Source organism: Undibacterium sp. Ji50W, from assembly GCF_049340445.1.
In the GTDB taxonomy this organism is placed as follows: Bacteria; Pseudomonadota; Gammaproteobacteria; order Burkholderiales; family Burkholderiaceae_D; genus Undibacterium.
Genome location: NZ_JBMPOX010000004.1, coordinates 173,015 through 288,357, shown reverse-complemented (window position 1 = coordinate 288,357; position 115,343 = coordinate 173,015). Strand labels below are relative to the sequence as shown.

General features: G+C 52.3%; 78 protein-coding genes (2 of these 78 running past the window's edge). 39 read left to right on the top strand and 39 right to left on the bottom strand.

All coding sequences use genetic code 11. The features are described 5' to 3' along the window. From ACO0K9_RS09780 to ACO0K9_RS09740, 9 genes are all read left to right on the top strand, one after another. On the top strand, window positions 1-2,229 hold the 3' portion of the coding sequence (locus ACO0K9_RS09780) for a TonB-dependent receptor (RefSeq protein ID WP_422984277.1). The gene continues 309 nt to the left of window position 1, outside the view; only the last 2,229 of its 2,538 coding nucleotides appear in the window; its start codon lies off the left edge, out of view; its stop codon occupies window positions 2,227-2,229. A gap of 5 nt (window positions 2,230-2,234) precedes the next feature. Then, window positions 2,235-3,026 (top strand): DUF1868 domain-containing protein, encoded by a 792-nt coding sequence (locus ACO0K9_RS09775; protein WP_422984275.1) that lies wholly within the window; start codon window positions 2,235-2,237, stop codon window positions 3,024-3,026. A gap of 529 nt (window positions 3,027-3,555) precedes the next feature. Further along, window positions 3,556-4,989 carry an ammonium transporter gene (locus ACO0K9_RS09770; RefSeq protein WP_422984273.1) on the top strand — a complete coding sequence of 478 codons (1,434 nt, stop codon included), beginning with the start codon at window positions 3,556-3,558 and terminating at the stop codon, window positions 4,987-4,989. Then, window positions 4,986-5,390 (top strand): hypothetical protein, encoded by a 405-nt coding sequence (locus ACO0K9_RS09765; RefSeq protein ID WP_422984271.1) that lies wholly within the window; start codon window positions 4,986-4,988, stop codon window positions 5,388-5,390. Before ACO0K9_RS09770 ends, ACO0K9_RS09765 begins: the two co-directional genes overlap by 4 nt. A 408-nt stretch (window positions 5,391-5,798) precedes the next feature. Further along, window positions 5,799-6,578, top strand: a complete 780-nt coding sequence (locus tag ACO0K9_RS09760; RefSeq protein ID WP_422984269.1) for a FadR/GntR family transcriptional regulator — start codon at window positions 5,799-5,801, stop codon at window positions 6,576-6,578. 412 nt (window positions 6,579-6,990) lie between these two features. Continuing rightward, window positions 6,991-7,902: a 5-dehydro-4-deoxyglucarate dehydratase gene (gene kdgD / locus ACO0K9_RS09755; RefSeq protein WP_422984267.1), complete on the top strand. Its 912-nt coding sequence runs from the start codon at window positions 6,991-6,993 to the stop codon at window positions 7,900-7,902. 121 nt (window positions 7,903-8,023) lie between these two features. Beyond that, window positions 8,024-9,601: an aldehyde dehydrogenase (NADP(+)) gene (locus tag ACO0K9_RS09750; protein ID WP_422984265.1), complete on the top strand. Its 1,578-nt coding sequence runs from the start codon at window positions 8,024-8,026 to the stop codon at window positions 9,599-9,601. Window positions 9,602-9,737: 136 nt separating this feature from the next. Beyond that, window positions 9,738-11,111: an MFS transporter gene (locus tag ACO0K9_RS09745; protein ID WP_422984263.1), complete on the top strand. Its 1,374-nt coding sequence runs from the start codon at window positions 9,738-9,740 to the stop codon at window positions 11,109-11,111. Between the two features lie 11 nt (window positions 11,112-11,122). After that, window positions 11,123-12,049 (top strand): SMP-30/gluconolactonase/LRE family protein, encoded by a 927-nt coding sequence (locus ACO0K9_RS09740; protein WP_422984261.1) that lies wholly within the window; start codon window positions 11,123-11,125, stop codon window positions 12,047-12,049. Window positions 12,050-12,156: 107 nt separating this feature from the next. Here the strand turns inward: ACO0K9_RS09740 and ACO0K9_RS09735 are convergent, their stop codons facing one another. The 5 genes from ACO0K9_RS09735 to ACO0K9_RS09715 all read right to left on the bottom strand — a co-directional run bounded on the left by ACO0K9_RS09735 (window position 12,157) and on the right by ACO0K9_RS09715 (window position 21,698). Beyond that, window positions 12,157-14,043 carry a glycoside hydrolase family 28 protein gene (locus tag ACO0K9_RS09735; RefSeq protein ID WP_422984259.1) on the bottom strand — a complete coding sequence of 629 codons (1,887 nt, stop codon included), beginning with the start codon at window positions 14,041-14,043 and terminating at the stop codon, window positions 12,157-12,159. Between the two features lie 100 nt (window positions 14,044-14,143). Next, entirely contained in the window at window positions 14,144-16,864 is a 2,721-nt protein-coding gene (locus ACO0K9_RS09730; RefSeq protein ID WP_422984257.1) for a pectinesterase family protein, read from the bottom strand. Further along, window positions 16,861-17,763: a GDSL-type esterase/lipase family protein gene (locus ACO0K9_RS09725; RefSeq protein WP_422984255.1), complete on the bottom strand. Its 903-nt coding sequence runs from the start codon at window positions 17,761-17,763 to the stop codon at window positions 16,861-16,863. Before ACO0K9_RS09725 ends, ACO0K9_RS09730 begins: the two co-directional genes overlap by 4 nt. A gap of 353 nt (window positions 17,764-18,116) precedes the next feature. After that, window positions 18,117-20,810: a TonB-dependent receptor plug domain-containing protein gene (locus tag ACO0K9_RS09720; protein ID WP_422984253.1), complete on the bottom strand. Its 2,694-nt coding sequence runs from the start codon at window positions 20,808-20,810 to the stop codon at window positions 18,117-18,119. A 189-nt stretch (window positions 20,811-20,999) separates the two neighbouring features. After that, complete coding sequence (locus ACO0K9_RS09715) at window positions 21,000-21,698, bottom strand: FadR/GntR family transcriptional regulator (protein ID WP_422984251.1); 699 nt, start codon at window positions 21,696-21,698, stop codon at window positions 21,000-21,002. A gap of 471 nt (window positions 21,699-22,169) precedes the next feature. Here ACO0K9_RS09715 and garD point away from each other — a divergent pair, with 471 nt between their 5' ends. Continuing rightward, a complete protein-coding gene (gene garD / locus ACO0K9_RS09710) occupies window positions 22,170-23,732 on the top strand; it encodes a galactarate dehydratase (RefSeq protein ID WP_422984249.1) in 1,563 nt (520 codons plus the stop codon). 121 nt (window positions 23,733-23,853) lie between these two features. Beyond that, on the top strand, window positions 23,854-24,675 hold the full coding sequence (locus ACO0K9_RS09705) for an NAD-dependent epimerase/dehydratase family protein (protein WP_422984247.1): 822 nt from the start codon (window positions 23,854-23,856) through the stop codon (window positions 24,673-24,675). Between the two features lie 55 nt (window positions 24,676-24,730). Here ACO0K9_RS09705 and ACO0K9_RS09700 read toward each other — a convergent pair whose 3' ends face one another. From ACO0K9_RS09700 to ACO0K9_RS09680, 5 genes are all read right to left on the bottom strand, one after another. After that, window positions 24,731-25,762, bottom strand: a complete 1,032-nt coding sequence (locus ACO0K9_RS09700; RefSeq protein ID WP_422984245.1) for a bifunctional nicotinamide-nucleotide adenylyltransferase/Nudix hydroxylase — start codon at window positions 25,760-25,762, stop codon at window positions 24,731-24,733. Between the two features lie 33 nt (window positions 25,763-25,795). Then, window positions 25,796-27,499 carry an NAD+ synthase gene (locus ACO0K9_RS09695; RefSeq protein WP_422984243.1) on the bottom strand — a complete coding sequence of 568 codons (1,704 nt, stop codon included), beginning with the start codon at window positions 27,497-27,499 and terminating at the stop codon, window positions 25,796-25,798. Window positions 27,500-27,525: 26 nt separating this feature from the next. Beyond that, window positions 27,526-28,716 (bottom strand): nicotinate phosphoribosyltransferase, encoded by a 1,191-nt coding sequence (gene pncB / locus ACO0K9_RS09690; RefSeq protein ID WP_422984241.1) that lies wholly within the window; start codon window positions 28,714-28,716, stop codon window positions 27,526-27,528. A 69-nt stretch (window positions 28,717-28,785) separates the two neighbouring features. Continuing rightward, complete coding sequence (locus tag ACO0K9_RS09685; RefSeq protein WP_422984239.1) at window positions 28,786-29,655, bottom strand: cysteine hydrolase; 870 nt, start codon at window positions 29,653-29,655, stop codon at window positions 28,786-28,788. Between the two features lie 159 nt (window positions 29,656-29,814). Continuing rightward, window positions 29,815-30,558, bottom strand: a complete 744-nt coding sequence (locus tag ACO0K9_RS09680; protein ID WP_422984237.1) for an NUDIX hydrolase — start codon at window positions 30,556-30,558, stop codon at window positions 29,815-29,817. Window positions 30,559-30,714: 156 nt separating this feature from the next. Between ACO0K9_RS09680 and ACO0K9_RS09675 the strand changes: the two genes are divergently transcribed. From ACO0K9_RS09675 to ACO0K9_RS09650, 6 genes are all read left to right on the top strand, one after another. After that, entirely contained in the window at window positions 30,715-31,569 is an 855-nt protein-coding gene (locus tag ACO0K9_RS09675) for a TIGR02452 family protein (protein WP_422984235.1), read from the top strand. A 14-nt stretch (window positions 31,570-31,583) separates the two neighbouring features. Further along, complete coding sequence (locus ACO0K9_RS09670) at window positions 31,584-32,138, top strand: RNA 2'-phosphotransferase (protein WP_422984233.1); 555 nt, start codon at window positions 31,584-31,586, stop codon at window positions 32,136-32,138. Further along, window positions 32,131-32,667: a protein-tyrosine phosphatase family protein gene (locus ACO0K9_RS09665; RefSeq protein ID WP_422984231.1), complete on the top strand. Its 537-nt coding sequence runs from the start codon at window positions 32,131-32,133 to the stop codon at window positions 32,665-32,667. Before ACO0K9_RS09670 ends, ACO0K9_RS09665 begins: the two co-directional genes overlap by 8 nt. 19 nt (window positions 32,668-32,686) lie before the next feature. After that, complete coding sequence (locus tag ACO0K9_RS09660) at window positions 32,687-33,277, top strand: DUF4291 domain-containing protein (RefSeq protein ID WP_422984229.1); 591 nt, start codon at window positions 32,687-32,689, stop codon at window positions 33,275-33,277. 154 nt (window positions 33,278-33,431) lie between these two features. Further along, a complete protein-coding gene (locus ACO0K9_RS09655; protein WP_422984227.1) occupies window positions 33,432-34,313 on the top strand; it encodes a CmcJ/NvfI family oxidoreductase in 882 nt (293 codons plus the stop codon). A gap of 10 nt (window positions 34,314-34,323) precedes the next feature. Further along, window positions 34,324-34,953, top strand: coding sequence for a 2-hydroxychromene-2-carboxylate isomerase (locus tag ACO0K9_RS09650; RefSeq protein ID WP_422984225.1), 630 nt, complete (start codon window positions 34,324-34,326; stop codon window positions 34,951-34,953). Here the strand turns inward: ACO0K9_RS09650 and ACO0K9_RS09645 are convergent. Beyond that, entirely contained in the window at window positions 34,946-35,875 is a 930-nt protein-coding gene (locus ACO0K9_RS09645; RefSeq protein ID WP_422984223.1) for a LysR substrate-binding domain-containing protein, read from the bottom strand. The two genes, ACO0K9_RS09650 and ACO0K9_RS09645, sit on opposite strands and share 8 nt — an antisense overlap. A gap of 62 nt (window positions 35,876-35,937) precedes the next feature. After that, on the bottom strand, window positions 35,938-36,828 hold the full coding sequence (locus tag ACO0K9_RS09640) for an alpha/beta hydrolase (RefSeq protein WP_422984221.1): 891 nt from the start codon (window positions 36,826-36,828) through the stop codon (window positions 35,938-35,940). Between the two features lie 167 nt (window positions 36,829-36,995). Between ACO0K9_RS09640 and ACO0K9_RS09635 the strand changes: the two genes are divergently transcribed. Both ACO0K9_RS09635 and ACO0K9_RS09630 read left to right on the top strand, forming a co-directional pair. After that, window positions 36,996-37,571 (top strand): TetR/AcrR family transcriptional regulator, encoded by a 576-nt coding sequence (locus tag ACO0K9_RS09635; RefSeq protein WP_422984219.1) that lies wholly within the window; start codon window positions 36,996-36,998, stop codon window positions 37,569-37,571. Window positions 37,572-37,622: 51 nt separating this feature from the next. After that, window positions 37,623-37,928 (top strand): hypothetical protein, encoded by a 306-nt coding sequence (locus tag ACO0K9_RS09630; protein ID WP_422984217.1) that lies wholly within the window; start codon window positions 37,623-37,625, stop codon window positions 37,926-37,928. Here the strand turns inward: ACO0K9_RS09630 and ACO0K9_RS09625 are convergent. From ACO0K9_RS09625 to ACO0K9_RS09610, 4 genes are all read right to left on the bottom strand, one after another. Beyond that, window positions 37,912-40,800: a TIM-barrel domain-containing protein gene (locus tag ACO0K9_RS09625; protein ID WP_422984215.1), complete on the bottom strand. Its 2,889-nt coding sequence runs from the start codon at window positions 40,798-40,800 to the stop codon at window positions 37,912-37,914. The two genes, ACO0K9_RS09630 and ACO0K9_RS09625, sit on opposite strands and share 17 nt — an antisense overlap. 95 nt (window positions 40,801-40,895) lie before the next feature. Continuing rightward, window positions 40,896-42,584: a DUF5597 domain-containing protein gene (locus ACO0K9_RS09620; RefSeq protein WP_422984213.1), complete on the bottom strand. Its 1,689-nt coding sequence runs from the start codon at window positions 42,582-42,584 to the stop codon at window positions 40,896-40,898. A gap of 124 nt (window positions 42,585-42,708) precedes the next feature. Next, complete coding sequence (locus tag ACO0K9_RS09615) at window positions 42,709-44,844, bottom strand: TonB-dependent receptor (protein ID WP_422984211.1); 2,136 nt, start codon at window positions 44,842-44,844, stop codon at window positions 42,709-42,711. A gap of 23 nt (window positions 44,845-44,867) precedes the next feature. Beyond that, the gene (locus tag ACO0K9_RS09610; protein ID WP_422984209.1) at window positions 44,868-45,749 is read right to left on the bottom strand and encodes a TonB-dependent receptor plug domain-containing protein; all 882 of its coding nucleotides are present in this window, start codon (window positions 45,747-45,749) and stop codon (window positions 44,868-44,870) included. Window positions 45,750-46,948: 1,199 nt separating this feature from the next. On the opposite strand from ACO0K9_RS09610, the gene ACO0K9_RS09605 reads away from it, so the two are divergent. From ACO0K9_RS09605 to ACO0K9_RS09590, 4 genes are all read left to right on the top strand, one after another. Next, the gene (locus ACO0K9_RS09605; protein ID WP_422984207.1) at window positions 46,949-47,077 is read left to right on the top strand and encodes a hypothetical protein; all 129 of its coding nucleotides are present in this window, start codon (window positions 46,949-46,951) and stop codon (window positions 47,075-47,077) included. Further along, window positions 47,074-49,227: an exo-alpha-sialidase gene (locus ACO0K9_RS09600; protein ID WP_422984205.1), complete on the top strand. Its 2,154-nt coding sequence runs from the start codon at window positions 47,074-47,076 to the stop codon at window positions 49,225-49,227. The genes ACO0K9_RS09605 and ACO0K9_RS09600 overlap by 4 nt, the downstream gene beginning before the upstream one ends. Window positions 49,228-49,480: 253 nt before the next feature. Beyond that, window positions 49,481-51,871 (top strand): glycoside hydrolase family 95 protein, encoded by a 2,391-nt coding sequence (locus ACO0K9_RS09595; RefSeq protein WP_422984203.1) that lies wholly within the window; start codon window positions 49,481-49,483, stop codon window positions 51,869-51,871. Between the two features lie 440 nt (window positions 51,872-52,311). Beyond that, on the top strand, window positions 52,312-54,453 hold the full coding sequence (locus ACO0K9_RS09590; protein ID WP_422984201.1) for a beta-glucosidase family protein: 2,142 nt from the start codon (window positions 52,312-52,314) through the stop codon (window positions 54,451-54,453). Between the two features lie 191 nt (window positions 54,454-54,644). On the opposite strand, the gene ACO0K9_RS09585 is transcribed toward ACO0K9_RS09590, so the two are convergent. The 9 genes from ACO0K9_RS09585 to ACO0K9_RS09545 form a co-directional block, all read right to left on the bottom strand. Then, window positions 54,645-55,535, bottom strand: a complete 891-nt coding sequence (locus ACO0K9_RS09585; protein ID WP_422984199.1) for a dienelactone hydrolase family protein — start codon at window positions 55,533-55,535, stop codon at window positions 54,645-54,647. A 542-nt stretch (window positions 55,536-56,077) separates the two neighbouring features. Beyond that, window positions 56,078-56,278 (bottom strand): hypothetical protein, encoded by a 201-nt coding sequence (locus ACO0K9_RS09580; RefSeq protein WP_422984197.1) that lies wholly within the window; start codon window positions 56,276-56,278, stop codon window positions 56,078-56,080. Between the two features lie 23 nt (window positions 56,279-56,301). Further along, window positions 56,302-58,173, bottom strand: a complete 1,872-nt coding sequence (locus tag ACO0K9_RS09575; protein WP_422984195.1) for a family 2A encapsulin nanocompartment cargo protein cysteine desulfurase — start codon at window positions 58,171-58,173, stop codon at window positions 56,302-56,304. After that, a complete protein-coding gene (locus ACO0K9_RS09570) occupies window positions 58,148-59,077 on the bottom strand; it encodes a family 2A encapsulin nanocompartment shell protein (RefSeq protein ID WP_422984193.1) in 930 nt (309 codons plus the stop codon). The genes ACO0K9_RS09575 and ACO0K9_RS09570 overlap by 26 nt, the downstream gene beginning before the upstream one ends. 131 nt (window positions 59,078-59,208) lie before the next feature. Next, window positions 59,209-60,192, bottom strand: coding sequence for a serine O-acetyltransferase EpsC (gene epsC / locus ACO0K9_RS09565; protein ID WP_422984191.1), 984 nt, complete (start codon window positions 60,190-60,192; stop codon window positions 59,209-59,211). A 48-nt stretch (window positions 60,193-60,240) separates the two neighbouring features. Beyond that, window positions 60,241-60,759 (bottom strand): rhodanese-like domain-containing protein, encoded by a 519-nt coding sequence (locus ACO0K9_RS09560; protein WP_422984189.1) that lies wholly within the window; start codon window positions 60,757-60,759, stop codon window positions 60,241-60,243. A 489-nt stretch (window positions 60,760-61,248) separates the two neighbouring features. Further along, on the bottom strand, window positions 61,249-62,532 hold the full coding sequence (locus ACO0K9_RS09555) for an O-acetylhomoserine aminocarboxypropyltransferase/cysteine synthase family protein (protein WP_422984187.1): 1,284 nt from the start codon (window positions 62,530-62,532) through the stop codon (window positions 61,249-61,251). Between the two features lie 333 nt (window positions 62,533-62,865). Beyond that, window positions 62,866-64,362, bottom strand: a complete 1,497-nt coding sequence (locus tag ACO0K9_RS09550; RefSeq protein ID WP_422984185.1) for a tetratricopeptide repeat protein — start codon at window positions 64,360-64,362, stop codon at window positions 62,866-62,868. A 116-nt stretch (window positions 64,363-64,478) separates the two neighbouring features. Further along, window positions 64,479-68,321: a TonB-dependent receptor gene (locus ACO0K9_RS09545; protein WP_422984183.1), complete on the bottom strand. Its 3,843-nt coding sequence runs from the start codon at window positions 68,319-68,321 to the stop codon at window positions 64,479-64,481. An 884-nt stretch (window positions 68,322-69,205) separates the two neighbouring features. Between ACO0K9_RS09545 and ACO0K9_RS09540 the strand changes: the two genes are divergently transcribed. Together ACO0K9_RS09540 and galA are read left to right on the top strand one after the other, a co-directional pair. Then, on the top strand, window positions 69,206-70,873 hold the full coding sequence (locus tag ACO0K9_RS09540; RefSeq protein WP_422984182.1) for a rhamnogalacturonan lyase B N-terminal domain-containing protein: 1,668 nt from the start codon (window positions 69,206-69,208) through the stop codon (window positions 70,871-70,873). Between the two features lie 207 nt (window positions 70,874-71,080). Continuing rightward, window positions 71,081-73,954, top strand: coding sequence for a beta-galactosidase GalA (gene galA, locus ACO0K9_RS09535; protein WP_422984180.1), 2,874 nt, complete (start codon window positions 71,081-71,083; stop codon window positions 73,952-73,954). A gap of 123 nt (window positions 73,955-74,077) precedes the next feature. On the opposite strand, the gene ACO0K9_RS09530 is transcribed toward galA, so the two are convergent. The 4 genes from ACO0K9_RS09530 to ACO0K9_RS09515 form a co-directional block, all read right to left on the bottom strand. Continuing rightward, window positions 74,078-75,451, bottom strand: coding sequence for a BNR-4 repeat-containing protein (locus ACO0K9_RS09530; RefSeq protein WP_422984178.1), 1,374 nt, complete (start codon window positions 75,449-75,451; stop codon window positions 74,078-74,080). Window positions 75,452-75,695: 244 nt separating this feature from the next. After that, a complete protein-coding gene (locus tag ACO0K9_RS09525) occupies window positions 75,696-77,027 on the bottom strand; it encodes an alpha/beta hydrolase family protein (protein WP_422984176.1) in 1,332 nt (443 codons plus the stop codon). 83 nt (window positions 77,028-77,110) lie between these two features. Further along, entirely contained in the window at window positions 77,111-78,397 is a 1,287-nt protein-coding gene (locus tag ACO0K9_RS09520; protein WP_422984174.1) for an LLM class flavin-dependent oxidoreductase, read from the bottom strand. A gap of 4 nt (window positions 78,398-78,401) precedes the next feature. After that, on the bottom strand, window positions 78,402-80,681 hold the full coding sequence (locus ACO0K9_RS09515; protein ID WP_422984172.1) for a TonB-dependent receptor: 2,280 nt from the start codon (window positions 80,679-80,681) through the stop codon (window positions 78,402-78,404). A gap of 200 nt (window positions 80,682-80,881) precedes the next feature. Between ACO0K9_RS09515 and ACO0K9_RS09510 the strand changes: the two genes are divergently transcribed. The 4 genes from ACO0K9_RS09510 (at window position 80,882) to ACO0K9_RS09495 (ending at window position 84,458) form a co-directional block, all read left to right on the top strand. After that, complete coding sequence (locus ACO0K9_RS09510; protein ID WP_422984170.1) at window positions 80,882-81,925, top strand: LacI family DNA-binding transcriptional regulator; 1,044 nt, start codon at window positions 80,882-80,884, stop codon at window positions 81,923-81,925. 46 nt (window positions 81,926-81,971) lie between these two features. Next, entirely contained in the window at window positions 81,972-82,925 is a 954-nt protein-coding gene (locus ACO0K9_RS09505) for a sulfonate ABC transporter substrate-binding protein (RefSeq protein ID WP_422984168.1), read from the top strand. Between the two features lie 80 nt (window positions 82,926-83,005). After that, window positions 83,006-83,494, top strand: a complete 489-nt coding sequence (locus ACO0K9_RS09500; RefSeq protein ID WP_422984166.1) for a MerR family transcriptional regulator — start codon at window positions 83,006-83,008, stop codon at window positions 83,492-83,494. Continuing rightward, the gene (locus ACO0K9_RS09495) at window positions 83,427-84,458 is read left to right on the top strand and encodes an aldo/keto reductase (RefSeq protein WP_422984164.1); all 1,032 of its coding nucleotides are present in this window, start codon (window positions 83,427-83,429) and stop codon (window positions 84,456-84,458) included. Before ACO0K9_RS09500 ends, ACO0K9_RS09495 begins: the two co-directional genes overlap by 68 nt. Before the next feature lie 108 nt (window positions 84,459-84,566). On the opposite strand, the gene ACO0K9_RS09490 is transcribed toward ACO0K9_RS09495, so the two are convergent. Continuing rightward, window positions 84,567-85,748, bottom strand: coding sequence for a hypothetical protein (locus ACO0K9_RS09490; RefSeq protein WP_422984162.1), 1,182 nt, complete (start codon window positions 85,746-85,748; stop codon window positions 84,567-84,569). A 41-nt stretch (window positions 85,749-85,789) separates the two neighbouring features. Then, window positions 85,790-88,291 (bottom strand): TonB-dependent receptor, encoded by a 2,502-nt coding sequence (locus tag ACO0K9_RS09485; RefSeq protein ID WP_422984160.1) that lies wholly within the window; start codon window positions 88,289-88,291, stop codon window positions 85,790-85,792. A 169-nt stretch (window positions 88,292-88,460) separates the two neighbouring features. On the opposite strand from ACO0K9_RS09485, the gene ACO0K9_RS09480 reads away from it, so the two are divergent. Genes ACO0K9_RS09480 through ACO0K9_RS09470 form a run of 3 tightly spaced genes read left to right on the top strand, consistent with a single transcriptional unit; the run spans window position 88,461 to window position 92,193 of the window. After that, the gene (locus tag ACO0K9_RS09480) at window positions 88,461-89,615 is read left to right on the top strand and encodes an FIST signal transduction protein (RefSeq protein ID WP_422984158.1); all 1,155 of its coding nucleotides are present in this window, start codon (window positions 88,461-88,463) and stop codon (window positions 89,613-89,615) included. 3 nt (window positions 89,616-89,618) lie between these two features. Beyond that, on the top strand, window positions 89,619-91,706 hold the full coding sequence (locus ACO0K9_RS09475; protein WP_422984156.1) for an EAL domain-containing protein: 2,088 nt from the start codon (window positions 89,619-89,621) through the stop codon (window positions 91,704-91,706). Between the two features lie 52 nt (window positions 91,707-91,758). Beyond that, window positions 91,759-92,193, top strand: a complete 435-nt coding sequence (locus ACO0K9_RS09470) for a cupin domain-containing protein (RefSeq protein WP_422984154.1) — start codon at window positions 91,759-91,761, stop codon at window positions 92,191-92,193. A gap of 263 nt (window positions 92,194-92,456) precedes the next feature. On the opposite strand, the gene ACO0K9_RS09465 is transcribed toward ACO0K9_RS09470, so the two are convergent. Next, the gene (locus ACO0K9_RS09465; protein ID WP_422984152.1) at window positions 92,457-93,056 is read right to left on the bottom strand and encodes an NADPH-dependent F420 reductase; all 600 of its coding nucleotides are present in this window, start codon (window positions 93,054-93,056) and stop codon (window positions 92,457-92,459) included. Window positions 93,057-93,211: 155 nt separating this feature from the next. Between ACO0K9_RS09465 and ACO0K9_RS09460 the strand changes: the two genes are divergently transcribed. Next, complete coding sequence (locus tag ACO0K9_RS09460; protein ID WP_422984150.1) at window positions 93,212-94,159, top strand: LysR substrate-binding domain-containing protein; 948 nt, start codon at window positions 93,212-93,214, stop codon at window positions 94,157-94,159. Between the two features lie 111 nt (window positions 94,160-94,270). On the opposite strand, the gene ACO0K9_RS09455 is transcribed toward ACO0K9_RS09460, so the two are convergent. From ACO0K9_RS09455 to ACO0K9_RS09445, 3 genes are all read right to left on the bottom strand, one after another. Next, complete coding sequence (locus ACO0K9_RS09455) at window positions 94,271-94,900, bottom strand: ABC transporter ATP-binding protein (RefSeq protein ID WP_422984148.1); 630 nt, start codon at window positions 94,898-94,900, stop codon at window positions 94,271-94,273. 114 nt (window positions 94,901-95,014) lie between these two features. Then, window positions 95,015-96,382: an MFS transporter gene (locus tag ACO0K9_RS09450; RefSeq protein WP_422984146.1), complete on the bottom strand. Its 1,368-nt coding sequence runs from the start codon at window positions 96,380-96,382 to the stop codon at window positions 95,015-95,017. A gap of 28 nt (window positions 96,383-96,410) precedes the next feature. Beyond that, window positions 96,411-97,442: a LacI family DNA-binding transcriptional regulator gene (locus ACO0K9_RS09445; RefSeq protein WP_422984144.1), complete on the bottom strand. Its 1,032-nt coding sequence runs from the start codon at window positions 97,440-97,442 to the stop codon at window positions 96,411-96,413. Between the two features lie 502 nt (window positions 97,443-97,944). On the opposite strand from ACO0K9_RS09445, the gene ACO0K9_RS09440 reads away from it, so the two are divergent. The 4 genes from ACO0K9_RS09440 to ACO0K9_RS09425 all read left to right on the top strand — a co-directional run bounded on the left by ACO0K9_RS09440 (window position 97,945) and on the right by ACO0K9_RS09425 (window position 105,993). Continuing rightward, window positions 97,945-100,815: a TonB-dependent receptor gene (locus tag ACO0K9_RS09440; protein ID WP_422984142.1), complete on the top strand. Its 2,871-nt coding sequence runs from the start codon at window positions 97,945-97,947 to the stop codon at window positions 100,813-100,815. 139 nt (window positions 100,816-100,954) lie between these two features. Continuing rightward, complete coding sequence (locus ACO0K9_RS09435) at window positions 100,955-102,127, top strand: glycoside hydrolase family 88 protein (RefSeq protein ID WP_422984140.1); 1,173 nt, start codon at window positions 100,955-100,957, stop codon at window positions 102,125-102,127. Between the two features lie 179 nt (window positions 102,128-102,306). After that, the gene (locus tag ACO0K9_RS09430; protein ID WP_422984138.1) at window positions 102,307-104,682 is read left to right on the top strand and encodes a beta-galactosidase; all 2,376 of its coding nucleotides are present in this window, start codon (window positions 102,307-102,309) and stop codon (window positions 104,680-104,682) included. Window positions 104,683-104,724: 42 nt separating this feature from the next. After that, entirely contained in the window at window positions 104,725-105,993 is a 1,269-nt protein-coding gene (locus tag ACO0K9_RS09425) for a DUF2264 domain-containing protein (RefSeq protein ID WP_422984136.1), read from the top strand. Window positions 105,994-106,099: 106 nt separating this feature from the next. Here the strand turns inward: ACO0K9_RS09425 and ACO0K9_RS09420 are convergent, their stop codons facing one another. The 4 genes from ACO0K9_RS09420 to ACO0K9_RS09405 are packed head-to-tail and all read right to left on the bottom strand — an operon-like array spanning window position 106,100 to window position 113,069. Next, window positions 106,100-107,578 (bottom strand): efflux transporter outer membrane subunit, encoded by a 1,479-nt coding sequence (locus tag ACO0K9_RS09420; protein ID WP_422984134.1) that lies wholly within the window; start codon window positions 107,576-107,578, stop codon window positions 106,100-106,102. A gap of 12 nt (window positions 107,579-107,590) precedes the next feature. Next, the gene (locus ACO0K9_RS09415) at window positions 107,591-110,800 is read right to left on the bottom strand and encodes an efflux RND transporter permease subunit (protein WP_422984132.1); all 3,210 of its coding nucleotides are present in this window, start codon (window positions 110,798-110,800) and stop codon (window positions 107,591-107,593) included. 36 nt (window positions 110,801-110,836) lie between these two features. Continuing rightward, window positions 110,837-112,120, bottom strand: coding sequence for an efflux RND transporter periplasmic adaptor subunit (locus ACO0K9_RS09410; protein WP_422984130.1), 1,284 nt, complete (start codon window positions 112,118-112,120; stop codon window positions 110,837-110,839). Between the two features lie 58 nt (window positions 112,121-112,178). Beyond that, window positions 112,179-113,069, bottom strand: coding sequence for an alpha/beta hydrolase (locus ACO0K9_RS09405; protein WP_422984128.1), 891 nt, complete (start codon window positions 113,067-113,069; stop codon window positions 112,179-112,181). Between the two features lie 211 nt (window positions 113,070-113,280). On the opposite strand from ACO0K9_RS09405, the gene ACO0K9_RS09400 reads away from it, so the two are divergent. Together ACO0K9_RS09400 and ACO0K9_RS09395 are read left to right on the top strand one after the other, a co-directional pair. Then, on the top strand, window positions 113,281-114,312 hold the full coding sequence (locus tag ACO0K9_RS09400; RefSeq protein ID WP_422984126.1) for a LysR family transcriptional regulator: 1,032 nt from the start codon (window positions 113,281-113,283) through the stop codon (window positions 114,310-114,312). A 445-nt stretch (window positions 114,313-114,757) separates the two neighbouring features. Next, window positions 114,758-115,343, top strand: the start of a protein-coding gene (locus ACO0K9_RS09395; protein WP_422984124.1) for a glycosyl hydrolase family 28 protein. Its footprint extends 668 nt past the window's final position; 586 of the gene's 1,254 nt are visible here — the first part of the coding sequence; the start codon lies at window positions 114,758-114,760; its stop codon lies off the right edge, out of view.

The window sequence follows — 115,343 nt, the reverse complement described above, 5'->3', positions numbered from 1 at the left end:
AACGTGGTAATCCGCGGCCTACCGTTTTCCGGCTTCCGCCTGATGGACATGCTGGAAGACGGACTACCCCTTTTCGAATCGAACTTCGAGCGCCAGTTACAGATCGACGAACTGTACCGGGTCGACCTGGGTACCGTCGGGGCCGAGATCGTGCGGGGTGGCACGGCACCGGTGTATAGCAATAACGCGTCCGGGGGCGTGGTCAACTTCCTGTCCAACTTCGGCACGACCGAGCCGGATCATGCCGCTAAGCTGACGGTGGGCCAACACCATCAGGTACGCGCTGACCTGGCAATGTCCGGCCCAGTCAACGACCGCCTGCTGTATAGCTTCAGCGGCTTCCTCCGCCAGGGCGATGGCTTGCGCGACCCGGGTTTCAGCAACGCCGACCGCGGCGGCCAGATCAAACTTGGCGCGACCTATCTGCTGGGTGGCGGCGATAAACTGTTTGTCAGCCTGAAGCACCTGGACGATCGTGCTATTTTCTACACCAGCATCCCGCTGACGGATACCCGCAACGGCAATTCGCTGGCCAACCTGATCGACCCGCACACCGGCACCCTGGATTCGGCCAGCTTCCGCCAGGTGCGCTATCGCGTGCTTGATGGGCAGGGCGGCAGTGGCTACGCGAACCGCGACCTTGCCGACGGCATCCATCCCAAAGTCACCACGCTGACGGCTGGCGGCGACTTCACGCTGCCAGGCGGCTGGAAACTGAGCGACAAGGCCCGCTATACCAGCGGCGAGGCGGGCTTCAACGCGCTCTTGAATGGTGCGCCATCAGACGCGGGGGCGCTGCTTCAAGCCAACCTGAGCACGGCCCAGAAGGCGTTTGCCGGCACCACGTCACTGCGCTATCTGTATGCGGGCAGCGGCCAGGTGTTCGACCCGGCGGCCACCGCCGGACTGACCATGACCAACACCTGGTCCAGTACCATCTCAACGATCCGCAACGCGGTCAACGACCTGCGCGCCAGCAAGTCCTTCGCTCTTGCCGATCTGGGTACGCACGACGTGGCGTTTGGCCTAAGCCTGAGCCGCTACAGTCTGGAGCAGCAGCAGATCGGTAACACCATCCTCACCAACGTCAAGAACAATGCCGACCTGTTGGACATCCAGGCACTGAACGCCGCTGGCCAGCCGACCGGCATGGTCACAGAAAACGGCTTCACCACCTATGGCAGCGGCGACCTGATCGGCCGCGTACACGGCCTGGCCTCAGCCGTCTACGCGGCGGAAAACTGGCACATCTCCAAGGATTGGCAGGTCGACATCGGCGCTCGCCACGAGGTGCGCCAGGAACGCGGCGAGCGCGGCGTCATCGGCAAGCAGGCCCTGTCCAGCACCAGCCCGTTGGCCGCACAAAGTGTGACTGGCCTGACTGGCTACGTGCCCTACAGCGTGACCCAGCATGGCACGGCTTGGACCGCCGGCTCTCTGCTTCAGATCAGCGAGCCACTCAACGCCTTTGTGCGTTACTCCAGCGCCTACAGCTTGCCGCGTTTGAGCGATTACTGGGCCAACATCAACAACAGCGTGGCTGGCACCTTGCCCAACGGCCAGCCGGTGCCGGTGACACCAGTGCGCCAGGCCGAAGTGGGTTTGAAGCTGTCACAGCCGCAACTGCAACTGGTGCTGATCGGTTTCTACAGCAATTTCAAGAACCTGAATTCGTCGACCTACTTCGCCGACGCGACTGGCGTGCTCACTAATCAGCCACTGCTGATCAATACCACCACCAAGGGCCTGGAGCTGGAAGGGACATGGCGTCCCTCCAGCGCGTTCGAACTAAACGGTTCAGTCACCTTGCAACAACCAGATGTGGATGGCGGTGTGACCTTCACCACTCTGTCCGCCAACAGCCTGGCCGGCAAGCAGATCCCGCGCGTGCCGCGCACCATGGCCACGCTCAGTCCAGCCTGGCTGTTCAAGTTTGACGACCGGAGCGGACGCCTGTACGCCACCTTCAGCGCGGTGGGCAAGAGCTACCAGGACTTTGTGAATACCAGTATTTTGCCTGCCTATCGGACGGTGGACCTGGGATTCCAATACCGCCTGACGCCGGGAGTCAGCCTGCAATTAACGGTTTCTAACCTGACCAATTCCGCTGGTCTAACGGAAGGCAACGCCCGTGCGCCATCCGGCAATGCCTTCAGCGTGGCGGAGGCGAGCACAGGCCGCCCGATCTTCGGCCGCAGTGTCGCCGCATCGATCATGGCCCAGTGGTGAATGAGATGAACGCTCAAGCAAACTGCCAGCTAAGCTGGTCCCGGCGGCGCGCCCTGGCGCTGTTGCTGCAGGGTGGGATGGCGCTCGGTGCCGGCGCGGTGAACGCCGCGCCCCGTGCGGCCACAGTGGCAGCGAAATTCAACCCTGATGGCAGCGAGGCGCACTGGCCCGGTAACTCCATCATCTGTCATGTGGACAAGCGCAGCGAAACCTTCATGGCCTTGCTGGACATCCATCAAAACCTGATGCGCAGCGGCATGCTGCACCGGATTGCCGTACTGCCACCAGCCAGCTACCACATGACGGTCTTCAACGGTATCTCGTATCCGGCGCGGCATCTGGACTTTCCCACGGATATCCCGCCCGATGCCGATGAAGCCTTCTGCAACGCCTGGTGGCTGGCCAAGCTGAAGGTCTTCGATCTCGGGTGCGAGCTGCCGTTCCGCCTGCGTGCGTTGCCAGTGGAACAGCAGACCAACTTGTACAACATCCAGTTCGAGCCGGTGGACGCGGCGGAAAATCGCAAAATCCGCAAGTTGCGCGACCGGCTGGCGCAGGCGCTGAACTACCGTCTGGCCGACCACGACAGCTTCCGTTTCCACATCACGCTGAACTACTTCTATTCGACGATGACCAGCGAGGAGGAGCGCCGCTTCTTCAAGCTGCACCAAGCGTTGGCCGGGGAGTTGATCCGGCGCGCGCCGGTGGTCGAGCTGCAGAATCCAGAGTACGTGTATTTCGACGGGATGTACGAGTTCCGGCCACAGTTGCTGTTACAGAATCAGCGTCCGGCATAGCAGCAAAATAGCAAAGTGTACACGGTCGAATTCATGGCCAAGCTTGGGCTGGTGGCAGTACGTGGGGTGAAGACCAGGGCGATGCAGCACAGGATGGCGAAGTTCTGCGCTGCCTCACCCACACGGATGCGGTGATCTCACTACTCTTGTCAGCGACGCTGACTTGGCCCAACGTCAAACTGCTGATTTGAATACAAAACGCCGCTTTGCCCTGTCAGCAAAACGGCGTTTTTCATAGAGTCACGCGCAATACACGACCTGCGTGCCGGCCATCCCTTGAGAAAACGGCTTAGCACCTTGGCCGTGCAAAGTCATGCCTCACGGTAATATTTGCTTACATTTTGGTGCGTGCATGCGCCATCCCCACCTTCACTGGTGGCACAACTCCCTCAAATAGCCAGCAACGACATCAAATCCACTGGTATCAGCCTTGGCATGAAAAATGCTGCGTCGCACACGATAATCGCAAACACTATTTGCAAACAATCTTGTGTGTCATTGACGATGTTTTTTGAAAAGGCCAGCTTTGATGAAAATACGCGTACTTTCCAACTTATTGCTTCCTCTTTCTTTCAGCCTGTGCCTGTTCAGTGGCACCTGCAACGCACAGGCTGAGCCGCCTGCCGCAGCTTCAGTCACGGCAGCGACCACAGCGGCCCCTGCTTCTTTGCCCGCTACAACCCTTGCTACACCCCTTACTCCTGCAGAAGCCCCGCCTGCAATGACCAAGCCTGGCATGATCGCTGCTGACAAGATCAGTGCTGGCGACACGGCCTGGATGCTGACCTCGACTGCACTGGTATTGCTGATGACCATCCCTGGCCTGGCCTTGTTTTATACCGGCATGGTGCGCAAGAAAAATGCCCTGGGCACGATGGCGCACAGTCTGGCGACCACCTGCATCGTCACGATCTTGTGGGTGGTGCTGGGTTATAGCCTGGTGTTCACTGCAGGTTCGCCTTATCTGGGCAGCATGGACAGGTTCATGCTGCATGGCGTGAGCTTTTTGAAAGAAGCCGGTCAACTTAGTGTGCATCAACTGGCACCGACGATACCGGAAAGCGTGTTCCTGATGTTCCAGATGACGTTTGCGATTATCACCCCGGCCCTGATCACCGGTGCCTTTGCCGAACGCATGAAATTTTCTGCCTTGCTGCTGTTCATCACACTGTGGTCATTACTGGTGTATGTGCCGGTTGCCCACTGGGTATGGGAACCGGCGGGCTGGCTGGCGGCACGTGGCGTGCTGGACTTTGCGGGCGGCACGGTAGTGCATATCAATGCCGGCGTGTCTGGTCTGGTGGCGGCACTGATCGTCGGACCACGCCTGGGGTTCGGCAAGGAACCGATGCCACCCCATAATCTGTTACTGACAGGCATTGGCGCATCCCTGTTGTGGGTGGGCTGGTTCGGCTTCAATGCCGGGTCTGCTGGTGCAGCAGACGGCAGGGCCGGTCTGGCGATGCTGGTCACACAGGTGGCAACGGCAACATCGGCACTGGCCTGGATGTTCGTGGAATGGCTGCGCCGTGGCAAACCCTCGGTACTGGGCATCGTTTCTGGTGCCGTCGCCGGCCTGGTGGCGATTACCCCTGCTTCCGGCTTTGTGGATCTGACCGGCGCGCTGGTCATTGGTGCCGTTGCCGGCGTGGCCTGCTACTGGGGCGCGACTTCACTCAAATCCATGGGGGCTTACGATGATTCACTGGATGTATTTGGTGTGCACGCCATCGGCGGCATCGTCGGCGCCCTGCTGACTGGCGTGTTTGCGCTGAAGAGCATAGGCGGGGCCGATGGCAGCCTGGCGACGCAGGCATTTGGTGTCATCGTCACCGTCATTTATTCGGGTGCTGTGACTGCCATCATTTTATGGCTGGTCAAAGTTACCGTTGGCTTGCGCGTCACTAAAGAGCAGGAAAGAGAAGGGCTTGATCTTGAACTTCACGGGGAGCATATCTTATGAGCACCAGCACCATAGTCCAGAACGCCATGTCAGACAATCTTGCGTTTTCCCTCATGGCACGTCTGCATGTTATTTTGCGGCGGCAAATTGGCCGTGTCACTGATATTGAATACATGCGTATCAACCCGGCATATTGTCGTGCGATTCTGGATCTGTCGATGGGCTTGCCCAATGCCGATCTGCAGGAAATTTGCCAGAAGCTGGAAGACATCTATTTTGGTGAAGACGGCCTGTTTGTTGCACCACCGCCCGCTAGTCCTTTGCTGGCAAGACTGTCCGCCACGCAAAAATTGCGCCCCAAAATCGCCAGCCTGGATGAGGACAGTATCATGCCAGTACCCATGCCTTTGCCTGACCACAATGCCATGGTCGATCAAACCTACATAGGTAGGCTGCGCTAAACTGCTCAGGCGATACAGAACCGAGAGGCTTGCATACCAGCCTTGGCCAGGCTAATGTCAGAGCACCTTGTGACCCTGCATCATAGGGGTTCTGCATCATATGGGCCACGCCATTCTTATTCGGACTTATGCCATCAAACCTGGCTAGCGCGCCACACTACCTACATGGACGCCCCCAGTTTGCAGTGTGATCTGCACGCATGACTAGCAGTATGCTCAATCGCGCTGCTTGATATCAGAGCAAACTGTCAGCAATTGCAGGTGACAAATGTCACCTCTTGCCTGCCCGGAAAATAGGCGAATAAACCACAAACAATGTAATTATCATAAGTGATACGTCATCATACAACATACGAATGGCGAGTTGATGTAAAATCAGTGCATCTTCGTAAGGTCAAACTTGACACAATGGAAACTCAACATATAGCCAATACCCCCCCCAGCGTAAGGCGTCACAAGAGTCTGTCTCAAGGGCTGGTTGAGAACATTACGAACAATATCAAAAATGCCGTGTTCAAACCCGGCGAAAAGCTTCCTACCGAATCCGCCATCATGCAACTGTACGGCGTCAGCCGTACAGTGGTGCGCGAGGCGATTTCGCATTTACAGGCAGCCGGGCTGGTACAGACGCGGCATGGTATAGGCACTTTTATACTTGAACCAGCCAGCAGCACCCTGGGTATTTCGCGTGAAGCCATTATTACCGTCAGGGACGTGCTCGACATACTGGAATTGAGGATCAGCCTGGAAACCGAAGCCGCCTGGCTAGCCGCATCGCGCCGCACAGAAGAACAACTGACTGAACTGGCGGCAGCCCTGAATGATATCCTGACCAAGAAAACCCGGGATACCGAATCGGTGAATGCCGATGTCCGCTTTCACCTGCTGATTGCACAGGCCACAGGCAATCGTTATTTTGTCGATATCCTCAGTGATCTGGGCACCACCATCATTCCACGCGCCAGGTTAAATTCTACGGCGCTGAATCTGGGTACCACCAGCAGCTATATAGATAAGGTCAATCACGAACACGAAGATATCTATAGTGCCATCCTGCGCAAGGACCCGGAAGCGGCCCGCGCCGCCATGCGCACCCACTTGAGCAATAGCAGGGAAAGACTGCGCCAGGCACAACTGCGCATGGAAGAAGAAGCCTCTTCCGGCAAGACAGAAAATCAAGCAACTTGATACCAGCAGCATATAAGTATGGGCAAGACACCAAATAAGTACTACTCCGCCCCCAAAGCATGGCCATAACTACTGTAGATACAAGGTAGTTATGGCAAGTATGACAAGAATTCCCCTGTACGCCCCTGTTGACTGAAAAGACCACCAGGACGGCACATAAAATAAATCACCATAAATAAAAACATGCTTGCAGTCTTTGATTTTAAGTTGTACGATGACGTACATCTTGACAAATATCTTCAGCATCAGGGCAGGAAGCAAGCATCTGCGCTGGGCAAACCAATGAATAGGTGTCAAATCTGCTTCACTAACAGGCATCACCCAAAGATTACGCAAGACGAATACCTTACCAACCGAATTCATTCTTATTTCACACTTATCGCTATTTAGCTACTTACTTTCAGGAGACATCATGAACCCACAAGATCTGAAACAGATACTTTCCGCTGGCCTGCTTTCTTTCCCATTGACCGACTTTGATGCGGCTGGTGATTTCAATGCAAAAACTTATGCAGAGCGCCTGGAATGGTTGTCTCCATACGGTGCCAGCGCCCTGTTTGCTGCTGGTGGCACAGGTGAATTCTTTTCTCTGACAGCCAACGAGTACTCGGACGTGATCCGTGTCGCGGTCGATACCTGCCGCGGCAAGGTGCCTATCCTGGCCGGTACTGGTGGCCCTACACGTCAAGCCATCGCTTATGCGCAAGAAGCACAACGCCTGGGTGCCCACGGTATCCTGCTGTTGCCACATTACCTGACTGAAGCCAGCCAGGACGGCCTGATCCGTCACGTGGAAGAAGTCTGCGCGTCCGTGAATTTTGGTGTAGTTGTCTATAACCGTGGTATCTGCCGCCTGACTGCCGATTCCCTGGAAATACTGGCAGCACGTTGCCCTAACCTGATTGGTTTCAAAGACGGTATCGGTGATATCGAACTGATGGTTTCCATCTGGCGTCGTATGGGCGACCGTTTCAGCTACCTGGGTGGTTTGCCTACAGCTGAAGTGTATGCGGCCGCTTACAAGGCACTCGGCGTTCCTGTCTATTCATCCGCCGTATTCAACTTCATGCCAAAACTGGCAATGGACTTCTACCACGCCGTTGCAGCGGACGACAGCACGACGGTCAACCGCCTGATCGACGATTTCTTCCTGCCTTACCTGGAAATCCGCAATCGCAAAGCCGGTTATGCTGTCAGTATCGTCAAGGCCGGTGCACGCCTGGTTGGTCATAGCGCCGGACCAGTCCGTGCGCCATTAACAGACCTGACAGCAGCAGAAGATGAAATGCTGCATAAACTGATTCTGAAACAAGGTCCACAATAAGCTGTATAAAGACGAAGCTGCGCAGCGTGTGCTGTCGCAGTTTCGTTTTTGCGTTTGCAAAACCCATCATTACCACCATGCTGTCATCCCTGCATCTGATGCAGGAAAGAAGGAGAACATAATGCAAATTACCGGCAAAATGCTTATCGGTAAAAATTCCGTGTTTGGCCTGGCTGGCAACATCAATGCCATCGATCCATCCACCAACCAGCAAATCGAACCCGTATTTGGCTTCGCCACTGCTGAAGATGTGCAGCAAGCTTGCGCCCTGGCAGAACAGGCATTTGATACCTATCGCGAAACCAGTCTGGAGCAACGCGCCAAGTTCCTGGAAACCATCGCCACCGGCATCATGGATCTGGGCCCTGTCCTGATCGAACGCGCAGCACAAGAGACCGGCCTGCCAGTAGCACGCCTGGAAGGCGAACGCGGCCGTACAGTCAATCAGTTGCGCCTGTTTGCCAAAGTCGTACGCGATGGTTACTTCCTGGATGCGACCATTGATTCTGCCCTGCCAGAACGTGCACCGCCACGGCCAGATCTGCGCCTGCGCAAAATTGCGCTGGGTCCGGTCGCGGTGTTTGGTGCCAGTAATTTCCCGCTGGCTTTCTCCGTGGCAGGCGGCGACACCGCCTCTGCACTGGCTGCCGGTTGCCCGGTCGTCGTCAAAGCCCACAATGCCCATCTGGGTACAGCCGAACTGGTTGGTCGCGTCATTCAAAAAGCCGTCGCTGACTGCGGTCTGCCTGAAGGCGTGTTTTCCATGCTGGTCGGTGCTGGTAGCCAAGTTGGTCAACAACTGGTCGGCCATCCTGCCATCAAGGCAGTCGGCTTCACCGGTTCACGTTCAGGTGGCCTGGCGCTGGTACGCACAGCCAATCAAAGGAAAGAACCCATCCCTGTGTATGCAGAGATGAGCAGTATCAATCCGGTTTTCCTGCTGGATGATGCACTGAAAACACAGACTGCCCAGTTGGCACAAAACTTTGTTGATTCACTGACACTCGGTGCCGGTCAGTTCTGTACCAATCCTGGTCTGGTTATCGCTATTGATAGCAACGCTGCCCGCAGCTTCCTGGAACTGGCAGGTCTGGCACTGGAGAAAAAACAGGCGTCCACCATGCTGACGCCAGGCATACACCAGGCTTACGTCAAGGGCAGCAGCCACCTGGCAGAAATCGCCGAGCTGACTGTAGTCGGCAAGGGTCAGCCAGCAGAATCTCCATGTGCGGCACAAGCCTTGTTATCGGTGTGCAGCGGCAGTACTTTCCTGACGACAGCAGCATTGCAGGAAGAAGTCTTTGGCCCATCATCGATCGCCATCCTGTGCAAAGACTTCAATGAAGTCCTGCAGGTGTCGGAATCGCTGGAAGGCCAATTGACCGCTACCGTGCATGCCACTGCAGCAGACCATGACCAGGCGAAGAAGCTGTTGCCAGGTCTGGAAAGAAAAGCAGGACGCATTTTGTTCAACGGTTTCCCTACCGGTGTCGAAGTGGCGCATGCCATGGTACACGGCGGACCTTTCCCTGCCACATCCGATAGCCGCAGTACGTCGGTTGGTGCAACGGCCATAGACCGCTTCTTGCGCCCTGTGTGTTATCAAGCGATCCCTGCCGACTTGTTGCCGGCAGCATTGCAGGATAACAATCCGCTGCAACTGACTCGTATGATAGATGGAAAACTGACTTTGGCATGATGCCGGGCCGGGCTGGCCCTGGTGCACAGGCATCACTGGTCAGCCCGGTCAGTCGGTCGCAAGCAAGTACAAAAATGAACACGCGAGCACACGAACAAGATGTGCCCATCATGAACAACTACAAGGAGACGCTCAGATGAGCCAGCAATCCGTAGGCAAATACCGGTGGACCATATGTGCCCTGCTATTTTTCGCCACCACTGTAAATTATCTTGATCGTCAGGTACTCAGCCTGCTGGCACCTGATCTGTCCAAAGAATTTGGCTGGACGAATACTGACTATGCCAACATCACTGCTGCATTCCAGTTCGTGTATGCGATTTCCATGTTGTTTGCGGGTCGCCTGATCGACAAAATAGGTACCAAGAAAGCGTATCTGCTGGCGATTGCCGTGTGGTCGCTGGGTGCGATCATGCATGCCTACTCCATCGCTGTGGGTCAAAGTGTGGCCAATGCCTTTGCCGCATTGGGTCTGGCTGCTGTCCCGGTATCGGTAACCGGTTTCATGCTTTCACGCGCAGTACTGGCCTTTGGTGAAGCGGGTAACTTCCCGGCAGCCATCAAGGCGACGGCAGAATATTTCCCTAAACAGGAGCGTTCATTCGCGACCGGCATTTTCAATTCCGGCGCGAATATCGGTGCCATCCTGGCACCATTGACCGTACCTTGGATCGCAGCAACCTGGGGCTGGGAAACCGCCTTCATCGTCATCGGTGCCATCGGTTTTATCTGGATGATTTTCTGGAACATGTTTTATGAAAAACCAGAAAAACAGAAATACCTGTCCGCTGCCGAGTTGGCGTATATCAATAGCGGCGAAACACAGAATCCTGAACCAGTCGCGACTGAAGAAACACCTGGCAAGAAAATCTCATGGATGAAGCTGTTGTCGTATAAACAGACCTGGGCATTTGTCATCGGCAAGTTCATGACGGACGGTATCTGGTGGTTCTTCCTGTTCTGGCTGCCGAAATATCTGGAAGCGCAGTACCAGATGCATAAAACCGATATCGTCATACCGTTGGCTGTGTTGTACAGTATGACGATGATAGGCAGTATTGGTGGCGGCTGGTTCCCCAGCTATTTCATGAAGCGCGGTTATAGCGCCTATGATGGCCGCATGCGTGCGATGCTGGTGATTGCCTTGTTCCCGCTGGTGGTATTGCTGGCACAGCCGCTGGGCTATCTGGGACCATGGATACCTGTACTGTTAATCGGCGTGGGTACTTCTGCGCATCAGGCCTGGTCGGCGAATATATTCACTACCGTGTCTGACATGTTCCCGAAAAAATCGGTTGCGTCCATCGTCGGTATTGGTGGTATGGCCGGTGGTATCGGTGGCGTGCTGGTTTCAAAAATCGGCGGCTGGCTGTTCGATTACTACGGTAGTCTTGGCCATATCCAAACCGGTTACACCATCATGTTTACATTCTGCGCAGTGGCTTATCTGCTGGCGTGGAGCATGATGAAGTTCTTGGTGCCTACCTACAAAGAAATCACTGACTTATAACATCACGCGTCATGACTCAGCATTCAGCTCAACTCACCTCTCCGTTTCCAGATCTGGAAGCCATACCGGCGATCAGTTGTGCCGTCGGCGAAAGCCCCATGTGGCATGCACAGCAGGCTGCCTGGTACTGGGTGGATATCCCGGCGAAAACCATCTGGAAACTGGATGCGGGTTCTGGTGTACTGCGCTCATGGCAGACCACTGAAATGGTTGCCTGCATTGCGTTGAAAGATGATGGCGATTTTATCGCCGGTATGGAAAGCGGTATCTTCAATCTGCATCTGGGTGCAGGGCCACGTGCACTGCAAACCCGGCTGGCAGCACCAGATACACTCGGTGCCGGCATGCGCTTCAATGATGGCCGTTGTGACCGCCAGGGCCGGTTCTGGAGCGGCACCATGTTCATGGACATGGCTGCCGCCAAAGCGGTCGGCCAACTGTATCGTTATTCACAGCAACAAGGCTTGTCCGCAGCTTTCGTCAGCAATCTGTTGACACAAAATGGCCTGGCCTGGTCACCGGATGGAAAGACCATGTATCTGTCGGATTCACATCCGGCCAGCCAGACCATCTGGGCATTTGATTACGATGTGGATGAAGGCGTGCCACATGGGCAGCGTGTGTTCATGGATATGAAACCGCTGGCCGGGCGCCCGGATGGCGCCGCCATGGATATCGATGGTTGTTACTGGATATGCGGCAATGATGGCGGTTGTCTGTTGCGTTTTACGCCCGCAGGCAGGCTGGACAGAACCATTCCTTTGCCTATGGCAAAACCATCGATGTGCACGTTTGGTGGCACGAATATGGATACCCTGCTGGTGACATCCATCGGAGTCGGCAAGGCTGAACATGATCATTGGGCCGGCAGCCTGATACTGGTCCACCCCGGAGTATGTGGTGTACCTGAAACCGCTTTTAGCAGTTCAATAAATTGAAATTCATTGCCAGTCAGGACTAATCGCAACGATACGCCTGATATAGCAATCACCCCTTAGCCTTTGAATGCCGCCGTGCAGATAGTCGCCCGGCGGCATTTTTTTATCTAGACAGACAGGATGCTGTTATGCAGCTTGTCGCCTATCTTCACATTCTTCAATTCCAGACCCTTGACGTTGTACAGATACAGCGGGCTGTCGGCATTCACCGGCGTACCAAACTGGCAATCACTGATGGTGACATTGGTCACCGGGAATACCAGAGGGTTCTTGTCGTCACCGTTATAATCCGAGGCAACCGGGCCAAGGATGACAATGGCCTGATAGCAGGAAAACTGGCCTTTCTTGGTCGCCGCATTACCTACCGTGACATTCGAGATATGCACATTATCAACCACGGGGGCACGGGTTCTGACATTGTCGCTTACCGGCGCATAGTCACAGTCAAAGGTAATGACCGCACCAGCTGCCGTTGCCACGGTTTTTGAATGGATAGGTGAGTTCGGCAGCGATGTGTAGAAGGATGGGCTGGTCTGCACGCCGTTCGGGATCGAGATATTGCGGACAAAGAAATTCTTCAGGTAACCGCCACGGTTCATATTGGTCTTCAGGCGAATCGCGGTATTCAGTGGATCTGTGTCCCAATGCAGGTTTTCAAACAACAGGTTTTGCGCATAGACATTCTGTATGCCACCCGCCATTTCGCTGCCCAGCGTGACTGCGCCATGACCGCTTTGCATGATGCAATTCTGAATCACGATATTTTGTGAAGGTCCATACTGGGTATCCAGGTTTTTACCGGCCTTGATGGCGATGCAATCATCACCTGAATCAAAGGTACAGGATTCGACCAGTACATGATCGCAAGCTTCAGGATCAAAACCGTCGCTGTTGGGGCCATGGCTTTTTGCCTTGACATTGCGGATGACCACGTTGCGGCAATGCACAGGGTGATGTTGCCAGAATGGCGTATTGTTGACCTGGTAACCCTGCATCAGCACATTGGTACAGCCGATGAACTGTATCATAGGCGGGCGCAGGTTATGGCCCCGGCCAAAAATACGCTTGCCGATGGGCACCCCGGCTTCGGACAATGCCGGCAAATAACTGCCGTCAGCGCGCCATTTATCGCCTTCACCCTGGATACGCAATCTCTGTTTTTCATCCAGTTGCGGTGCGAGTTTTTCCAGGGAAGCTGCATTCAGTTCATTCGGTGTATTTTCCGAACGCTTGCCGCTCTTGTAATTCGGTGTGGAACCTTGTCCCACTGAATTGATGGTCTTTTGCTTGCCTTTCCAGGTCCACCAGCAATCACCGCTGTCGTCAAAGGGAACGCCACCCTGGCCATCAAGTATGCTGGTCCAGTCATCACCTGTCAGCGCAATATGATCTTGCGCATAGGCATACACCATGGGCGAAAAGTTCAGGCAATCATTACTTTGCCAGCGTGAAATCGTCAGTTTGCCATTCAGGCCGCAATCAAAATTGCCATACTTGGCATAGTCTTCCGGATTATTGCTGAAGTAGATATGCGCGCCAGACTGCAAATGTACATTCACATTCGACAGCAAAACGATGGGACCAGCGCAAAACCAGTTACCGGACGGCACAATGACACGGCCCCCACCAGCCTTATGGCAAGTGGCAATCGCTTCGGTGATGGCAGGGTAAATATCTTTGGAATTTGCAACCGGCGTCGACAGATTGTCTTGCGCTTCAAATGAAATCCAGGCTTTGACGGTTTTCAATTCACAGGGAGCGGCACCGAAATCGGTAATCCTGTAGTCTGCCTGGCGAAATTTGAGGGGCACTGACAGGCGGTCAACTATCGCCTGGGCTTTCAGCCATGGGTCTTCTATCAATGTTGCGGCCAGCACCTGTCCAACCGGCAAGGCTGTGCCAGCACCAAGCGATAATCCTGTCAATGACATTTTCTTCATGAAATCCCGGCGTTGCGACTGTGAGCCCTGGACTTGTGTTACGTGTTTTTTCATTATAGTGTCTCTGTTGTTATCTCTGTTGTTATCTCTGTTCTTGTCTTTGTTTATTAAGCTGTCCTGTGTCCCGTATTGTGGCCTGCTTCACTCGCCAGGCTCATTCATCGGTGTTATTCAATTCTGCGAGAAACACGCGGCTCGGCGTCATCGGCCCGGCATAGCCCAGTTGCTTGACTGGATCAATCTTGCTGACCTTCAGATTCGCCCAATAGTCATCAGAAGAATACTGGGCGGGACGATATGGTAAGGTGCCATATTTGTTCCAGTCAGACCAGGGTTGCAGTGGATGGATGTGGGCACCAATGACAGAATTCATGACCACCATTTTGCCAACCGATTCCAGGGTTTTTTTGGTAATGGTGCCGTTTGGTGCCGTATACACGTCGACCTGCCCGAGCTGGCAGTCGTAACCAGCAACCGGCACTACACCATACGGTGTGCAACGTTCGTTATGGAACCACTGACGCGCCAAGTGGAATTTACCTGCCAGGGAATTGGCGCTGCCATCATGGGTAAAGCGGCAGTGATCAAAGACAAAGCCATATCTGGAATTGATATTGGTGCTGGGTGCGGCCATATAGGCATTCCCACGATCCCCCAGCGCCTTGATTTCAGACTGGTAGAAATACGCCGTCGCATCACCGAAAATGAAATCGACATCGCCTTCCACATACGCATGATTAAAGAAATACCTGGCAGTCTCACCGCCGGCACCTGATTTCATGTACAGGGTATCCTGGAAGCCCAGCATGCGCACGCCATCAAAATGTGTTTTATCTGCACCGTCGAGCATGACTGCCAGCGCCTGGTGATGCACCATCTGCGTCTGCGCATAGACACCAGCATCAGGGCAGGCACCAGCCGGACAATCCGCCCGTGCATTGCCTACGTCTTTGTTGTAGGCATTTTCTACAGTCAGATTCTTTGCTTCGAAACCTCGACTCTTGACCCACAATACACCAGTACCAAACGTACCCAGCGCCGGCCGGTCTTTCAGGCTTTCATACATGGCGGTAATGCTGGTATGGGTCTTATTGAACTGGCTGGCAAAGCGTGACTGATAGACGGCACCGGTCAGCGCCGCATCTAGATTGGCGCTGATTTTGGTCTTTGCCGCATCAGTACCATAAAGGGTAATGGGGCTATCTGTGGCTGGAACATAGACCAGCTCACGATACGTGCCCGGTTTGACCAGGATATAAATGCGCTTGCCTTTATCGGTTTTTTTATCGATATCAGCCATCGCACGGCTGACGGCATCCTGTACGCGATTGAATATATGCACGTCATCGGCCTTGGCACTGGCATCAACCACATATTCAGGAAGCAGGTCAGGGTTGGCAGCAATCGGTGATGACAAGGGGTCCCAGGGGGCGACCTGTTCATTGCCAGGCGTACCGGCATATTTTAATACTTCGGCATAAGAAAATTCCCGGGCTGCGGTTGCATCCAGTTGAGGTCGTTTGACTGCGACGACATGGTCAGGAAAAGCAGCAAATGCCTGTTCGCATTGTTTGGGATTGGCCGATTCTGCATTGAAGCCAGGTTGCCCCGCATCTGCGGTCTTGCCCGACGCGTCGTTCAACAACTGTACATGTTCACGCTGTATGGTACTGCTGGCATCAATCACCACGTCCTGCAAACGCACTACCATGGGGTGACCCGCGTCATAGCCTTGCAGGATAATACGGCCAGCGGTCAATACCTGCACATGTTCCAGCTTGATGTCCTTGTACTGGGGTATCTGCGATCCTTTGGCGTCTTTGCCGTAGTGAGTATCAAAGTCTATCGGCGCCTTGACATTGCGGATGCAGACATTGCGGTAACTGATATTCTGCACCAGTCCGCCGCGCGATATATCACTCTTGATACGCAAGCCGGAAGTCGTTCCATCCATACTCAGGTTATCCACCAGCACGTTACTGACGCCGCCATTGGTTTCGCTGCCTATGGACATGCCGTGGCCAGAATAGAAATGATTATTGCGTATGGTGATGTTTTCCGTCGGGCCATTATTACCCGCCTTGATGGCAACATTGTCGTCACCGGTACGAATATAACTGTTGGCAATGGTAATGTTGCGCGAAGAAATCGGGTCTATGCCATCTGTATTCCTGGCAGTGGCGGGTGTATCAATACGCATGCCCCATGCAGTAAAGCCATTGACCTGATTCAGCGTCACATGAAAATTAGGCGAGTTCCTGAGCGTGATGCGATGCAGGGTGAAATTGTCTGATTGATTCACTTCCAGCAGCCTGGGTACATTCTGACGGTTGTTTTCTTTTTGTGCACGACGCGCAATCTGCCACCACGATTCTTCCTTGCCCAGAATGCGCTCACCGCCCTGCCCATCAATCACGCCATCACCATAAATGCCGCTCCCCTGGGTGCGCTCAGCGGTGATAAATGGCTTGCATCCCCTGCCCTTGTCATCATTCGTGCCGCAAGTACCGTTACCCCGGTCAAAATCTTTAGGATTGGTCGACGTATAGAGAGTGACATCGGCATCCAGCAAAATGGAAACACCACTGCGCAATTGCAAGGCACCAGACAGGAAAGCAGCTTTGCCATTGCGACTGATCAGCCTGACAGCCTGGCCAGATTGACAGGCATCGATGGCGGCTTGCAGGCGACCGGTATCCGGTGCGCGGGCTTCGGTTGATTCTGCTTTGCCGGATTCAAGCTGGGCTGGCACGACGCTGCAAATAGCCGGGGCTTGTGGTTCTTTTACCTGACGACTGTCCTGGGCACTGGCAGGCGCGACATGCAGCGCCATCAGGGCGCCAGATATAACTGGCAAGGTTTTCAAGAGATTCATGGACGTGCTTCCTTGGCGACTTTGGTTTCCAGAGCCGGTACGGCTTGCAACAGCTCAGTCAGGACGATGGCAGAAAATTGCGCTGCGCCTTTGCTACCCAGATGCGTGCGATCAAACAAGGGACGGGCCGCACCGGCACGTTCAGTTTTGACGATGTCTGCACCAGGCGCGCCTGCTGAGGCTGAGGCTGGTGCTGGTGCTGATGCTGATGCAGGAGTTTGGGCTGCTGCAGGCGACGAAGCAGCCGCTGCAGGGTCAGCGGCAGGCGGTGGTGGCGGTGCCATTGCCAGGGTGTCGGCCTCGGCTTGCCCCATGGCTTGTACCGAACGGTAGCTGTCTGCATTCAAGTCCAGCACCGGCACATGCTTGTTGGCGGCAACAGTCATGCTGGCTTCTGCCCATGGCCTGAGGTCATTTTGTAACTGGGTGCCTTTGAAACTGCGGCGTGTCAACGGCGTCACCAGGATGGCTTGTGCACCAGCGGCCTGCAAGTCATCCACATAACGTGCGATATTTACCGGGAATTCTGTCGCCAGATCGGTAGAGCGACCAGGTTTGCCCGGTTGGTCGTTATGACCAAACTGTATCAACACGAAAGTCTGGCCAAACTGTTCGCGGTTTTTCAACAAATTCTGTACTACATCCCATGATCCTTCTGCCCGGTAACTGCTGGAACTGCGCCCACCCTTGGCAAGATTGAGGCAAGTGACTTCGGGTTTGAAGCGTTTGCAAAACGCATCGCCGTAGCCGCTATTCGGTGCCATGGTGGAATCGCCGACCAGGATGATACGCACCGGTTTGTCTGTGCTGGTGCTATCCGCGGTTGCGGCAGTACTGTACACCCCCAATACTAGGGCACTGATCGCGGTCAATATGAGGGAACGGGGAAACAGTTTCATATCATTCTCTATGTCGGTAAAATAAAAAAAGGGGACTGCGGGCATGCCCCTGTCATCAGTATCGGATCAGTTAAGGAGGTCGTGCTTGGCTATGGCGGATGCAGAGCTGCACAGCGCTTTTTCAATCATTGGCGTATTCGGGGATTCTTGTTTGCGGTATCGCAAAGACTGGACAAACTGTTGGATGAGGTAAGTGTCAGGCTTGCTGCTCACTGCCAGGACGGCGGTCGCAGGTACTGCTGGTAAAAACTGCCTGCGCTGGCTCTGCTTCAGATATAGCGCATTGTTCAAACGGGTGTTTCGCATTGTCGCTCCACACCCCCCACGCGCTAACGTGGGGGGGAACTCTTTTTTTAGAAGTTATAAGTCATGCGTGCATTGAACGCGCGACCTATTGGGCTAGCAGCACTGCTCAGGTAACCATAGGTGTAACCGCTATGGTTAGTGATAGGTGGTCTTGCATTGGCCAGATTGGTGATACCGGCTGACAATGTCAGGTTTTTGAAACCACGGTAGCTTGCTGTCCAGTTCCATACCTGGTACGGGTCGATATCACGGAAATATTCAGCTGCAACCAGGTTTTGATCATGATAACCAGTGTTGTAGTTCTGCGTCAGTTGTGAAGTCCAGTTACCTTGGCTCCAGGACATGGTCAGTGTGTGCTTCCAGCGGAAAGTAATGATAGGCAAGCTGCTGGTTGTACCATTGCTGGCCACACCGAAACGGCCCACATTGGAAGTATAGACACCGTCTTTTTCCAGTTGGTTATCAAACTGTGTCAGGTAAGTACCGTTCAGTTCAAACTTGAAATTGCCGACTGCTGTTTTAGGAATCGAATACGCCAGGCCAAGATCAATACCGGACGCTTTTTGGCCACCCAGATTCATGGTGATGTTTTTGATGTAAGCCAGGGAACCATCTGGATTACGTACAAACAGATCAGCATATTTGGTTGGGTTCAGGAAGTACACTTGTTCTGGCAAGTTAGCCAGCATGTCCTTCATTTCGATATGCCAGTAATCGGCAGATACGGTCAGGTTTTGTACTGGTTCTGTGACGACACCCAGAGTGAAACCACGGGATTTTTCCGGGATCAGATCAGGGTTGCTACCAGTCTGACGTGGCAAGGCAACATTACAGACCGTGGCCGCTACCAGGCCAGGCAGCGCCTTACCTGTACCAGCTACACCAGGTGTGCCGCCTGGGCATTGTACCGGGTCATCCCATTTTGCAGCGGTAGTGGCATTCGCACCTGCTACGCGATAGCCATAACGGTCAAACAGTGTCGGTGCGCGGAAACCGGTGTTGGCAGAACCACGGAACATCAAGGATTTCATAGGCTGATAGCGGAAGCTGGCCTTAGGATTGATGGTGTTGCCGAAATCACTGAAATGATCGTCACGTACCGCCACGTTGAAGTTCAATTCCTTGGTGACAGGGATTTCCATCTCGGCATACGCCGCTGCTACATTACGTGCACCCTGGCCATGGGAAGGACCAGAAGCAGCATACGTGACGATAGAGGTGATGTCAGTCTTGGTATCTTCTGTGGTATCACGATGGAAGTCAGTACCCAACGCCAATGTCAAAGGACCACCGCCAAGTGTCATCAATTCCGTCGTAGCAGTCAGATCCACACCAGTGTAGGTACTGATGGAGTGACGATTCAAGGCGCCGTCAACCGAGATACTCTTCAGATAAGCTTTACCAGCAGCATCTTGCAGGCCGAAAGGATTCAGTGAGCCATTCGCCAGACCAGTCAGCAAGCCTGGGCCATTTACATAACCGGAATCATAGTAACCGTCACGCTGGCTGTTACCATAGACAAAACCGAGTTTGTAATCCCAGTTGCCAATGCGGCCTTCGTCGTTAACACTGACGCGCTGATTGACTTGTATATCCTTGGTAATAGCTTCTGCCAGATCGGCGACACTCCAGGTGACTGTCAGTGGCTCACCTTTCAAACCGGTTACTGCAGGTACACCACCGCTGCCACCTGGATACCATTTACTGGTGGATGGCAACAATGCAGTTACGCCGTTGGCTGCCAAACTGGTAGTTGGGTTTTTTGTACCGAGGATGTATTCCTGACCGCGCATGTAATCCACTGTCAGGAAATGGTCATCAGTGAATTTCTTGGTGCCTTTGGCATAGAACGTGACCTGTTCATTACCGTACAACGCGGTACCATACGCCGCAGCATTCAAAATACAAGTATTTTTTGCACCTTGAATACTGTAAGGCCCCTGGCAACCCGTTGCATAGTAAGGATTGGCAGCAGTCTTGTTGGTCGCTGTCGTGAAGTTGGCTGGCATGGCAAAGCCACCGCTACCCAGGGTAGGGGCACGACCTATGCTGGTCAGGATGTCTGTCGTGCTGAGGTCGGCACGGTCAGAAGCCAACAAGCGGGCGCGGCGGTGTGCATCAACAGTTGCATACAAATTCCAGCCATCTTTTTGCAGATCACCGACACCCACAGTGGCGCTCAGGCGTTGCTCATCACCACCGCCGCTTTGTTGCGGTTTGACATATTGTGCCGAAATACTATTACCGACTACGGTACGCTTGGTGATGAAGTTGACCACGCCACCGATCGCATCGGAACCATATATGGAGGATGCACCGTCACGCAGGATTTCCACCCTGGCGATCGCACTCATAGGGATCACGTCCAGATTGGCGTAACCGTCAGCAATCGCTTCATTCGCCAGGCGACGGCCATTCAACAGTACCAGTGTACGATTGACACCCAAACCGCGCAGGTTGATATTGGTACCGGAACCGGCGTTGGACGGTGCCAGCGAACTGGATTCTGGCAGGGACATCATCAAATCTGCCAAGGTGGTCATGCCACGTTTTTCCAGTTCTTCACCCGTCACCATAGTGACAGGCAAGGATGCTTCTGATGCCAGGCGCTTGATGGATGAACCTGTTACTTCCACCCTTTGTACATCTTCTGCATGTGCCTGGCTGACCACCGTCAACACCGCCATGGCGATGGACGACAAAACAAATACTGGCCTGTGATTTTTCTTTACGTCTTTCATTTTCTAGTCTCCTCCGGATTTTACATAAAATTCTTGCCCCCACGTCATGCGTGGGACAATACATGGAGCACCTCGCGTGCCCTGTGCCACTGCGACGAAGATGAGTGCGAAACACTATCGAGGTCACAGCCGGTCAAAAATTTTTCTTACTTCGGCAACAGTCACAAATGTAGGTCTTTGCTTTAGCTGTTATCCGCGCGAGAAAGTTCTTGTCACTCTCTCTAAATGTGCCCGCATCGCCTTTCTGGCCGCTGCAGGATCATGCGAAGCAATCGCTTCCAGAATATTTCTGTGATCTGTCAGCGTTTGCTGGCGTAATTCTTCTGTTTGAAAGTGCTCCTTTAATTTGTGCCACAGCCGGCCCCGTTGACTCCACAGGTATTCAATCGTACCAACCAGCGCACTATTGCCGGTCGCCCTGGCTATGGACAGGTGAAAGTTCCTGTCCGCGTTTTCATTACTTGAGTAATTGGCGTGGTGCTTTTCCATTTCCAGCACCGCCTTCAAAATATCGTCTATTGCTGCATCTGTTGCGACCCGTGCTGCGATGGCTGCTATCTCCGCCTCGATCAACCTGCGCGCCGACAGCACTTCAAACGGACCCGGACCCACTTCAGACAAATCCGGCTGCTCCTCTGGCAACTCACTGACATACACACCAGAGCCGCCACGTACTTCGATAACTCCGCCCAACTCAAGTGCGATCAATGCTTCCCGCAAAGAGGCACGGCTGACACTTAATTTTGTTGCCAGATCACGCTCAGACGGCAGGCGCTCTCCAGGCAAAATATTTTCCTCTGCAATCAACGCCTGAATCCGGTCTGCCACCACGCGGTAAAGACGCGGTTCGTGGCCTACAGATTCGCCGTGCGAATAATTTTTTTTCATCTTGTCTACATCAGGAAAATATGAACAGCCTATGAAAAAGCAATTCGGTCAGGCCATTCTAATGTGGTCAGACCAAATATGCAATGTGGACTAGCCAAAATTTTTATTTGGTGGCATACTCGCCACAGTTGCCCGGGTAAGTACCGAGCGCATACCGACTTCTCTCGACATGAAAACCAGTACTTCTTCTCTATGTCTCATAGGTAAAGTGTGGTTTTAAAGAGAAGCGAAAGGCGCTACGAGGCGGTAGTAAGCCGGGTAAAAAAAAGATCAGGATTGTCGTATTTTGGTTAGACCAAATGTTGCAAAAATGATTTTCAGCTAAAGAAGATATGTAAAACAAGACGGGACTGACACAACATTGTCCCTGCAAGGCGCAGTAATGAAGACAGCACGACCAGGAGTTGCAAGGCAACTGGGACGGTTTTACGTAACACCTATAAGACTAAAAGCAAGTAAGAAGGGAAAAAAATGAGTACATCCACCCCCAAGCCCCCACTCTATATACGCATGCATGACAACGACAACGTTGCGATTGTTGCCAATGACGGCGGATTACTTGCCAATACGGTTTTTCCCAGCGGTCTGCGACTTCTCGAAAATGTACCGCAGGGCCATAAAGTAGCATTGACGGATATCGCAGAAGGTCAATCCATCCTGCGCTACAACGTAACGATAGGTTTTGCGGTAAAGGCAATACCAAAAGGCAGCTGGGTCGAAGAATCACTGATACGCATGCCGGACGCCAGGCAACTGGTGGATTTGCCCATCGCCAACCGTCCTGCCCCCAAAACCGAACCGCTGGAAGGCTATACCTTCCTGGGTTATAAAAATGCCGATGGCAGTGTAGGCACCCGCAATATCCTGGCCATTACCACCACCGTACAATGCGTGGCCGGTGTGGTTGAGCATGCAGTGAAACGCATCAAGGATGAATTGCTGCCAAAGTTTCCGAATGTCGATGACGTCGTCGGCCTTGAACATACCTATGGTTGTGGCGTGGCGATTGATGCGCCGAATGCCGCCATCCCTATCCGCACCGTGCGCAATATCAGCCTGAACCCGAATTTTGGTGGTCAGGCCATGGTCGTCAGCCTGGGTTGCGAAAAACTACAACCTACCAGACTTTTCCCCAAGGGCAGCATCCCCATACAAAGCAACAATAATGGTGGTGAACCAGCGCTGGTCTGCCTGCAAGATCAGGTGCATGTCGGCTTCCAGAGCATGATCGCATCGATCATGACGACGGCGGAAACGCAACTGACAGAACTGAATAAACGTCGCCGCGAACCCTGCCCTGCTGCCGATCTGGTGGTGGGTGTGCAGTGCGGTGGCAGCGATGCATTTTCTGGCGTGACGGCCAATCCGGCAGTAGGTTTTGCGACCGATTTGCTGGTCAGAGCGGGTGCCAGTGTGATGTTTTCTGAAGTCACCGAAGTGCGTGATGGCATTGATCAACTGACCTCCCGCGCCGCCAATGCGGATGTGGCAGCCGCCATGATCAAGGAAATGGAATGGTATGACGAATACCTGAAGCGTGGCGGTGTTGATCGTAGCGCCAACACCACACCCGGCAATAAAAAAGGTGGCTTGTCGAATATCGTTGAAAAAGCCATGGGTTCCATCGTCAAATCGGGTACGGCCCCGATATCCGGCGTCTTGTCTCCAGGCGAAAAGCTCAAGCAAAAGGGCCTGATTTACGCCGCCACACCAGCCAGCGATTTTATCTGCGGCACTTTGCAACTGGCTGCCGGCATGAACCTGCATGTCTTCACCACCGGCCGTGGCACACCGTATGGCCTGGCAGAAGTGCCGGTCATCAAGGTCGCTACCCGTGATGACCTGGCACGACGCTGGCATGACCTGATGGACATCAACGCCGGCAAGATTGCCAGCGGCGAAGCCACCATAGAACAGGTAGGCTGGGAATTATTTCAAATGATGCTTGACGTTGCCAGTGGTAAAAAAACCTGGGCAGAACACTGGAAACTGCATAATGCGCTAGTGCTGTTCAACCCGGCACCAATTACCTGATCGCCCATGCATCTCTTGTATACTTAATGTTAATGAAGTCTCGCATTACCGCTTCGCACTACAGCTTCGCACTACAGCTTCGCACTACAGCTTATCTATTTGAAAATTTGAAGGAAGTTTCATGAATTCTACATCCTCGGAAAAACCATTTAACCGCATCTTGCTGACAGGTGCAGCAGGTGGACTGGGTCAGGTATTGCGAGACAGGATCAAGGCCTGGGCCAATGTGGTACGTCTTAGCGATATCAGCGACATGGGTGAAGCCAGGGAAGGTGAAGAGATTGTTCGTTGTGACCTGGCAGACAAAGCTGCCGTGCTGGCACTGATGCAGGACGTGGATGTGGTCTTGCATTTCGGCGGTATTTCTACCGAAGCCGATTTTGAATCCATCATGCATGCCAATATCCAGGGCACCTACAATATTTACGAAGCCGTGCACAAGTGCAAGGTCAAGCGCGTGATTTTCGCCAGTTCCAATCATGCCGTCGGTTTTTACCGCACCACCGATCATATTGACGCCGACATGCCCACCCGGCCAGATGGCATGTATGGCATCAGCAAATGCTTTGGCGAATCCCTGTCACGTTATTACTACGACCGCTTTGGCATAGAAACTGTCTGCATACGCATAGGTTCATCCTTCCCGGTCCCGACCACACGCCGCATGCTGGTGACGTACTTCAGCTACGATGATTTGTTTGAAATGTTGCGCTGCTCGGTATTCGCACAACGGGTAGGCCATACTATCAGCTTTGGTGTATCCGATAATCCTGGCAAATGGTGGGACAACAGAAAAGCCGCCCATCTTGGTTATAAAGCCAAAGACAATTCTACCCAGTTCAATCACCTTTTCCCTGAAACTGGCGAATATCCGCCAGCAGACGACATCACCACCATTTATCAGGGTGGTGGATTTTTGCTGACTGGCCCACAATACAAATAAGCCAGACACTCAGCACATCAGTTAAACAGTTCAGGCAGGTTTATCCTGCCTTTTTTTATTTGGCCGTCAACTGTAGAAATTGATCGAGGATGTGGAAGTGGTCGTCGAAGAACAATTCTTCCATGCCTTCCAGTTTATCGATGGCGACCCAGGCGGCTTGGGCGGCATCATCTGCCGCGTGAATGTCGGGCAGGTGTTCGGTCTGCAAATCAAAGAAATGCGCATGGGTGATGGTGCGGCCACGCAGGCTGCGGCCCGGATGATCAAAGACTTTGACATCCATTAAAGAATGTTCCAGCGTGGATGCCAGTACCGCCAGATTGGTTTCTTCAAACAATTCGCGTATCGCGCCCTGGAATAGACGTTCGTTCTGATCAAGAAAGCCGCCCGGCAATGCCCATAAACCTTTGCCAGGAAAACCGCCACGCTGCACCAGCAAGATATGGCCAGCAGCCTTGACTACCGCATCCACGGTCACAAACATGGGCGCATAGGGTGCGGTCTTCCACGCAGCCTGATAGGCAAGTAGCTGAGCATGCTCTTTCACCAGCGCCGCATAATGTGGCAAGATGCTCCAGGCTTTCAGATACTGACGTATGCTCAAAGGCAGGTAGTGGGCAATCACATCAAGAGAGACACGCATGTCTTCTGCCTCAAACAGAACACGCCGGATGACGGTGGCATCAATCGCCAGCAATTGTTCCGCCGCAACCAGTTGCCATTGCGGGAAGCGATTCAGATAATAGCTGGATGCATCCTTGAAATGCCCTATCAACGCCACCCGCTTCGCATGGGGATAGTGCTGTGCCACTTTGCCTCTGACTGCAGCGGCCCAGCGCATATCGTCATAGTAATCACGCACTGCAATATACGACACCCTGTCGCGTTCGGACTGGGACAGAGTAGCATTGATCATATCTGCCCTTTCTTGCCAGGTGAACGGGTTCTTGGTACTGCGTGCATGGAAGGAAGAACCGAGTACGATCACCACTTCTTCCGCGGTTTCCAGTGCCAGCTGCAAGAGCGTGGCATGGCCATTATGGAAAGGCTGGAAGCGTCCTATCAATACCGCAACATCGATTTGCATGGTTAACTTCTTAAAATACGGTTCAGGTTAATCTTAATTGCTGTACTTGGCCGCGATCGGCATTTGACGGCCACTGCCAAATGCCCTGGCACGCACACGTATGATAGGCGGAGCCTGACGGCGCTTGTATTCATTGCGTGCGACCATGCCCAGTATGCGGCTCAGGCTCTTCACGCCGGCTTCTGTCTGCTGTAATTGCTCTACAAAGCGCTGGGCCTTGGCAAATTCATGCGCTGGCAAGCGTTTACCTTCTATATGCCATTTCAACATTTCATCCAGCTCTTCATAAGGCGGCAAGCTGTCCGTATCAAGCTGATCCGGTGCCAGCTCGGCTGACGGCGGCTTGCTCAATACATCCTGCGGAATGATTTCACGCCCGGCCACCTGATTGATATGCTGCGACAAGGCGTACACTTCCGTCTTGTACAGATCACCAATCAAACCCAGGCCGCCATTGGTATCGCCATACAGGGTACAGTAACCGACCGATATTTCGCTCTTGTTGCCGGTGGTCAGCAAGAGTGCGCCAAAGGCATTGGAATATTCCATCAAGATGGTACCGCGTATGCGTGCCTGCAGATTTTCTTGCGTCAGCCCTTTTAAAGGCGCAGCAAATGCCTGCTGAAAACCCTGGGCATATTGTTCGACCAGACTCAATATTGGATGCGTCAATAATTTGACTTGCAGGTTGTCACACAGCTTGACAGAATCAGAGACCGAACCCGTGCTTGAATAGGCAGAAGGCATGGTGATGGCAATCACGTTTTCTGCGCCCAATGCCTGTACAGCCAACGCAATGGTAAGTGCAGAATCAATACCACCGGATGAACCCACCACGACTTGTTTGAAACCACAACGACGCGCATAGTCTTGCAAACCCAGGACGATCTGGCGGCGTGTGAATTCCGGCACGGACAAACCTGACCTGTCGGGTTTATCCAGGGCCTGGCCATCGATACCGGTGAACTGATCAGCATCAAATCCCAGCAATTGAAAATCTTCTTCAAAACGGGCCGCTTCAAAAACCAGGCCTGGTCCCGGGGTAACGGCAAATGAAGCGCCATCAAACACCAGTTGATCCTGGCCGCCAACCTGATTCACATACAACAACGCTAATGCATGATGTGCCGCTGCCTTGGCAAACATCGCATGCCTTTGCTGGCGCTTGCCTATGTCAGACGGGCTGGCATTGATGCTGATCACCAGATCGACCTTGGCTGCTGTCAGGGCATTGAAAGGGTTGACCTGATAATCCTGTTCGTCATCGTTCCAGCCATCTTCACAGACCATGAAGCCCAGCTTGTGCCCTGCGATATCCAGCGTGCAGGCAACTTCCTGGCCGGGTTCAAAATGACGGCGCTCATCAAAAATACCGTAGGTGGGCAACAACTGCTTATAGTACTCGGCAAGGATTTCGCCATTGCGTATCGCCAGCAAGGCATTGTGCAAGGCTTTGCCCTGGCCCTTGTTTTTGCGTACCGTTCCTATCACGCTGACCAGGGCGGGATAATCCCTGGAAGCTTGCATGATCTTGCTCAATGCCTGTTCAGCCTTGAGCAAAAAGGCACTGTCTTCCAGCAAGTCGCCCGGGTAGTAACCACAAACACAGAGTTCGCTAAATACAGCAAGGTCAGCATTCGCTGCCGCCGCTTGTTGCATGTGGCTGATGATGGCAGTGGTATTGCCGGCGAAATCACCCACCGTATAATTCAATTGTGCAATTGCCAGTTTCAACATGTTGATCGTCCTGAATTCAACCTGGTTCAAATAAGGGGATGGTGAAAAACCTGACGCAAATAAGCGAGAAAGGTTTCATCTGTACACAATGTCTTGCCAGCCGAATCGGACAGCTTGGCAACCGGCTGACCATTGCAGGACTTGAGCTTCATGACGATATTCAGCGCCTTGATGCCAGTGTCATTCGTCAGATTGGTGCCTATGCCAAAGCCTGTCATGGTGCGGTCCGCAAAGTGCCTGTACAACTTGAATGCGGTTGCCAGATCCAGTCCGTCGGAAAACACCAGGCGCTTGGTATGGGTGTCGATACGCAGTTTCGCATAATGCGCCAGGGCCTTCTCACCCCAAACGACCGGATCACCAGAGTCGTGGCGCAAGCCATCAAACAATTTGGCAAAGTACAAATCGAAATCAGCCAGGAAGGCATCCATGCCGACCACGTCGGTCAGGGCGGTACCGAGATCACCACGGTATTCCTGCACCCAGTCTTCCAGCGCGGCTTTCTGGAAGTCACGCAGACGTACGCCAAAGGATTGATAAGATTGCAGGTATTCATGTGCCATCGTCCCTATCGGTACCAGCTTGTATTTCTTGGCCAGATACACATTCGATGTACCTTTAAAGAATTCTGGCACTTCACGCGCCAGCGTGGCCACTACCTCTTCATGCCAGGTACCAGAAAAACGTCTACGCAAACCAAAATCAAAAAATTCAAAAGCATGGGTCCTGGCGGCTTCTTTACCAAAAGAGCGCAATTGTTCTATCTTGGCGGCGAGCCTGCTTCTGGCTTCCGTCAGGGTTTGTTCAGTCTGCAAACGACGGAAATATAATTCATTGACAATATGCAGCACATAAATTTCAAAGCCCATGACATGCACTTGCGGGCCGGTGGCCACAATTTCCAGCGTATCGCCCTGGGTGCTGACACGAATGAATTTGCGCTGAAAATGGAATACCGTCAGGAAGTCAGTGAAGTCGCTTTTGATGAAGCGCAGTGAACGCAGGTAATCAAGTTCATCTTCATTAAAATTCAGAGCACACAAGTGATCCAGCTCGCGCTCTACATCGGCCTTTAAATCGGCCAGCGGATAAGCGGGAGTGTTACGACAGACGAAAGCATATTCTGTCTGCGCATTGGGATGGCTATGCAATAAAGCCTGCCACATGGTGAATTTATATAAGTCCGTTTCTAGCAAGCTTTGTACTACGGGTTTCATATTCTTCTCTATCTCAATATCGTCTTTGGCGATGCTGTTGTTTACCGCATTGAAAGCAGTTAACTGCATTCAAGCCTTGGCATTCGCCAACAACTCGGGTAGCACATCGGCGATAGTGGCGATCTGTACACCTTTGGCAGCCATGTCGCGGACAAAGCCTTCAAACTGGGCATCAAAGCCACTGACAGCGCTCATGCAGTCTGTCAGCAAGACCAGTTTATGCAAGTCGGCGACTGCAAAATTTTCTACCAGATGTTCTGTGGTTGCCTTCACACAATGACTACCGGCCTCGCCACAGATATACACGCGGTCAGCCTTGCTCAGATCACGGATCAGCGTCTGATTCAATTGCGTATCCGGATCGCTGGCATCCGGCACTTCCGCCCTGACTGCCGAGTAATGCTCAGTCCAGGGGTTCGAGCCCTTGCTGATCTTGGTCACTACCGACAAGGTCTTTTCTTCCCAGGTATTATAGGCTGCACGCACATCAGCATGCACATTTTGGCCCCATGACCCAATTTCACAGTGCACTGGCCAGATCATCAACTGATAACGTCCTTCTGCTTCCAGTGCGTCCAGATAAGCAAGTGCACGTGGCAATGCCTGAGGTTGGCGTGGTTGAAATTCACCGGCGCGGACTGCTGCCGCAGAGATGCCAGTAAAGGGAGCCACATCCCCAGCCTGCGCCGTCATCCAGAACGTAGGGTGAGCAATGTCGTAGCGATGATGCGCATCCAGGGTAATGCTGATACCCGTCAAGCCATCCGCGCCTGCACGTATCAATCCAGCGACACGCACCATGTCGGCATGGGCGCCTGGTACCGGCAAGGCAGGTACCAGGCTAGCGCCACTTTGCGCATCGACCGGCAGACAGGCAGGCGGCAAATCACAGAAATCGTTTTGTGGATCAATGACCAGGAGTTGCAAATTACGTTTCATGATAGATTCCTTTCTTCTGAAATTGAGTTCATTGTAGGATACTTAGTTTTATTTTGCAACTAAGTAAAACTACTATGGCAGAATCGCCGCTGATGAAGCACGACTACAGGTAATACCTCGCGCATTTCTATGGGAAGTATAAGAAGATGAATTGCCAGCTCAGGCTCTACTCAAGGGATTAAAGCTGGCAGATGCCAGCCCTGCACGTACGGCAAACAATTGTGCAGGCCGGTTGCTGCCCAGCCTTTGCCGACCAGGCAATTCATCCAGGAAATCACCTTCCTTGATGCGTTTTCTGAAGGAGCTTTTATCCAGCGGGCGGCCGAGAATGATTTCGTACACTTGCTGCAATTCAGAAAGCGTAAATTCAGCCGGTAACAGATAGGCAGGAAGCGAAGTATATTCAACCTTGCCACGCAGGCGTTGCAAGGCAAGTTCCAGGATAGCCGAGTGATCAAATGCCAGTTTCACCGCAGGTTTTTTGTCATCCAGCGGATACCAGGCGGCCTCGTCCGCCCCGGCACCGTGACGCAACTCCACAGTTTCAGACGAAATCAGGGCAAAATAGACAAAGGTGCTGGACCAGCCACGCGGGTCGCGGTCTTTACTGCCAAAGCCTTGCAACTGTTCAAGGTAGGGCGCTTCCACCCCGGTCTTTTCGCTGAGCTTTCGCAAGGCAGTCGCGTCCAGATTGGCATCACGTTGCACATCGATAAAACCACCTGGCAAAGCCCATTTACCTTTGTACGGATGATCACCACGCTTGACTAGCAATACCTGCAAGAGATTATCCCTGATCGTAAAAATGACCAGATCCACACTCGTCAAAGGAATGTCGTAATCATGGATATTGTATTGACGCAGAAATTCCTGCTCTTCACTGTCTTTTTTTGATACTGCCATGTTTTCATCCCGGTGTTATAGGCTTTCATTATAGCTTGGAACGATTCTTAGTGCATATTTACAACTTTCTTAGTTGTATTTTACAACTAAGTGTTTTATAGTGATGTCAATTCAATGATAGTTGCATGTGCAAGTATAAAAAGAAAGGCAATAAAAATGAAAACCACATCCGTCAATAGGAAACAAAGAGCAGATATTGCCCGGGATAGTCTGGATATCTTTGCGCGCGGTAGCTATACCAATCTACATGGGCACCAAGTTAACATTGAGAAAGATTTGTCAGTTGCGATACTAGCGTCCAAACACTACACAGCAGATGCTTTGAAAGAAATATTGGGGACAATGACGAATGAACCTAGATTCGCGACTCAGGTTGTAGTAAAAAACGAAACCAGTTTATCTGCAACAAATCGCCTGATAGAAGAAGGCGCAGATAACCCTCTCTGCCTGAATTTTGCATCAGCAAAAAACCCGGGTGGTGGTTTTTTGGGTGGATCGGAAGCCCAGGAAGAAAGTTTGGCGAAATCGTCCGGCTTGTATCCCTGCATTGCCCAAATGACCGCGATGTATGAAAAGAATCGCAATATGCATTCAAGCATCTATCATGACGACATGATTTATTCTCCACGTGTTCCTGTATTCCGTGGTGATGACTATGCATTACTGGACAGTACTTATCTCGCCTCTTTTATTACTGCACCGGCAGTTAATCTTGGCGCTTTGAAGAAAAATGAACCGCATCGCCTGCAGGAAGTTGCAGAAATCATGCAACTTAGGGTCAATCTGGTTTTAGCATTGGCACAACAGCACGGGCACAAGCAATTGGTTTTAGGTGCGTGGGGTTGCGGTGTGTTTGCCAACGATCCGAAAGACATTGCAATCTATTTTGCAAATGCCACATCGCCTGATGCGCCATTCCATGGCGCATTTGAAAAAATAATTTTTGCCGTTCTGGATAAAAGCAATAGCGGAACTTATTCTGCGTTCGAGGCAATATTTAAAAATTTCTGAAAGCAAAAAAAAAAATGAAAACAACAACAAAAGACATCAGTAAATTTCTCAGCTTCATTTTGCGCCATCAGCCTGAGAGCATGGGCATAGAACTGGATGAACAGGGATGGACAAGCATCAGCAAGTTGATAGGGCAAGCTGGCCTGCATGGAAAGTCGATCAAACTGGCAGATGTACAGGAAGCCGTGAAAACCTCGGACAAGCAACGCTTTGCCATCAGTGAAGACGGCTTGATGATACGCGCGAATCAGGGTCATTCCGTCAAGGTTGATTTGGCCTTACCCCAAACAACGCCACCAGAAATTCTGTTTCATGGTACGGCAAGCCGTTTTGTTGCCTCCATCATGAAAGATGGTCTGCGTCCGGGTTCAAGGCACCACGTGCATTTGTCAGCAAAACAGGAGACTGCAAAGACGGTAGGCGCACGTCACGGTGTGCCGGTCATACTGACAGTGCGCGCAAAAGCCATGCATGATGCCGGGCATACCTTTTACTTGTCTGCCAACGGTGTATGGCTGTGCGATACGGTGCCGCCGCAGTACCTGACAAGAAACACAGATCATGCATAAGCGGCCGAACAAAAATACTTATTGGGTGCAAGCCGGGCACTTGCTTGCTGGTGAATACCCGGGTGCCATAGACCCCGCTATCAGTGCGCGCAAGCTGGAAAATTTTCTGGATTGTGGCGTCAGACACTTTATCGATCTGACGGAAACAGGGGAATTACATCCTTACCTTGATCAGCTCATGGCATTGGCAGACCTGCGTGGTTTGCAAGTAAGGCACGAACGCTTTGCGATTCCAGACAAAAGCATACCGGCATCACCAAAGCAGATGCACACTATTCTGCACAGCCTGAACAAGGCACTGGAAAAACAGGGTGCAGTCTATGTTCATTGCTATGGTGGCATAGGTCGTACCTGTATGGTCATCGCATGCTATCTGGCACAAACCAGGGAAGATAGCCATGCAGCACTGAAAGAACTGGATTTGCTATGGCAACAGATGGAAAAGAAAGACCGCTGGCCGAATACGCCAGAGACGCCGGAACAACTGGCGTGGGTAATGAACTGGAATACGCATCAGGGACACAAATGAACATCCGTGACTTGGAAAAATGAAATTTAAAAACTATCTCGAACAAATCCCGTCATGGCCAGAGTCAGGCAAGCATGTCATGGCGCAATTCGATGACACGTCTATCATTGTCTATCAGGCTTACCGGCATGAAATTGCCAATTTCGCGGTTCAGCATCAATACTTTGGCGGCGAATTCAGTTATAACCGTATGAGTTGGATAAAACCGAATTTTCTATGGATGATGTTCCGCTCCGGCTGGGCGCAGAAACCGGGGCAAGAACGCATACTGGCCTTGCGCATCAAACGTACATTTTTTGACGAGTTGCTGGAAAACGCCGTCAGCTCAAGCCTTGACTTGAACACCTACCCGACACACGCAGCCTGGCAACAGGCCGTGCAAGATTCTGATGTGCGTTTGCAATGGGACCCCGATCACGACCCGGCTGGTTTGTGCGTTGAGCGTCGTGCTGTACAGCTGGGTTTAAGGGGTGACGCACTGCGCAGGTATGGTCGTGAAGAAATACTCGAAATTATAGATGTCACTGCCTTTGTCGGAGAACAGCGTCAGCACGTGCAAGAGTTTGAGAATCTTGTCATTCCTTATGAGGCGGTTTATACCTCGGCCTGATCACCAATTGTATTTCACATTCTTTGTACGAATACGTGAGATGCAAAAATGTCGTTTGTGTACACCCCCGGCATGGGATTCAATAGTAACTGAAGAAATACAACGCCACGCCCGGCTTATGTATTTCATTCCTGATCTTACTATTGGAGTTTCCATGATTGTCCAGACAGAACAAAACTTATATCAGTTTCAGGGTAAACCATCATCAGATGATGGTCTGGTCGTCGCCAGCATGAGTTATGTCATTCCCTCAGGCACGCGGCCCTGCAGTTATACCTTCCAGCCACCGCCAGGCATCCCATGGGAAAGTGCTGACTACGATTTACGTTCCATCAGCATCCATGATGCCCGACAGGCAGATAGTGCGCCGCAACTGGAGCGCGAAGGGTTTGAGTTGTGGGATGCGGCGACTTCTGTGAAGGACTTCTTGAATCTGGAGGAAATTCGCTCTGTGTATTATCAAGAAGCGCGGGAACTGGCCCTGGCAGCTACCGGTGCCAGGAAGGCGTATGTCTTCGACCATCTGTTGCGCAAGCGCGAAGCGACGAACACGCCTCTGTCCTTTGGCAAAAGAGCCGCAAATGGCATGGCTGCAGCAAATGGCCGCATCCACAATGACTATACTGAAGCCTCTGGCAAGAAACGCCTGGACCTGGTGATTCAGGATGTGGAAGAACTGGCACAGGTGCGCCGTTACAGTATCGTGAATATCTGGCGCCCCATTCGCAACACGGTACTGGATACACCGCTGGCGGTCTGCGATGCCCGTACGGTAGAACAAAAAGACCTGGTGTCCTGCGATGTCAGGTACCCCAACCGGACTGGGGAAATCTATCTGGTCAATTTCGCGGCCCGTCACCACTGGTCTTATTTTTCACGCATGGAGCCGCATGAGGCCATGGTCTTCAAGCAATATGATTCGCAATTCAATGGCTGTAGCCGCTTCACCCCGCATGCTGCATTTGATCACCCACATATCCCGGCACACGCCAGGCCGCGTGAAAGCATAGAACTGCGCTGCCTGGTCATTTACTGAAAGCTGCACCATGGATATCGCGATTACCGCTTTGCCTGTCATCGATTTCTGGTTTGAATTTGGCAGCAATTACAGTTACCTAAGCGTCATGCGGATAGAACAGCAAGCAGAAAGAGCCGGAGTCAGAATACGCTTGCAGCCGTTTCTTCTTGGCCCCGTGTTTCACTCATTTGGCTGGACGACTTCACCTTTCGTGTTGCAAAAGGCCAAAGGCGAATACGTGTGGCGGGACATGGAAAGACTATGCCTTAAATACGGCTTACCATGGAAGAAACCGGGCAATTTTCCGCGTTCTGCCGTATTGCCCTTGCGAGTGGCAGCGCTTGCTGTCGACGAACCCTGGATGGCCGAGTATTGCAAGCGCATGATGGTATTGAATTTCGCTCAGGATCGTGATATCGATAATGCAGAAGTGGTGATGGAAGTACTGCTTGCCATGCACCTGCCAGCAGCAAATATTCTTGAGCAGGCAGTCTCGGATAAAAACAAATTGAAGCTACGCCGACAGACAGAAACTGCCATCGCCAAAGGTATATTTGGTGCACCGACTTTCTTGGTGGGCGACGAGATGTTTTGGGGTAATGACAGGATGGATGATGCGCTACTGTTCTGCAAGGAACATGCTGGCTGCATCAGTTGACAGGCAATATCCACTCTCTGGTTTTACTGGCCTCATCCATCAGCCAGTGCATGACTTGCTGGCGTTCTGTGCCTGGTGTTTCCTGCGCTTGCAATAGCCAGTAGGCATGCCCGGTCTGACCTTGCGTTCTGGCCGGCATTAACTGCACCAGCCTGCCGTCATCCAGCAGATTCTGGATCAGTTCCAGCCGGCCCAGCGCAATACCCTGCCCTGCCACTGCGGCCTGTATCACCTGATCATATTGATTGAAGCGCAGGATGCCCTGGGTTTTGGCGTTCTGCATATCGTCCCTGTCCAGCCAGTCATGCCAGGACAACCAGGATTTCTGGCTTTCATCAAATTCCAGCAGCGGCCATTTAACCGTCAGTTTGCCGGATTTTTTGGGTTTGATCGCCAGGGAAGGATGGGCAACCGGCGCAATGGATTCTTCAAACAACCGCACTGCATTGCCAGGCGCAAGTTTGGCATTGGTATAGCGTATCGCCAGATCAATGCCTTCCTTATTCAAGTCGCCCACCCGGTTGCTGGCACTGAGTCGTATATCGATACCCGGATGTAGTTTTTGAAATGCATTCAATCTGGGTAACAGCCACAAGCCAGTCACACCAATACTGGCACTGATGGTCACCGCTCTGGACTGGGTGCTATTGCTGATGTCGCCCATGATGTCTTGCAACTGCCGGATGGCTGCATCGGCGCTGCGGAACAGGCGCTCACCATCTGCAGTGAAGGCGATGGAGCGATGTCCCCGTGCCAGCAGCTTCACGCCCAGATGCTGTTCCAGTGTCAGTATCTGGCGACTGACCGCTGATTGCGTCAGGCACAGGTCGGCTGCTGCATGCGTGATACTCATGCGTCTGCCAACTGCCACAAAGCCTTTGAGCTGATCCAGAAAAACCAATTGAACCAAGGGTAATGACATTCCCATCGTGCATGCCTGATTTGGAAGTTGAAACAACTCCAAGCATAGCCGGCCAGCGCTGACTATGCAAGCTGCCTACCGGAAAAATGCATGTTCAGCTTGCTGCTACCATGTTCGACAATGAAACCCGTTGCAGCATCCACAACAGCAGGCGAACGCAGGATGCGTCTGTGCCCGGTGCCAGCCACAGGACGTAATTGAGCCTGTGGCCAGGCGGCTGCCAGGGCCCGACTTTCTTCGTAGGGCATTTCGCGGTCTTCCGGATCATGCAGGATCAGCGCGGGGTGCAAGAAGCCAGATTGCAGAACTGACAGGTCCACGTCGCTCAATGGTGCACCTATATGCATCGCCATCTGCTGTTCCAGTGCGTACGCCTCTTCCGCATTCAGACCTGCCAGGTGAGCAGTACGTTGCACCACGCGACTGAGCGACGCCGGGCCGCATAATTGCACGCTGGCAGCAACCCGCAAGCCATGCGCATAGGCATACAAGCTGGCGGCTGATCCGGCAGAATGGCCGATAACGGCAGCCGGCGATCCAAACTGATCTGCCAATGCCAACACAGCTTTACCATAATCGACAACATGAGTGAGTTCACCCTGCGACTCGCCATGTGCCGGCCCATCCAGCGCAATGATGCCATAACCAGCCTGCAATAACGGCGCTACAAAGGCGGCCATGTGACTGGCCCGGCTTTCCCAGCCATGCAACAACAGCACTGTAGGGTCAGTCTCTTGCCCCCAGCGCCAGGCCACCAGATCCAGCCCGGCGTGGTCAACACTGAAGGGCCTGGCGGCCGACAAAGCCATCCTGTCATCGTCGCTGGTCGCCAGCCTGCGCGGCGTGATCAGGGCTTGCAACACCGCCTCTGTCGTTGGCCTGGAGGGTGGTGTCGATGACGGTGCAGGTGTTGCCAGTAGAACATCGCCTTGTTTCATTGCCAGCTTATTCATACCAAACCCCTCAATTAGATGATAAACATAATCTTATAGATGCTGATTATCATCTAAAATAGAAACCTGTGTCAAATATCGCGACAAATAGCGACAAACAGCGACAACATGCCTGGCGGGCAGATTCAAAGCTGCCGCTGTCATGATCGCTCAACCGGAATAAAGCCATGAGAACTTCACGTGAACAAGCTGCGCAAACCAGAGAGCGCATCGTCGAGACTGCTGCGCGCCTGTATCGCGAGCGCGGCATCAACGGCATCGGCGTGGCGGATTTGATGAATGCAGCTGGCCTGACCCACGGCGGCTTTTACAAGCACTTTGAATCCAAGGAAGCATTGATAGCCGAAGCCTGCACAGCAGCGCTGGAAGTCACCCAGGCTGAACTGCAACGTAAAATTGCCGCCGCCCCCGACGAAGAAGCTTTAAGCACCCTGGTACGCAGCTATCTGAGCAAGGCCCACAGCGACAACCCGGGCCTGGGCTGTGTCATCGCCGCCCTGGGCCCGGAGGCCATACGACATGAGGGCATAGGCAAGGAAACCATACAGCAAGGCGTGAATAATCTGCTGACCCTGATCAGCACTCAGTTGCAACGTGAAGGTGTGGATGATGTGGAAGCCAAGTCACACGCCGTGCTGGCATCCATGATAGGTGGCTTGCTGCTGTCACGCATGATGGATAGCCCGGCAAAAACCAAGGCGGTATTGCGTGACACCAGCAATTTCATACTGAAAGCGGTGTAGTGCCATCACCAGGCTAGTGGACTGTAACTTTGAAACAGAAGTGAAAGACGCTTGCCCGGCGATCAGGGCAAGGCAAGGTTAACACTTATGCACAGCGATAGTGAACTATCGCGAGCATTTGCAACGCAGCCATGGTCGTCGCGCAAGCGGAAGGCACTCTGTTTTCAATTGTTACAGTCCACTAGTGCTGGTCATGCCTTGCGCCAGACCAGAACTCATTTTATCAACAAGGATAAAATGCGTTTTGGTACCGGATTTATACCAAGAAACCTGCCTGACCACTACCGCCTGATCATTCACAAATTTACTCAACTTTACCTGAAAAATATCTTACAGGAATTTATTTCTTTATTGTGATTGCCTTGCCTTCGTAGACCACAACTTTATCAGCATTGTCGAGACTTTCTGCACTGGAGATTCCAGCTTTGATGAAATGTATCTTGAACTGGCGCTTGCTGACCATTCCCTTGTATTGCCCACTACGGTCGCCAATGGTGACTATGCCATTCTTGTCATCATAGCTAAACGGGATACGACTGAATTCACCGCGTGTATAGGCCTTGGTGACACCGTCGTCTTCATACAGACTGGATTGCCCGTTAGCGCCTGTATAGATATTCAGCGTTATAGGTGCGTCTGGATGCTCATCAACATATTGTGTTACTGGCCCCATAGGCAAGATGGCACCGGCCTTCACCAGCAAGGGGATGCGGGTGACAGGTGCTTTAACAGTAACGGTGGTGCCGCCTTTATACATATCACCGGTATGAAAGTCGTACCATGCGGCCCCCATGGGCATATACACCTTGCGTTCACGTGCGCCATAGACATAGACGGGAGCAAGCATCAAGTCATGACCAAAGAGGTATTGATCCTTGATGTCCTTGACCCTATCATCCTTGGGGAAATCCATCACCAGGCCACGCATGATAGTACCGGAACTATAATAAATGTCTGAGGCTGCAGTATAAATATAGGGCATCAAACGATAGCGAAGCTTGTCATACCACACCATGGATTCGCGCATGTCGGAACCATCTGGTGAAATATTATAAATTTCGCGCTTGACGACTTCGCCGTGTGAACGGAACAGCGGTGTAAAGGCCCCAAACTGGAACCAGCGCAAGTTCAATTCCTGCCACTCTTTTAGATCGTCAGAATTGACTTTATTGGTACCTGCACTACGATTTTCCTGCGCAGAACCTATGTCACCTACCTGGAAACGGTTTTCCTGGGCATAGCCACCGATGTCGTGTGTCCAGTTGGGAATACCTGACATGGAAAACCCTACACCTGCCGAAATCTGATCATACAGATTGTTCCAGCGCGCCACCGTGTCGCCACTCCAGACAGCAACCGCATTACGCTGAATACCGGCGAAACCTGAGCGTGAAAGAATGAATTGTCGGGTATCGGGCTGATCACGATTAAGGCCATCAATCAGTGCCTTGGTATGCATCAGGCTATAGGAATTAAAAGTGATTTCACCTGCACCGTAAACGGTAGGCCCTATCAGTTTTTTAAAGTCTTGCGGACGTGTATTAGACAGAATGTCAGGTTCACTATTGTCCATCCACCACGCATCAAAACCCAAATCGACAAGCTTGCTCTTTATCTGGCGATAATATATGTCACGGGCTTCTTTTGTATACGGGTCATAGTGACTGTTTTTGTAACCCGGGCCGACCCAATCCAGATCGCCGTTTTCGACGTTCTTGGTCCACATATGTCCTTTGGATTCGAACTCTTTATAGTTATCGGTGTTGGAGTAAAATTTACCCCAGATAGAAAGCATGACGCGTGCATGGTTTTTGTGGATTTCATCAACCATGCCTTTGGGGTCCGGGAAGCGCGCCTTATCGAAGTCATGCGAGCCCCAACCATTCTCTGGCCAATAAAACCAGTCTTGAACAATGTTATCGAGCGGCCAACCGCGTTTGCGGTATTCGCGAACCGTGTCTAATATCTGCTCCTGGGTTTCATAGCGCTGGCGCGATTGCCAATAACCGTAAGCCCATTTCGGCATCATCGGTGCCTGTCCAGTCAAATGACGGTAACCAGCTATCACATTGTCGATATTGTCGGCATTGATCACATAGTAGTTGACACCTTGCGCGATCTCGGAAGAGAAGGTCAGAGAATGGCGCTCTGGCTCAGGCAAGGGATCATTATGTGTGATAGCGACCATACCGCCAGCGGGTTTCCATTCCAGATGGAGCTTAACTGGCTTGCCCTTGGTAAATTTCACTTCAAAATTATGGTACCAGGGATTCCAGCCCTGACGCCAGACATCGAGAACTTGTTTGCCATCCAGACTTAAAGTCGCATAATCAGAAGCGTACAACTGCATCTTGTGAACACCGTTTTTATCAGAACTCAGGCTGGCATCCCAAACAACCTTGACATCTTTCAGGTCTTTCAGTGCACCGATTTCTTTTGGCCAGTTTTCGGCCACGTCCTTGAGAAACTGATAGGCAATATCATGCTCATGACGGGTCAACACCAACTTGCCCCCGACATAGTAGCGTGCTGTCAGGCCACCAGACTTACCTTCATCGTCCAGCAGTTTCAGATCGCGCCCCATGGGACCATAGGGCTTGGGATCACCAAACCGGGATATGGAATTATTGTCCCATAAGATGCCATAATTTTTGTCTGACACGACGAAGGGGACAGCCACATCCATATTGTGCTGCGCCAGGAGTACGTCTTCCCCATTCAGGTTCATCTGCCCGTTCTGGTGTTGACCAAGGCCATAAAAGGCATCTTTGGTGCCGGGGTTAAACGCTTCCTTGATGGCCAGGAAAGCTTGCCCGTCTACGTTAACGGGGGTCAGGCTTTCAGATGACTGATTCAGGAAAATTTCACCTTTGCCATTGTAAAACTGCACCCGTCCTGTCGTCAGTGATACCTTGACCGATATCTTGCCGGCATCGAGCTTGACCGCCGGTCCCTCGCTGGCCTGTTCCAATTTGGTAACGGTAAAACTACAGGCGCAGGGAGTAGCAACGGTCATCATTGAAGGCGTCAGTTGTTTGCCTGGCTGGTCCAGCTTAAGGACATGAATGATATTGTCGCGCATGACTTCCAGTCTGATTTCCTTCACCACGCCATGGTCTGGCTTTACCACGATGCCACTGGCATTTTTTTCAAAACTGCCCGCCCGGGCATGGCTAGCCGCCGCCAGGGCAAAGCTTAAGGCCAGAGTCGTCATCGGTTTAATTCGCATTGCGTTGTCTCCTGTATTTTTTTGGCAGCACTGATCTTCAGTGGCACTTTGTATGGCTCTTGTGGCGCTAATATTATGGATCTAATACTATGGCTCTAATACATGCCCATTTTGACTTTAAGGACCACCGGGGTACCTGTCAGATTAAGTCCATAGTCGGTTTGATCACCGTTCCAATTGCGTTCCATGACCCATTTTCCAGAGGCATCATAATGCCCTTCTTCCACCCGGCCCCACATGGAGGTCTTGCCATCGTTAGCGCCTGCCCAGTCAATTCTCACTCGCGCATATTGCCCGATGATGATAAATTCATTGTCGCTGATTTGGGCAATAGCGACCCCGCCATTAGGTATATCTGTATGTTCAGGTAAGTCCTTTATACCTGGGAACATCCCTTTGTCACCAAATTGCCATTCACGAAAAGAGATCGTGGCCTTCCAGTTTTTAAGACTGATCGTCTGGTCTGTACGTGCATCATTTTCTGCAACGCCGTAAGTACGACCTTCAAAAGCCCACTGTGCCCATTGCCGCTCCATCGGCCTGAAAGCTGCATAGATCTTGCCGAACGGTTCAACCATAGGTTTGCCGGTCATCTTTGAACCTAAAGGGAAGTTGCTGTATTCGGTATAGTCGATACCAAAGGGAGAGAAGCCCAAAGCACCACGACCCAAAACCAGGTAGGCATACCGGACATATTCGGCGGCATTGCCCATTTCCGGCAGCATCAGGGCATTGTCCTGACGTTGAAAACGATCAAGGGTCGCCTTGAATTTATTTGAATCAGCGCTGTAGATATCAGGCGCAGCGATATCGATATGGGGTGCGGCGGCTTTATAAATGTCGATTGCATCATAGGTCGGGCCACCACTGGCGAAATTATCTTTCCAGGGTGCCATAGGCTCCAAAGGATCACGCAAGGAATTGTTGACATACATGGGCAAGTCATAAACCGCACGTCCTGCCTTGGCAATTTCTTCAATATAGCTGGCTATCGCATAGGTATGGAAATATTGATCTGCATAATCGCCATATACTTCTGACCAGCTGCCTTTTGCAGCTAAAGCAACCGGGGATTTTTTATGATCCAGCACCGCTTGCGGCACGTCTTGTTTGAATCTGACCTGTGCCTGGGGGCTGAAATCCCGCACCAGACCGTAGGTTCCAACTTCATTTTCCACCTGCATCATGATGACAGTATGATGTAGCTGATCACGGGTTTTGATGTGATTCATCAATGCAACAAAGGCTTTCTTGTCGGCCTTCAAGGTTTCTTCACCAAAAGGTGAAAGGCAATAGCTCACTTTGCCATTCTTATCCATCATGCGCGGAAAACGCTGATTGTTAAACTTGACCCATTCAGGCGTGTATTGCGGCCCTGTGTTTTTCCAGGTCCCGAACCACAATAACACTACATGTACTTTGTGTTGACGTGCCTGTTCCAGTAGCGTATCTACATAGCTGAAATCAAATTTTCCCTCTGTCGTTTCTATCTGTTCCCAGGCAACCGGAATTTCCACCGTATTTGCATGCATGTCCTGAATAGCAGGCCAGACTTTCTTTAGCGCTTCAGGATAATTGCTAGAATTATGTACTTGCGCACCTAGCATCACAAAAGGAGCGCCATCAACCATCAGAGCATAACGTCCGTCTTTTTGAATCAATTGTGGTTGGTTAGCAGCACGCGCAGTTGGCACAACTGGCACAGTTGGCTCGACTGCCAAGCTGCTGGTAGCCAGGGTTAGCACGCTTAAAAAAGTCAGGAGATGGCTGGTAGCATTATTCATGCGTAGATCCCATTGTCTATATAGATTTCACGTGATATCAATTGATATCACCAGGAAAAAACAAGGATGCAATGACAGATCTGCCGATCTGAAAACCAGACCGGCAGAAGTCACCTTTTTCTTTTTAGAACGTGTAACGCATTTGCGCCGTGTAGCGCGGACCTGATACGAACCAGGCCCTGCCTTTCGTGCCTGAATGTTGATCCATCAACTGCTTAAACTGGGCGTCGTTGATGTTCTGTGCTTCCAGACCAAATGACCATTGTTCATTGATTTTGTAGAAGATGGATGCATCCAGCTGACCATAAGCGTCAGCCCAGGTTGGCAGACCCCAGGTTACGTTATGCTGACCGTAAGTCGGGCTGGCAGGATTGGTATCCGTACCGTCACTACCCTGTGTACCATTGACGTTAACCGCTTGCAGGCTCTTGGAACGCCAGTTGTAGGCCAGGCGAGCGGATATGGGCCCTTTGTCGTACATAAGCGCAAGGTTGTAGGATTGACGCGACAAATTGATCAACGGTAAATTGCCAAAAGTTTGCCCGTTTGTGTCACAGCCATTAAGGTTCAGATTCAAATTATCCGCTGTATTAGTTCCTGTGCAATAAGCCTGATTAACTGGTTTATACAAATCCTGATGGCTGTCTACATAGGTAAAGTTAGCTTGTATCCCAAACCCTGACATCCAGCCAGGCAGCTTATCAAAATACTGCTGATAAGCCACTTCTATGCCGCGTGCCGTACCCTTGGCACCGTTAATCGGTCCGGTAACGGTAAAGTTCTGCATCGTCCCGGTCGCATCCGGTATCGGGTAGCTATACACACTATTGATGATGATATCTTTAAGTCGTTTGTTAAAAACGGCAACCGTCAATGAACCAGCTGGCGCAAAGTACCATTCCGCGGTGAGATCAATCTGATTGGAAGTGGCGGGCTTCAAGTTGGGATTGCCGGATGCTGTCCCGGTTAAACTAACTTGGTTGACTCTCACGGTACTGACATTGCCTACGGTGGTAGTGGTTGTATTAACGTCTTCCGAAAGCGCGGTGTAGCCTTGCAGTTGACTGAAATCAGGACGTGACATGGCAGAAGCGGCAGCAAACCGGAACTGCAGTTTGTCACTGACCTTCATCCTCAGGTTCAGGCTGGGAAGAACATTGCTGTACGAATTAGTGTAGTTCTGATCCTTGGCAAAAACCGGGATATTCGGCACGATACTGCCGGCGACGGTGGCACCGGCAGGTATGGTCGGCAAAGTCGATTTAAAGACCGTGTAACCGTGCGCTGTCGCATCCGTACTTACATATCGCACACCGACATTGCCATCAACCGGAAATTTCAGGTCATCAAAGCCAAAGCGAAGCTGGCTGTAAAAAGCTTTGGTCCTTTCATTCTGACTGTTGGTACCCGAGGGGTCCGTGCCAAAGCTTGCCGGTACCCAGGGATCGCAACTCCCCGAACCCTGCGCCTTGACTTGCTCTGCACACAAAATGTCATGGTACTTGTGCAAGGCAGCATAACTGTCAGGATAGCCCGTAGCCAACGCCACATTAGGGAAAATCAATGATGGCACAGAGACCTTACCATTAAAGAAATTGTCAAAGACATGAAGATTGGTATTGCCACTGAAGCGCGGATCACCAAGTGAGGCAAGCTTGCTGATATTCCAGCCAAGTTGCCATGGTTGCGAAATGGGAGACCAGTTAAAGCTGGGATTGGAATTCTGCGTCAGGGAATCGCGATCAGTGAGGCGGGCACCAAAGCGAATGTCGCGCAGCACAGAGTGATCAAATTCATATTTGGCATCCCCCTTCCAGGCCTTCTCATGCGCGACACTCTGGTCCTTATGCTCCATGGTAAACGCCCAGTAATAATTGTTGGGATCAGCCATATAGGCTCTGTCCGCAGCGTCAAACATCAAGTTAGGAATATTGCCGGACAAATCCAGCTTTTCTTTCGGCAGCTGTATCCCTGTAGCAACAGTGGAATCGAAACTCTGTGTGGTGGCGCGGATGACTTGGAAATCTGATGTCAAGGTCCAGCTATTGGTCGGCCTCCAGCGCAGGTTCCAGGATACATCTTGTGTTTCTGATTGACGGTTGGCTGATCTTGTATCACCACCAAAATTAATGCCGCCGTCTTTAGGATCGGTGAGTGTGCCAGTGAGCAAATTACCGCTGGCATCATACGTCGCATCTTTGCTGACGTTGATGTTATAAGGGCTGGACTGGGCGAAGATCGCATTCTCATCCCACTGCATTTTATAGCGCGATTTGAAGACTGTCAGCGAAGACTGGACATCAGCATTCTTCCATGCAGTGCGCCATATGCCCCTTCACGCTTACGATCAAATTCCAGCGTCCGCCACTGAGCGCCCTTGGGAATCCAGACGGTTTTTCCATCCACAACGTCTGTACGTGGATAATATGGTTCTACCTGGAACGCATCGGTACGGGTCGCGCTTTCTGAATAGGCCAGGTCAACCAAAACACCGATTTGACCAATGCCGGTATCCCAGCGGTTAGAGAACATGCCTGAAATCGAAGGCGAAGTCTTGCCGCCTTTAAGCGTAGAATATGTTCCCTGCGTGGAAATCGCCGCCTTCATCCCCTTGAAATCAAACGGTAGCGCAGTACGAAGATTGACCAGACCACCGACGGCCCCTTCAATCTGTTCTGCAGAAGGATTTTTGTAGATGTCAACACCGGCCATCAGCTCAGGCGGAACATCTTCGAAATTCAAAGAGCGGCCACCATTGGCAGAAAATGAATCCCGACCATTCAGTTCTGAACGCACATAGTTCAGGCCGCGAATTGAGACACCAGATCCTTCCACCGAAAAATGCTCGGGATCGCTTTTGCTCATGGTACGGTCTATGGTCACGCCGACGACACGCTGCAAGACTTCTGTCACCGAGCGATCTGGCAGTTTGCCGATGTCGTCAGCAACAATCGAGTCGACGATTTCGTCAGAATTTTGCTTGATTTTCTGCGCTGAATTCAATGCTGCACGCTGCCCTGTGACAGTAACAATTGCAGGTTCACTGGTTGCAGGCGCAGTGCCTGCGCCAGTTGCTGGAGCCACTTGCGCTATCACTGCACTGCTCCACATCAAAGCAATCTGTGCCACTGCCAGTGCTATAGCGGTTTTATTATATTGTTTCATCTTGTCTTCCCCCGTTTGACTCGGTTTGCGATTTTTTATCTATTGGATTTTCTACGCTCTTCACATGCCTTATTTACTGCAAATTTTCTGCAAATTTGAAATTGAAAAATCAATACCTCCCTCATTAGATCGTGCTGGTTGATAAAGTAAAAACCGGACAATTCATCCGTAAAAACCTTTTATTCAATTTGGTAACGTTTCCATTTTTTGGCAAAAAAATCCACGTGCCGATATACGACAAAATTTTATGCCTGCGTCATGATTCGCCGCTTTTTATCGGCTGGGCGCATTGACGCCGGACAAAACAACATATACACCTACTGCGACCATGCAGGGCATAAATGGACGACTGCAAAAAAAGGGAAAAGATGACCCGATCGCCGTTACCGACGATGGGCCAAATAACACGTGCTCTTAATTTTCATTGAATTGTCTCACTCGTTTATCGCGTTCCAGCTGATGCTGGCAGCATGACCATGGCAGACCATACTACGCATTCATTTTGTTTGTCATAAATTACAAGCTAGACTATGACGTAGCAATTGTGAAAACCACCAAGCAGGCGAATGATATTCGGCAAGGCGCGATTTGGCAGGCAAACTCCCGTGGTGTTACCGCAATGCCCCGCCCTCAGCCAGAGCGCCTTCCTACGTCTGTCACGGCAATTTATATTGTCCGGACTTACGCAAAACTGCCCCAGCTGCGATGCAGCTCCTAGCCGTACTAAAGAAACTATAAATACAGAAGCGTATGTTTAAAAACCACATTAATTGCGTCAAAATCAATACTCCTCCCCGAAATGACAAACATCAGGAGCGCCGCGCCAGTTCCATCTGCCATACCCTTGCATCATCAGGCACTTATCGCTCTGGCAAGAGCCAAAATTGATCAAACAGAAGAAGCGGCATATCCAATGTCCCCAGCCGTTTTCGCATCTTATCAAGCCTGAATATCATTCGCCTGCTTGGTGGTTTTCACAATTGCAGTGAACTACAGCCGATTTAGAATTGATTAAAGCGCTACTATGGACGATGCAAACTCCGCATCTGTAGAAGCGCAATAATAAATATGGTGAGACATAGTCAATAAATACCCAAGCATGTGCTGGCCACGTGACGCAACGCCGCTGCTGCGGTTTTGCGTATGCCTTAATGCGCTCTCATTGCAAGTCCAAGCTCTGCACATGAGGAAGCTTGCACATGGAAAAAGCATTGATACCCTTGGGATTTTGTCAAAGAGCATGGTGTCAGATGCATTACTTTACTTTGAAGAGGCAGGCAAAAATCTTGGCGAAATCAACAAATGAAAAGCTCAGCGAGCAAGCATGAAAACTGTCTTGGTGTATATCCATCGTTGCCTGGGACTATTGTTTGTCATCGCTGCATGTAATATCGCCAACGCCCAGAGTTACCACTGGAACAGCGTAGCCATTGGTGGTGGTGGATTTGTGTCTGGAATTATCACAAGCAAAACAGAGCAGGGATTAATTTATGCGCGCACTGACGTTGGGGGTGCCTATCGCTGGGATAAACTGCATTCGCGCTGGATTCCATTGACTGATTGGGTCTCTGACCAGGAAACAGGTTTATTGGGTATCGAATCCATCGCGATTGATCCCACTGCGACCAACAAGGTATATCTGCTGGCAGGTATTAGCTATCTGAATGGCGGCCGTAGCGCCATTTTAAAATCCAGCGACTATGGCCAGACTTTTACAAAAATTGATGTAAGCAAGCAGTTCAAGGCAGATGGCAATGGCATGGGTCGCAATACCGGCGAGAAATTGCAAGTAGACCCCGCCAACGGCAATATCTTATACGCTGGTACGCGTGCCAACGGGATATTCAAAAGTGTCGATGGTGGTTTGTCCTGGGAGCATCTCGCCAATCTGGATGTCAACACCACGTCAAATCGCAATGGCATAAGTTTTGTGGTGCTGGACCCACACAGCATTTCGGACAAAGCCACACAAAGACTATTTTTGGGTGTATCCCGTTATGGTCTTGCAGGTGACAATCTGTACATGTCGGCAGATGCTGGCCAAACATTTACGGCTGTCACGGGCGGGCCAAGCGCTTTAATGCCACACCGCGCAGTGATTGCAGATGACGACCTCATTATTACCTATGCCAACGGTGCTGGCCCCTGGGGAAACAGTCGCGATGGCGAGGGCATGGATCAGGGGCAGGTCTGGAAATATAAAATATCTACCGGCAACTGGACTAATATCACACCCAGGCTGAATCGTGCTTATGCAGGTATTTCTGTTGATCCCAATAATAGTAGCCGTATTATTGTCTCCACAATCAATTACTTTCAATCTGGTGGCCGTGGCGACAAGATTTTCCTGACCACGGATGGTGGCAAGACCTGGATTGATATTTACGCACGCGGGTTTACATTAGACGCTAATGGTATAGCGTGGATAAAGGCTAATTCTATTCACTGGGCCGGCAGCATCGAGTTCGACCCCTTTGACACCAAAGCCGTGATGGTGGTCTCCGGCAATGGCGTTTTTAAGACATCAAATATAGACGCCGTGCCTGCGACATGGAAATTTAATGTCGCGAATCTGGAAGAAACAGTGCCATTAAATTTAATCAGTATTCCCGGCGGTCCTGTCATTTCTGCGATAGGCGACTATGATGGTTTCCGTCATATTGATGTGGCACAGTACGCCACCATCAATTCACCAACAATGGGTACCACAACCGGTTTGGCTTTTGCAACGCAAGCCCCGCGTGTGATCGTGCGCGTAGGCGGTGCCATGTATATATCGACAGATATGGGCATTAGCTGGACAAAGACCACAAGCATGAATGGAAAGAATGGCCAGGTCGCTATCAGTGCCGATGGAAAAGTTATATTGCATAGCCCCGAAGGCTCAACAAGCAGCTATTACTCAACTGACTCAGGGGTGAGCTGGACCGCGGTTACCGGACTCGATGTCAGCAATGCGAGACCGGTTGCAGATGCCGTCAACGCCAATAAATTCTATGCATTACATGGTGACCGTCTTTTAGTCAGTACAAATGCGGGCATCAGTTTCTCTGAAGTGGCCAGAATCTCGTCAGGGAAAAGTTCAAAGCTGATGCGTGCTGCCCCGGGACAGGAAGGTGATATCTGGTTGCCTTTATATGATGGTGGCCTGGCACGTGCTACTGATTCGGGAGCAAGCATTGCCTACTTGAACAAGGTCAGTTATGCGGCGGCTGTGGGATTTGGCAAGGCGGCAGCGGGATCAAACTACCCCACGGTCTACATATGGGGTACTGTTGCGGGTACTCGCGGTCTGTTCTGCTCGAAAGATGTTGGAGCGAGCTGGGTGCGCATCAACGACGATGCACATCAATATGGCGGGCCTGGAGATGGTCAGTTTGTGGTGGGTGACATGAATAAGTTTGGTACTGTGTATATGAGTACAGCTGGACGCGGAATCGTGTATGGCGCACCGGTGACAGGACAAGACGGTTGTTAAATTGTCTGGATTGCTGGGGCAAACATTCAGGTGATCAATTTGCTGCTTTGTCCCTTGTTCAATATTTCCAAGCTCATCATTTCCTTGAGTAGAATCCTAATGTCTTGGTATAGTCAGGCTGGATGAGATCGACAATGTAATGCCACGGCACCCAGAATGCACAAAGTGTGCATAGGTGTACCTTGTTGGCAGGCAGGCCTTGAGCAACAGGCAATCGCAAGTATTCTACAATTTTTCGGTGTATTTACTCTATATGACTATCCTGTCGCGCTGTGTATTGTTGCTCACACTTTTGTTTGTCACCATCGTGGCCAGGGCCAGCACTGCCAACGATCTGACATTGCGTTACCTTGCACCAGCTCCTGACACGCCACAAGGGTGGGAACGCGAGGCGCTTCCCATTGGTAATGGACGTCTTGGTGCCATGATTTTCGGTCAACTCGCGCGCGAGCATATTCAATTCAACGACATTACGCTCTGGACCGGCGACAGCAAACTCATGGGTGCCTATCAGGCATTTGGCGACGTCTACATTAATCTGCCTGATCATGACAAGGCAAGCAGCAACTACGTGCGCGAGCTCAATCTTAAACAAGGTGTGCACAGCGTCACTTACACCCACGATGGCGTCAGATTTCACCGTGATGCTTTTGCCAGTTATCCGGCACAAGTCATTGTCGTGCGACTCACCGCCGACAAACCGGGTCAATACACAGGATCGATAGCAGTCACTGACATGCATGACGCCCGTATTTCAGCCTCGGGCAACCGTATCTACGCCAGTGGATCGCTGGCGGGCTATGTACTGCCTCAACAACGTAAAAATAGCCAGTCAACACCGCCACCACAGTCCGGCAATGTCATGGATTATGTGAGTCAGGTTCAAGTCTTGAATGAAGGTGGCACTGTCGTCATCAATGATAATCAAATCAACTTCACCAACTGCGATTCGCTTACCCTTATCCTTGGTGCAGGTACGAGTTACATCATTGATCCGACAAAGAACTTTCAGGGCCCACATCCATTGCCACGCGTGACGGCGCAGGTGAGTGCTGCTGCGGCCCGTACCGTGACTGCGCTCCGTACCGAGCACCAAAATGATTTTCATGCACTGTTTGACCGGGTCACCATCAATCTAGGTGAAACATCACCAGTACGCCGCGCGCTGCCAACTGACAAACGCATAGAGGCTTATACGACAGAAGGCGGTGACCCCGGGCTCGAAGCGCAGTTTTTTCAATTCGGACGCTACCTGCTGATCTCCAGCTCACGCGACTCCCTGCCGGCCAATCTCCAGGGGCTCTGGAACAATAGTTTGACCCCACCCTGGAATTCGGATTACCACACCAATATAAACATCCAAATGAATTACTGGCCAGCAGAACCAGCCAACCTGCATGAACTGGCGCAACCCTTCTTTTCCTTTGTGCAGGGAGTCACACCGGTCTACCGACAGCTTGTCTCTGCAACCGCAGCGCATGCGATTGCGCACCCTGCCACATCGAGACCAGTTGAAAGCAGTGGAAAATCCCATCCTCCTGAAGAAACATTTCTCACCAAAGACAAAAAACCTGTGCGTGGCTGGGCTGTGCGTACAGAATCCAATCCATTTGGTGCCACTGGCTACATATGGAACAAGACGGGCAATGCCTGGTATGCGCAACATTTCTGGGAGCACTATGCTTTTACGCAAGACCTGAATTTCTTGCGTACGGTCGCCTACCCAATGATGAAAGAAGTTTGCACATTCTGGCAAGATCATTTGAAAACCTTGCCAGATGGACGTCTGGTTGCCCCGCAAGGCTGGTCACCGGAACATGGCCCTATCGAAGATGGTGTCACTTACGACCAGGAAATCATCTGGGATTTATTCACCAACACCATTGAAGCAGCCGACATACTTGGTAACGATCAGGCGTTTCGCAATCAACTGGCAACCATGCGGGACAAACTCGCTACACCACGCATCGGCAGTTGGGGGCAACTGCTGGAATGGTTAAATGAAAAGAAAGATCCCGTGTTGGATACAGTTGGTGATACCCACCGCCATGTTTCCCATTTGTTTGCATTGTTCCCGGGACGCCAGATTTCCCCTACGAAGACGCCAGAACTTGCCAGCGCAGCACGCAAATCACTTGAAGGCCGTGGAGATGCCGGCACGGGCTGGTCTATGGCCTGGAAAACGGCTTACTGGGCCCGGCTGCTTGACGGTGATCACGCTTATAAAATGCTGCGCGGCCAACTCGCCAAACCGGGCGCACGTGCGGCCCAGCAAGCTGGAACTGGCAGTGAGGGCAATAACGCAGGGGGTACCTACCCCAATATGTTCGACGCCCATCCACCATTTCAGATCGATGGCAATTTCGGTGCCACTGCCGCCATTTGTGAAATGCTGGTGCAGTCACAAACTGGTGAAATTCACCTGCTACCGGCACTGCCATCCTCATGGCCAACAGGTTCAGTGAAAGGCTTGCGCGCACGCGGTGGCTTTGAAGTTGATATCGCCTGGGTGAACGGCAAACTCAGTGCAGCAACGATACGCTCTGTAGCAGGGTCTGGTGGTGGAAAAGTTCGCTATGCCGACAAAGTGATTGACATACACCTTAAACCCGGCGAAGCGCTACATCTGGAAGGAAGCCTTTGAGACACACAAGACTTGTACACTTTAAAGCAAACGGACATCCTGCCTTTGCTATGTCAGGGGGTAGCTAGACAATTGATTTTACACAAGTGCTTCGCATTATTGGAAAGCTTCCCATTTCAAATTTTATTAAATTAGAATAGTAGGACTTACGCAAAATCGCACTGGCAAGACATCAGCGACGACGACAGTTTTATACGGCCAGGAGCTGCAACGCAGCCAGGGCGGTTTTGTGTAAATCCTACATAGTTTTTTTACCCATTATGTCAGGTGCTGACACCTTATATAAACCACTCAACTACTATTTCTCAACCTAGGTAGGAACCATGTTTAAGCTAAAAATTTCAGTACTTGCCATCGCTGGCATCCTGTGCGCTGCAAGCGCATGTGCAAATTCTGCAGATCTGCATCCAGTAAACACGGTAATGACCTCCATGCCATGGATGAATACATCTCTCACTGCCGATCAGCGTACGGATTTGGTGCTGAAAGAAATGACGCAGGATGAAAAATTGAAACTGGTATTTGGCCATTTCGGTTCAGAGCTTGCCTGGAAAAATTTGAAGATGCATCCTGCCGCAATACCCCATTCGGCTGGTTATGTAGAAGGCGTACCGCGTCTGGGAATTCCCGCGCAATTTGAAACCGATGCAGGCGTTGGTGTGGCGACACAGGGAAGCGGGCCAACAGCACGTGAACGTACTTCATTGCCTTCGGGTATATCGACTGCCGCAAGCTGGAACCAAAAGCTGGCCTTTAAGAGCGGTGCCATGATAGGCGCTGAAGCGCGTGCGTCAGGTTTTAACGTCATGCTTGCGGGTGGCGTCAATCTCATGCGTGAACCACGCAATGGCCGCAATTTTGAATATGCGGGCGAAGACCCTTTACTCGCTGGGACAATTGTTGCAGCACAAATCAACGGCATTCAATCCAATCATGTCATTTCCACTTTAAAACACTATGCAGTCAATAGTCAGGAAACCGGGCGCTTCACACTCAATGCCAAGATCGATGATGCCAGTGCCCGCATGTCGGATTTATTGGCAATGCAAATTGCGATTGAAAAATCTGACCCCGGTTCTGTCATGTGTTCCTATAACCGTTTGAACGGTGTCTATGCCTGCGAAAATGATTACTTGCTCAACCAGGTATTAAAAACTGATTGGGGATATCGTGGCTATGTCATGTCCGATTGGGGCGCAACCCACAGCACAGTGGCAGCGGCAAATAATGGCCTGGATCAGGAATCAGGCTGGGAATTTGACGCCAGCCCCTATTTTTCCGGTGCCTTAAAAGAGGCTGTGACCAATGGCGCAGTTCCCCAGGCACGTCTTGATAACATGCTCAAACGCATCCTGCGCACCATGTTTGACAAAGGCCTGTTCGATTATCCGGTTCCCAAAGACAACGCCATTGATTTCGCCGCACATGCACTGGTCAGCCAAAACGGTGCGGAAGAAGGCATGGTTCTGTTAAAAAATGATGCGAATGTGTTGCCCCTGCATAAGGACTTGAAAAAGATAGCAATTATCGGCTCGCACGCAGATGTGGGTGTACTTTCGGGTGGGGGATCATCGCAGGTATATCCAATTGGTGGGAATGCAGTCAAAGGCCTGGAGCCTGCTGCCTGGCCAGGACCGGTTGTTTATCACCCTTCATCACCATTAAAGACAATACAGCGTTACATGCCGCAGGCGCAAATAAGCTACGATGCTGGCACAGACATCAAAGCGGCAACTGCCCTCGCCGCGCAATCAGACATCGTTCTTGTCTTTGCAACGCAATGGATAGGCGAAGCCAATGATGCTGTCTCCCTCTCGCTTCCATCCAATCAGGATGCCTTGATTGCAGCAATTGCCGCTGCCAATAAAAAAACCGTGGTCGTACTGGAAACCGGTGGACCTGTCACGATGCCATGGATTAATCAGGTTGCTTCTGTGCTGGAAGCCTGGTATCCCGGCACAAGTGGTGGCGAAGCAATTGCACGCGTACTGGTTGGCGAAGTCAATCCGTCTGGTCATCTGCCGGTAAGCTTCGCTGCATCAGCAAGCCAATTGCCCCGACCAGTTCTGGATGGTGATCCAGCCAAACCGGATCAGCGTTTCGATGTCAGTTATCATGAGGGCGCAACGATAGGCTATAAATGGTTTGATGCAAAAGGACTTAAACCTTTATTCGCCTTCGGTCACGGTTTATCGTATACAAAGTTCGCTTATTCTGGTTTTAGCAGCAAGTACATCAACAATACTGTGCAAGTTAAATTTACGGTTACCAACACCGGCAAAGTAACTGGCAAGGATGTGCCGCAAGTATATGTCTCGCCGACTGCCGGCAAATGGGAGGCACCAAAACGTCTGGTTGCATGGGATAAAGTTGAATTGCTTCCCGGCGAGAGCAAATCAGTCAGCCTGAACGTCGATCCGCGTTTGCTGGGTATGTACGACAGCAAAACAAAAACCTGGCAGATCAATGCAGCAGCATATAAAGTCATCCTCGCACGCAGCGCCGGTGACAATGATGCTGTCAGCACCACTGTCAATTTACCGGCCAGCAGCTTAAACGTGTTGGGCAAAAAAATAAAATAGCATTTTTAGCAGTCTCATAAATTTCAGACGGGAAACCGCATTTCAGTGTGTTTGGACTGAAATGCAGAATTCCAGAGTCAAAAGTTTTATTGCGCCACGTGCATGCCCAACTGTTGTAGCTGAAAGCAAAATTATTGTGCAGTGTTCTTCATGACTTATCCGAATGAAGTCATGAAGAATGGCTTGCAATGTCAGGCCCGCAGATTGGTTTTAAAAAATTCTACTGTGCGCTGCCAGGACAATGTTGCGGCTGCCTGGTCATAACGTGGTGTCGTGTCATTGTTGAATCCATGCTGCACACCGGCGTAGACATACGCCTGGTATTTGACACCTGCCTTGATCAGCGCGGCTTCATATTTGGGCCATCCGGCATTGATGCGTTCATCCGTACCGGCATAATGTATCAAGAGTGGTGCCTTGATTTTTGCAGCATCTTCTTCACCTGGCTGACCGCCGTAGTAAGGCACGGCAGCAGCCAGGTCGGGGATTCTGGTCGCCAGGAAATTGGCTATGCCGCCACCAAAACAGAATCCGACCACGCCTACCTTACCGTTGCCTTCTGGTAGTTTTTTCAGTATCGCAGCGGCCTCAATAAAGTCTGCACGTATCTTGTTCTGATCCAGTTTGGGAAACAGTTCACGGGCCTTGTCTTCATCACCAGGGTAGCCGCCCAGCGCCGCCAGCGCATCCGGGGCAAAGGCAATAAAACCATCCAGCGCCAGGCGTCGCGCTATATCCTCTATATGTGGGTTCAAGCCCCGGTTTTCGTGCACCACCAGCACCGTCGGCAATTTCCCCTTGATGTCAGCGGGAGTGACCAGATAACCACGCAAGCTGCCAGAACCCTGGGGTGAAGGATATTCAACATACTTGGCCAGTATGCGTGCATCCGTCTTTGGTACTTGCTGGGCCTGCGCGAAATTGGGGCTAAGCTGTTGCAATAAAGTCTCTGCAGTCACTACACCCACAGCGTATTTACTGGCCGACTGCAAGAAAGCACGGCGATCAATAACGCCATGTACATACTGATCAAATAAACGCAGTACTTCAGGTTTAAAATCATTTGCTGTCTGACGTGTCATCTTATTCTCCTGATTCTTTAATTTATTTAAACGGACGGTAGCTGTCGTGGCGGGCACTACAGGCTTTGGCAATACTGACGGCTACCAGCCACCCCAGCCGCCCCTTTCCTTATCATAGTCCTGTTTCTTGACGCTTGCACTAATACTAATGATCGCAGTGGTCCGCTTGCCGAAAGTCGTAACCATGAAGGTGCCGCGTCTGGTGCGTGCATGATCAATGTCATGGCCATGTGTATTCCAGCCGCAAGGCCAGGAAAATACCAAGGCCACACTCTACACATACCCGGTGTAACCATCCATGACCAGAAACCCGGATCAGCTTTGCCATTTCATGATACAGACGCGGTGAATGTCCCGACCTGATTGGTATCCCATTCACGATCAAGGATAAGCAAAGTGGGGCTACTGTTCGCTGTATCATCCTGATTGGCGATTTGGTAATTTTCTCAAAAAAAATGGCTCGCCACACTGCGCGAGCCTGAAAATCCTCTAGGGGTAAAGACAACTTGAATATACCGTGTGCACGATAAAAAGTAAGCGAATTAATTCAGATATGAATATGCAGGACGCTGCTGCATTTCAAGTGGATTACAGCAGGCCACAACAGATTGCTGCCACCAAAGAAGGTGAATCTGGTCGATATGGATGGTGCTCTCGCCTGTGCTGTGCATGATTTCAGCAAACATATTGATGCTGATGTAGATAAAAAAACGCTGGCACACCAAGGCTTGCAGGCCTGGCATGACCAGCGTGTAAATGCCTTGCTTCAATTCCTTTTTTGATTTGCCAGGCGGCGTACCACTGCCAGCAGGCGATCAATTTCTTCACATGTATTGTAGAACGCAAAAGAAGGACGTACCGTAGCCTCGACACCAAAGCGACGCAAGATAGGTTGCGCGCAATGATGGCCGGAGCGGACAGCTATACCCTCTTCATTGAGTGCCTTGCCAACTTCTTCGGTCTGATACCCTTCCAGCACAAAGGAAGCCACACTGGCCTTTTCATGCGCTGTGCCTATCAGGCGTACACCGGGTATGCTCTTCAAGCCATGCGTTGCGTATTCCAGCAAGGCATGTTCATACAGCGCGATATTTTCCAGACCCAGGCGTTCGACATAATCAATCGCCGCCCCCAGACCCACTGCATCGGCAATATTGCCGGTACCGGCTTCAAAGCGTGCTGGTGCCGGTTGATATTGAGTACGCTCGAAAGTCACGTCAGCGATCATGTTGCCGCCGCCCTGCCATGGCGGCAACTGATCCAGCAATGCCTTCTTGCCATACACCACGCCTATGCCGGTAGGGCCGAATACCTTGTGTCCTGAAAACACATAGAAATCGGCATCCAGCGCCTGCACATTCACACGCAAATGTGACACCGCCTGTGCACCATCGATCAATACACGGGCACCGGCACTATGCGCCAGTGCAATAATTTCCTGCACTGGTGTAATCGTACCCAAAGCATTCGAGACCTGGGTCACCGCGACCAGTCGCGTTTTGCTGTTGAGCAGCTTGCGATACTCGTCCAGGATGACCTGCCCACTGTCATCCACAGGGATAACGCGAATGACAGCCCCCTTCTCTGCCGCCAGTTGCTGCCATGGCACGATATTGGCATGGTGTTCCAGCTGCGACACGATGATTTCATCGCCAGCACCGATAAACTTTTTACCAAAGGTATTGGCAACCAGATTGATCGCTTCTGTTGCGCCACGCACGAAGATGATTTCATCTACCGATGCGGCTCCCAGAAACTTGGCAACCTTGCTGCGTGCACCTTCATAGGCATCAGTCGCCCGCGCTGCCAGTTCATGCGCTGCGCGGTGGATGTTGGAATTCTCATGCTGATAAAAATAGCTGAGCCTGTCTATCACCGATTGCGGTTTCTGGGTTGTCGCCGCATTGTCGAACCAGACCAGTTGTTTGCCATTCACCCGTTCTGCCAGGATGGGGAAATCCCGGCGCACGGCATTGATATCAAATGGTGCTGCCAGTGCAGGGTTGGCCGCCCGCGGTGCGGTATCCCAGTAATCCTGCTCGCCCTGTTGAAAATAATACGCCGGACGCGCATCTGTACCCGCCCCTGCGCCCGCTGCCGGGGCGGATTGGGTGGTGGCCGGATACAACTCTCCCAGCAGTTGCTGTAACTGATCCTGCCCTGGCAAACCAAAAGAGCGCGCCTGCGTCTGATCCGACTGCTTGCCTGTGCCCTGCGCAGCGAGACCATCCAGACTGCCATCTGCCAATGGATAGCCATTGTCTTCACCAATAAAATAATAGGGTGTAGTCGATACAGCTTGTGTGGCCTGTGTTGCCAGAGGCGCACCACCGGCCTGTGGACGTGACGGTGCAATACTGCTGCCACCGTTCTGTGGCACGGCACTCGCATAAATGGATGGTTGCGTATGCGCTGCACCGGCATTGCTGCTGGATTCACTGACAGACGATACGCGACCAGGTGCAGCAGATACAGGTGCACTGCCCGCTTCTGAAAAACCCGGCAAGAACTGTGCCGCAGCTTGCGCCGCCCCCGGCACCAGAGCAAAGAACTCCGACGCCATGCGATTCAGCAAGGCTTCATCCGGCAAACCTGCATTTGCCGCGCCAGTATTACTTGTAGGTGTCAGGATAGTCATGGTACTTACCGATCTCTACGTCATCCAGAACAGCAACCGCGTCATCCGTCAAGACCGCCAGCGAGCAGTACAGGGAAATCAGATACGACGCGATGGCATTGCGGTTTATGCCCATGAAGCGTACTGACAGGCCGGGGCTTTGTTCGCCAGCCAGACCAGGCTGGAACAGGCCGACCACGCCCTGACGCTTTTCACCTACGCGCAACAGGATGATCTTGGTCTTGCCATCTTCGATAGGCAGTTTGTCTGAAGGTACCAGCGGCACACCGCGCCAGGTCAGGAATTGGGAACCAAACAAACTCACCGTTGGCGGTGGCACGCCACGGCGTGTGCATTCACGACCAAAGGCAGCAATCGCCAGGGGATGGGCCAGGAAGAAGCCCGGCTCTTTCCAGACTTTGGTCAACAGATCATCCAAATCATCGGGAGTAGGTGCACCAGTCAGTGTGGAAATACGTTGCTCATCATGTACATTCGCCAACAGGCCATAGTCGGGATTGTTGATGAGTTCGCTTTCCTGACGTTCCTTGATGGTTTCTACCGTCAGGCGCAATTGTTCCTTGATCTGGTCATGCGGGCTGCTATACAGATCAGAAATACGGGTATGCACATCCAGTACAGTTGCCACCGCATTGAGGAAGTATTCACGCGGCTGTTCATCATAATCCACAAAGGTCTGTGGCAGTTCGGACTCGTCACGCTGGGAACAGGCCACCCTGACATCTTTAGGATTTTTGACTTTGTTCAGGCGATAGATACCTGCCTCTACTGGCAGCCATTGCAGCAAATGCACCAGCCAGCGTGGTGAAATGGTGGATAACTGAGGAACGGTTTTTGTTGCATTCGCTAACTGCCTGGCGGCGTTATCACTGAGTGCGAAATTACTGGAAGACACATCGGTCATTGCTTACTCCATAAAAAAATGCGGTGGATCGGAACAGTTGAAAATTTCAAGAATAAAAATTTCATGCACATCAAAAACAGGCAAAGCCTGTTGTAAAAAAAATCTGCGAGGTTTATATATGCCTGGTCTGCCTACAATGCAGGGGAAGGAATGGCTCCGTGTTCATGACGCAGGCTGGCCTGGCTGACATGGGAACCGGCAGCCACATCATTCGTTACCCAGACATTGCCACCGATAATGGCACCACGCCCCAGCGTCACTCGCCCCAGTACGGTGGCACCGGCATAAATGACCACGTCATCTTCCACCACCGGGTGCCGTGGCAAGCCTTTTTGCAACTTGCCTTCGTCATCAGTAGGAAAACGCTTGGCACCCAGGGTCACGGCCTGATAAATACGTACTCGCTGGCCGATAATGGCGGTTTCACCTATCACCACTCCGGTGCCATGGTCGATGAAAAAACCTGCTCCTATACTGGCCCCGGGATGAATGTCGATGCCGGTTTGCGCATGGGCGATTTCTGCCACGATGCGTGCCAGCAAAGGCACGCCGGACTGGTATAACTGATGGGCTATGCGGTGGTGTATCATAGCCAGAATACCGGGATAGCAGAGCAGCACCTCGTCCACGGTACGTGCTGCCGGGTCACCCTGATAAGCAGAAATTACATCACTATCCAGCAGTGAACGAATCGCTGGCAATGCACGCGAAAATTCGCGTACTATATGCAGGGCGCGGTCTTCTATGTGCAAATCTTCCTGCTCGTAATAGCGCGAGGTGTAGCTGAGTTCCAGCCGGACCTGACTCAGCAGCGAATGTAGCACCGTGTCCAGCGTATGGCCGACATAAAAATCTTCACTTTCCTGACGCAGCTCAGGTGGCCCCAGGCGCATGGGGAACAATGCACCACGCAGGTCGGAAATGATTCTTGCCAGCGCATCGCGGGATGGCAATTCACGCCCGCCCGGTTCGGATGAACGTTGCTGACGACGTCGCCATGCATGCCTGACGGCCGCCAGTTCATTGACAACCTGCTCTATGCCAAACAGTGAAGCACGCTGATCCCTGACCGGCGTTACTGGCTGTGTGACTGTCTCTTCTGTGTAGCTGACCATCTGCTTTTACCTTTCTTCTCTTGTAACAATGGAGCGGATGACGTCGCTTTAATCCTGTATCCACGGCAATTGGTGAAAGCGCCAGCCGCCAAGCTGGCCGCGCTGCTGGTCTGGATTCAAGTCACCTTCAAAGCCCTCTGCTACATTGAAAATATTGCTGAAACCTGCTTTGGCCGCGGCTTCAGCCGCAGCTGTCGAACGTTTTCCGCTACGACACAGCAGCAGGATGATCCTGGACTTGTCTTTGACCTTGGCTTCCAGTTCCTTGACGAATCTTGGGTTGCGGGTCAGCGCTGTGCCTGTGGCCCAGGGCACGTGAACGGCGTCGGCCACATAGCCGACAAACTTGCGTTCTTCCGCCGTTCGCACATCCACCAGAATGGCTTGGGCGCTCTGTAGCAGACGCCAGGCATCGGCCGGCGCAAGACTGCCTGAAAACGCCAGGCCTGCGGCCTGTGCAGATGACCTGGCATTGGCCAGGGCGTGGTCCTCGCTACCAGAAGACCTTGTTTCACCCGCCTGACTGGCAGACGGCAATTCGGTAGATGCATATGTAGAATCGGTCATGGAATGCTCTGGCTAAGAACCTGCTTGCGATCTTAAGCGCGTACGTGATCGGGACTCATGCGCTGCTCAAAATGCTCATGTACTAGTGTACATTCCGCTTTTTGCGCTGCGCTTTTGTTACCCTGATACCGCTGACGCTCGCTACAGATCGTAAACAGGTTCTAACAACAAAAACGAATTTGATTCGTAACAGAGTTTCAATGTACCGAATTTATCTAAGGCGTAAAACGAATAAAAATGTTGTTATTTATCTGAAAAACAGATATCAAGCCCCCTGCAGTGGCGGCACCGGCACTGAAAACCAGGGAGCGTATCCACTACGTGCGTAGAAGGTGGCAGCATCGGTTTGGAATCAGGCATCGATGCAGGCAGCGAATTCTTCTTCAAACTGCCGCTGCTGCCGGCATCAGCGGCCGATGACAACAGCTAAACAAGCAGAACGTAGTCGTTATCAGGTATACGTTCTGCAAAGCTGTTTAGTCAGGGTGATCAGGCAGCGGCCAATGCCTGCTCCAGATCAGCGATCAGGTCATCCACATGTTCAATCCCGATAGACAGACGGACTGTATCTTCAGTCACACCGGCTTTTGCGAGTTCGTCCGGATTCAACTGCCTGTGCGTGGTGCTGGCTGGATGGCAAGCCAGCGACTTGGCGTCACCAATATTCACCAGACGCGTAAATAACTGCAATGCATCCTGGAAGCGGCCACCCGCTTCGCGACCACTATCGCGACTACCATCCAGACCAAAAGTCAGAATGCCTGAAGGTTTTCCACCCAGATATTTTTGCGCCAGCGCATGATCCCGGTGCTCTGGCAATCCGGCATAGTTGACCCATTTGACCTTGGCGTGCTGGTCCAGATAATGCGCAATCTTCAGGGTGTTGTCTGTGATCCTGTCCAGGCGCAGGGCCAGGGTTTCTATGCCCTGCAAAATCAGGAAGGCATTGAAAGGTGAAAGCGCAGCACCGGTATTACGCAGGGGCACCACACGGGCACGACCGATATAGGCTGCCGGACCCAGCGCTTCGGTATAGACCACACCGTGGTAAGACACATCGGGTTCATTCAGACGTTTGAAACGCTGTTTATGTTCAGCCCATGGGAACTTGCCGGAATCGACGATGATGCCACCAATGGAATTGCCATGCCCGCCCAGATATTTGGTCAGGGAATGCACGACGATATCAGCACCAAACTCGATAGGGCGCAACAGATAAGGGGATGGCACGGTATTGTCGACAATCAGCGGAACACCGTGGCGATGTGCCACCGCAGCAATCGCTTCGATATCGGTGATATTGCCCAGGGGATTGCCTATGGATTCAACAAATACCGCCTTGGTTTTTTCATCGATGAGGCTGGCAAAAGATTCAGGATCACGGTAATCGGCAAAACGTGTCTCTATACCAAATTGCGGTAAAGTATGGGCAAACAGATTATAGGTACCACCATACAGGGTGGAAGCAGAAACGATATTGTCACCTGCCTCGGCGATGGTTTGTATGGCATAGGTAATCGCCGCCTGCCCAGATGCCAGCGCCAGGCCGGCAATCCCGCCTTCCAGTTCAGCCACTCTTTTTTCCAGCACATCGTTGGTGGGGTTCATGATGCGCGAATAAATATTCCCCTGTACCTTCAGGTCAAACAGGTCTGCGCCATGCTGGGTATTATCAAAGGCATAGGCTACCGTCTGGTAGATCGGTACAGCAACGGCACGCGTGGTCGGGTCAGGCGTATAGCCACCATGAACTGCTATAGTCTCAAGTTTCATCTATCTATCCTTATTGTGATGGTTAGCACTTATTTCAACAATAGATGTGAAATGAGTACAGTGGGCCATAACAGTTAAAACAGAAGTTGCAGTCCACCGGTTCACTGATCATAAAAACTGTGCCCGCAAATCACAAGGAAGCTTTTCAGCTTTACATAGTTGGAAAATGCGATAACACCCGAGATCAGGAATGATCAGGAATGACTTCATCAATAAGAATAAGATGCCTTGCAAAGAAAAAACGGCTTGTTAACAACAAGCCGTGGATACACGACATGGAGGGAGGAGTCTCCATGTCGCATAAAAACCGAATCTCTTTCAAACCAATGAATATCAGGGTTTGAGTATGCGCTGTGCCTGTGCTTTCTGTGCATCCGACAGACGCGCTTCCAGTTTCTCAGCCGCGACTGCTGCCGGTGCGCGGCCCAGTTTGGCAGCCAGTTTCAACCAGACATAGGCTTTGACGGTATCTTCATCACTGTTACGGGGTTTGTCGGCTGCCGCACCTTCACCCTTGAGTAACATTGCCGCCAGATTCACCATGGCATCCGGCTGGCTCTGCATGGCGGCGCTTTGAAACAGGTTACGTGCTATCCGCAGATCCTTGCTGACAATCTGGCCGGTATAAAAATAGGTTGCCAGGGAATTTTGTGCATCCGGATGCCCCGCAATCGCAGCCTCCTTGTAAAAGGCCAGGGCTTTAGCCGGATCAGCGGCAACGCCCTGCCCCTGATCAATCATCAGCGCCAGGGCATACAGCGCCTGCGGTTTCTTGTGTTTGGCCGCTTGCTGATACCAGGCAAATGCTCTCGGCAAATCCTGTTTGACCTCATCGCCATAATAATACAGATTGGCCAGGGACAGTTGTGCCGGGACGTAGGCGTATTCTGCCGCATTGGTGTAGAGCTTCACTGCCTCCTGGATGTCTTTGCTGCCGCCATAGCCGGTCTGATAAAAACGTGCCAGTACATAACGGGCCGGAACAAAATTCAATTCAGCCGCAGCCTTATACCAGTACCTGGCTTTGACTGGATCTTTAGGCACGTCATAACCCGTCATATAGATGCGTGCCAGCCGCAACTGTGCCTGTACACGCAATGATGCCCGCTCCGGATCTTTGGGGTCGAATGGACTATATTGAGATGGATTAAAGCGAGCGTCCGCCAGCTTGTCATACCAGATCATGGCCTGGCGTGTATCGCGCGGCGCACCTTGTCCATATAAATACATATTCCCCAGCATCACAGCTGCTTCGTCGTAGCCTATTGCGGAATAGGAAGTCTTGAAAGCTTCCAGTGCCTTGGCATAATCACCGGCATCATACGCGGCGAATGCCTGGTCCAGGGTCTTGTCCTTGCGGGCAATATAATTGCGGCCTGCAGCAAAGTTTCTATCCGCCTGTGAACAGCCCGCACCGGTCTGCGAGCTGTCTTCTGCCGGAGTAATCAGACGCTCACCCCCTGCTGCCGAGCCATACGGACTGCTGTCGAGGAAACCTTCGGTGCGATCGCCCAGGCCTGGCGGTGCCTCCATACCCATATTGGTATTGTCGGTACTGCGGCCACGACCTTCAAAATGGTCGAGATAATCATCGATGATCTCGTCTTGATAAGAGGTAAAACTGAAAGCACAAGAGCCTGCGGAACTACGATCAAGACGCCTTACTGTTGTACCGGGGCGCTTGGTCAGGCTACCAAATATGGTGACTGCAGTAATCGGTGTATCTGGAACAAATGTGGCCTCTGTCTGTTGCGTCTGAGCATGCACCATGGGCAAGCCCGACAAGCCAAGCATGGTCACACTCAAGCACAATTTGATCGTGATTTTCATAGATTCCTGGATGTTACGCTGGTTAAAGATGCCGTGCACATGCATTTCAAGAACAGGAATGCAGGCTGGCTGATTTTATGTATCAGCCAGCCTGCATAGTCCACACCAGTACTGGTTTAGTTTCTCATATTGATGCCCACCATGATCCGGCGGCCAGCGTAAGCATAGTCATTCAGGCTAGGGATACCGTTGGCAAAAGAAGCGTATTGCGCCTGGCTGCTGGTAGTGGTTGCAAGACCCAGGTTACGGGCTTCTGCAAACAATTCCAGACCGTTCTTGAAGCGATAGCCGATCTTGGCATCAATAAATGCAGTGGCATCCTTGAAGTTAGGTGCACCAGGGTTATACGGTGTGCGGTAAAAACCACCACCATCATTCGGATAGGTATAAGTCGATGCAATATTATTGCCGCAACCTGCGATACAGGTGAAGTAATTGGCCCGTGCCTGGTAGGCAATACGCGCACTCAATGCACCATCGTCATACCACAGGGACAGATTGGTGGTGTAGCTCGATTCTAGCGTTGGCGGCAGAGAATCACCACTGATCAGGTCACGTAACGAAACCGAATCAGATGATTTCAATTTGGAATAATTGAAATCGACACCAGTATACTTGAAGTACCATGGCAGGAAAGTAAAGGCTAACTTGCCACCTATTTCTATACCCTTGCGTGTGGTTGCCGGACCGTTTTCCCAGGTGGAATAACCAAATTCAAAATCAGACAGTTTCTTGCCGGTGACAGGGTCGACATCGTTGGTACCTGAGAACAGGGCAACGTTCGATTTACCGACAGCAATCGCTGGACCTATCTTGCCGGTTTGCCTGAAAGTGGCGAGACTCAGCATCGTATCCTTGTTGGGATACCATTCTGCACTCAGGTTTTGATTGATGTTCGACTGCGCCTTCAGATTTGGATTACCAATGGTGCCGGTACAACCCATATCTGCACCAGTACCATCTGGATCAAGGGCCCCTACACGACGCTCGTCATAGGTGCAAGTCCCGGTTGGCAACAGACGTGAGATCGGTGGCCGGGCAACAGTTTTTGCATGGTTATAACGGAATACAAATTTATTCGGGATAACCCACAGAGACAGGTTGGAAATCGGCAAAATATCCGTAGTGTTACTGTCGAGTGAGGTATTCTTCATCAGAGTACTGCTCTGCACACCCGAGGCGATAGTAGGATTAGCCGGATCGAAAGAAGCTGTCTTGGTAATCGATGTAAAGAACATTTGTCCGGTTGCATGAATTTCAGTATTCACATACCGTACACCGAAGTTGGCAGCAAACTCCATACCGAAGGGTAGCTCATCCTTTTCAAAGTCCAACATGAAGTAACCAGCCTTGGTTTTTTCACTGTTCTGGCTCACAGGCTGTGCATACACCTTGCCATCGCTGGCCGTGCACGACTTCATACAGTTGAAGTTCATGTTGGGCACGCCAAGCAGGTTGAAAGCCTTGGCAACGTCTATTTGGCTCCAGCCATTGATCAGATTGGCTGGTCGATCTGGCAGGCCAGCCATAAATTGCGAAGACGCTGGCATCATGGACTGGGCAATCACATTCTGGAACTGCGCCTGGGTCAGCGTCGTAGTTCCAAACAGAACGTTCGACAAATTGGTATTCGGTACATAACCATAATTACATGGCGCACCGCCTGCACCTAAAGATCCAGGTGTATTTTCACAACCAACAAAACTGCCGCGCAAACTATTGGTTGGCAAGACGATAGGCGCGACATAGCCAGCCGTGCCGTAAGTACCGATTGCCGATTGAATCGTTGCGCCACCACCACCCCAGCTTGAAGCGTCGCTGTCACGTAAATTGAAACCTGTCTTGATCTGCGTCAGCCAGGGCAATTTGTCAGTCATGTTATAAGTCAGGTCCAGCTTGGCGGTTTTCTCGCCGGTTTCTATCAGTTTTGGTGAATAGGATATTTGCGGCGCCTGCGTCAACAGAGGTTGCTGCGCAATCGTGTACGCTGGTATGGCCGGGTTATTGATCGACGCTGCCACTGCCGCACGTGCTGAGGTAGGTGCATTCAGGTTGGTATATTGTGCAGGATTAGCCTGGTCAAAAGTCGACGTCGCCGGGAAAGCGTAAGTCCAGAGCCCGTTGGGCAAGACACTCAGGGTTGCCTCACCATAGGGTGTGCTCCAGCTGGTGCGCTTATCTGCACGGAAAAAATCTGATCTGGCATCAGCAATAAAAAACTCTGCTTTCAACCGGTCTTTCTTGTAAAGGCCACCAGCCTGCAGATAAGTAGACTTGGTTTCCATCGAGTTTTGTATCTGATCGGTGCTCGCCGATCCATCCGTGATGGTAAATTTTGTCACGTGATGATTGGCATCCACGACCACAGAGCCAGGTATGACATTGGCTACCGCGCCTGTCGCAGGTGCCAGGCCAGCGCGACCGCTGATATTGTCATACACATAGTAGCCAGAGCCCGGCACCGCAGTACGGACACCGGTAGCAGAATCGACAAAGCTGACACCTTGGTAGGTCGGCGACAGTACACTGGCATTGTTGATGTTCAGGCCACCCAGACCATAAGTCAGGAAATTATCTTCAACCTTGCGGCTATTACCGCTACCTTTGACATACACAGACAGATTATTATCGACCTTGAAATCAAAACGCAGATCGAAAGATTTACGCTCTTCTTTCTGCCGTTTTTCGATAAAGCGTACCAGTGATGGTGTGTAATCATTCCACTGGTTGAGACAGGTTTCCAGCTCAGACGTGCGTTGTGCAATGGCGGCATTTCTCGCGGTCGCACCGTTCACCGCCCCAGACTGGGCACTGGTTAGCGCAGGGAAAGTCGCATAACAGTCAGCCTTGGTCTTGGCCGCAGCGGACTTACTGACCAGACTCATCGGTGTTTCAGAATTGAAGACACCACCGGCAGTCAATGGCGATGCCACGATAGGGGTGGTTGCCGCCAGATCAGTGGTGGAGACTGTGCTGGGATTGAAGGTAAAAGTCTTGTTGGGTGAATTATCAAAATCCAGGGAACGCGCATAGCCTGCGATACCTGTCGTGGATATCTGGGAAGAATGGCCATCGTTGGTAATTCTGGATGCAGACACATTCAGCAAGACGCCCAGGCGACCGTCCAGATATTTATTTGCCAGCACCAGATTCATGTCCGGTGTCCATTCCTTGTTAATGGAATTCTGAGTGGTGGCCAGACGCAGGGACGCATACGGTTTCTTGAAATCCAGTCCGGTACGTGTCGTGATGATGATACCGCCACCCAAAGCACCTTCAGTCATGTCAGCGGTCGAACCCTTGACCACGTCCACGCTCTTGATCAGATCGGATGACAACTGACGAAACTCAACCGCGCGGCCAAAGCCACCACCGTTCATGTCTGAACCGCCAGCGGACTGCACCGCCTGTCCGTCAATTTCGACGCGGGTCAGGTCAGGTCCATTGCCACGCACGGTAACGCTGACGCCTTCACCAAAGTCACCACGATCCAGTGAGATGCCTGAGATGCGGGAAATGGCTTCGCCTATATTTCTGTCAGGAAAAGCACCGACATCTTCGGCAACGATGGAATCCTGCGCAGTGGTCGCATGTTTCTTTCTGTCGATGGCAGATTGTTGTGATGCACGTGTACCGACCACTACGATGGTGGTTACTTCTTCGTCTGTGGATTTTTCGGCTGGCTTGGTTGGTGCCGCTGGTGCCGCAGGTTCTGCAGCTTTGCTGCCCTGGGTTGTTGCCGGCTTGTTGTCTTGCGCCAGGGCGAGATCATTTGCCATCATGGACGTCAGGGCCAGCGCAATGGCATAGCTCAGACGTTTCAATTTCAGACCTTCATTTACTGCCTCATTTACTGCCTCATTTACTGCCTTATTTGCTGCCTTATTTGCTGCACTCCCGGTTGCGTTCGACGTACGCGACAAGTCTTGCCCTATACCCTTCTTGTATACGGTTTTCATGCTATCTCCTGAATTATTCTAAGTATGCAATTTGTGAGTCATTGCATTTTTTTTGCGCTCGATATTGAGTGCTTAAGGCGATCTTATTTGATTTAAAAAATTCATTTATATAGATTTTCTCGCTTAACGTATGTTGTTTTCATATAGCAATCAAACAACTGATCGATAGCAAAAAATCGGGAAATCGCTTCAGTATGCGTGACGTAAAATGATGAAAAAAAACTCGCCCTCTTCCCATCTATCTGCATAGGGGAAAGGCCATATGCCCCGTCTTTGGAGCTTGAAGAATTGTGCTGTCAATGAAGCGAATGCCTGATCACATCACCGTCATACCCATCCAGAAAAAAACAGGAATTGGTGGACTGTGAACAACACTCGGGTACATGCCAAACCATCGATTTGTAAGGTGCAAACCAGACCTGTTAATACCGTGGTGCCGGGAAAAGCACATGTCACCCGTAACACCCATCAGACCGGAATTGGTATTTGAAAAACGAGCGACAGATAAATGCTAGCGTCATCAATGACAAGCGTCAACTCACTGTCCATTACCCACACTCCGATCAATTCATGTCTTTTTCCCTCTGAAAATGGTGAATTTTCAGTAAAAACTCATGCATTTCCAATGCAAGCAGAAAAATGATTATTTGACCATGATTGCATAAATGACATGGTTTGAAAAAAAGTGGTATCTATGATGTCAAGGGCGATAAATAACGCCTGGACACAGAAGTCGCTATAAAAAGAAGCCTGACCTGGTGCGTTGTTCCGCCTGATTTTTCGGTACCGCGCGCCACCCTGACTATCTGTCAGAACTGCATCCAGTCAGTATCGGGTCAATTTCTGTTCACAGCGGCCTCTCACAACAATATCAAGGAGATAGCATGAGTGTATTCAACTGGCGGACCATCCTGGTCAGCCTTGCGGTAACAATGCTGACCAGCGCATGTGGCGGTGGTTCACAGGATAGCGCGAACGCCAGCAATAACCTGGCAGGCAAAATAAGTACGGGAGGCAGCCCGCCACCTGCAGCTTTTGGCGTTACCGACAGTGGCGGTTTTCTGACAGTGACCAGCGGTGCGGGTCTGGTATTTAAAGTGAATGAAAACGGCGGCAACATCACGTCCATCAAATACAATGACGGCCCCGAATTGCAGTCGCAGACCAAGGGCTCTCATATTGCATCTGGCCTGGGTGCCACAGTGTCTTACTCGGTATCGGGTTCGGTGGCCAAAATCACGTTGACCACCTCTACCCTGATTCACTATCTGCTGGTGCGTGCGAATGAAAATAATATCTACATGGGGACCTATGTCACCGCCGAACCCAGCGTAGGTGAATTGCGCTGGATCACCCGCCTGAATTCCACTGTGCTGACCAATGTGCCAGCGGAATCAAGAATTGCCGACAACACCGGGGCAATAGAAAGTACTGACATCTTTGGACTGGCGAACGGTGAAACCCGCTCGAAATATTATGGCAATCAGCGTGCCATTGACCTGTCCATACGTGGCGTGACGGGGTCAAATATCGGCATCTTTATGGTCTATGGTAATCGTGAGAGCAGCTCCGGCGGCCCGTTCTATCGCGACATTCAAAACCAGACCGGTGGCGATACCGAAGTCTACAATTACATGAACTCTGGCCACAACCAGACAGAAGCCGACCGCATGGGTTTCCACGGCCCATATGCCGTCATGTTTACCACCGGCGCAACACCAGCCATACCCGACATGAGCTGGATGGGCGGTTATAACCTGTCTGGTTGGATCGACGCCAGCGGACGTGGCAAAGTGGTCGGCAACGGCCTGGCAGGCATGGATGGCAATTATGCGTACACCGTAGGCTTTGCCAATGCCACCGCCCAATACTGGACAACGGCCAGCGCTACCAATGGCAACTTTGTCCGGTCGGGCATGAAACCCGGCACCTACACCATGTCTGTCTATAAGGGTGAATTGGTCGTGTATACAGAAACAGTGGCTGTCAGCGCTGGCGGCACTACCACCCTGAATACCCGTACCATACAGGATGATCCTTCGGCAGATACGGCGGTATGGCGCATCGGTGACTGGGATGGTACGCCCAGGGAGCTGAAAAACGGCCAGACATTTAATGTGCGTCATCCTTCCGACGTACGTAACGCCAGTTGGGGGCCTGTCACCTACAACATCGGTGCGGCAACCAACAGCTTTCCGGCTGCGCAATGGAAAGACCTGAACAGTCCGACTACTGTCACCTTCAACCTGAGTGCTGCCCAGGTGGCAAACCATACCGTCAGGATAGGCATAACGGGTGCCTATGCTGGTGGGCGGCCAAATATCAAGATCAATGCATGGACGGCAACGACACAGGGTGCATCCACCCAGCCCAATTCACGCAGCCTGACAACGGGCAGCTACCGGGGCAACAACACCATGTACAGCTTCAGTGTTCCCGCCAGTGCTTTTGTGACTGGGACCAATACCATGACTATCAGTGTGGTATCCGGTTCCAGCGGCACCGCTTACCTGAGTCCGGCATTTGCGTTTGATGCTTTGGACATGCTATAACTATAAGTCTGACGCGGGAAGCTATGTAGAAATCTCCGGCCTTGCCGGAGATTTCTTCTACTTCCACAGTCAGCAGTCAATTTCTTGATTGTTTCCGTGCGCAGCTTCAAGCCTGCGTATACTCTCATAGAATATTTTTCGCCTCACCTGTTCATCATCATTCCGCTCATCATTCCGCTCCAACGGATCAACATCACTACAGAAAATATGACATCAATCACCACATCAGTCAGACTGGGATGGAGGCTCTATGCCATCAGTATTCTGGTCCTGTGCTCGTCCCTGTTTTCATCTCTGGCCCTTGCCGATAGCGGGCGTGAGCGTTTGTCGCTGGACCGGGGCTGGTTATTTCACCTGGGGGATATCCCCATACCGGAAATCAAGGGGCATGGCGCGACCTATGGCAATGCCAAGGCCGGCAATGCCCAGGGTGCGGCGGCGACCAGATACAATGACGGTGACTGGCGCAAACTGGACCTGCCGCATGACTGGGCAGTGGAAGGGCCATTCGATCCCAAGGCGAATGTGTCACAGGGCTACCGGCCACGCGGCATATCCTGGTATCGTCGTTATCTGCGGGTGGATGAAAATGAACGTGGCCGTTATTTTGAATTGCAGTTTGACGGTATTGCCACCCATGCCAGCATCTGGGTGAACGGCAATATCGTGCATCGCAACTGGTCTGGCTACAACGCCAGCAATATTGATATCACCCCCTATCTGCGTTATGGCGACGCCAGCAATACCATCGCCATCCGTGTCGATGCCGAGCAGATGGAAGGCTGGTGGTATGAAGGGGCCGGCATCTATCGCCATGCATGGCTGCTGAAATCGAATCCTGTACACATCATTACCGATGGTGTGCATGCGACACCCAAGCAACTGAATGACAAGCAATGGCAAATCCCGGTAGAAGTAACGCTGGATAACAGCGGCAAACAAGCCGCAGACGTCAAGGTGGAAGTCACCGTCTTCAGCCCCGACAATAAAGCCATCGCCAGCAAGACACAAACTGTCAGAGTCCCCTTGCTGGGGAAGACCACGGCCAGTTTGCCTGTAACCATCAAACAGCCGGAACGCTGGACCTTGGACAAGCCTACGCTATACAGTGTTAAAACCGTGGTACTGCAAGACAACAAGGCGATTGATGAAGTCCATCTGAAGACTGGTTTTCGCAGCATACGCTTTGATGCTCAGCAAGGCTTCTTCCTCAATAACCAGCATGTCAAGCTGCAAGGTGTTTGCCTGCATCAGGACCATGCAGGGGTGGGTGTAGCCGTACCAGATTCCATTTGGGAATACCGACTGCGCCGCCTGAAGGAACTGGGCGTGAATGCGATACGCTTTTCGCACAATGCACCGGCACCCGAGGTGCTGGACATGGTAGACCGCATGGGCTTCCTGGTCATGGATGAAAACCGCAATTTCAATCCCTCGCCAGATTATATGAAGCAACTGGAATGGATGGTGCGGCGTGATCGTCATCACCCGGGTGTGATCCTGTGGTCAGTATTTAATGAAGAACCGGTGCAAGGAACTGAGGTAGGTTATGAAATGGCACGTCGCATGACAGCTGTCGTCAAAGCCCTGGATGATACCCGCCCGGTAACGGCTGCGATGAATGGCGGCTTCTTTACCGCATTGAATGTGTCGCATGCGGTTGATGTACTGGGAGCCAATTACCAGGTGCCGGATTATGATCGCTATCACAAGGCCAATCCAAACAAGCCCTTCACTAGTTCTGAAGATACGTCAGCCTTCATGACGCGCGGTGAATTCACCACGGATAACAGCAAGAACCTCATCGCCAGCTATGACGATGACTTTGCCAAATGGGGTAATAGCCACCGCGATGCCTGGCAAGCCATAGACAGCCGCCCCTATGTCGCTGGCGGTTTTGTCTGGACCGGCTTTGATTATCGCGGCGAACCGACGCCGAATGAATGGCCATCGGTCAGTTCGGTATTCGGCATCATGGATTTGAATGGTTTTCCCAAGACTGCCTACTATATGCACCAGGTTCAGTGGATCAAGGATCGCCCGCTGATCCATATCGCCCCGCACTGGAACTGGCAAGGCCAGGAAGGCAAGGAAATCCGCGTCATGGTGATGGCCAATGTGGAACGCATCAAACTCTTGCTGAACGGCCGTGAGCTGGGCGAGCAACAAGTTGACCCTTATCGCATGAATACCTTCAAGGTCGCGTATGAAGCTGGCAAGCTGGAAGCATTTGGCTACAAAGGCGGCAAGGAAGTAGTCCGCACCAGCGTCGAAACCACGGGCCAGGCGGTCGCGCTGGAATTGTTGCCAGACCGCGCATCACTGGCAGGTGATGGTCATGACGCCATGCCAATTACCGTGCGCGCACTGGATGCGCAAGGCCGTGCTGTCCCGATAGACCATAGCGAGGTCAGCTTTGAAATATCCGGTGCCGGCCAGTCCATAGGTCACGGCAACGGTGACCCGAATTCGCATGAGGATGAAAAAGGCAAGACACGCGAGCTGTTTAATGGCCTGGCACAACTGATCGTGCAAAGTCATTTTGACGGCAGTGGGGAGTTGCTGGTCAAGGCTAGCGCACCTGGTTTGCAAGCGGCCAGTGTACGCATACCAGTACAAAAAACGGCGGCTATACCCTTTGTTGCAGTGAGTGATGCCCCCATGCTGTACTTGCAGAACTGGCGCATCTCACCTGCCTATGCAACACGGCCCGACCCTAACCAGGCACTGGCAGACAATGACATGAATACCTGGAACTGGGGCAACCCACCGCTGCTGGAAGTTGCGGCCAAAGGGAGTGATGAAAAGGCGAACCACTTCCATCTGTTCCGCAGCAATTTTATCCAGGATAAAAGATTGAGTAGCGGCAAGGCGCGCCTGCTGTTTACACGCATCAACGGCAAGGCAGAAATCTGGCTGAACGGAAAATTGCTGGGGTCAAAAACCTCGCTGGGTACAGCTGACCTCAGTGTTGACTTGCCTGCCAGCGAAGGACCGGCGCAACTGACCGTACTGGTGGAAGCCGGGCCCGGCAAGAAAGCCGGACTCGAAGGAAATATTATTGCAGAACCCAAAAAATAGGTGCTGCCATTCAGGGCGCTTTGACTGTGCCGCATTCACAGACAAGCTGGGTATTTGTGTGCAACAAGCAAACAACTGCCCAGCCCATCAAGCTCATACTCTGATCAGATCGTCAACAGGGGCTCAGGGCTTTGCAGGATTGAAAACAAACAGTTTCAAATCTGTGGCCGGTACGATCTCTGTCAATGGCAGGTCACGGTGTGGTGCCTGCGTCGTCCATGCCAGCCGGTATATCTGGCCCTTGCTATCTGTCGTAGCTGTCGTATTGATCTGCATGTCTGGCATAGTTTTCAGATAGGCGCTGAACATTTCGTTCACACCAGACACAGGGTTTTCTGTCACTGGTTCCAGTGACCTGGAATCTAGCGTGAATTCCAGTCTTTGTCCAAGGCGTGTCACTGCCACCAGCAATTGTCCGGGCTTGCCTGGACGTGCGCCTTCGACAAAGATTTCAGAATTCAGCGAACCGTTACCTTTAAAGTCCCAGCGATAATTGGTCCAGGCGCTGATCTGCTTCAATTTCCAGCCTGCCTTTTCATGCCGCGCCAGCCAGATTTGCGTATTTCCTGCGGCATCATATTTATGGTAAGTGATGATGGCACGTCCAGCTTCATCAAAACCCAGCACCGTATTATTGTTGATCATGCCACCACCCACGGGCACGGGGTCCACTATTTCGGCCTGCTTCAGGCGTATCGGCAATGTCAAAGCGCTGCCGTCGGCCCGTTCCCAATGCACGAGATCGCGGCTTTTTGCATAAGACAGGTCATGGTTGGTTTCGGCACTTGGCGATTCACGCCATACCCAGGCGACATGAAAATACCCATCACTCCCTCTGGTCGGCCCCATGAAATAGGCATTGCGCTGCCCTTCACCGTCTGTCAGCGGACTATTTGTCAGGGCTTTCCAGCTTTGTGATTTTTCATCATAGATGGTATAGATTTCATTGCCACGACCACTGCTGCCATCACGGTATTTGAAAATCAATTGCCCTTGATGGTTTTTCAAGAATACCGGATAGGTCATCGCTTTTTCACGCGCCGCATCCAGCATTTTCGACATTCGCTGCAAGCTACGGACATCGCCTGATGCGTCCGAACGAAACATCGTCAACGGGTCTACATGCATATTGGCGGCAATATGCACCGCACCAGACGCATCCAGTGCCATTGCGATCAGGTTATGACTATCCCAGCCCAGCCAGGTATCAAGTTTGTGATAGACCCAGTGGCTGGGTGCATTCAATGGTCGCTGCGCCACTGTCAGTTGACGATTGGCATCATAGTAAGCCAGATACAGATGGTCTTTACTGGTAGTCATGGCAAACGGTACCGAATGCCCTGACCAGACCTTGTCTATCGCTTCTATCGATATGGGTACCTGAGCAGGTGCCGAAGCAGGTGCAGATACAGGTGTAGGCGCTGATGTATCAGCAATTGCCAGATGACTGGACGCCAGTGCCAGCATGAATACCAACGGACGGCTGATCTTCAGCATAGGTGATCTCCTTGATTTTTTTATCCAACAGCAATGCGGTTTTTCCAGCTGGCTGTCATGAACCTGTCCTATAGACGGCTTACGATTATAGGTTTAAGGACCAGGTAATGACCATGATCACCGTACTCAGACGCATATGCGCAAAACTTTGATTGGAATAGCACTGTAGATATTCAGGCAACAGGACAGCACGACAAGTATCGCCGTACTGCCAGGAGATGGGACGTGTAAGTGGCGGCTGGATTTAACGGTTTTCTGCTACAGGCAATTTCTTTTCCAGTTTTAAACCTGCGGCTGTACGTGCCGGAAAACCCTTCCAGTAAGTATGGTCCGGTTTGGGCTGGCCATTTGCATCCACACTCCATTTTCCATCCCGTGCATTCTCTACCAGATTCAGATAGGCATCCATGCTGTCATCGTTTTTCAGGTATTTGGCCAGGAAAGCGGTGACAAAATGCTGTGCGATATTGTTCATCCTGGCATTATCCCAAACGGCGTCGATATAAGTTTCTGCCGGGACCTTCTTCATACTGGGTACAGCTAGCCAGGCTTCTTTGGGTGCGGGTATGGGGGCACCTGCATTATGATTGGCGTTCTCAAAAGTCAGCAGGTAACGCCGGGTATTGACACTATTTTCGTAGATATTACGCACACCGGGTGCATAACCGGATACGTCATCAACGCTGCCCGCCACAAAGAAGATGGGGGTACGGATAGCAGACAAACCTGCCACATCCCATAAGCCAGCATTCCAACCCCAGGGCGCGAAGGCAACCGCCGCCTTGATGCGCGTATCCTGTGATGCCAGATAGGCAGCATTGCCCGCTTGCCGGACAGCCAGTGCACGGTTGGGTACAAAAGCACCATCCACGCTGGCCGCTGTCAAACCACCCCCGATGGTACTCACCACGCCATAGCCGCCCATGGAAAACCCGATCAGGCCGGTATTGTCCGCATTGATCAGGCCAGTGAACCTGCCACTGGCGTCTGCCTTGTTCAGGGCCGCCATCTGGTTCAATACAAACAACTGGTCCAGCGACCGGTTCAGCAAGGTGCTGGAAAACGCCTTGAGGTCATGGTAAGTGCTGTCGGTATGATCGATGGCAACCACCACATAGCCCTTGCTGGCCAGGTTCTCTGTCAGATGACTCAGCAGGTAACGATTGCCCGGATAGCCATGCGACACAATCAGTAGCGGGTAAGGACCATGCTGTTTATCTGGTACTGCATCGCGCACTGCCTGGCCGCTCAGGCTGATTTCTGTCTTGCCGTCGCGCAGGTAGGTCTGGTACTTACCGCCCGGTGCCTGCTGTGGTTTCAACGTGGCGGGATACCAGATTTCTACCGTCAGCGGGCGGTCGTAATACACCGTTTCGCCACCAGGCTTGCTATTGAGGATATCGACCTGCTTTGGATTCACTAGATTCAGGCTGTTAACGCCCACCCGGTGCTGACCATAGGCGGCCAGTTCGGGCGCATCGGGTCGTATCTGGTCAATGCGGTTATCCTGTGCACTCACCCAGCAGGGGGCAAGCAACATACCGGCGACAAACAAAGTGCCCAGTTTTTTTATCATCATGAAGGCTTTCATAAGGAATTACAAGGTCAGCAGGTATGCTGCATAGACTGCCAGCATACCCCAGAAAAACACAGAAATTACTATTTTTTTGGTAATGCCAACCCCAGATTGTCACGCAAGGTTCTGCCTTCATAGCTGCGCCGGAACAGGCCACGTTTTTGCAATTCTGGCACCACCAGTTCGGCAAAGTCTTCCAGACCACCAGGCAGATATGGCGGCATGATGTTGAAGCCGTCAGCCGCTTCGTTTTCAAACCACAATTGCATCTGGTCAGCGATCATCTCTGGCGTACCTGTCAGGCTGAAGTGACCACGGCCACCGGCAATGCGCAGGTACAGTTCGCGTATACTCAGGTTTTCACCCTGCGCCAGCTGGGTCAGCAATTTTTGCCGGCTTTGCTGGCCATTGTCTGTCAAGGGCAATTCTGGCAAGGGTTCATCCAGCGGATAAGCCGACAAATCAAAATTGCCTATCATGCGCCCCAGCAATGCCAAACCATCCCTGGGTACAACCAAATCTTGCAATAGCTGGAACTTCTCTTGCGCTTCTTCCAGCGTTCTTCCCACAACAGGGAACAGGCCGGGCATGATCTTCAGGCTGTCTGCCGACCGTCCGGCATGTACCACCCGGCTTTTCAGGTCGCGGTAAAAAGCCTGGGCAGATGCCAGGTTAGGGTGTGCGGTAAACACCACATCCGCCGTTTCTGCCGCCAGATTCTTGCCTGCTTCCGAGCCGCCAGCCTGCACCACCACAGGTTGCCCTTGCGGACTGCGGCTGACATTCAAAGGCCCGCCAACAGAAAAATACTCGCCCTTGTGATTCAAGGCATGCAGTTTATCTGCCTCGAACTGTATGCCTTTTTCCTTGTCATTCAGGATGGCATCGTCTTCCCAGCTGTTCCACAAACCTTGTACCACCTGATAAAACTCCCTGGCCCTGGCATAGCGTTCAGCATGCGCGACATGGTCGCTACGACCGAAATTCGCTGCTTCACTGGCATTATCAGATGTCACCAGGTTCCAGCCGGCACGCCCGCCAGAGATGCGGTCCAGCGAGGCAAATTTCCGGGCCACGTGATAAGGCTCGTTATAGGTGGTGGTGGCAGTGCCGATCAGACCGATATGCCCGGTCACTGCCGCCAGTGCTGACAGCAGTGTCAAGGGTTCCAGCCCACCGACGCCGCTGGTCAGGGCAACACTGTCGGCAAAGAAGAGCGTATCAAAACAGGCACGTTCTGCCGTCTGTGCCAATTTTTTATATAGCGCAAATGGGTTACGCCCACTATCAGCCTGCGGGTGCCGCCAGGCAGCCACATGATGACCGTTATGCAGCAGGAATGCGCCCAATTTCAATTGACGTGTTGCCATGGCTTCAGAAATCCTTTCTGAAGTTGACACCGAAATAGCGCTGGTCATCACGTGGTACCGCACGTGTCACCGTATTGGTACCGTTCACCAGGTTGGTCGCATACGATTTGTCACCCAGGTTCTTTGCGATCAAGGCCAGACGCCAGCCATTTTCTGGTGCAGCCAGTGCCACACTGGCATTCCACAAACCAACGCTGCCCTGTATCGTGGTGGCAGACTGGAACAGGTCATACTGCACCTTGCTTTGCCAGCTGAAATCGGTTGACAGGTCCACATGCAAGCCATTGCTCAGTGGCATCACATAACTGGCGCGGGCAAAGGACTTCCACTTCGGTGAAAACGGCAATGTCTGGCCGTTCAGAGAGCAGGATGCCGCCGCTGCCACCGGGCAATTAAACTGGTCTATGCGTGCATCGACATAGGCCAGCGACGCACTCAGGTTCAGACGGGATATAGGCCTGGCTTCCAGTTCCAGTTCAAGCCCGCGGGTAGACACGTCACCGGCATTGATCAAACGGGTTACCACGGCACCGGCCACGGTGTCATAGAAGTTGGCCTGATAATTCGAATAATTAGTTTGGAAGGCAGCCAGTTTGATACTCAGCTTGCGGTCCAGCAGCAAGGCCTTCAGGCCCACCTCAAAAGAATCTGACAATTCAGGTTTCAATGCCAGCGTGTCACGATTCAACATATTGAAAAACACATTGTATGCAGGCCCCTTGTAACCGCGAGACAGGGTGGCATAACTGTTGATGTCGTTGCTGATATCAAACTGCAGGCCGACGCGACCGGAAAACGCACTTTCAGTGGTGGAATCGGCATTCGCCGTCGCCGGTTGCACGCCAGGGAAGGCCACTGTCTGGGTAGAAATGCGTGCATCTTCATACGCCAGTTCATCGCGGGTCCAGCGCACGCCAGTCAAGACCTTCCACTGCGGGCTGAATTTATAGTTACCTTCACCAAACAGCGAATAACTGTCACTCTTCACGCTATACGGTGCATAGCCATAGTTGATGGTACTTGGTGCGGTGGTGACGATGCGTTGGTAAGTTTCTTCATCTTTTCCATGCAGGTAATAGGCACCCGCAACATATTCAAAGGCCGTATCTTTCGGCGACGCGACGCGCAGCTCTTGTGAAAACTGACGGAAGTGCAAGGTGCCGATATCACGGGTTGCCGGGAAGGATGCGTTGATACGTGTCACATCCGCACTATTGCCGATGGCCGATGTGGTGGTGCGTTGTTCGTTATCCCATTGTCTTGCAGCGGTAATGGATGTCCAGGTATAGCCCTGATTGCGCCAGTCCACCTGTGCCGACAAACCCTTGTTGAAATCAGTGACGGCGTTTGGCAGATCATAGACTACCGAGCGATTGTTCAAGCCGGGTTGCACTGGTGCGATGGCTTGCAGCAAGGCGGTATTGCTGGATTGTAGTACGGCATAAGTCGGCGAACTGGTGGAACGCAGATAGTCTGCAATAACATTGACATCCAGATCCTTATTCGGTGTCAGCAGGAACTTTGCACGCGCACCTTGTCGGTCATAGCCATTCACCTTCTTTTTCGTGCTGACGTTATCGATGTTGCCATCGTAAGAACTATCCAGCGCAGTGAAGGACGCACTAAGCAGTTCTGGTGACAGGGTGCCAGAAATACCGGCACGCAGGCGTTTCTCATTGCCTTCAAAATAAGATGCATCGACAAAGCCCGTGGTTTCTTTGCCTGGCTTGCGGCTAAGAATATTCAGCACGCCGGAAGATGCATTCTTGCCGAACAGGGTTCCTTGTGGGCCGCGCAATACTTCGATGCGATCAATATCCAGCAAATCCAGCGTGGCCTGACCCGGACGGGCAAACACCACGCCATCCACCACCGTAGATACCGTCGGCTCCACACCCGGCGAAGTCGAAATGGTACCTATACCGCGCACAAAGATGGTCGAATCCTTGTTACCACCCTGCTGGCGAAAATTCACGCTGGGCAATTCAGCAACAATGCTGTCTATGCTATTGCGATTTGCCTGTTCCAGCAAATCACCATTCAGCACCGATATGGCGATCGGTACCGAACGCAACGAGGCTTCACACCGCGTTGCTGTCACAGTGACAGAAGGCAGCGTCGCCTGTTCATCAGCGGCTGGGCGAATACTGCTTTCTTCCGCTGCAACTGCTCCCGATACGACACCCGATGCTGCCCCCATTGATATGGCGGCACCGGCAAGCACACTACCCCATTGCTGATATTGCCGCTGTTGTGAAAATTTATTCTTTGCATTGACTTTCATACTAAATCCTTTGATTGACTACCGTTGCACACGCTCTTATTTGAATTGGTAATAAGCATCGAAAGAAATGCAACTTCGCTCACGTAACAGCCGCTGCTAGAATTCGATGGTACCGATACCATTTTTAGTTTCTGTGATGCTGATGGTTTCAGTCAAAGAATTAAAACAATCATCGATATGTCTTTTGGAAATATGCAGAGATGACACAAGAAAGTGAAGCACGAAAACGCCGTGGATCAGGACGCGCCACCATCCATGATGTGGCACGGGCGGCTGGTGTCGGCTCCATCACGGTGTCGCGCTATTTCAAGCAACCGGCGCAAGTGTCAGCGGCGCTCAGCCAGCGTATTGCGGCAGCGGTAAAAAGCCTGAACTACCTGCCGAATCTGGCAGCAGGCGGGCTGGCGTCCACTCACGCACGGATAGTCGGCATGGTGATACCAAATATCTCAGGGCCGATCTTTGCGCACACGATACAAAGTTTCAGTGATGTGTTGAATGCGCATGGCTATCAGCTATTACTGGCATCCAGTTATTTTTCTGTTGAACAGGAAGAGGCTGCGGTACGCACCTTCCTCGGCTGGTCACCGTCAGCACTGGTGGTGACCGGTCAATACCACACCAGGGCCACCGTGCAATTGCTGAATGCAGCGAATATCCCGGTGGTGGAAACCTGGGATTACCAGCCGCGCCGCAAATACATGCAGGTAGGATTCTCTCACTATGAAGTCGGGCAACAGGCTGCACGCTACCTGTTGAAGAAAGGCTACAAGCGCGTTGCCTTTGTGCAGAACAGTGTGGCCAGTGATGAAAGCGCCATAGATCGCCGTGATGGTTATGCCGATATCATGCGAGAAGCAAATCTGGAACCCTGGTTCTTTCTGCCCACCGCTGCAACGCCTTTTGATGCCGGCAAGCAGGCCATGGAAACCCTCGCCATGCGCAAGCGCCATGCTGCCGAAGCCATCATCTTTGCCAATGACAACCTGGCAGCATCCGCCATTCTTGCAGGGCAACGCGCAGGTATACGCATGCCGGAACAATGTGCGATTGTTGGCTTTGGTGACTATGCGATGTCATCTATGTTATTGCCCAGCCTGACCACCATACGGCCACCGGCAAAAGAGATCGGTGAAATTGCCGCCATGCGCATACTCGAAAGCCTGGGTGAAATACCGGCAAGCAAAAACGTGCAACGCCTGAACCTCTTGCAATGCGAACTGCTGGAACGCGAAAGTGCCTGACGACCCAATCCACCTCAGGCTCAAGACAACACTAAGAAAGTAACTTATGAAAAAGTCAGTTCTATTTATTTTTCTGAAAGCCAGTTTGCTGTTCAGCTTGGCTGCGCATGCTGCCGACGACCATCTGATAGGCATAGGCTTTCAAAAAGGCAGCGGCCTTCTATCCGTGCTGAAAGCGCAGGGCACGCTGGAAAATGCCTTGGCAGCGCAAAAATTCCAAATCAAGTGGATAGAATTTCCTGCCGGCCCGCAATTGCTGGAAGCCTTGAATAGCGGCAATGTAGACTTTGGCCTGACCGGTGCACCACCGCCGATATTTGCCCAGGCCGCTGGAGTGGATTTGCTGTATGTCGGCGCGGAACCTTCCTCGCCAACATGTGAGGCCATACTGGTACCAAAAGATTCCCCCATCAAAAGTGTCGCTGAACTGAAGGGGAAAAAAGTCGCCTTCCAGAAGGGTTCCAGTTCCAACCTGTTGATACTGGCCGCCCTGCGCAAGACTGGTCTGAGTATGCAAGACATACAAGCCATCTACCTGTCACCGGCAGATGCCCGTGCCGCCTTTGTCAGCGGCAATATCGATGCCTGGATAGTATGGGACCCATATCTGGCATCAGTACAGCACAGTTTGCCAGTCAGGGTATTGGCTGATCATCAGGGCTTGCTACCAGCAAACAGTTTTTACGAAGCGTCACGCCGCCTGGCAGAAAAACATCCACAGGCTTTGAACATCATCCTGGGTGAACTCGCCACCACCGGTGCCTGGGCCAGCAAAAATCCACAACAACTTGCCAGCATTATTGCCGCGCAACTGGGCATGCCGCTGGATGTGATCAACACCTGGCAACAACGCAGTCGCTATGGCGTCATGCCGGTAAGTGCTGCGGTTGTGAATCGCCAGCAGGAAATTGCTGACCTGTTCTATCAAAACAAACTGATACCCAGAGCCGTCAAGATCAGTGACAAGGCCTGGGTGTGGGTGCCCAAGGCGGACAAGTAAGCACCACTCACGAAGAAAATCAAAATAAGGTTTAATATGGCCTTGACTTAGAGCGCACTCTAACTTCTACACTCCTTGCCATGACGACACCTCTGACCATACAGCAAGCTGCTGCGGTAACCGGATTAACTGTTCACACCTTGCGTTATTACGAACGCATAGGCTTGCTGGACCCGGTGACGCGGCAGGACAACACGCACAGGCTGTACCGCGAGGAAGATATCCTCTGGATACAGTTTTTGCTGAAGCTGCGCACCACCGGCCTGCCCATACGCGACATGTTGCGGTATGCCGAATTGCGCAGGCTGGGGAATACGCCAGACAGTCTGTCAGCACGGAAAGACTTGCTGCAACAGCATACCCATACCGTGGAAAAGACGCTCGCTGAACTGCAAAGCAATCTGAAGGTCTTGCACCAGAAGATTGCCATGTACGATACGCTGGAAGCAAACCTGCCAGCGAACGTCGTCACTCAACCATCGTTTTTCGAGGACGTTTCCAATGAGCACAACAAACAACATATCAGCCAATATTCCAAACCACATACCAAGGCGCCGACTGGGCGTTGACGGTCCCCTGGTTTCTGCCATCGGCCTGGGCTGCATGGGCATGAGTGAATTTTATTCCCATCGCGATGATGCCGAATCCATCGCCACCATACACCGCGCGCTGGAACTGGGTATCAATTTTCTCGACACGGCAGATGTCTACGGTCCGCACACGAATGAAGAACTGGTCGGCAAGGCGATCAAGGGCAAGCGCGAGCAATGTTTTATCGCCACCAAGTTCGGCATCGTACGCAATCCGGCGAATATCTATGAACGCGGTGTCAGTGGTCGCCCGGACTATATACGGACATCGGTAGAAGCCAGCCTGAAACGCCTGGATATAGAAACCATAGACCTGTATTACCAGCACCGTATCGACCCCAATACGCCGATAGAAGAAACCGTTGGTGCACTGGCAGAACTGGTGAAAGCAGGCAAGATCCGTTACATAGGCTTGTCCGAAGCATCACCTGCCACGCTGGAGCGCGCCCATAAAGTGCATGCGATTACCGCCCTGCAAAGCGAATATTCACTCTGGACCCGGGACCCGGAACAAGGCGTGCTGGCCATGTGCCGTAAGCTGGGTGTCGGTTTTGTGCCATACAGCCCTTTGGGTCGTGGCTTTCTGACGGGTGCGATTACCCGGCCAGATCAGTTTGCGGAAGATGATTACCGTCGCAATAGCCCGCGCTTTCAGGGTGACAATTTCAGCAAAAATCTGCTGCTGGTCGACAAGGTAAGGCAACTTGCCACACGCTATGCCTGCACACCATCGCAACTGGCACTGGCCTGGGTGCTGGCACAGGGTGACGAAATCGTACCTATTCCAGGCACCAAGCGCAGGACCTATCTGGAAGAAAACAGTAAGGCCTTGTCGGTCAGCCTGACCGCCAGTGATCTGGAAGAACTGAATCTATTGTTCCCTCTTGATGCAGCAGCCGGCACCCGTTATACCGCAGAAGGCATGAAAATACTGAATGGCTGAGTGGCTAAATTTCAGGCATCAACACTGAGATAGGTGTAGTAGTATCGACCCAAGCTACTTCATGAAATGCGACCGGGGCAAGAGCAATCCTGCCTCCGGTACCATTCATCAATAATTCTCATTGATGTTCTTGACCCATCGGTTCCACACACCTTTATTGTTATTCATGAACACAGCTGAATCTTCTGAATCAATATAACTCTGTATTTCTTCGGCACTATCTTCACTAATCGACAATTGTTTCAAATTCCAGACCAGCGTACTCATACCCAAAGTGCTCTTGCCTGCATCTATGCGCATGCGCTCTTCCACGTCCTGCTCTATTGGCCGGTAGCCAACCGGTGTCTTGCCTTCAGAGTATTCGATATCGTCATCGGTAAAGTTAGTGTCATCACTCATGGCGGCTTTTTTATTGCCAAGATCGCTTTCGCTTGGCTCACTGGTCGATGCATCCGGCTCGGAATGCACTTTCAGTTTTCTCAGCCATTGGGTGTCGTTGCCGTCTGCGTCAACCGGTGCCAGTTCACATTCAAAATCGGCGATACCTTTTGCGTCATCCCTGCCAGTCACTTTGACTTCATACCTGAGCCAGCTTTTCAAATCATTGATCCAATACTTTGCCCGTTTCTCTATATATTGGTAGTGATGCGAATTGGCTTGTGCAGTAATGGGAAAAAGATTCTGTTCCGATCCCGGGCCGCCCAAATCACCATTCAATAAATGCCCACGAATCTTGACGCCATTGTTTTTCATATGCGTACTGATATGTTTTTTGGCAACAGAAGAACTTGGCTCACCTCCCTGGGGATGATCCGGCCCCAGGGGATTGGCCACCATGGAAATACCAACAGTCTCCTTGGAGGTAGATAATTTTCCGGTTTCAAAGCTGACTTTGGTTTTCTTTATATTGGCCGTACTGGCTTTATCACTATAACCTTTGAGTTTGGGGCCATTGCCATTATCTGTGACCGTTGCAGCGGCAAGCTGAACCACAGGGCTTCCACCGCCAGCCATATGCACAGTACGTGCCGACCTGGCATCCATCATGGCCTGGTAGGTCTTGAGTTGCATTGCCTGTGGACTATTGTCCGCCATTTCCTGCAGCTTGCGTTGTGCAATGGCTTGCGGACGCAGATCTACGAACCCAAGCGGATTGGCGAATTGTTGCAAGGGTTTATCCTGTGCAAACGCATTCTGTCTTGTGTCTTCAGCAGGTGTACTGACGCGCGATTTCATGTGTGCCCTGATGACATCCCGGATGATGGCAGATTTCGCATCATAATTTAACATGCACGGAAAGTCAGGCAAAACATGAAACATAAGGCCAGGATTCAATCCTTGGTAGTTGCGCCCAGGCTATAACGCAAGCCGACCCAGATCATGCGCGGTGCGCTGGGGGTATAGAAATTGCTGCCTTTGGCCCCGGAATTGCTGTAACCGCCATTGGCAGTGATGGCATACGGCCCCAGTTGGCCGGCAGTGTCGTAGCGCTGATCAAACAGATTACTGATGTTGATCACTAACTTCCACTGCGGATTGGGCCGGTAGCTGCCAGACAGATTGACCACGGCATAACCCGGCATGCTGCCTGCGCCCAGCTTGTTGATGCCATCGGCGACATGGGCATTGTTTTCATTACCCCGCAAAAAACTCTTGCCTATGGCCAGCAATTCAAGGCCCGCAGAAAAGTGTGTATCGAATTCATAATCGGCATGTGCCTTGAAAATCTGTTGCGGTATCAGCTGTATCTGGTCACCGGGTTTAACCGTGATGTTGCCACTGGCATTGGCCGTGCTATTGTATTCTGACCCCAGGCTGTCGCTACTCTGGTAAGTAGCCTTCATCCAGGTGTAATTCAGTCCGAAGCTGATATGAGCCAGCTTACCGGAGACACCTGCCTCCAGCCCCTGCCGCCGGGTCTGGCCGACGTTTTTGAAGTAGCCGGTCGCTGCAGAATTCGCAACGAAGAGTATGTCATCCAGATTATCGCCACGGAACACACCCGCATTCCAGGCCATTTTTTCTATCAGTTTGCCTGTCAATTTACCACTCAGCCCAGCCTCCCAGGTTTTGGAAACAACCTGTTTCAATGCCGGATCGCCAGCCATGGAATTGGGCAGGCGGCAACCGAAATTGGGATCGGCACAACCCAATTCTATCGAGGTGGGTGCACGGCTGCTTTCGCTATAACCCAGATAGGCATTGATGGCCGGATCTGGGGTAAAGCTTACCCCGAGGGCAGGATTGAAACGCCGGAAGCTATGATCGCCATCCAGCGAACCGCGCTGTCCGCCCTGGGTCGTGGCATTGTTGTAGGGGTAGAGCGTGTCAGTATTTTTCAGTTCAGTGCGGTTGTAACGGCCCGACATGGTCAGATGCCAGCGGTCAGCCAGTGACAAGGTATCGCTGCCGAACAGGCTCCAGGTCGCAGTCTGTCCACTCAAATCAACCCGCTGGTCAAAGGCGTTTTCAGAATTCTGGGTGCCATCTGCATAGGCATTGACAGGGGTAATGCTGCGATCGGCATTCAGGTAGCCAAACTGGCTAGCCTGCGAAAAACCGGTACGGCTGGCATCATAACCAGCACCAATGACGAACTGATTGGCATAGTGCACCGCCTTGCTCAGGAAACTTAACTGGCCGCTGACACCGTAATTTTTCTGACGGGTACCGGTGCCAGTGATCAGGCCGCTGCACTTTTCATTGGGTTCCGTGTTCATGCCTGCCTGTGCAATGCAACGCCAAACGGGGAAGGCATTGGTGGCACTGGTCCTGCTGTTGCTGCTTTCAATCACCGGGCTATATCCATGCGCCAGCAACCAGGCCTTGTCTGTTGCCTGCCCGGTGTAATACACAGATTCACCAAGCGCATCTTGATTCAGGTCACCATTGATGGTCGCTGTGCGGGTGTTGCGGTAATACAGATTACCGGCCAGCAGGACATGTTCGCTAAGACTGGACTTGCCTTGCAGATTCACGAAGCCAGCGTGGTTGCGGGTCACATCCGGTTTGGTATACACGCTGGCGTAGTTAGTGGCCAGCAACTGCTGTTCCTGCGAGCCATTGCCCGTCATTTTACTGTCGGCCCATGCATAACTGAGCTTCACACTGGTTTTACTGTCGTGCCAGCCCAGCTTGCCAAAGAACTGCCCCAGGCTGGATGGTGAAGCATCGCGCCAGCCATCTTCCTGATAGGCATGCGCCAGCAAAAACCAGTCCAGCCCGCGCTCGTTGGCACCACCATGTTCCAGCCCCACAGACCGCCGGCCATAGCGCCCTGCACCGATTTCTACGATCGTACCGGCATCATGCAGGCCATCCTTGGTTTGCAGGGACAGGGCACCACCCAGGCTGTTCAAGCCAAACAGAGGATTGGCCCCCGCCATCAGGGTCAGTGCAGCGATGGCATCTTTGGGGATCAGGTCCCACATCACGACATCACCAAAAGGCTGATTCAGGCGCACTCCATCCATATACACCGACAAGCCTTGTGGTGTGCCCAGCAAGGGTGACGCTGTATAGCCAAGGTAATTCACATCATTCATGAAGGGATTGCCCTGCACATCATTGACATGCACGCTGCCCAGGCTGCGGTTGAGAAAATCAGAAAAATTCAGGGCACCGCTCTTGCCCATATCCCGGCTAGTGGCAGTCTGGACCGCAGCAGGGATTTGCTCCCTGGCCAAGCCCATGTCCGGCAAAGGCGTGGTGCCTATGATTTCCACCACCGGTGTCGCGCCCATGTCAGTTGCCATCCCGGCCTGGCTCGTCAGCCCCACGAACAGGGCAGAAAGTAGTCGGACCTGTGGCCTGGGTGCAGTTGGTGTCGGCATTGATACATACGCTCGTTTACACAATACATATTAATTTAACATTATTACAATATCATTGTCACGAAATTAATATTTAATCAATTCCGTATAATCTTTCAATTTGACAACTCATCGCATACAATTTACTGAGCGAATCAGCGTAAACCAATTAGCGCCATGGGAGCCAAGCATGCACGTATCGCAGACCGTTTTCCACGCCGGCCAGTTGCCACTGTTCTCAACTGCTCCTTCGCATCACGCCAATCAACTGATCCTGCTTTTCGCGAGTACAGCGCTGTTGTCTGATCCCGCCAATTTTCTTGCCGTCCGTACTGCGTTTCCAGATGCCCTGATTACGGGTTGTTCCACCGCTGGCGAAATTCATGGCACCACCGTCAGTGACGACACGATCGTGGTAACTGTTATTAATTTTGAACACACCTGGCTGCGGCTGTCCAAAGTGGATATCACCGACGCCTCGCAAAGTTTTAGTGCAGGCCAGGCAATCATTGAAGGTTTGCCGCCAGATGATCTGGCACATGTGTTGATCTTCTCTGATGGTTTGAAAGTGAATGGAACAGAGTTGACGCGTGGCCTGAAAGCCAGCCTGGCTCCACATGTTGAAGTAACCGGTGGTCTTTCAGCAGACGGTGCCAATTTTGAGAAAACCCTGGTCTGTGCCAATGATATTCCGGCGGATAGCCAGATCGTGGCTATCGGCTTGTATGGACAGCGTATCAAGGTCAGCTATGGCTCACTCGGCGGCTGGGATTCTTTCGGACCAGACCGGCAAATCACGCGTTCCAAAGGAAATGTTCTTTACGACCTGGATGGCAAGCCTGCCCTGGAGCTGTATAAAAATTATTTGGGTGAACACGCCGCCGGTTTGCCATCGACCGCCTTGCTGTTCCCATTGTCGTTAAGAAATGCCTGGCAACACGGCAGCGACGCTACAGGAAATAACGGCCTGGTACGCACCATACTGGCCATAGACGAAACCGACCAAAGCATGACCTTTGCCGGAGACATGCCAGAAGGTGCCTATGCACGTTTGATGAAAGCCAATTTTGAGCGACTGATAGATGGTGCCAGTGGTGCCGCACAAATTTGTGCCGGATCATCATCCAATCCGGCTGAACTTGCCTTGCTGATCAGTTGTGTCGGACGCAAACTGGTACTCAAGCAAAGAATAGAAGAAGAGGTCGAAGCGGTGCACGAGGTACTGGGCGCACAAACCATGCTGACCGGCTTTTATTCCTACGGCGAGATTTCTCCCCACATGTCTGGCGGCCCCTGTGAATTGCATAATCAGACAATGACCATCACCACCTTCCTAGAGATCTGATCTATGCACAATCTGCTTAGACGCCAGATCAACCGTTTTATGGGAAGTGTTGAAGCGCTTCCGGCAGAATTTGACAAACTTTTCGCAGCGATTGATGCCACCTACAAACAGGCAGACATTGACCGCGAGATGACTGAACGTTCACTCGATATCGCGTCACAAGAAATGCTGGCGCAAAACCGTACACTGGCAGAAGAACTGAAAGTGCGCAAAAGTGCCGAATCGAAATTGATCTACCTGACCAATTACGATGAACTGACTGGTCTGGTCAATCGCAATCTTTTGAGTGATCGTCTGGAGCATGCGCTGGCCAGCGCCGCAAGACACACACACAGGGTGGTACTGCTGACTTTGGGGCTGGATCATTTTAAGGTCATCAATGATAGTTTGGGCCCTGGGGTTGGCAATGAATTATTGAAAATCATCGCCGAGCGACTGAGCATCTGCGTACGCGGCAGCGATACCGTTGCCCGTTTGGGCGGCGATGAATTTGCCCTGATCCTGACTGAGCAAAGCGAAGAAGGCAGCAATATTGACGCGCCACTTGTGGGCAATAGCAAGGATTTCTTTTATCCGCACCTGACAGAAATTCTGCAACGGATATTAATTGCCGTTTCAAGAATCATCTTGCTGGCAGACCAGGAATTGCAGATTACTTGCAGCATAGGCGTCAGTCAATATCCTAAAGATGGCGACAGTGCAGACTTGCTGCTGATGAACGCGAATGCCGCATTAAGCAGCGCCAAACAATTGGGCCGCAATAACTATCAGTTTTATACATCCGATCTGAGTACCCGGCTGAGCGAAAAGCTGACCATGCAAGGTAGGCTCAGACTGGCACTGGAAAGGGAAGAATTCATTTTGCATTATCAGCCACAGGTTGATTTGCGCACAGGCCGGGTGGTGGGTCTGGAAGCCCTGGTCCGCTGGAACCAGCCAGAAATCGGCATGATTCCACCTGGCAATTTCATCAGCCTGGCAGAAGAAACCGGCCTGATCATTCCTATCGGCGCATGGGTCATACGCACCGCCTGTATCCAGTGCAAGGCTTGGCAAGATGAAGGGTGTGGCACCTACAGGATTGCTGTCAATCTGTCCGTACGCCAGTTCGGCCAGCCCGACCTGCTGACTTTTATTGCTGATGTATTGGCAGAAACTGGCCTGGCCCCGGAATACCTGGAGATAGAGTTGACCGAAAGCCTGGTCATGACTGATGTGGAACGCTCCATCGATATCTTGCGCGGACTCAAAGCCCTCGGCGTGCAGTTGTCGATTGATGATTTTGGAACCGGTTATTCCAGCCTGTCTTATTTGAAGCGCTTCCCTATTGACGTATTGAAGATAGACCAGACCTTTGTACGCGACATAGAAAAATCGGACGATGCGGCCATCGTCAAGGCCATCATTTCCATGGCGCATAGCCTGGGCATGCACGTCATCGCCGAAGGTGTGGAAACCGAAGCACAATGCGAATTTTTGCGCGTCCACCTGTGCGATGAAATTCAGGGCTATCTGTTTTCCAAAGGCTTGCCAAAGGATGAAATAGAACTGTTGTTGCGTGAAAAGCGGCAACTCCCTGACCGGCTCTTACATTTTTCCAGTCATGTCCGCACCCTGCTACTGGTCGACGATGATGAGAACATTCTGGCGGCACTCAGGCGCGTGTTACGTAATGAACAATGCGTCATCCTGACGGCAACCAGCGGACAGGCCGGGCTGGATATACTCGCCGGACAAAAGGTGGACGTCATCATCTCGGACCACCGCATGCCAGGCATGACAGGTGTCGAATTTTTGCATAGAGTGACACAAAAATATCCAGAAACGATCAGACTCATTCTGTCCGGCAATGCGGACTTGCAATCCATGATAAATGCCATCAATGAAGGCACGATTTACCGCTTCATGAACAAGCCATGGGATGATTTTCAGCTACGCTGGCATCTGAGCGAAGCATTCAGGCACAAGGAACTGCTGGACGAAAACAGACGTCTTAATCTGGAGATACAGACCAGCAACCTGGCTTCCGCCAAAGAAAATCGTAAAGTTACAGACGCCGTACCAGTCAAAACACCAACAAGCAGACCCTGATCCAGATGGCAGAGAAACAGGGGAACAGGGGAACAGGGAAATAGAGGGATCGATGAAACTATCCACCACACTCATTTGCAGCTTACTTTTCACCTGGACAGGATTATGCGCTGCGACACCAGCAGACGCTGCACGCCCGATGATAGTCGTGAATGAAGAAGATGTAAAACGTGATGAACCACCACCCCACGGTGCCATAGGCATGTCTACCGCCTATCGCATCAGTGACGCAGCACCAGCGCCGCGCAGCATGGAATTCAGGAAACGCATATTGCATCCCAAGGCAGAAATTGGCTTGCACCGCATAGACCACGACGAAGTCTATTACGTACTCTCTGGTGAAGGCTTAGTTCATTCCGACGGCATGACCCAGACCCTGAAACCGGGCATGGCTGCGTATTTATACAAGGGTGCCACGGTCGGTATCAAGCAAACCGGGGCACAGCCACTGAGTTTGATCATCAGTTATCCCACTGTTGTGCATTGATAATTGTGTATTAATAACGGCGCATTAATAGTGACGCATTAATAAAGGTAATCAATTCGAAGGACGATGCCGTCGACATCACCATGGCACCGCCCTTCGTCCACGAATCAATAAAAATTAACTAGTGGACTGTAACAGTTGAAACAGAAGTGAAAGACGCTTGCCCGGCGATCAGGGCAAGGAGCAAAGCACAGCGATAGTGAACTATCGCGAGCATTTGCAACGCAGCCATGGTCGTCGCGCAAGCGGAAGGCACTTTGTTTTCAATTGTTACAGTCCACTAGATTCAAGATCGCCAGTGCGCCACCGGGGAATTGCAACTGCCGGCCTTCGTTCACGCCGCCCAGATCGATGGGCGCAAAGCCCAGACGTGCGGCCAGATCAGCAACGACCTTTTTTGCATCTGCATCTTGCCCCGCAAGGAACAATACGCGGCGACCACCATCGGCTTGCGGGTCTGCCTCCAGCACGTTGGCGATAAGATGATTGAAGGCCTTGACCACGCGGGCACCTGGAGCAAGGTCAGCCACCACTTCACTGGAAGCGCGACCTCCGAGATCGACAGCCTGGTATGAAGGCACTTCAACAGCATTGTTGGCATCGATCAGGATGCGACCATTCCATGGCCCCACATCCTTCAGCGCTGCTGGCAGACGATCCCAATTGACGGCAACAAATACCACATCAGCCTGGGCCGCTTCTTTTGCACTCACAGCCGTGATGTGCGGACCAAGTTCATTGGTCAAGGCGAGCAAGGATTGTGGTCCACGGCTATTGGCGATAGATGCAGGTATGCCGTTACGGGCAAGTTTGCGAGCGATAGCTGAACCGATGGCACCTGCGCCGATGATAGCGATTTTCATGATGTTTCCTTTAATTTGGTTAAACCTGAGTTAAAACTAAGTTAAAACTGAGTTGAATAAGTTGTCTTGCTGGGTAGTACTTTAAGCGCTTCCAGCTTTTAGCAGTAGTAGTAATCTGATAGAATCATTTTCAAGCATTCGTTGAAAGTGAAATAATGGAAACCCTGGCCAATCTGGAGTCTTTCGTACGCAGTGCCGAAACCGGCAGTTTTTCGGCAGCAGCGCGTCGGCTGGCGCTGACACCTGCGGCAATCAGCCGCAACGTCGCGCAGCTGGAGCGCAATCTGGGCGTAAAATTGTTCCAGCGCAGTACACGTGGCCTGACCCTGAGCGAAGCGGGCGAACGTTTCCTGCAGTCAGTGCGTGGCAGTCTGGATGGAATACAAGGGGCTATTGCGGACATTACGGTGAATGCGGGGCAACCTGCAGGAGTACTCAAGTTGAATGCGGCACCGGGGTTGGGGATGGATTATCTATTACCCTTGATGCCCGCTTTCCTTGAGCGTTATCCGGCAGTGACACCTGACTGGTTCTTTGATAACCGCCCGCTGGACTTGATATCAGGTGGATTTGATGTGGCCTTTGGCGGTGGCTTCGATCTGCCGCCTGGCATGGTGGCACGCGAGTTGGCGCGAATACATTTAATTGCGGTAGCGTCGCCTGCTTTCATGCAAGGGAAACGTCGCCCCAAAGACCCATCCGGGCTTATCGATCTGCCGGGCATAGTGATGCGCTCACCACTGAATAACCGCATACGCACAAGACTTATGCGCAACAGTGACGGCACAGAACTGGCAGCGCTACAAAACCCTGTCATGCTGGTCAACGATCCGGAAGCACTTTGCCGCGCTACCCTGCTAGGACTGGGCGTCAGTCTGGTAGCACTGCCCCATGCCGCAGCACATCTGGACAGTGGCGCGCTGGAACGATTGCTACCCGACTGGTATTGCGACGTCGGATCAATTTCGCTGTACTTCGCCAGTCAGAAACTGCTACCCGCCAAAACACGCGCATTCGTCGATTTCGTCACTCATGCTTTCCGTACACAGCAAATGCCACAGATACTGCCTGCGCATAACAAGTCGGGCAAGCGCAAGGCCTGACCAAGAGCAAACACCAAGCAGACACCAGCTTGCTATCTTGCCATGGCATACTCCGCTTCGTACGCAATGCAATGCGATGTATTCCGGAACATATCGTCGCCGACATCTTGATCAATCACCCAGATCAATCAAGCCCGCCAGCGGCATACCCTGGGGTATCTGGTACATGCTGATCACCCATGCCTGGCTTGGATGTTGGGCAAACTGATTGAGCATCTTCATTACAAAATTGATGGATGTCTTGTCCAGTGCGGCAAAAGGATCGTCGAGCAGATTAATGGTGGCACCGGCCGCAAAGGCTGCCGCCAGCCAGACTTTGCGTTTGCTGCCGGTCGATAACATAAACAACTGCTTATTGACATGCGGGGTCAGTGCCAAGCCTTCGATGAGGTTTTCCAGCAAGGTCTCGTCAAACAGCGGGTACGGCTTATGCAGGTAAGAAAAATACTCCAGCACCGTGATCTGGTCGTAGGCCTCGGTCGCCGGATCTACCCAAAAGACCTGGCTACGGTAGGCATCAGGCTGCGCATGCAGGCTAATGCCCTGTATTTGCAATTGCCCCTTCTGTGCAGGTAAAACACCAGCCAGTAATTGCAGCAGACTGCTCTTGCCACGGCCATCGCCACCATATATCAGGGTAAGGCCTGCCGTTATTTCGCCTGACCAGTTGCTGAACAAGGCTTTCCCAGGGTAGGCAAAACTCAGTTCTGTCACTTGTAAAAGAATAGGTTTTTTTATCATTATGTGAATGCAGGATAGTCGCCCATCCCTATGCATGAGTAATCACTGCATGATATGGAAAACCGGGCATTTTTACTGTTACCCTTTGTGACACACCGGCCTGAGGGCAGGACTTCAGCAGACTGGTTTTCGTGAATGCAGCCGTACCAGGCACATGACGCACAGTAGTGAAAACAGTGCCGCGCTCAAGAGGGTGAGTTGATAGTTATGTCCGGACAGATCCAGTGCCGGCCCCTGTATGCTGCTTCCCAAGATCACGGCGAGCGTGACCATGACGTCTTTGCTTGAGTTGTACCGGACAAATTGTGCGCTGGGAAACAGCGCCATGGGCATCGATGCCGCCGCCGTGTAATAGGCACCAGACACAACCACATGGGCGACATAAAAAATGCGGAAATTCTGTTCACCATCCATCCACAGATAACCGGTGGCCGCCACCATGAAATACAAACTCATCATGATGGCTGAAATCAGGATGGCACCGTAACGGTCAACCAGCCATCCTATGCCGAATGCGAGGAAGATCGACACCCCATACGAATAGGCAGTCAATGTCCCCAGAGTTGCCTTGGAAATGCCCAGCGTACTCGCATAAAACTGGTAAAAAGTATGAAAGGGGCTGAAGGTCATACTGGCCAGCATGAAGGCAGCAACTGCCCACAGGAAAAAAGGATGGGAAAAACATTCCAGTATGTGCGCACGGGGCATGGCAAACGATACGCGTTTTGCATTGCTATCCGACCCCGCTTCATCCGGGTAGGAACCTTCTTTTACCATCACACACATCAGCAACACCGAGCCGCCAAAGACCAGACCAACGGTGAGCAATATCTCACGCAAATAATTTTCGGTCAGGGCAAACACAAAGCTATTGAATGCGATACCTATACTCAGACCAACGATGCGAAACCCTGCATAAAATCTGCCAAGAAAACGCTGCGGCATGACGTCGTTCACCAAACCGGTGAACAGGGCGAAGGTGGTAATCGCCGTGCACTCGAAGATGGTCCAGAACACACAGAAATACGCCAGATTACAGATGCGAACGCCGGGCGACAGGCTGGCAAGCTGCTCATGCGTCCATCGCCCCATCTCGGAAGACAATGCCAGGCCGATCACGGCAGCCGCACCAACCGGCGCGATCACCATCAGAAATGGACGCCGCCGGCCCCAGCGTGTGCGCAGACGGTCAGAATGGTAGCCTATCAGTGGTAACAGTAACAGGCTCAACACCGCTGGCACTGTCGATATCAGTAATGATGTAGTGGTGTCCGAGGCTGCGTTCAGCCGCAGGAACTCCAGCCCACTGGGCAAGGCCGAACGCTCGCGCATCGCAATGCCCAGCTCGCCTACCAACAGCCACAAGATGGCGGCAAACAAGCCGAAAGTCGTATAGTGCAAAGTCCCGACGGTATACCGCGGACTGTTCTGGACGGCGCGCCTATCCAACGCGGTCAGCTCCAGATGGGCACTGTCACGCATGCTGGTCTGTGCTCATGTCTGTGCGCACTTAAGGCAGCGACTGCGCTGATTTCTTCAGCGGCGCGGTGGAATTTCTGATGACTATGTCCATGGGAAACGCGATCTTTGCAGCTTTGATTTCCCTGCCCTGGATAATTTCCACCACCTCACTGACTGCACGGTTGGCCATCTCAATGAAGGGTTGACGCATAGTCGTCAAGGTTGGGAATACATAGCTTGCCGTTGGAATATCGTCAAAGCCTATCACTGACACATCATCAGGAACCTTCAGTCCTTTGCTGCTGATGGCATCGATGGCGCCAAATGCCATTTCATCATTCGCGCAAAATATGGCCGTAGGCGGAACCGCGAGTGACAGCAAGGTTTCGGTCGCCGAATACCCGCCGGATTGCATGAATTGCCCCTGCGCGATCAACGCCGGATCGACAGACAGGCCGGCTGCCAGCATCGCATCCACATAACCTTTTTCGCGCTCGGCGCTTTGACCGGTGCCTGCGGTCCCGGCGACGAAACCGATACGCCGGTGTCCCAAGCCCAGCAAATGCTCGACGGCCATGCGTGCGCCGTTACGGTTCTCGGCAACCACGATAGGCATATTCATTTGCCTGGCATCAAAATTGACCAGCACGCAGGGGAAGCCCTGTTTGTCTATCAGGTCCAGATAGCCATCGCTGGCGTTTGGCAGCAACAGCAAGAGGCCATCGCATAACTGGCTCAGCATATTGCTGGTTTCGATGCGGCCAGGACGATCAAACCTTTCCGCATTAAACACGATCAAATCAAAACCCTTGCGGCGGGCTTCCTGGGTGATGGCCTTGATGATTTCATGCAGCACCAAAGAACCATAGTTGTTCACAAAGACGCCGATCAGATTGCTTTTGTCACCGCGCATGCGACGCGCCAGCATGTCGGGCGTGTAATTAAGCTGTGCTGCGGCTTCCATGATACGTGCGCGGGCTTCTTCTGATACATAGCCAACACCGCGAATTGCTCGTGAAGCGGTGATCGGCGACACCCCGGCAATCTTGGCCACTTCACTTAACTTGCTTACTTTGCGCATTTATCTTCCAAAAAATTATAGAGATCAATATCCCTTGCCGGCTTCACACCAGCAGAACGAACAGAATTGTCCCGCAAGCGGCAAAACCGTGCCAGCATTTTCGCGCACGACGCGATGAAAATTTCATTCTGCACAACGAAATAAACTTAAAACCCGCCATTTCCAACAACAATCAAATAGTTGATTATTGGTGGTTTAATTTTCTGCATGTGGTAACGATACCACATCATTCCAGCTTATTTTTAATATTTTTTACCATTTAAAATCAATGACTTACAATTCACCTCCATTCAGCAGGCATTTGGTTTTGTGGATTGGCAATTGATGTGGTAACGTAACCATGTCGATCAACCCGGGACAAATACCAGCCCCGTTGATGTGACTGCAAACGATTACTGAAACACTTAAGGCAGTACGGAATACAAGTCGCCGAATGAGCGTCCCCGTGCTGTATTTACATCATGCAGCCTTTAAGACTGTCTGTAATTCAACGGAGACCATTGTGAAAAAGAAAATTTTAGCCACCGTGCTACCACTCGCCCTGGCGGCATTTTATGGAGCTGAAGCCGTCGCGCAGGAAGCACCTGCCGCCGATACCAAGGCCAACCAGGCAAAAAATGAGGTGCCAGCCCAGCCTGCAGAAACGGAAACCGTGGTCGTGACCGGATTTCGCTCCAGCCTGCAAAAAGCCCTCAACCTGAAAGCCAAGGCGATCGGCACGCGTGACTCCATCGTGGCCGAAGATATCGGCAAGTTCCCGGAAGCAAACGTGGCAGAATCACTGCAACGCGTCCCCGGTGTCATCCTGAACCGCGACGAGAGTTCTGGCGAAGGTCAACGCATCTCCATTCGCGGCTTGCCGACTGAATACTCCGTCACCACCCTCAACGGCGCGCCCGTCAACACTACGTCGACCAGCACCATAGGCACTGCCGCGCGCGGTTTCAATTACGACGTATTTGCATCCGAACTGTTCGGGCGGGTTGATTTCTACAAATCGCCGCTGGCGGAACTCACCGAAGGTGGCCTTGGCGGCGTGGTTGATCTGCAGACACCACGGCCCTTCGACAGCCCCAAGCAGACCATCCGTTATAGCGTATCGGGCTCGTATAACACCATGTCCAAGCATGTGGACCCGACCGGCTTTGGCCTGTATTCCAATACCTGGGGTAACTGGGGCTTCCTGATTGGCGGTTCACATTCTGCCGCCGTCAACAACCGTTCTGGTTTTGAAGCAACCGGCGGTTACAACAGTTCGTTCTATGGCAGCCAAGCACCAACCAAGGGTTTCTTCGCCATGGCGCTGGACTATGATGATCCGCGTGCCAATCTCAGCGGCTATTCGCGTTCCGATGTCGACAATGCTTACCTGCCGCGCATTTACCGCTTCTATGGTTCCCGCAATGAACGTACGCGTGATGGCCTGGTTTCTTCACTCCAGTTCAAAAGCGGCGGCCTGAACCTGAGCCTGGATACCATGTATTCGCAACTGAAAAACCAGCGTGATGAAATCACGTTCGGTCTGCTGATACGCAACAGCCTTACCAACAACCGTTCAGCCGCCGCCGGCCAGACCGGCCATTCCGGCCTGGTGCCATTGAATATCAAGATTGACCCGGCAACCAATCTGATGACCGGCACCTTTGGCAACACGGTACTCAGTAATGGCGTGACCTACAGCAATGACGAAACCACCTTTGGCTACACCGCATTGAATGGTTCGTGGGACGCCAGCAAAGACCTGGTGTTGAGCGGCCAGCTCAGTTTCAACGACAGCAAGGCCCTCAGCTATCAGGATACCCTGAGCGGTAACATGTATGGCATCGACTCCACTATCGGTTATGGGGCGGATCATGTGTATCCATCGATGTCTTCACCAAGCAGCTATGTCGACCCGAATAATTACTCTGGCTTCGGTATCGGCACCAGCCTGACCCGTGAAACCGACAAGGGCAAGCAGGCACGCGTCGCTGCAGACTGGGATTATGGTCTACCAGGCGACTGGAAAGGCCATCTGAAGGCGGGGCTGACCCTTGTGGAAACCACAAAAGGTGTCAACAAACGCAATGGCACCGCAGCTGCCACCAGTCAGTTGAACGCGCTGGGTATTGCCAGCCTGCGCAGCGGCATGAGCCCTAACCTGCCGGTGGACAATCTCGATATCGGTGCGGGCTGGCCACAAGCCTGGTCCAGCTTCAGCCGTGCTTACACCTATGGCAACTTCAATCCCCTGGCCTATAACTCGGAAGCCAGCTTCACTCCGGCGCAAAGTTTCACGGCAAAGGAAAAAGTCTCGACTGCGTATGTTCAGTCCGACTTCAAAGGTCAGGTCATGGATCATGAACTGCGTATCAATGCGGGTGTACGTTATTCAACCACCGACACCAACATCGATAATTTCAAGAAGACCGGTGCGGGGGGAGCGTACCTGCCAAATACCGAAAACGGTTCGTACAGCAATGTCCTGCCAGCAGTCAGCGCCGCTTTGGACCTGACCGACAGCCTGATGTGGCGTGCGTCCTACGGCAAAACCATCAGCCGTGCGTCGCTGTCCATCATTGCCGCGCAGACTGTCATTCCTAACCCGTTCGACAACACGGCAACCGCCGGCAATCCTAACCTGCTGCCACAAAAATCGAATAACCTCGACACCAGCCTGGAATGGTATTTCCAGCCGGGTGGCCTGCTGTCGGTCGCCATGTTCAAGAAAGACCTGTCTGATGCAACGGTCGCCAGCACCACCAACACCACCTTCGGTGCCTTGGGCTTGCCGGATACTTCACTCGGCGCGATTTTCCAGAACTCCCAGGGTAAAGTCGATCCTAACCTGCCTATGGTATTGCGCAGTTATACCAACGCCGGCCAGCAAACACTCAAGGGTTTCGAAATCGCTTACCAGCAGGCATTTAACTTCCTGCCCGATCCTTACAAGGGCTTTGGCGCATTGGCCAGCTATACCCACATCAATCCGTTTAACAGCGCCAAGTGGATCACCAATGCAGGCAAGGAAATCGAAGTCAATTCCGTACCCAAATATGCCTACAGTGCCACCGGCTATTACGAAAGAGGGCCACTGGCATTGCGGCTGTCCTACAACTACAAGGGCAGATCACTGCATGGTGACAATCCGACCAATACGGGTAACGACCTGATCCGCTGGCACGCCGCCCGTGGCTATATGGACGCCAACATCAGCTACAAGCTGAGTGAATCGTTCGAGCTGCGGATTGATGCACTCAATCTGTCCAATACACTGGCCTATGACTACTTCGAAGACGCCACTGGCCGCTACGGTGATGGACAGAAAACGCGCATGGATTATGCCAAGTACGATGGCCGTACCATCAAGATAGGCATACGCGGAAAAATATAAACATCCTGGCCTTTCACTGACTTCATCACAGATTTTTCTCGATGAAGTCAGTGAGCTGTGACACAAGGCGGACAAGCCTGAATCCCGTCCGCCGCCATCTACCAGCTTCACCAAAGATCACGACGAAAGATCACCATCTATGACGAGACGTCTATGTTTGCAGGCAGCGATGATAGGTCTGGCGCTGATGGCCAGTGCCTGCAATACGGCCCCGGTCAGCCAGTCAATAAGTCCGCTACCCATGCAGCTTGCCACCACCAGGGCAGAGGTGATGAATGCCCTGAATCTGGCCAATAGCTACTGGCAGCGCACTAACCCATCTGCGCAATCGCCATTCTGGGATATCGCCACCTATCATACCGGCAACATGGAAGCCTATGCATTGACGGGCAACCCTGCCTACCGAGACTATTCGACCGCCTGGGCCGAGCATAACCGCTGGCGCTCTGCCAATTCAGATGTCAAGGCCAGTTGGAAATACAGCTATGGTGAAACTGATGAACATGTGATGTTTGGCGACTGGCAAGTCAGTTACCAGACTTACATAGACCTTTACAATCTGGATGCCAACAAAGATCCGCGCAAGATAGCGCGTGCACGCGAAGTCATGGAATACCAGATGAGCACGCCAAACAATGATTACTGGTGGTGGGTCGATGGCCTGTACATGGTCATGCCTGTCATGACCAAGTTGTATAAAGTTACAGGTGACCAGCGTTACCTGGACAAGCTTCATGAATATTTTCTGTTTGCCGACCAGTTGATGTTCGACCAGGAAAGCAATCTGTATTACCGCGACGCTAAATATCTTTACCCCAAACACAAAAGCGCCAATGGCGGCAAGGATTTCTGGGCACGGGGTGACGGCTGGGTATTTGCCGGCCTGGCCAAAGTGCTGACCGACCTGCCTGCAAGCCATCCCAGCCATGCCCTGTTCGTGCGGCGCTTCCAGGGGATGGCCAAAGCCTTGAAATCCATACAGCAGGAAGAAGGATACTGGACCCGCAGCCTGCTGGACCCTGGCCAGGCCCCGGGCCGGGAAACCAGTGGCACCGCATTCTTCACCTATGGATACCTGTGGGGCATGAACCATGGCTACCTTGATAAAGCAGAATACACGCCGGTGGTCACGAAGAGCTGGAACTACCTGAGTAAAATCGCACTGCAACCAAGCGGCAAGATCGGCTATGTACAGCCTATCGGTGAACGTGCCATACCGGGGCAAACCATAGATCAGAATTCATCCACATCCTTCGGGGTTGGCGCTTTCCTGTTGGCAGCGGCGGAAATGCTCAGGTTTATTGATCATTAGCGCCCATGCATGCCAATCCGGCCCCCTATGGCATGCCGTAGTGGTATCGTTTATGTCGTCCAGGTTTGCATCTCCTGTCCTGGACGTTTCACCAAAGGTGCCGTAATGGCTGCCTTTGTTTTTATCCAGAGGTGATGGCGTACCGACGCTGATCGTCTCAAAGTAACTTTACGCAAATCATGACCACATACCATCCGCGCAGACGTATCATCCAGGGTGCAGCCGCAGCCGTCGGCAGCATGCTCTTTCCGCTTGCCGGCAAGGTGCAGGCGGCAGAATCATCGCGTTTCCAGATAGGCCAGAACGATTTTTTACTGGATGGCAAGCGTTTGCAGATTCGTTGTGGTGAACTGCATTTTGCCCGCGTGCCGCGTGAATACTGGCAACACCGTCTGCAAGCCATCAAAGCAATGGGTTTGAACACCGTGTGCGCCTATCTGTTCTGGAACTATCACGAATGGCGGGAAGGACAATACGACTGGAGCGCCCAGCGCGATGCCGTTGAGTTCTGCCGTATCGCCCAGCAAGAAGGCTTGTGGGTGATCTTGCGCCCCGGTCCCTATGCCTGTGCCGAATGGGAAATGGGTGGCTTGCCGTGGTGGCTACTGAAGCACCCCAAAGACAATTTCCTGCGCACGCGTGACGATGCCTATGTACAACCGGCACGCCGCTGGATGCACGAAGTCGGCCGGGTGCTGGCACCGATGCAGATTACCCAGGGTGGTCCGATTTTGATGGTGCAGGTAGAAAACGAATATGGCTTCTTTGGGGAAGACCTGGAATACATGCGGGTGATGCGCCAGGCTTTGCTGGACGCCAAATTCGACGTGCCGCTGTTTCAATGCAACCCGACCAATGCAGTCGCCAAATCACATATCCCCGAGTTGTTTTCAGTCGCCAACTTTGGCAGTCAACCCCTGGCTGGCTTCAAGGCGCTGGCTTCGGTACAGCAAGGCCCGCTGATGTGCGGGGAATTTTATTCCGGCTGGTTCGATACCTGGGGCGCACCACACCGCCGTGGCGATGCCAGCAAAGCAGTTGCCGATATCCAGACCATGCTGAAAGCGAATGGCTCTTTCAGCCTGTATATGGCGCACGGTGGTACCACCTTTGGTTTATGGGGTGGTTGCGACCGCCCCTTCCGCCCGGATACCAGCAGCTATGACTATGATGCACCGATCGGCGAAGCCGGATGGACTGGCGAAAAGTTCAAGGCGTATCGCGACGGCATCCTGCCCTTCCTGCCAGAAGGCGAAAGCTTGCCACCAATACCGCCGCGCATGCCAGTGATCGAGATCGCCGCCTTTGCGTTGAAAGAATCGGCCAGCGTGTTTGCCAACCTGCCGCCACGCGTCATCCAGACGGCATCACCGCAACCGATAGAACAGTATGACATCAGCCGTGGCCTGGTGGCATACCGCGTGACGCTGCCCGCCGGCCCGGCCGGAGCACTGGAGGCAGCCAAGGTACGTGACCTGGCCTGGGTCTATGTAGATGGCAAACAGGTCGGCACCATGGATACCCGCCACAATCGTTTTCGTGTTGAACTGGCAGTGCGCAGCAAGTCTGTCACAGTGGACATTTTGCTGTACACCATTGCCCGCGTGAATTTTGGGGTGGAAATCCACGACAGGAAAGGCTTGCACGGCCCGGTCAGTTTCAAACCAAAAAATGGCCAGCCGCAGCCATTGGAAAACTGGGAAATCCGCGCCATCGATTTCGATGCCGATGGCAAACTGCCGCCACTGGCCTGGAAGCCGGGACGGCCACAAGGACCAGCCAGCCCGGCATTCTGGCGCGGCAGTTTTGATGTCAGTTCCAGCGGTGACACCTTCCTCGACATGTCGAGCTGGGGTCAGGGTGTGGTATGGATCAATGGCCGTTGCCTGGGTCGTTACTGGAGTATAGGGCCAACCCAGACCATGTACCTGCCCGGCCCCTGGATCAAAGCTGGCCGCAACGAAGTGGTGGTGCTCGACCTGACCGGACCACAAAGCGCACGCATGGCGGGGCTGAGCATGCCCATCCTCGATCAACTGCATCCGGAACGCGACCTGCCACGCCCACCAAATAATGCCAGGCCCAAACTGGATGGCCTGACACCCGCGCATGAAGGGCAATTCCAACCCGGCAGCGCCACGCAGGACGTTCGTTTCGACAAGCCGGTACGCGGGCGTCAGTTGTGCCTGGAATCGCTGGACGCCTTCGACGGCAAACAGTTTGCTTCTGTGGCAGAACTGGCCTTGCTGGGTGTTGATGGCAAGACACTCAATCAGTCCGGCTGGACCATCGCCTATGTCAGCAGCGAAGAAGCAAACAAGGAAGACGGCTCGGCCTTGAATGCCATCAATGGCCAGATCACCGATCACTGGCATTCCGCCTACAGTGGCAAACCACCATTCGGTGCCCACCCGCACAGGCTGATTCTCGACCTGGGGAAACAAGTCGAGGTGGCGGGAATACGCTATACGCCACGCCAGGGTGCCGACGGTGTCACCGGGCGCATCAAGCGGTATCGCGTGTATGTCGCTGACAGCCTAGTCAGCCAGGAATAAACTGAATAAATTAAATAAGCAAAACCATTACAAGAGGAAGACATGGAGCGACGACATTTCATGCGGGCAGTGGTAGCAGGCACGACCGTTAGCGGTTTGCTGAGTGCCAGCGCGCAGGTGCAAGCAAGGGCTATCACTTTACCGGACAGTGGTAACGACCGTCCCTACATGACAGGGCTATTGCAGAAAATGGCAGAACCGGTATTGTCGGCCATGGCAAAAGGCGAATTGAAAAAGAAGTTTCAGCTGGAACTTAGCCCGACCTGGGATGGCCGTGACAAGCAGGTCGCCTACCTGGAATGCTTTGGTCGCCTGGTTGCCGGCGCAGCCCCCTGGCTGGCCCTGCCAGAAGACAATACACCAGAAGGACTCACACGCAAGCGCCTGCAACAAATGGCCTTGCAAAGCTATACGCATTCAGTCGACCCGAAAAGCCCGGATTACCTTTTGTGGAAAGGCCATGGGCAGGCACTGGTCGATTCAGCCTATTTCACCAATGCCCTGATGCGCGCACCAAAGGCACTGTGGGAACCGCTGGACAGCATCACCAAACAGCGCATCATCAGCGAGATCAAAGGACTGCGCCGGATAGAACCACCCTACATCAACTGGATGCTGTTTGCAGCGATGAACGAAGCCTGGCTGATGTCGATAGGTGAAGAATACGACCCCATGCGCATGAACGTCGCCATCCGTAAAATCAATGAATGGTATATAGGCGATGGCTGGATCAAAGATGGCGAAGCCTTCCACTTCGATTATTACAATTCTTTTGTGATGTACCCCATGCTGTACGAAGTGCTGGAAGTATTGGTCAAGTTCAAAGGCCCGTTCTGGAACGCCAAGCCGGCGGACTTGCAGGCGCAAGCCCTGAAACGCATGCAGCGCTATAGCGAACACCTGGAACGTTTCATATCACCTGAAGGAACTTACCCGCCCATAGGCCGTTCGCTGACCTACAGAACAGCCGCATTCCAACCGCTGGGGCTGTTAGCCTGGCGCAAGCAATTGCCAACCAGCCTGCCAGAGGGCCAGGTGCGCGCCGCCATGCAGGCAGTGCACAAGGCGATCTGGACCGAACCCAGCAATTTCACCAGCGATGGTTTCCTGACCATAGGCTTTGTCGGCCATCAGCCAGAACTGGGCGACTGGTATTCCAATAACGGCAGCATGTATCTGGCATCTGAAGGTTTTCTTGCACTGGGCCTGCCAGAAAGCGATTCTTACTGGACCACTGCGCCACTGGACTGGACGCAAAAGAAAGCCTTTGGCGGACACAAGTTTCCCAAGGATTACCCGGTCAGTTATTAGGGCGTGTTAACCTGGAGTCCACCCATAGAAAAAAACAGCACACCCTGATTTAACACCAACACAGGTGCGCTGTAAAAGCCAGAATATGCTCTGGCCGAAGGGAACTTTAATCGGCTTTCGCCATATGGGTCTCCGAGCCACTACGCTTATCCCAGCCACCACCGATGGCGCGTATCAGGCTGACTGCGGACTTGGCACGTGCCCCATCCAACTGAGCGGCGACACGCTGTTGCTGCAAGACGGTACGATCCGCATCGATCACATTCAGGTAACTGACTGAACCTTCACGGTATTGCACATGCGACAGCTTTGCTGCCCGCTCTGCTGCCTGCACCGCATTGTCTTGCGCCTGGGTCTGGTCACGCAAGATGCGCAGGTCGGCCAGATTGTCTTCCACCTCTTTGAAAGCATTCAGCACCGTCTGGCGATAGTTGGCGACATCTTCTTCATACACTGCCCCTGCCCTGTCCACACTGGCCTGACGGCGCCCACCGTCAAACAAGGGCATGGACAATAAAGGGCCGAGCAGGAAGGTATGACTGCTCCAGTTCAACAAATCACCCAGGCTGGCAGATTCATAACCGGCTGCGCCGGTGATATCCAGCCTTGGGAAGAAGGCAGAACGGGCCACGCCTATCCTGGCATTCGCCGCTGCCATGCTGCGTTCTGCTGCGGCAATATCTGGCCTGCGTTCCAACAAGGCCGATGGCAGACCGGCCGGGATGTTGACAGCAATGCGTGACAAGGGACGCGGCTGAAAATTGAATTCTGCCGGTGTCTTGCCCAGCAAGACTGCCAGTGCATGTTCTGCCACCGCACGGCTGCGCGCCAGCCCCAGAGATTCAGACTGTGCCGTTGCCAGTTCTGCTGTGGCGCGTGCCAGATCGAGTTCGCTGATATCGCCTTCATTAAAACGGGTTTGTACCAGCTTTAAGGTTTTCGAGCGCAGTTCTACCGTGGCGGCATACAAGGCCTGCTCGGCATCCAGTTCCCGCAGCAGGAAATAGGCTTGCGCCACATCGGCTTGCAAGGCCAGTTGCACGGACTGGAACAGGGCTTCATTCTTTTGCGTATCCGCAGTTGCGGCATCGACGATGGAAGCCACACGACCGAACAAATCCAGCTCATACGATGCACCAAGCTGGGCATTGTAGGTCGTGCTTGTCGGCATCCTGGCATTGTCAGGCAAACCCTGGGATGCCGGTGCAGCGCGCCCTCGATTGGCGCCAAGGCCGGCATTCACTTGCGGGAACAGGCCAGCGCGCGCATCCTGTCTTAATGCGCGTGACTGCTTCAGGCGTGCGGCGGCGGCTTTCAGATTTTGATTGGCAGCCATGGCCTGAGTTTCCATTTCATTCAGACTGTCGTCCGCAAAAATTTTCCACCAGTCACCACGTGCGACTTCTTCCGAAGGTTGTGCTTCTTTCCAGTTGCTCGAGTTGCTACTATTGGCCAGCACTTCTTTGTATGCCGTAGGGGTGGTGACTTCTGCCCTTTCATAAGTCGGTGCGACTGAGCAACCAGCCAGCACCAGCAATAACATCAACAAAGACGAAGCCGATTTCAAGGGTTTTATTGTATTCATCATCATGCTCTCTCAAACTTTAACAGTAGCGTGATCATGGCCATGGCCATGAGCTATTGCCGGAGCTTCATGCACCACCGCAGAATGCAGCTTGCGGCCACCAGCGAAAGAACGCAGCAATACATAGAACACGGGAGTCAGGAACAAACCAAACAGGGTCACACCCAGCATGCCAAAGAACACTGCCACACCCATGGCATGACGCATCTCGGAACCTGGTCCGCTGGAAATCACCAGTGGTACCACACCCATGATGAAGGCGATAGATGTCATCAGAATAGGACGCAGACGCAAACGGCTGGCATCAATCGCGGCCTGCAAAGCTGTGCTACCCTGAAGTTCCAGCTCCCGTGCAAATTCCACGATCAGAATGGCATTCTTGGCCGATAGTCCCACCAGCACCATCAAACCTATCTGGGTGAAGATGTTATTGTCACCACCCGTCAGCCAGACGCCAGTCAAAGCCGCCAGCAAACTCATGGGCACGATCATGATGACAGCCAATGGCAAGGTCAGGCTTTCATACTGCGCCGCCAATACCAGGAACACCAGCAACACACTGATAGGGAATACCCAGACACCGGCATTGCCCGCCAGGATTTGCTGGTAAGTCAGATCAGTCCATTCAAACTTGATGCCGGCAGGCAGTGTCTTTGCAGCGATACGTTCCGCCGCAGCTTGCGCCTGGTTGGATGAATAACCAGGTGCCGGACCACCATTAATATCGGCAGCAGTGTAGCCGTTATAACGCACCACCATTTCAGGGCCAAAACTCGGTGTTACCTTGACCAGTGAAGACAGGGGCACCATTTCACCGGCAGTGTTGCGGGTTTTCAGTTGCAGGATGTCTTCCGGTTTGGCACGGTAAGGCGCATCTGCCTGGGCCCGCACCTGATACACACGACCAAAGCGGTTGAAGTCATTCACATACAGGGAACCAAGGTAGATTTGCATGGTGTCAAACACATCGGTCACCGGCACACCCAGTTGCTTGGCCTTGACGCGATCCAGGTTCACATCCAGTTGCGGTACATTGATCTGGTAGCTGGAAAACATGGGCCCCAGTTCTGGCGCTGTCCTGGCAGCCGCAATAAAGGCTTGTGCTGCCGCATCCAGCTCCGCATAGCCGAGTGCGCCCTTGTCTTCGATCTGCATCTTGAAGCCACCCACAGTACCCAGACCCATCACAGGTGGTGGTGGAAAGACAGCGATGAAAGCATCCTTGATGCCGAAATACTTTTGGTTCAGCTTGCCTGCAATGGCATCGGCTGCCAGCTCCTTGCTGCGACGTTCTTCAAACGGTTTCAGCGTCACGAAAACAATACCGGCGCTGGAACTATTGGTAAAGCCGTTGATGGACAAGCCGGGGAAGGCAACTGCACTTTCCACGCCCGGCTCTTTCAGCGCGATGGCTGACATGTCGCGGATGACTTTTTCAGTACGGTCCAGCGTGGCACCATTTGGTAATTGCGTGAAGCTGATCAGGTATTGCTTGTCTTGCCCAGGCACAAAGCCACCCGGAACGATGTAAGAAATACCCACGGCTGCTGCCAGCAATACTACATATACCACCATGCTGGAAGCCTTGCGCGAAATGACGCCAGCTACACCTTTGGAATACTTTTCAGAACCGCGATTAAACATGCGGTTGAAGGCATTGAAGAAGCGGCCAAACAGGCGGTTCATTATTTTGGTCAGCCAGTCAGGTTTTTCGTCATGGCCTTTCAACAGGATGGCCGCCAGTGCTGGTGACAAGGTCAGCGAGTTGAAAGCTGAAATAACGGTAGAGATGGCGATCGTCATCGCAAACTGTTTGTAGAACTGCCCGGTCAGACCAGTCATGAAAGCCAGTGGCACGAATACGGCTACCAGTGTCAGGGCGATGGCGATAATAGGGCCGCTGACTTCACGCATGGCTCTATAGGTGGCTTCTTTCGGTGACAGACCAGCCGAGATATTTCTCTCTACGTTTTCCACCACCACAATCGCATCATCCACCACAATACCGATGGCCAGCACCATGCCGAAGAGTGACAAGGCATTGATGGAATACCCAAAACCCAGCATCAGCGAGAAAGTACCTACAATGGATACCGGCACCGCCAGCAAGGGGATCAGCGAAGCACGCCAGGTTTGCAAGAACACGATGACCACCAGCACAACCAGCGCAATCGCTTCCAGCAAGGTCTCGACTACGGCATGGATACTGGAACGCACGAATTGCGTAGGGTCATACACAATCTTGTATTGCACAGAACTTGGGAAGTCTGCCGACAATTCTTTCATCGCAGCACGCACCTGGTCAGATACGTCCAGCGCATTGGCACCAGGTGCCTGGAAGATAGGTATCGCTACCGCCGGTTTGTTGTCGAGCAAAGAACGCAAGCCATATTCAGAGGCGTCCAGTTCTATGCGCGCCACATCCGCCAGGCGGGTGACTGCACCATCAACAGAAGTCTTGAGTATGATCTCGGCAAATTCTGCTTCTGATTTCAAGCGGCCTTGTGCGTTCACATTGAATTGCAAAGGCGTACCAGGCACGTTAGGTGATGCACCGATGACACCAGCCGCCACCTGCACGTTTTGCTCACGTATGGAGTTCACTACATCAGAGGCAGTCAGGCCACGTTGCGCCACTTTTTGCGGATCCAGCCACACGCGCATGGCGTAATTGCCAGAACCAAACAAGCCCACTTCACCCACACCCTTGATACGTGCCAGACGGTCTTTGACATTCAACACTGCATAATTGCGCAGGTAAGTCATATCATAGCGGTCATCCGGTGAAATCAAGTGCACCACCATGGTCAGCGCAGGTGAACTCTTGATCGTCGTGACACCCAGACGCTGTACGTCCGCAGGCAGGCGTGGCAAGGCTTGCGATACACGGTTTTGCACCAGTTGCTGCGCCTTGTCAGGGTCTACGCCAAGCTTGAAGTTGACCGTCACCGTCAGGTTGCCGTCACTATTTGCCTGCGACTGCATATACAGCATGTTTTCCACGCCGTTGATGGATTCTTCAAGCGGAGAAGCCACCGTCTCTGCAATCACCTTGGGATTGGCACCGGGATACTGCGCACGCACCACCACGGATGGCGGCACCACTTCAGGGTATTCCGAGATAGGTAACTGGAACATAGCCAGTGCACCGGCCAGCAGGATAATTACCGATAACACCCCGGCGAAAATGGGGCGATCGATAAAGAATTTTGAAATATTCATGATAGATTTCGCTGTCTATATATTTTTACGTTACGATCAAGATTTTTTAACAGCAGTTTTTTCTGTTGCCGCAGTTGCCTCGGGCGGAACTGGAGCAACTGTTGCTGCAGATGCAGCTGCCACTTTACTCATCGGTACCATGTTCGGCGCAATGGTGTCGCCGGGCCTTGTGCGTTGCAGGCCGTTAACGACGATGCGTTCACCGGCTTTCAAGCCAGATTCGACGATCAGCAAATCTTCCTGTCTGGTGCCCAGACGTACCTCGCGATATGCCGTGTGATTTTCCTTATCAACAGCCAGCACGAAACGCTTGCTTTGATCTGTACCCACGGCTTTTTCATCTATCATCAAGGCAGCATGTGGCGCACCGCCACCCAAACGAATACGGGCATACAGGCCGGGCAACAGCAAGCCATCCTGGTTATCAAACACTGCACGCACGCGTATGGTTCCAGATGAGGTATCGACGCGGTTATCGATGGAGGTCACCTTGCCCTGGCGGGAATAGCCTTCTTCATTGGCCAGACCAAGAAAGACTGGCACCTGGGTATTTTTCGCCTGTGCCGGGTTGACGTATTTCAGGAAGCTTTGCTCATCCACGTCAAACGACGCATACACCTGCGAAACCGAAACCAGCGTGCTCAAAGGTGGCGAACTGGTACCGACGGCAATGACATTACCCACAGTGACTTCGGCACGCGAGATGCGGCCAGCGACTGGTGCAGTGATTTGCGTATATTCAAGATTCAGCTTTGCGGTCTTCAGTGCTGCCTGTGCCGCCAGCACATTGGCTGCGGCTTCACGCGACGCATTTTGTTTTTCTTCAAAATCACGACGGGCGATGGCGTTTTCACTTAACAGTCTTTCGCCACGGGCGACATCAGAACCTGTATAAGCAGCGCGTGCCTCGGCGGCTGCCAGTTGCGCCTGGAACCTGGCGACTTCGGCAGCATACGGGCGAGGGTCTATGGTGAACAGCAAATCTCCTTTCCTGACCAGGCTGCCGTCCTTGAAATGTACCGCCGTCAAGGTGCCGCCGACCAGGGGGCGTATCTCTACCCTGTCAACTGCTTCCAGCTTGCCGGAATAGTTTTGCCAGTCAACGATATTGCGGCTGACGACTTCGGCGACATCAACGGTAGTCGCTGGCGGTGCACCTTTAGCGTCGGTATTGCTGGCCTGAACCCGGATTGCACCTACGGTGCCAGCCCCGGCGATCAACAAAACAATGGCCGCGCTGATGGCGATGGACAAAGGGCTGCGATTCGCAGGTGAAGTGACTGAATTGGCTGAATTGGCTGAATTGGTTGAATTGGACATGATATTCCTCGTGGATAGTGGGTTCAGATTGCTGTGTTTTTCAAATTCTGCTGATGCGTCATGCATGATGTTGCTCGTCTATGGAGTCAAAAACGGGCGGTTTCAATTCAGAGGGAGCCGCCAGACGACGGCGCAGGAATTCGGCCACTTCCACCAGCACCGGTGGATGTTCGCGCAGTGAGGCATGCTTGACGCCAGCAAAGCGCGCCACCTGGGTGGGTACGCCAACCGAGATCAGGGCGGTCGCATATTTTTCTGCTTCTACATGCAGCACGTCGTGTTCAGCGGTGGCGATAAAGGCTGGGGACAATCCACCCAGGCGGCGTGATTCCAGCGGTGCGGCATAGGGATGCAGCCTTTGCAAAGACATCGGCAGGTACTGGCGATAGCAATTAGCACATTCCTGCGGTGTCATGTCGGAATCCAGCCGTTCTGCATCCCCCAGGCGTGTCATGCTGGGATCGAGCATGGGGCCGATCAGGGCTTGTGCCAGTATAGGTGGGGCATTGCGGTCGCGGGCAATCAGGGTCAGGCAGGTGGCCAGGTTGCCACCAGCATCATCGCCAGCGACAGCCAGGCGGCTGGCATCGGCATGGATACTGGCGGCGTTCTTGCTAACCCAGACCATGGCGGCATAGGCGTCTTCTGGCGCAGCAGGGAAAGGTTTGGCCGGTGCCAAAGCATAATCAACCGACAAGACCAGCACATTGCTGTTTCTGGCAATAAATCGCGCCGGCACATCGGCATCATGCAGCGACCCGCTGATGAAACCACCACCATGAAAATACAGCACCACAGGCAAGACCGCCTCCCCTTGCGGCCGGTACAGGCGCACAGCAATATCACCCAGGGGACCAGGGATCAAAAAATTGCGGATATGCAAAGACGATTCTGCCGTCCTGGTGGTTTTACTTCTGGTTTTTCGGGCAATAGTGCTTGTTGCGTTCATCATGTCGTCGCGGCTATCCGCTCCAAGGTTGAGATTGGAACGAATAGTAGGCGCTACGCGTTGCGGGATAAACACCGATAATTCAACATCACTATTCCACCAGGTCGACTAATCCCGTCCCAAAATGCACTTATACTGACTACACTTAAACATCACTCAACACGCCAAGCTTTATCAAATGTCATCTCAGGCGTCATGAAGGGAATCAATAATGGACCGCTTTCAAGCAATGCAGGTATTCACCCGCGTGGTGGATTCAAACAGCTTTACCAGGGCTGCCGATAGTCTGGGCTTGCCGCGTACGACCGTTACCACGACCATCCAGAACCTGGAGAGTCTGTTGCAGGTGCGCTTGCTGAACCGGACCACGCGTCGCCTGAGCCTGACGCCCGATGGTGCTGCCTACTATGAACGCTGTGTGCGTATCCTGGCTGATGTGGATGAAACCGAATCGTCGTTCCAGAACGTGGCGCGGGGGCCGAAAGGCCAGTTGCGCATTGATGTACCTACCTCGATAGGCAAACTGATACTGTTGCCACAAGTCTGCGAATTTTATTCACGCTACCCCGACATCAAACTCGTCATGGGTATGGGCGACCGCATGGTAGACATGGTGCAGGAAGCAGTTGATTGCGTGATACGGATCGGCGAGCTGCAAGATTCCAGCATGGTGGCCAGGCGCATCGGCACCTTCCAGAGTATCACCTGCGCTGCACCCGATTATCTGGATACCCATGGCGAACCGCAGACCATAGATGATTTGCAGCACCATCAGGCAGTGCATTATTTTTCCAGCCGTACTGGCCGGAATATGGACTGGGATTTCATCGTCGATGGCAAGACCATCGATGTCACCGTCAATGGCAAAATTTCTGTGAATGATTCTGAAGCCTATATCGATTGCGCCATCAAGGGATTTGGCCTGATACAGGCCCCGCGCTTCATGCTAATGCCGCATCTGCAATCAGGTGCACTGCGTGAAGTATTGCCGCAGTGGACGCCTGCACCCATGCCTATCTCGGTGGTCTATCTGGCCAACCGGCATTTGTCACCCAAGGTGCGCGCCTTTGTCGACTGGGTGGCAGAACTGTTCCCGCGCTGCCCATTGTTTAGCGGACGCGATGCGGAACTGTTGAACGGCCTGACTGAATGTACCTTCGCCGGCAAACCCGATCAGCGCACTGCAGGAAATACCCTGCGCGCAGTACTGGAACAACAGAATATCGCTGAAACCGTGCTTTAAGATCACTGCGGTCTTGGTGTCGCTCTTCATCTGTACGGCGATTAAGGCACGACTATTGAGCAAACAATCTGCCTGGCAGGCTGTGTCATATAAATTTTAAGCATCAGAGCGATTTCAGAAATCGCCAGCAAAACTTCCCTGTCCTTCGCGGACAAGTCACGGAAACACTGATGGGCATGACCTGCCCTACTACCATTCCTGTTACATAACTTTACAAGCAGCGTGGTATGAAAACATCGGCCTCCCGGTCAAAAAAATATTTCATCTGCAGCCCAGCCTGCTGGATATCACTTCTGATAGAAACAACACTTTTCTTCCTTGACAAAGGGAAAAGAAATACCTATAACGTGAACTAACATTGGCTGGACCAATTTCAATTTGGCCCAACCAATGTTAGTTTTTTTTAAACAATTACAAAACCATAACATTTTAATAGGGGACTTTTATGACTGCAATTAATGCACTTCGTTGTTATGCCTTGACCACGACACTACTCGTATTTTCCGCATCTGCTGGGGCGCAAACTCTGGCCACTGGCGACAGCCGCACAGTAAACGAGCCGACTTATCCTGGCGTTTGCACTACGATTTCCGCCAAGTTCACCAGCTCGCAACGTGCATCCCCACCATCCACTGACGACACAACACGTTTGCAAAATGCCTTGGACAGTTGCGCAGGTACCGGAAAAAGCGTGGTACTCGCTGCATCAGGTTCAAATAATGCTTTCTACAGCAACAGTTTGAACGTCAATGGCGCAGCCCTGGTGATTAATTCTGGCGTTACGCTGTACGGGAATAATAGCTATGCAAGCAATGCACAGTTCATCCTGTTCAACGGCACCAATGCTTCTTTGATGGGCCCTGGCACCGTTGATGGTCGCGGCGATATTCTCAGTGGCAGTTCCCGTCTGGTGCAAGCAAAAAACATCACTAATTTTACTGTCTACAACGTCACCATCAAGGAATCAGTTTTCCCGAATCTGTACGTCGAAGGTGGCAATGGTTTCACTGCATGGAAGGTAACAATACGCA

Bases quoted from the DNA above. Each gene is read 5' to 3' on its own strand.
- ACO0K9_RS09585 (WP_422984199.1), bottom strand. From the start codon at position 55,535: ATGACACGTCAGACAGCAAATGATTTTAAACCTGAAGTACTGCGTTTA.
- ACO0K9_RS09625 (WP_422984215.1), bottom strand. From the start codon at position 40,800: ATGCGAATTAAACCGATGACGACTCTGGCCTTAAGCTTTGCCCTGGCG.
- ACO0K9_RS09400 (WP_422984126.1), top strand. From the start codon at position 113,281: ATGGACCGCTTTCAAGCAATGCAGGTATTCACCCGCGTGGTGGATTCA.
- ACO0K9_RS09775 (WP_422984275.1), top strand. From the start codon at position 2,235: ATGAACGCTCAAGCAAACTGCCAGCTAAGCTGGTCCCGGCGGCGCGCC.
- ACO0K9_RS09570 (WP_422984193.1), bottom strand. From the start codon at position 59,077: ATGACCGATGTGTCTTCCAGTAATTTCGCACTCAGTGATAACGCCGCC.
- ACO0K9_RS09550 (WP_422984185.1), bottom strand. From the start codon at position 64,362: ATGAAAATCACGATCAAATTGTGCTTGAGTGTGACCATGCTTGGCTTG.
- ACO0K9_RS09695 (WP_422984243.1), bottom strand. From the start codon at position 27,499: ATGTTGAAACTGGCAATTGCACAATTGAATTATACGGTGGGTGATTTC.
- ACO0K9_RS09425 (WP_422984136.1), top strand. From the start codon at position 104,725: ATGGAGCGACGACATTTCATGCGGGCAGTGGTAGCAGGCACGACCGTT.
- ACO0K9_RS09715 (WP_422984251.1), bottom strand. From the start codon at position 21,698: ATGAAAAAAAATTATTCGCACGGCGAATCTGTAGGCCACGAACCGCGT.
- ACO0K9_RS09645 (WP_422984223.1), bottom strand. From the start codon at position 35,875: ATGTCATTACCCTTGGTTCAATTGGTTTTTCTGGATCAGCTCAAAGGC.
- garD (WP_422984249.1), top strand. From the start codon at position 22,170: ATGAGTACATCCACCCCCAAGCCCCCACTCTATATACGCATGCATGAC.
- ACO0K9_RS09605 (WP_422984207.1), top strand. From the start codon at position 46,949: ATGGAAAAAGCATTGATACCCTTGGGATTTTGTCAAAGAGCATGGTGT.
- ACO0K9_RS09545 (WP_422984183.1), bottom strand. From the start codon at position 68,321: ATGAAAACCGTATACAAGAAGGGTATAGGGCAAGACTTGTCGCGTACG.
- ACO0K9_RS09475 (WP_422984156.1), top strand. From the start codon at position 89,619: ATGCACAATCTGCTTAGACGCCAGATCAACCGTTTTATGGGAAGTGTT.
- ACO0K9_RS09575 (WP_422984195.1), bottom strand. From the start codon at position 58,173: ATGACTATCCTGACACCTACAAGTAATACTGGCGCGGCAAATGCAGGT.
- ACO0K9_RS09590 (WP_422984201.1), top strand. From the start codon at position 52,312: ATGAATACATCTCTCACTGCCGATCAGCGTACGGATTTGGTGCTGAAA.
- ACO0K9_RS09445 (WP_422984144.1), bottom strand. From the start codon at position 97,442: ATGCGCAAAGTAAGCAAGTTAAGTGAAGTGGCCAAGATTGCCGGGGTG.
- pncB (WP_422984241.1), bottom strand. From the start codon at position 28,716: ATGAAACCCGTAGTACAAAGCTTGCTAGAAACGGACTTATATAAATTC.
- ACO0K9_RS09510 (WP_422984170.1), top strand. From the start codon at position 80,882: ATGACACAAGAAAGTGAAGCACGAAAACGCCGTGGATCAGGACGCGCC.
- ACO0K9_RS09540 (WP_422984182.1), top strand. From the start codon at position 69,206: ATGAGTGTATTCAACTGGCGGACCATCCTGGTCAGCCTTGCGGTAACA.
- ACO0K9_RS09450 (WP_422984146.1), bottom strand. From the start codon at position 96,382: ATGCGTGACAGTGCCCATCTGGAGCTGACCGCGTTGGATAGGCGCGCC.
- ACO0K9_RS09505 (WP_422984168.1), top strand. From the start codon at position 81,972: ATGAAAAAGTCAGTTCTATTTATTTTTCTGAAAGCCAGTTTGCTGTTC.
- ACO0K9_RS09640 (WP_422984221.1), bottom strand. From the start codon at position 36,828: ATGAATAAGCTGGCAATGAAACAAGGCGATGTTCTACTGGCAACACCT.
- ACO0K9_RS09580 (WP_422984197.1), bottom strand. From the start codon at position 56,278: ATGCCAGGCCTGCAAGCCTTGGTGTGCCAGCGTTTTTTTATCTACATC.
- ACO0K9_RS09615 (WP_422984211.1), bottom strand. From the start codon at position 44,844: ATGCAGTGGGATGAGAATGCGATCTTCGCCCAGTCCAGCCCTTATAAC.
- ACO0K9_RS09495 (WP_422984164.1), top strand. From the start codon at position 83,427: ATGAGCACAACAAACAACATATCAGCCAATATTCCAAACCACATACCA.
- ACO0K9_RS09470 (WP_422984154.1), top strand. From the start codon at position 91,759: ATGAAACTATCCACCACACTCATTTGCAGCTTACTTTTCACCTGGACA.
- epsC (WP_422984191.1), bottom strand. From the start codon at position 60,192: ATGGTCAGCTACACAGAAGAGACAGTCACACAGCCAGTAACGCCGGTC.
- ACO0K9_RS09685 (WP_422984239.1), bottom strand. From the start codon at position 29,655: ATGAAACGTAATTTGCAACTCCTGGTCATTGATCCACAAAACGATTTC.
- ACO0K9_RS09760 (WP_422984269.1), top strand. From the start codon at position 5,799: ATGGAAACTCAACATATAGCCAATACCCCCCCCAGCGTAAGGCGTCAC.
- ACO0K9_RS09465 (WP_422984152.1), bottom strand. From the start codon at position 93,056: ATGAAAATCGCTATCATCGGCGCAGGTGCCATCGGTTCAGCTATCGCT.
- ACO0K9_RS09415 (WP_422984132.1), bottom strand. From the start codon at position 110,800: ATGAATATTTCAAAATTCTTTATCGATCGCCCCATTTTCGCCGGGGTG.
- ACO0K9_RS09410 (WP_422984130.1), bottom strand. From the start codon at position 112,120: ATGTCCAATTCAACCAATTCAGCCAATTCAGCCAATTCAGTCACTTCA.
- ACO0K9_RS09620 (WP_422984213.1), bottom strand. From the start codon at position 42,584: ATGAATAATGCTACCAGCCATCTCCTGACTTTTTTAAGCGTGCTAACC.
- kdgD (WP_422984267.1), top strand. From the start codon at position 6,991: ATGAACCCACAAGATCTGAAACAGATACTTTCCGCTGGCCTGCTTTCT.
- ACO0K9_RS09500 (WP_422984166.1), top strand. From the start codon at position 83,006: ATGACGACACCTCTGACCATACAGCAAGCTGCTGCGGTAACCGGATTA.
- ACO0K9_RS09520 (WP_422984174.1), bottom strand. From the start codon at position 78,397: ATGGCAACACGTCAATTGAAATTGGGCGCATTCCTGCTGCATAACGGT.
- ACO0K9_RS09595 (WP_422984203.1), top strand. From the start codon at position 49,481: ATGACTATCCTGTCGCGCTGTGTATTGTTGCTCACACTTTTGTTTGTC.
- ACO0K9_RS09770 (WP_422984273.1), top strand. From the start codon at position 3,556: ATGAAAATACGCGTACTTTCCAACTTATTGCTTCCTCTTTCTTTCAGC.
- ACO0K9_RS09750 (WP_422984265.1), top strand. From the start codon at position 8,024: ATGCAAATTACCGGCAAAATGCTTATCGGTAAAAATTCCGTGTTTGGC.
- ACO0K9_RS09430 (WP_422984138.1), top strand. From the start codon at position 102,307: ATGACCACATACCATCCGCGCAGACGTATCATCCAGGGTGCAGCCGCA.
- ACO0K9_RS09675 (WP_422984235.1), top strand. From the start codon at position 30,715: ATGAAAACCACATCCGTCAATAGGAAACAAAGAGCAGATATTGCCCGG.
- ACO0K9_RS09665 (WP_422984231.1), top strand. From the start codon at position 32,131: ATGCATAAGCGGCCGAACAAAAATACTTATTGGGTGCAAGCCGGGCAC.
- ACO0K9_RS09525 (WP_422984176.1), bottom strand. From the start codon at position 77,027: ATGATAAAAAAACTGGGCACTTTGTTTGTCGCCGGTATGTTGCTTGCC.
- ACO0K9_RS09555 (WP_422984187.1), bottom strand. From the start codon at position 62,532: ATGAAACTTGAGACTATAGCAGTTCATGGTGGCTATACGCCTGACCCG.
- galA (WP_422984180.1), top strand. From the start codon at position 71,081: ATGACATCAATCACCACATCAGTCAGACTGGGATGGAGGCTCTATGCC.
- ACO0K9_RS09485 (WP_422984160.1), bottom strand. From the start codon at position 88,291: ATGCCGACACCAACTGCACCCAGGCCACAGGTCCGACTACTTTCTGCC.
- ACO0K9_RS09670 (WP_422984233.1), top strand. From the start codon at position 31,584: ATGAAAACAACAACAAAAGACATCAGTAAATTTCTCAGCTTCATTTTG.
- ACO0K9_RS09420 (WP_422984134.1), bottom strand. From the start codon at position 107,578: ATGAATACAATAAAACCCTTGAAATCGGCTTCGTCTTTGTTGATGTTA.
- ACO0K9_RS09705 (WP_422984247.1), top strand. From the start codon at position 23,854: ATGAATTCTACATCCTCGGAAAAACCATTTAACCGCATCTTGCTGACA.
- ACO0K9_RS09460 (WP_422984150.1), top strand. From the start codon at position 93,212: ATGGAAACCCTGGCCAATCTGGAGTCTTTCGTACGCAGTGCCGAAACC.
- ACO0K9_RS09720 (WP_422984253.1), bottom strand. From the start codon at position 20,810: ATGAAAGACGTAAAGAAAAATCACAGGCCAGTATTTGTTTTGTCGTCC.
- ACO0K9_RS09600 (WP_422984205.1), top strand. From the start codon at position 47,074: ATGAAAACTGTCTTGGTGTATATCCATCGTTGCCTGGGACTATTGTTT.
- ACO0K9_RS09455 (WP_422984148.1), bottom strand. From the start codon at position 94,900: ATGATAAAAAAACCTATTCTTTTACAAGTGACAGAACTGAGTTTTGCC.
- ACO0K9_RS09730 (WP_422984257.1), bottom strand. From the start codon at position 16,864: ATGAATCTCTTGAAAACCTTGCCAGTTATATCTGGCGCCCTGATGGCG.
- ACO0K9_RS09635 (WP_422984219.1), top strand. From the start codon at position 36,996: ATGAGAACTTCACGTGAACAAGCTGCGCAAACCAGAGAGCGCATCGTC.
- ACO0K9_RS09560 (WP_422984189.1), bottom strand. From the start codon at position 60,759: ATGACCGATTCTACATATGCATCTACCGAATTGCCGTCTGCCAGTCAG.
- ACO0K9_RS09660 (WP_422984229.1), top strand. From the start codon at position 32,687: ATGAAATTTAAAAACTATCTCGAACAAATCCCGTCATGGCCAGAGTCA.
- ACO0K9_RS09765 (WP_422984271.1), top strand. From the start codon at position 4,986: ATGAGCACCAGCACCATAGTCCAGAACGCCATGTCAGACAATCTTGCG.
- ACO0K9_RS09610 (WP_422984209.1), bottom strand. From the start codon at position 45,749: ATGAAACAATATAATAAAACCGCTATAGCACTGGCAGTGGCACAGATT.
- ACO0K9_RS09515 (WP_422984172.1), bottom strand. From the start codon at position 80,681: ATGAAAGTCAATGCAAAGAATAAATTTTCACAACAGCGGCAATATCAG.
- ACO0K9_RS09680 (WP_422984237.1), bottom strand. From the start codon at position 30,558: ATGGCAGTATCAAAAAAAGACAGTGAAGAGCAGGAATTTCTGCGTCAA.
- ACO0K9_RS09725 (WP_422984255.1), bottom strand. From the start codon at position 17,763: ATGAAACTGTTTCCCCGTTCCCTCATATTGACCGCGATCAGTGCCCTA.
- ACO0K9_RS09740 (WP_422984261.1), top strand. From the start codon at position 11,123: ATGACTCAGCATTCAGCTCAACTCACCTCTCCGTTTCCAGATCTGGAA.
- ACO0K9_RS09405 (WP_422984128.1), bottom strand. From the start codon at position 113,069: ATGAACGCAACAAGCACTATTGCCCGAAAAACCAGAAGTAAAACCACC.
- ACO0K9_RS09490 (WP_422984162.1), bottom strand. From the start codon at position 85,748: ATGTTAAATTATGATGCGAAATCTGCCATCATCCGGGATGTCATCAGG.
- ACO0K9_RS09530 (WP_422984178.1), bottom strand. From the start codon at position 75,451: ATGCTGAAGATCAGCCGTCCGTTGGTATTCATGCTGGCACTGGCGTCC.
- ACO0K9_RS09435 (WP_422984140.1), top strand. From the start codon at position 100,955: ATGACGAGACGTCTATGTTTGCAGGCAGCGATGATAGGTCTGGCGCTG.
- ACO0K9_RS09480 (WP_422984158.1), top strand. From the start codon at position 88,461: ATGCACGTATCGCAGACCGTTTTCCACGCCGGCCAGTTGCCACTGTTC.
- ACO0K9_RS09655 (WP_422984227.1), top strand. From the start codon at position 33,432: ATGATTGTCCAGACAGAACAAAACTTATATCAGTTTCAGGGTAAACCA.
- ACO0K9_RS09745 (WP_422984263.1), top strand. From the start codon at position 9,738: ATGAGCCAGCAATCCGTAGGCAAATACCGGTGGACCATATGTGCCCTG.
- ACO0K9_RS09650 (WP_422984225.1), top strand. From the start codon at position 34,324: ATGGATATCGCGATTACCGCTTTGCCTGTCATCGATTTCTGGTTTGAA.
- ACO0K9_RS09735 (WP_422984259.1), bottom strand. From the start codon at position 14,043: ATGAAAAAACACGTAACACAAGTCCAGGGCTCACAGTCGCAACGCCGG.
- ACO0K9_RS09700 (WP_422984245.1), bottom strand. From the start codon at position 25,762: ATGCAAATCGATGTTGCGGTATTGATAGGACGCTTCCAGCCTTTCCAT.